Origin of the sequence: Ralstonia flaminis, from assembly GCF_958415495.1 — a bacterium.
Lineage (GTDB): Bacteria > Pseudomonadota > Gammaproteobacteria > Burkholderiales > Burkholderiaceae > Ralstonia > Ralstonia flaminis.
Genome location: NZ_CATZLL010000005.1, coordinates 1 through 110,569, shown reverse-complemented (window position 1 = coordinate 110,569; position 110,569 = coordinate 1). Strand labels below are relative to the sequence as shown.

Annotated in this window: 106 protein-coding genes and 1 pseudogene; 62 read left to right on the top strand and 45 right to left on the bottom strand. The window is 63.9% G+C overall.

Annotation, left to right across the window (positions count from 1 at the left end; genetic code table 11):
* The first annotated feature begins 12 nt into the window (after positions 1–12).
* The 3 genes from R2N11_RS09325 (at position 13) to R2N11_RS09315 (ending at position 2,875) form a co-directional block, all read left to right on the top strand.
* A complete protein-coding gene (locus R2N11_RS09325) occupies positions 13–957 on the top strand; it encodes a DUF2272 domain-containing protein (RefSeq protein WP_316680884.1) in 945 nt (314 codons plus the stop codon).
* A 100-nt stretch (positions 958–1,057) separates the two neighbouring features.
* Positions 1,058–1,882: a class II aldolase/adducin family protein gene (locus R2N11_RS09320; RefSeq protein ID WP_316680883.1), complete on the top strand. Its 825-nt coding sequence runs from the start codon at positions 1,058–1,060 to the stop codon at positions 1,880–1,882.
* A gap of 15 nt (positions 1,883–1,897) precedes the next feature.
* Positions 1,898–2,875, top strand: coding sequence for a 2-dehydropantoate 2-reductase (locus R2N11_RS09315; protein WP_199028788.1), 978 nt, complete (start codon positions 1,898–1,900; stop codon positions 2,873–2,875).
* 18 nt (positions 2,876–2,893) lie between these two features.
* Here the strand turns inward: R2N11_RS09315 and R2N11_RS09310 are convergent, their stop codons facing one another.
* Positions 2,894–3,736 (bottom strand): tetratricopeptide repeat protein, encoded by an 843-nt coding sequence (locus R2N11_RS09310; protein ID WP_199028786.1) that lies wholly within the window; start codon positions 3,734–3,736, stop codon positions 2,894–2,896.
* A gap of 23 nt (positions 3,737–3,759) precedes the next feature.
* Positions 3,760–5,838 (bottom strand): bifunctional 2',3'-cyclic-nucleotide 2'-phosphodiesterase/3'-nucleotidase, encoded by a 2,079-nt coding sequence (locus tag R2N11_RS09305; RefSeq protein WP_316680882.1) that lies wholly within the window; start codon positions 5,836–5,838, stop codon positions 3,760–3,762.
* A gap of 349 nt (positions 5,839–6,187) precedes the next feature.
* On the opposite strand from R2N11_RS09305, the gene minC reads away from it, so the two are divergent.
* The 3 genes from minC to minE are packed head-to-tail and all read left to right on the top strand — an operon-like array spanning position 6,188 to position 8,116.
* Positions 6,188–6,982 (top strand): septum site-determining protein MinC, encoded by a 795-nt coding sequence (minC, locus tag R2N11_RS09300; RefSeq protein WP_316680881.1) that lies wholly within the window; start codon positions 6,188–6,190, stop codon positions 6,980–6,982.
* A 46-nt stretch (positions 6,983–7,028) separates the two neighbouring features.
* The gene (minD, locus tag R2N11_RS09295) at positions 7,029–7,847 is read left to right on the top strand and encodes a septum site-determining protein MinD (RefSeq protein WP_021197109.1); all 819 of its coding nucleotides are present in this window, start codon (positions 7,029–7,031) and stop codon (positions 7,845–7,847) included.
* A gap of 14 nt (positions 7,848–7,861) precedes the next feature.
* The gene (gene minE, locus R2N11_RS09290) at positions 7,862–8,116 is read left to right on the top strand and encodes a cell division topological specificity factor MinE (RefSeq protein WP_004628536.1); all 255 of its coding nucleotides are present in this window, start codon (positions 7,862–7,864) and stop codon (positions 8,114–8,116) included.
* Between the two features lie 9 nt (positions 8,117–8,125).
* On the opposite strand, the gene R2N11_RS09285 is transcribed toward minE, so the two are convergent.
* The gene (locus R2N11_RS09285; RefSeq protein ID WP_199028800.1) at positions 8,126–9,358 is read right to left on the bottom strand and encodes a citrate synthase family protein; all 1,233 of its coding nucleotides are present in this window, start codon (positions 9,356–9,358) and stop codon (positions 8,126–8,128) included.
* A 104-nt stretch (positions 9,359–9,462) separates the two neighbouring features.
* Between R2N11_RS09285 and R2N11_RS09280 the strand changes: the two genes are divergently transcribed.
* From R2N11_RS09280 to ppk2, 3 genes are all read left to right on the top strand, one after another.
* On the top strand, positions 9,463–10,893 hold the full coding sequence (locus R2N11_RS09280) for a CoA transferase (RefSeq protein WP_316680880.1): 1,431 nt from the start codon (positions 9,463–9,465) through the stop codon (positions 10,891–10,893).
* 66 nt (positions 10,894–10,959) lie between these two features.
* Positions 10,960–11,817, top strand: coding sequence for a 23S rRNA (adenine(2030)-N(6))-methyltransferase RlmJ (locus R2N11_RS09275; RefSeq protein WP_316680879.1), 858 nt, complete (start codon positions 10,960–10,962; stop codon positions 11,815–11,817).
* Between the two features lie 133 nt (positions 11,818–11,950).
* Positions 11,951–12,850, top strand: a complete 900-nt coding sequence (gene ppk2 / locus R2N11_RS09270) for a polyphosphate kinase 2 (RefSeq protein WP_199028776.1) — start codon at positions 11,951–11,953, stop codon at positions 12,848–12,850.
* A 53-nt stretch (positions 12,851–12,903) separates the two neighbouring features.
* On the opposite strand, the gene R2N11_RS09265 is transcribed toward ppk2, so the two are convergent.
* On the bottom strand, positions 12,904–14,490 hold the full coding sequence (locus R2N11_RS09265; RefSeq protein WP_316680878.1) for an inorganic phosphate transporter: 1,587 nt from the start codon (positions 14,488–14,490) through the stop codon (positions 12,904–12,906).
* Positions 14,491–14,629: 139 nt separating this feature from the next.
* Positions 14,630–14,917, bottom strand: coding sequence for an acylphosphatase (locus R2N11_RS09260; protein ID WP_199028772.1), 288 nt, complete (start codon positions 14,915–14,917; stop codon positions 14,630–14,632).
* 275 nt (positions 14,918–15,192) lie between these two features.
* Between R2N11_RS09260 and R2N11_RS09255 the strand changes: the two genes are divergently transcribed.
* From R2N11_RS09255 to R2N11_RS09235, 5 genes are all read left to right on the top strand, one after another.
* The gene (locus tag R2N11_RS09255; RefSeq protein WP_199028770.1) at positions 15,193–16,968 is read left to right on the top strand and encodes an ABC transporter permease; all 1,776 of its coding nucleotides are present in this window, start codon (positions 15,193–15,195) and stop codon (positions 16,966–16,968) included.
* Positions 16,969–17,011: 43 nt separating this feature from the next.
* Positions 17,012–18,382, top strand: coding sequence for an ABC transporter ATP-binding protein (locus R2N11_RS09250; RefSeq protein ID WP_199028768.1), 1,371 nt, complete (start codon positions 17,012–17,014; stop codon positions 18,380–18,382).
* Positions 18,383–18,660: 278 nt separating this feature from the next.
* The gene (locus tag R2N11_RS09245) at positions 18,661–19,092 is read left to right on the top strand and encodes a DUF2946 domain-containing protein (protein WP_316680877.1); all 432 of its coding nucleotides are present in this window, start codon (positions 18,661–18,663) and stop codon (positions 19,090–19,092) included.
* 147 nt (positions 19,093–19,239) lie between these two features.
* Positions 19,240–20,283, top strand: coding sequence for a transporter family protein (locus R2N11_RS09240; RefSeq protein ID WP_430715432.1), 1,044 nt, complete (start codon positions 19,240–19,242; stop codon positions 20,281–20,283).
* Positions 20,273–20,830, top strand: a complete 558-nt coding sequence (locus R2N11_RS09235; RefSeq protein ID WP_199028765.1) for a peroxiredoxin family protein — start codon at positions 20,273–20,275, stop codon at positions 20,828–20,830. The genes R2N11_RS09240 and R2N11_RS09235 overlap by 11 nt, the downstream gene beginning before the upstream one ends.
* 81 nt (positions 20,831–20,911) lie before the next feature.
* Here the strand turns inward: R2N11_RS09235 and R2N11_RS09230 are convergent, their stop codons facing one another.
* The 3 genes from R2N11_RS09230 to R2N11_RS09220 all read right to left on the bottom strand — a co-directional run bounded on the left by R2N11_RS09230 (position 20,912) and on the right by R2N11_RS09220 (position 24,124).
* Positions 20,912–22,048 (bottom strand): DUF8189 domain-containing protein, encoded by a 1,137-nt coding sequence (locus R2N11_RS09230; protein ID WP_316680875.1) that lies wholly within the window; start codon positions 22,046–22,048, stop codon positions 20,912–20,914.
* A 669-nt stretch (positions 22,049–22,717) separates the two neighbouring features.
* On the bottom strand, positions 22,718–23,683 hold the full coding sequence (locus tag R2N11_RS09225) for a hypothetical protein (protein ID WP_316680874.1): 966 nt from the start codon (positions 23,681–23,683) through the stop codon (positions 22,718–22,720).
* A gap of 135 nt (positions 23,684–23,818) precedes the next feature.
* Complete coding sequence (locus R2N11_RS09220) at positions 23,819–24,124, bottom strand: panthothenate synthetase (RefSeq protein ID WP_316680873.1); 306 nt, start codon at positions 24,122–24,124, stop codon at positions 23,819–23,821.
* Positions 24,125–24,504: 380 nt separating this feature from the next.
* Between R2N11_RS09220 and R2N11_RS09215 the strand changes: the two genes are divergently transcribed.
* Positions 24,505–25,023 (top strand): GNAT family N-acetyltransferase, encoded by a 519-nt coding sequence (locus tag R2N11_RS09215; protein ID WP_316680872.1) that lies wholly within the window; start codon positions 24,505–24,507, stop codon positions 25,021–25,023.
* A gap of 76 nt (positions 25,024–25,099) precedes the next feature.
* On the opposite strand, the gene R2N11_RS09210 is transcribed toward R2N11_RS09215, so the two are convergent.
* Complete coding sequence (locus R2N11_RS09210) at positions 25,100–26,101, bottom strand: lysozyme inhibitor LprI family protein (protein ID WP_316680871.1); 1,002 nt, start codon at positions 26,099–26,101, stop codon at positions 25,100–25,102.
* A 562-nt stretch (positions 26,102–26,663) separates the two neighbouring features.
* Between R2N11_RS09210 and R2N11_RS09205 the strand changes: the two genes are divergently transcribed.
* Together R2N11_RS09205 and R2N11_RS09200 are read left to right on the top strand one after the other, a co-directional pair.
* Positions 26,664–27,572 carry an alpha/beta fold hydrolase gene (locus R2N11_RS09205; protein WP_316680870.1) on the top strand — a complete coding sequence of 303 codons (909 nt, stop codon included), beginning with the start codon at positions 26,664–26,666 and terminating at the stop codon, positions 27,570–27,572.
* 44 nt (positions 27,573–27,616) lie between these two features.
* A complete protein-coding gene (locus tag R2N11_RS09200; protein WP_316680869.1) occupies positions 27,617–28,858 on the top strand; it encodes a serine hydrolase domain-containing protein in 1,242 nt (413 codons plus the stop codon).
* A gap of 15 nt (positions 28,859–28,873) precedes the next feature.
* On the opposite strand, the gene R2N11_RS09195 is transcribed toward R2N11_RS09200, so the two are convergent.
* Positions 28,874–29,866 (bottom strand): DUF2804 domain-containing protein, encoded by a 993-nt coding sequence (locus R2N11_RS09195; RefSeq protein ID WP_316680868.1) that lies wholly within the window; start codon positions 29,864–29,866, stop codon positions 28,874–28,876.
* A gap of 248 nt (positions 29,867–30,114) precedes the next feature.
* On the opposite strand from R2N11_RS09195, the gene R2N11_RS09190 reads away from it, so the two are divergent.
* Positions 30,115–30,678 carry a hypothetical protein gene (locus tag R2N11_RS09190; RefSeq protein ID WP_199028743.1) on the top strand — a complete coding sequence of 188 codons (564 nt, stop codon included), beginning with the start codon at positions 30,115–30,117 and terminating at the stop codon, positions 30,676–30,678.
* 248 nt (positions 30,679–30,926) lie between these two features.
* Positions 30,927–31,250, top strand: a complete 324-nt coding sequence (locus R2N11_RS09185; RefSeq protein WP_199028796.1) for a hypothetical protein — start codon at positions 30,927–30,929, stop codon at positions 31,248–31,250.
* 107 nt (positions 31,251–31,357) lie between these two features.
* Here the strand turns inward: R2N11_RS09185 and R2N11_RS09180 are convergent, their stop codons facing one another.
* On the bottom strand, positions 31,358–31,924 hold the full coding sequence (locus R2N11_RS09180; RefSeq protein ID WP_316681061.1) for a nucleotidyltransferase family protein: 567 nt from the start codon (positions 31,922–31,924) through the stop codon (positions 31,358–31,360).
* Between the two features lie 140 nt (positions 31,925–32,064).
* Positions 32,065–33,411, bottom strand: a complete 1,347-nt coding sequence (locus R2N11_RS09175) for a GGDEF domain-containing protein (protein WP_316680867.1) — start codon at positions 33,409–33,411, stop codon at positions 32,065–32,067.
* Positions 33,412–33,690: 279 nt separating this feature from the next.
* On the opposite strand from R2N11_RS09175, the gene R2N11_RS09170 reads away from it, so the two are divergent.
* The 5 genes and pseudogenes from R2N11_RS09170 to R2N11_RS09150 all read left to right on the top strand — a co-directional run bounded on the left by R2N11_RS09170 (position 33,691) and on the right by R2N11_RS09150 (position 36,551).
* The gene (locus R2N11_RS09170; RefSeq protein ID WP_316680866.1) at positions 33,691–34,368 is read left to right on the top strand and encodes a TonB family protein; all 678 of its coding nucleotides are present in this window, start codon (positions 33,691–33,693) and stop codon (positions 34,366–34,368) included.
* Between the two features lie 9 nt (positions 34,369–34,377).
* Positions 34,378–34,647 carry a hypothetical protein gene (locus R2N11_RS09165; RefSeq protein WP_316680865.1) on the top strand — a complete coding sequence of 90 codons (270 nt, stop codon included), beginning with the start codon at positions 34,378–34,380 and terminating at the stop codon, positions 34,645–34,647.
* 439 nt (positions 34,648–35,086) lie between these two features.
* Positions 35,087–35,551, top strand: coding sequence for a hypothetical protein (locus R2N11_RS09160; RefSeq protein ID WP_316680864.1), 465 nt, complete (start codon positions 35,087–35,089; stop codon positions 35,549–35,551).
* A gap of 57 nt (positions 35,552–35,608) precedes the next feature.
* Positions 35,609–35,797 (top strand): annotated as a pseudogene (locus R2N11_RS09155) (toxin-antitoxin system HicB family antitoxin); the annotation flags it as partial.
* A gap of 493 nt (positions 35,798–36,290) precedes the next feature.
* Positions 36,291–36,551: a hypothetical protein gene (locus R2N11_RS09150; RefSeq protein ID WP_316680863.1), complete on the top strand. Its 261-nt coding sequence runs from the start codon at positions 36,291–36,293 to the stop codon at positions 36,549–36,551.
* A 170-nt stretch (positions 36,552–36,721) separates the two neighbouring features.
* Here R2N11_RS09150 and R2N11_RS09145 read toward each other — a convergent pair whose 3' ends face one another.
* Both R2N11_RS09145 and R2N11_RS09140 read right to left on the bottom strand, forming a co-directional pair.
* Entirely contained in the window at positions 36,722–37,618 is an 897-nt protein-coding gene (locus R2N11_RS09145) for a hypothetical protein (protein ID WP_316680862.1), read from the bottom strand.
* Between the two features lie 3 nt (positions 37,619–37,621).
* Positions 37,622–38,659, bottom strand: a complete 1,038-nt coding sequence (locus R2N11_RS09140) for a hypothetical protein (protein WP_316680861.1) — start codon at positions 38,657–38,659, stop codon at positions 37,622–37,624.
* A 627-nt stretch (positions 38,660–39,286) separates the two neighbouring features.
* Here R2N11_RS09140 and R2N11_RS09135 point away from each other — a divergent pair.
* The 10 genes from R2N11_RS09135 to R2N11_RS09090 all read left to right on the top strand — a co-directional run bounded on the left by R2N11_RS09135 (position 39,287) and on the right by R2N11_RS09090 (position 52,524).
* Complete coding sequence (locus tag R2N11_RS09135; protein ID WP_199028729.1) at positions 39,287–40,087, top strand: TorF family putative porin; 801 nt, start codon at positions 39,287–39,289, stop codon at positions 40,085–40,087.
* Positions 40,088–40,114: 27 nt separating this feature from the next.
* Positions 40,115–40,240, top strand: a complete 126-nt coding sequence (locus R2N11_RS09130; RefSeq protein ID WP_269848264.1) for a hypothetical protein — start codon at positions 40,115–40,117, stop codon at positions 40,238–40,240.
* Positions 40,237–40,326 (top strand): K(+)-transporting ATPase subunit F, encoded by a 90-nt coding sequence (kdpF, locus tag R2N11_RS09125; protein WP_004628487.1) that lies wholly within the window; start codon positions 40,237–40,239, stop codon positions 40,324–40,326. Before R2N11_RS09130 ends, kdpF begins: the two co-directional genes overlap by 4 nt.
* A 19-nt stretch (positions 40,327–40,345) precedes the next feature.
* A complete protein-coding gene (kdpA, locus tag R2N11_RS09120) occupies positions 40,346–42,118 on the top strand; it encodes a potassium-transporting ATPase subunit KdpA (RefSeq protein WP_316680860.1) in 1,773 nt (590 codons plus the stop codon).
* Between the two features lie 169 nt (positions 42,119–42,287).
* A complete protein-coding gene (gene kdpB, locus R2N11_RS09115; RefSeq protein ID WP_430715431.1) occupies positions 42,288–44,363 on the top strand; it encodes a potassium-transporting ATPase subunit KdpB in 2,076 nt (691 codons plus the stop codon).
* Positions 44,364–44,388: 25 nt separating this feature from the next.
* On the top strand, positions 44,389–45,003 hold the full coding sequence (gene kdpC / locus R2N11_RS09110; RefSeq protein WP_316680859.1) for a potassium-transporting ATPase subunit KdpC: 615 nt from the start codon (positions 44,389–44,391) through the stop codon (positions 45,001–45,003).
* Positions 45,004–45,553: 550 nt separating this feature from the next.
* A complete protein-coding gene (locus R2N11_RS09105; RefSeq protein ID WP_316680858.1) occupies positions 45,554–48,409 on the top strand; it encodes a DUF4118 domain-containing protein in 2,856 nt (951 codons plus the stop codon).
* Positions 48,410–48,600: 191 nt separating this feature from the next.
* A complete protein-coding gene (locus R2N11_RS09100; RefSeq protein WP_199028724.1) occupies positions 48,601–49,419 on the top strand; it encodes a MetQ/NlpA family ABC transporter substrate-binding protein in 819 nt (272 codons plus the stop codon).
* 925 nt (positions 49,420–50,344) lie between these two features.
* The gene (locus R2N11_RS09095; RefSeq protein ID WP_199028792.1) at positions 50,345–51,559 is read left to right on the top strand and encodes an EAL domain-containing response regulator; all 1,215 of its coding nucleotides are present in this window, start codon (positions 50,345–50,347) and stop codon (positions 51,557–51,559) included.
* A gap of 317 nt (positions 51,560–51,876) precedes the next feature.
* Positions 51,877–52,524, top strand: a complete 648-nt coding sequence (locus R2N11_RS09090) for a response regulator (RefSeq protein WP_199028723.1) — start codon at positions 51,877–51,879, stop codon at positions 52,522–52,524.
* A 10-nt stretch (positions 52,525–52,534) separates the two neighbouring features.
* Here R2N11_RS09090 and R2N11_RS09085 read toward each other — a convergent pair whose 3' ends face one another.
* Positions 52,535–53,323, bottom strand: coding sequence for an MIP/aquaporin family protein (locus R2N11_RS09085; protein WP_316680857.1), 789 nt, complete (start codon positions 53,321–53,323; stop codon positions 52,535–52,537).
* Positions 53,324–53,443: 120 nt separating this feature from the next.
* Complete coding sequence (locus R2N11_RS09080; protein ID WP_316680856.1) at positions 53,444–54,910, bottom strand: MFS transporter; 1,467 nt, start codon at positions 54,908–54,910, stop codon at positions 53,444–53,446.
* A 124-nt stretch (positions 54,911–55,034) separates the two neighbouring features.
* Between R2N11_RS09080 and R2N11_RS09075 the strand changes: the two genes are divergently transcribed.
* Positions 55,035–55,868: a helix-turn-helix transcriptional regulator gene (locus tag R2N11_RS09075; protein ID WP_199032545.1), complete on the top strand. Its 834-nt coding sequence runs from the start codon at positions 55,035–55,037 to the stop codon at positions 55,866–55,868.
* 4 nt (positions 55,869–55,872) lie between these two features.
* Here the strand turns inward: R2N11_RS09075 and R2N11_RS09070 are convergent, their stop codons facing one another.
* From R2N11_RS09070 to R2N11_RS09050, 5 genes are all read right to left on the bottom strand, one after another.
* The gene (locus R2N11_RS09070) at positions 55,873–56,466 is read right to left on the bottom strand and encodes a hydrolase (RefSeq protein ID WP_199032544.1); all 594 of its coding nucleotides are present in this window, start codon (positions 56,464–56,466) and stop codon (positions 55,873–55,875) included.
* 92 nt (positions 56,467–56,558) lie between these two features.
* A complete protein-coding gene (locus tag R2N11_RS09065) occupies positions 56,559–58,007 on the bottom strand; it encodes an MFS transporter (protein WP_316680855.1) in 1,449 nt (482 codons plus the stop codon).
* 19 nt (positions 58,008–58,026) lie between these two features.
* A complete protein-coding gene (locus tag R2N11_RS09060; RefSeq protein ID WP_199032542.1) occupies positions 58,027–59,046 on the bottom strand; it encodes a cyclase family protein in 1,020 nt (339 codons plus the stop codon).
* Between the two features lie 40 nt (positions 59,047–59,086).
* Entirely contained in the window at positions 59,087–60,364 is a 1,278-nt protein-coding gene (locus R2N11_RS09055) for a CaiB/BaiF CoA transferase family protein (RefSeq protein WP_199032541.1), read from the bottom strand.
* A gap of 48 nt (positions 60,365–60,412) precedes the next feature.
* Entirely contained in the window at positions 60,413–61,159 is a 747-nt protein-coding gene (locus R2N11_RS09050; protein ID WP_199032540.1) for an IclR family transcriptional regulator, read from the bottom strand.
* 221 nt (positions 61,160–61,380) lie between these two features.
* Here R2N11_RS09050 and R2N11_RS09045 point away from each other — a divergent pair, with 221 nt between their 5' ends.
* From R2N11_RS09045 to R2N11_RS09035, 3 genes are all read left to right on the top strand, one after another.
* On the top strand, positions 61,381–62,271 hold the full coding sequence (locus R2N11_RS09045; RefSeq protein ID WP_199032539.1) for an HpcH/HpaI aldolase/citrate lyase family protein: 891 nt from the start codon (positions 61,381–61,383) through the stop codon (positions 62,269–62,271).
* A 64-nt stretch (positions 62,272–62,335) separates the two neighbouring features.
* Entirely contained in the window at positions 62,336–63,421 is a 1,086-nt protein-coding gene (locus tag R2N11_RS09040; RefSeq protein ID WP_199032538.1) for a porin, read from the top strand.
* A 33-nt stretch (positions 63,422–63,454) separates the two neighbouring features.
* Entirely contained in the window at positions 63,455–64,960 is a 1,506-nt protein-coding gene (locus tag R2N11_RS09035; protein ID WP_316680854.1) for an MmgE/PrpD family protein, read from the top strand.
* Positions 64,961–65,028: 68 nt separating this feature from the next.
* Here the strand turns inward: R2N11_RS09035 and R2N11_RS09030 are convergent, their stop codons facing one another.
* Positions 65,029–65,463 carry a PaaI family thioesterase gene (locus R2N11_RS09030; protein WP_199030002.1) on the bottom strand — a complete coding sequence of 145 codons (435 nt, stop codon included), beginning with the start codon at positions 65,461–65,463 and terminating at the stop codon, positions 65,029–65,031.
* A gap of 316 nt (positions 65,464–65,779) precedes the next feature.
* On the opposite strand from R2N11_RS09030, the gene R2N11_RS09025 reads away from it, so the two are divergent.
* Complete coding sequence (locus tag R2N11_RS09025; RefSeq protein WP_316680853.1) at positions 65,780–66,910, top strand: porin; 1,131 nt, start codon at positions 65,780–65,782, stop codon at positions 66,908–66,910.
* A gap of 9 nt (positions 66,911–66,919) precedes the next feature.
* On the opposite strand, the gene R2N11_RS09020 is transcribed toward R2N11_RS09025, so the two are convergent.
* Positions 66,920–67,975: an ABC transporter substrate-binding protein gene (locus R2N11_RS09020; RefSeq protein WP_316680852.1), complete on the bottom strand. Its 1,056-nt coding sequence runs from the start codon at positions 67,973–67,975 to the stop codon at positions 66,920–66,922.
* Positions 67,976–68,135: 160 nt separating this feature from the next.
* Between R2N11_RS09020 and R2N11_RS09015 the strand changes: the two genes are divergently transcribed.
* Entirely contained in the window at positions 68,136–68,816 is a 681-nt protein-coding gene (locus R2N11_RS09015; RefSeq protein ID WP_316680851.1) for a response regulator, read from the top strand.
* Positions 68,794–70,254, top strand: a complete 1,461-nt coding sequence (locus R2N11_RS09010; protein WP_316680850.1) for a sensor histidine kinase — start codon at positions 68,794–68,796, stop codon at positions 70,252–70,254. Before R2N11_RS09015 ends, R2N11_RS09010 begins: the two co-directional genes overlap by 23 nt.
* A 30-nt stretch (positions 70,255–70,284) precedes the next feature.
* Here R2N11_RS09010 and R2N11_RS09005 read toward each other — a convergent pair whose 3' ends face one another.
* Both R2N11_RS09005 and R2N11_RS09000 read right to left on the bottom strand, forming a co-directional pair.
* Complete coding sequence (locus R2N11_RS09005) at positions 70,285–71,955, bottom strand: S-layer protein (RefSeq protein ID WP_316680849.1); 1,671 nt, start codon at positions 71,953–71,955, stop codon at positions 70,285–70,287.
* 234 nt (positions 71,956–72,189) lie between these two features.
* Positions 72,190–72,672 carry an RrF2 family transcriptional regulator gene (locus R2N11_RS09000; RefSeq protein ID WP_199029996.1) on the bottom strand — a complete coding sequence of 161 codons (483 nt, stop codon included), beginning with the start codon at positions 72,670–72,672 and terminating at the stop codon, positions 72,190–72,192.
* A gap of 220 nt (positions 72,673–72,892) precedes the next feature.
* Between R2N11_RS09000 and R2N11_RS08995 the strand changes: the two genes are divergently transcribed.
* The 5 genes from R2N11_RS08995 to R2N11_RS08975 all read left to right on the top strand — a co-directional run bounded on the left by R2N11_RS08995 (position 72,893) and on the right by R2N11_RS08975 (position 76,856).
* Positions 72,893–74,098, top strand: coding sequence for a globin domain-containing protein (locus R2N11_RS08995; protein ID WP_316680848.1), 1,206 nt, complete (start codon positions 72,893–72,895; stop codon positions 74,096–74,098).
* Between the two features lie 23 nt (positions 74,099–74,121).
* Positions 74,122–74,313 (top strand): hypothetical protein, encoded by a 192-nt coding sequence (locus R2N11_RS08990; protein WP_316680847.1) that lies wholly within the window; start codon positions 74,122–74,124, stop codon positions 74,311–74,313.
* Positions 74,314–74,345: 32 nt separating this feature from the next.
* Positions 74,346–75,803, top strand: coding sequence for a MocR-like pyridoxine biosynthesis transcription factor PdxR (pdxR, locus tag R2N11_RS08985; protein ID WP_316680846.1), 1,458 nt, complete (start codon positions 74,346–74,348; stop codon positions 75,801–75,803).
* 79 nt (positions 75,804–75,882) lie between these two features.
* Positions 75,883–76,320, top strand: coding sequence for a carboxymuconolactone decarboxylase family protein (locus R2N11_RS08980; RefSeq protein ID WP_199029993.1), 438 nt, complete (start codon positions 75,883–75,885; stop codon positions 76,318–76,320).
* Positions 76,321–76,439: 119 nt separating this feature from the next.
* Entirely contained in the window at positions 76,440–76,856 is a 417-nt protein-coding gene (locus R2N11_RS08975) for an SRPBCC family protein (protein WP_316680845.1), read from the top strand.
* 16 nt (positions 76,857–76,872) lie between these two features.
* On the opposite strand, the gene R2N11_RS08970 is transcribed toward R2N11_RS08975, so the two are convergent.
* A complete protein-coding gene (locus R2N11_RS08970; protein ID WP_316680844.1) occupies positions 76,873–78,171 on the bottom strand; it encodes an MFS transporter in 1,299 nt (432 codons plus the stop codon).
* Positions 78,172–78,459: 288 nt separating this feature from the next.
* Here R2N11_RS08970 and R2N11_RS08965 point away from each other — a divergent pair, with 288 nt between their 5' ends.
* The gene (locus R2N11_RS08965; protein ID WP_199029990.1) at positions 78,460–78,687 is read left to right on the top strand and encodes a YgaP family membrane protein; all 228 of its coding nucleotides are present in this window, start codon (positions 78,460–78,462) and stop codon (positions 78,685–78,687) included.
* A gap of 17 nt (positions 78,688–78,704) precedes the next feature.
* Entirely contained in the window at positions 78,705–79,220 is a 516-nt protein-coding gene (locus R2N11_RS08960; RefSeq protein WP_316680843.1) for an RNA polymerase sigma factor, read from the top strand.
* Between the two features lie 20 nt (positions 79,221–79,240).
* Here R2N11_RS08960 and R2N11_RS08955 read toward each other — a convergent pair whose 3' ends face one another.
* Complete coding sequence (locus R2N11_RS08955) at positions 79,241–80,125, bottom strand: LysR family transcriptional regulator (RefSeq protein ID WP_316680842.1); 885 nt, start codon at positions 80,123–80,125, stop codon at positions 79,241–79,243.
* 134 nt (positions 80,126–80,259) lie between these two features.
* Between R2N11_RS08955 and argC the strand changes: the two genes are divergently transcribed.
* Both argC and R2N11_RS08945 read left to right on the top strand, forming a co-directional pair.
* Positions 80,260–81,195 (top strand): N-acetyl-gamma-glutamyl-phosphate reductase, encoded by a 936-nt coding sequence (gene argC, locus R2N11_RS08950; RefSeq protein ID WP_316680841.1) that lies wholly within the window; start codon positions 80,260–80,262, stop codon positions 81,193–81,195.
* Positions 81,196–81,359: 164 nt separating this feature from the next.
* Positions 81,360–82,196 carry a bifunctional allantoicase/(S)-ureidoglycine aminohydrolase gene (locus tag R2N11_RS08945; protein WP_199029984.1) on the top strand — a complete coding sequence of 279 codons (837 nt, stop codon included), beginning with the start codon at positions 81,360–81,362 and terminating at the stop codon, positions 82,194–82,196.
* Between the two features lie 70 nt (positions 82,197–82,266).
* Here R2N11_RS08945 and tam read toward each other — a convergent pair whose 3' ends face one another.
* Entirely contained in the window at positions 82,267–83,046 is a 780-nt protein-coding gene (gene tam, locus R2N11_RS08940; protein WP_316680840.1) for a trans-aconitate 2-methyltransferase, read from the bottom strand.
* 101 nt (positions 83,047–83,147) lie between these two features.
* Here tam and R2N11_RS08935 point away from each other — a divergent pair, with 101 nt between their 5' ends.
* Positions 83,148–84,047 carry a LysR family transcriptional regulator gene (locus tag R2N11_RS08935; protein WP_316680839.1) on the top strand — a complete coding sequence of 300 codons (900 nt, stop codon included), beginning with the start codon at positions 83,148–83,150 and terminating at the stop codon, positions 84,045–84,047.
* A gap of 54 nt (positions 84,048–84,101) precedes the next feature.
* Here the strand turns inward: R2N11_RS08935 and R2N11_RS08930 are convergent, their stop codons facing one another.
* Together R2N11_RS08930 and R2N11_RS08925 are read right to left on the bottom strand one after the other, a co-directional pair.
* Positions 84,102–84,473, bottom strand: a complete 372-nt coding sequence (locus R2N11_RS08930; RefSeq protein WP_199029978.1) for a hypothetical protein — start codon at positions 84,471–84,473, stop codon at positions 84,102–84,104.
* Between the two features lie 232 nt (positions 84,474–84,705).
* Positions 84,706–85,833, bottom strand: coding sequence for a nickel/cobalt efflux transporter (locus R2N11_RS08925; RefSeq protein WP_316680838.1), 1,128 nt, complete (start codon positions 85,831–85,833; stop codon positions 84,706–84,708).
* A 103-nt stretch (positions 85,834–85,936) separates the two neighbouring features.
* Between R2N11_RS08925 and R2N11_RS08920 the strand changes: the two genes are divergently transcribed.
* From R2N11_RS08920 to R2N11_RS08905, 4 genes are all read left to right on the top strand, one after another.
* Positions 85,937–86,209, top strand: a complete 273-nt coding sequence (locus R2N11_RS08920) for a metal/formaldehyde-sensitive transcriptional repressor (RefSeq protein ID WP_199029974.1) — start codon at positions 85,937–85,939, stop codon at positions 86,207–86,209.
* Between the two features lie 25 nt (positions 86,210–86,234).
* Positions 86,235–86,636 carry a nuclear transport factor 2 family protein gene (locus tag R2N11_RS08915; protein ID WP_316680837.1) on the top strand — a complete coding sequence of 134 codons (402 nt, stop codon included), beginning with the start codon at positions 86,235–86,237 and terminating at the stop codon, positions 86,634–86,636.
* 91 nt (positions 86,637–86,727) lie between these two features.
* Positions 86,728–86,883, top strand: a complete 156-nt coding sequence (locus R2N11_RS08910; RefSeq protein ID WP_199029970.1) for a hypothetical protein — start codon at positions 86,728–86,730, stop codon at positions 86,881–86,883.
* Between the two features lie 118 nt (positions 86,884–87,001).
* Positions 87,002–87,862, top strand: coding sequence for a DMT family transporter (locus tag R2N11_RS08905; protein ID WP_316680836.1), 861 nt, complete (start codon positions 87,002–87,004; stop codon positions 87,860–87,862).
* 20 nt (positions 87,863–87,882) lie between these two features.
* Here R2N11_RS08905 and R2N11_RS08900 read toward each other — a convergent pair whose 3' ends face one another.
* Genes R2N11_RS08900 through R2N11_RS08885 form a run of 4 tightly spaced genes read right to left on the bottom strand, consistent with a single transcriptional unit; the run spans position 87,883 to position 91,461 of the window.
* Entirely contained in the window at positions 87,883–89,238 is a 1,356-nt protein-coding gene (locus tag R2N11_RS08900; RefSeq protein WP_316680835.1) for an ATP-binding protein, read from the bottom strand.
* On the bottom strand, positions 89,214–89,879 hold the full coding sequence (locus tag R2N11_RS08895; protein WP_199029963.1) for a response regulator transcription factor: 666 nt from the start codon (positions 89,877–89,879) through the stop codon (positions 89,214–89,216). The genes R2N11_RS08900 and R2N11_RS08895 overlap by 25 nt, the downstream gene beginning before the upstream one ends.
* An 18-nt stretch (positions 89,880–89,897) precedes the next feature.
* Positions 89,898–90,662 carry a COG4705 family protein gene (locus R2N11_RS08890; RefSeq protein ID WP_199029962.1) on the bottom strand — a complete coding sequence of 255 codons (765 nt, stop codon included), beginning with the start codon at positions 90,660–90,662 and terminating at the stop codon, positions 89,898–89,900.
* 10 nt (positions 90,663–90,672) lie between these two features.
* Positions 90,673–91,461: a COG4705 family protein gene (locus R2N11_RS08885; protein ID WP_316680834.1), complete on the bottom strand. Its 789-nt coding sequence runs from the start codon at positions 91,459–91,461 to the stop codon at positions 90,673–90,675.
* Positions 91,462–91,647: 186 nt separating this feature from the next.
* On the opposite strand from R2N11_RS08885, the gene R2N11_RS08880 reads away from it, so the two are divergent.
* Entirely contained in the window at positions 91,648–92,277 is a 630-nt protein-coding gene (locus tag R2N11_RS08880; RefSeq protein ID WP_316680833.1) for a hypothetical protein, read from the top strand.
* A 17-nt stretch (positions 92,278–92,294) separates the two neighbouring features.
* Here the strand turns inward: R2N11_RS08880 and R2N11_RS08875 are convergent, their stop codons facing one another.
* The 5 genes from R2N11_RS08875 to R2N11_RS08855 form a co-directional block, all read right to left on the bottom strand.
* On the bottom strand, positions 92,295–92,684 hold the full coding sequence (locus tag R2N11_RS08875) for a hypothetical protein (RefSeq protein ID WP_199029956.1): 390 nt from the start codon (positions 92,682–92,684) through the stop codon (positions 92,295–92,297).
* A gap of 83 nt (positions 92,685–92,767) precedes the next feature.
* Positions 92,768–94,078: an NAD(P)/FAD-dependent oxidoreductase gene (locus tag R2N11_RS08870; protein ID WP_316680832.1), complete on the bottom strand. Its 1,311-nt coding sequence runs from the start codon at positions 94,076–94,078 to the stop codon at positions 92,768–92,770.
* The gene (locus R2N11_RS08865) at positions 94,075–94,848 is read right to left on the bottom strand and encodes an amino acid ABC transporter ATP-binding protein (RefSeq protein ID WP_199029952.1); all 774 of its coding nucleotides are present in this window, start codon (positions 94,846–94,848) and stop codon (positions 94,075–94,077) included. The genes R2N11_RS08870 and R2N11_RS08865 overlap by 4 nt, the downstream gene beginning before the upstream one ends.
* On the bottom strand, positions 94,845–95,516 hold the full coding sequence (gene ehuD / locus R2N11_RS08860) for an ectoine/hydroxyectoine ABC transporter permease subunit EhuD (protein ID WP_199029950.1): 672 nt from the start codon (positions 95,514–95,516) through the stop codon (positions 94,845–94,847). Before ehuD ends, R2N11_RS08865 begins: the two co-directional genes overlap by 4 nt.
* Before the next feature lie 19 nt (positions 95,517–95,535).
* Positions 95,536–96,300, bottom strand: a complete 765-nt coding sequence (locus R2N11_RS08855; protein ID WP_316680831.1) for an ABC transporter substrate-binding protein — start codon at positions 96,298–96,300, stop codon at positions 95,536–95,538.
* A gap of 195 nt (positions 96,301–96,495) precedes the next feature.
* Here R2N11_RS08855 and R2N11_RS08850 point away from each other — a divergent pair, with 195 nt between their 5' ends.
* From R2N11_RS08850 to R2N11_RS08840, 3 genes are all read left to right on the top strand, one after another.
* A complete protein-coding gene (locus R2N11_RS08850; protein WP_199029946.1) occupies positions 96,496–97,284 on the top strand; it encodes an IclR family transcriptional regulator in 789 nt (262 codons plus the stop codon).
* Between the two features lie 59 nt (positions 97,285–97,343).
* Positions 97,344–97,784 carry an acyl-CoA thioesterase gene (locus tag R2N11_RS08845; RefSeq protein ID WP_316680830.1) on the top strand — a complete coding sequence of 147 codons (441 nt, stop codon included), beginning with the start codon at positions 97,344–97,346 and terminating at the stop codon, positions 97,782–97,784.
* Between the two features lie 128 nt (positions 97,785–97,912).
* Positions 97,913–98,134, top strand: a complete 222-nt coding sequence (locus tag R2N11_RS08840; protein WP_199029942.1) for a hypothetical protein — start codon at positions 97,913–97,915, stop codon at positions 98,132–98,134.
* A 64-nt stretch (positions 98,135–98,198) separates the two neighbouring features.
* Here R2N11_RS08840 and R2N11_RS08835 read toward each other — a convergent pair whose 3' ends face one another.
* Positions 98,199–98,798, bottom strand: coding sequence for a hypothetical protein (locus R2N11_RS08835; RefSeq protein WP_316680829.1), 600 nt, complete (start codon positions 98,796–98,798; stop codon positions 98,199–98,201).
* A 568-nt stretch (positions 98,799–99,366) separates the two neighbouring features.
* Here R2N11_RS08835 and R2N11_RS08830 point away from each other — a divergent pair.
* Complete coding sequence (locus tag R2N11_RS08830) at positions 99,367–100,023, top strand: VOC family protein (RefSeq protein WP_316680828.1); 657 nt, start codon at positions 99,367–99,369, stop codon at positions 100,021–100,023.
* Between the two features lie 11 nt (positions 100,024–100,034).
* Here the strand turns inward: R2N11_RS08830 and R2N11_RS08825 are convergent, their stop codons facing one another.
* Positions 100,035–100,943, bottom strand: coding sequence for a LysR substrate-binding domain-containing protein (locus tag R2N11_RS08825; RefSeq protein ID WP_316680827.1), 909 nt, complete (start codon positions 100,941–100,943; stop codon positions 100,035–100,037).
* A gap of 58 nt (positions 100,944–101,001) precedes the next feature.
* Complete coding sequence (locus tag R2N11_RS08820; protein WP_316680826.1) at positions 101,002–102,426, bottom strand: coniferyl aldehyde dehydrogenase; 1,425 nt, start codon at positions 102,424–102,426, stop codon at positions 101,002–101,004.
* Positions 102,427–102,781: 355 nt separating this feature from the next.
* Between R2N11_RS08820 and R2N11_RS08815 the strand changes: the two genes are divergently transcribed.
* The gene (locus R2N11_RS08815) at positions 102,782–104,500 is read left to right on the top strand and encodes a GMC family oxidoreductase (RefSeq protein ID WP_316680825.1); all 1,719 of its coding nucleotides are present in this window, start codon (positions 102,782–102,784) and stop codon (positions 104,498–104,500) included.
* Positions 104,501–104,834: 334 nt separating this feature from the next.
* On the opposite strand, the gene R2N11_RS08810 is transcribed toward R2N11_RS08815, so the two are convergent.
* The 3 genes from R2N11_RS08810 to R2N11_RS08800 all read right to left on the bottom strand — a co-directional run bounded on the left by R2N11_RS08810 (position 104,835) and on the right by R2N11_RS08800 (position 108,679).
* Positions 104,835–105,740 (bottom strand): amino acid ABC transporter substrate-binding protein, encoded by a 906-nt coding sequence (locus tag R2N11_RS08810; protein ID WP_199029932.1) that lies wholly within the window; start codon positions 105,738–105,740, stop codon positions 104,835–104,837.
* 257 nt (positions 105,741–105,997) lie between these two features.
* A complete protein-coding gene (locus R2N11_RS08805; protein WP_430715425.1) occupies positions 105,998–106,900 on the bottom strand; it encodes an amino acid ABC transporter substrate-binding protein in 903 nt (300 codons plus the stop codon).
* Positions 106,901–107,017: 117 nt separating this feature from the next.
* On the bottom strand, positions 107,018–108,679 hold the full coding sequence (locus tag R2N11_RS08800; protein ID WP_316680824.1) for an acyl-CoA dehydrogenase family protein: 1,662 nt from the start codon (positions 108,677–108,679) through the stop codon (positions 107,018–107,020).
* Positions 108,680–109,275: 596 nt separating this feature from the next.
* Here R2N11_RS08800 and R2N11_RS08795 point away from each other — a divergent pair.
* Positions 109,276–110,569 (top strand): putative Ig domain-containing protein (locus R2N11_RS08795; protein ID WP_316680823.1); only part of this gene is annotated, 1,294 nt, incomplete at its 3' end.

The window sequence follows — 110,569 nt, the reverse complement described above, 5'->3', positions numbered from 1 at the left end:
ACCCTCCCACACATGCTCCGCCCCTTCCAGCGCGTTCTGCGCATCACGCTTCCGATTCTTTTCGTTGTCCCCGTCGTCTGGATTGCCGGCTGTACGACACCGCCAGCGCGTCCGCAGGCCGAGCCGCTACCTGACAACGAGGTCGTGCAGACCACACCCGGCGCCACACCGCGCCAGAAGATGATCGAGATTGCGCTGACCGAATGGGATCGTTGGGGGCGCCAGGTGGTGCGTGTGGGGCGTGACGATACGTATTGCGTGACGGGAGGTGGTTTCCCCGACCAGCCGCAAGGTCGGTGGCTGACTCAGGACGATCCAACACCCGTGCCGTCCGATGAAGAGGCCGGCACGGATAGGCCGCCGCTGCCGAAGCCGCAAGCGACCACCGCTGTCGCCCAGTCGCCCATACCGTGCCTGCGCTATCCCGACGGCACCGGTGGTGAGGCGACTGCGCGCGGCTGCGTGCTAGCCAAGCGCTACTGGGCCATCGTCGGCAAGACACCGACCTGCCAGCAACTGACCACAGGCGGTTGGGCTTGGTCTGCGGTGTTCATCTCGTGGATCATGCGCAAGGCGGGTCTGCAGAACGACCAGTTCCTGACAGGCGCAACGCACGCCGAGTACGTGACCGACGCGCGTGACCACCTGCTTCGCCATCCAGCGTTCGTGCTTGAACGCACACCCGCGGTACCGCGCCCTGGTGACCTGATCTGTACCGCGCGTGGCGCTGACCGCTTCATGACGGATCCAGCCGAGATTCGCTCGGGTATGACCCCCATGCACTGTGACCTTGTGGTCGAGGTGGATCCGGTGCGCCACGAGGTCAAGTCAATCGGTGGCAATGTGCAGCAATCCGCCTCGATGAGCATTACCGAGTTGAACGACGCCAATCAGGTGGACCCCTACACAAACTCGGTCATGCAGTGGATGGTGATCTTGCGCAATCAACTGCCTTAGCAGTGCGCGGTAGACCATTTGACGTTTGCCGTAAATTAATTAACATGTGAAGCAACCAGGCGCCGGCAATCCGACCAGCGCCACGACCAGGAGACAGGTCATGACGGTGCTTTCGCTTTTTCCCGATGCCGGATCGGATATTCAGGCCAATCGCCCCGCCTGGTGCGGTCAACGCGAATGGGCTGCACGCGTGAAGTTGGCGGCGTGCTACCGCATCTTTGCGCACCTCGGCTGGACCGAGCTGATCTACAACCACATCACGCTACGCCTGCTGCCTGAGGACAGCACCAGCGAGGATGGTGGCCCCCACTTCCTCATCAATCCGTTTGGTCTGACGTATGCCGAGGTCTGCGCGTCAAACCTCGTGAAGATCGATCTGCAAGGCAACGTGCAGCGCATGGCCGGCCAACCGGACTGGCCAGTCAATCCGGCCGGCTTTACGGTGCACGCGGCCATCCATGCCGGCATTCCGGGCGCGCATTGCGTCATGCACACGCATACCACCGCCGGTATGGCTGTGGCCTGCGCGCGTGACGGCTTATCGATCAGCAACTTCTACGCCGCGCAGTTGCACGGCAAGGTGGCCTATCACGATTTCGAAGGCATCTCCGTGCATGCAGGTGAAGGCCCACGCCTGGTGCAGAACATCGGCGACAAGCCAGCAGTCATCCTCCGCAACCACGGGTTGCTCGCGTGGGGCGATTCGATTGCGCGGGCATTTGCGGTGCTGTGGCTGCTCAACCGAGCGTGCGAGATCCAGCTCGCGTCGACGTCGATGGGCCCTGTGCTGGAGATTCCCGAGGCCATTGCGCGCAATTGCACGCGCGACTCCTTGCAGTTCAATCCGAACTTCGGTGCCGGCGAAGATGTGTTTGCGGCGCTGACCCGCACCATCGACCGTATCGATCCTTCCTACCGTTCCTGATTCTTTTCCAAGCACATGACACGCATCTGCATCGTGGGCGCCGGCGCTGTCGGCGGGTATCTGGGCGCGAAGCTCGCGCTGGCCGGCGAATCCATCAGCGTGCTGGCACGCGGTGCGACGCTGCATGCGTTGCAAACCGAAGGCCTGCGATTGACGGAAGACGGCAGCACACACACCGTCCGTGTTCATGCGAACAACGATGCGACTGCACTCGGCGTGCAGGATGTCGTGATCGTTGCCGTCAAGGCGCCTGCCATGGAAAGCGTCGCACGAACCATCACACCCCTCATCGGTCCGGACACCTGCGTGGTGGTGGCCATGAACGGCGTACCGTGGTGGTTCTTTGATCGGCCCGGTCCGCTGGAGGGCCAGCGCTTGCAGTCGGTCGATCCGCACGGCCGGATTGCTGAAGCGATTCCGACGAAGAACGTGCTCGGCTGCGTCGTGCATCTGACGTGTTCAACGTCGGCACCAGGCGAGGTGCGTCACGGGTTCGGCAAGCGATTGATTCTGGGTGAGCCCAAGGGTGGGTCGTCATCGCGGCTGGAAACGATCGGCACGCTGTTCGAACGCGCCAGCCTGCAGATCGAGCGCAGCGAAGCCATCCAGCGCGACATCTGGTTCAAGCTGTGGGGCAACATGACGATGAACCCGGTGTCGGTACTGACCGGTGCCACGTGCGATCGCATGCTCGATGATCCGCTGGTCTCGGCCTTTTGCCTGGCGGTGATGGAGGAAGCGAAGGCAATTGGTGCGCGCATCGGCTGCCCGATCGCACAAAGCGGCGAAGAGCGCAGCGCAGTGACACGTCAACTGGGTGCGTTCAAGACGTCGATGCTGCAGGATGCGGAAGCCGGACGCGGCCCGCTGGAGATTGACGCACTGGTGGCGTCGGTGCGCGAGATCGGTCAGCACGTGGGTGTGCCGACGCCGCAGATCGATGCCCTGCTGGGTCTGGTGCGCTTGCACGCCCAGACCCGCGGGCTTTACTGAGGCAACTGAACAGCTTCGTTACGGTGCCAGCGCTGGGTGCTTGAGCGCGTGCGCCGTTTCGATCCACTGCTGGTGATACGCGGCGTCATCGCGCTTGAGGCCAAGTTCGCCGTTTTGATACGCCATCGCCAAGGCTTGCACGGCCTCGGGCAATTCATGCTCGGCGGCGTCTTGATACAGCGCCAGCGCGCGGGCTTCATCGTGCGGTACGCCATCCCCATCACGGTAGGCATTGGCCAGCATGAACATCGCGGCAGGAATGCCGTGCTGCGCGGCGCGGTCGAACCAATGCGCTGCCTGCACCGTGTCGATGCCCGTGCCGTAGCCGCTGCGATACATCACACCGAGGTAGTAAGCGGCAGCGGCATCGCCCTTGTCTGCAGCCTGGCGCAGCAGATGCAGCGCGCGCGGGTAGTCGCGTGCCACACCACCTGTGCCCAGCAGCAATGCCTTGCCCAGCGAGAGCTGCGCATACACATCGCCGGGAACACCGCTGGTCGGTTGCGCGGCGGTTTCCAGCCAGCGCATCCCTTCGTTACGCAATGCGCCATCGTGCGCGCTGAGCAATGCATCACCCAGCGCCGATTGCGCCGGCACCGAACCACTGCGCGCCAACTGCCGCAACTGACGCAGTGCTTCGGGCTCCATCGCCTGCACGACCATCGCGCGCCACGATTCCAGTTGCGTGGCATCGACGGTGGGTGCCTGTCGTGTGTGCGACAGCCAGCCACCAATGGCCACGATGATGGCCAGCGCGGCACCCACCGTCAGCATCGGCACCGACTGGCGCTTTGACTGGCGCGACAACTCGGCGGCGGGCGTATGGGGCCACTCGGCCCATGCGGAACGAAGAGAAGGCATGGCCTATTCCTGTTGATGACGGCTTACTGTGTCAGATCGATCTGGTACACCGCCAGGCCCTTGTTGGTGCCGTCATCAGCCGCCACTTGCGTAACGTTGTTGATGCCGGCTGCCGTGGCGTCGGCAATGCGGCCAGGGGCGGACGAGAACTGCACCTGTGCCACCGACGTTGCCAGCTTCGTGAAGCGCCAGCTGCGTTGCGAGCCATTGGTTGCGCGCTTCACGCTGCCGATCTTCTTGATGTAGCTGATCAGCACATCGCGGTTGGCATCCGGCGAGGCGTAGATCGTCTTGCTGCCATCCAGGCCCGGGAAGTTGCCGCCGCCGCTCGCACGGTAGTTGTTGGTGGCCACGATGAACTGTGCGTTCGGATCGATCGCCACACCCTTGTACTGCAGGTTCTTGATGCGGCTGCCCACGGCTTGCGTGACGTCGATCTCATACGTCAGGTTCGGGTCGGTGAACATGTCGAAGTTGTAGCCCGGGAACGTGCTCACCAGCTTCTGCACCGTCGCCTTGGTCGGGTCGATGGTGTTGAAGCGCTTGGCGGCGGTTTCCAGCCAGTTCTTGATGTCGGAGCCCGCGACCTTCACGGCGTAGATCGTGTTCGGATACAGGTACAGGTCGGCTGCGTTGTTGATCGCCAGCGGGCCGGCTGCCACGTCGGTGAAATCCGTGCCGCCGCCAAAGCCGCTCTTGAACGGCGCGCTGACCGACAGCACCGGCAGCGTCGCATACTGCGGCAGGTTGGCCTGGACATAGTTCGACACGTAGTCCGCCTGTGCCTGGTTGACGATCTCGATTGCGCCCGGGTCACCCACATCGGCAAAGAACGTGCTCATGTGGAAGTCCGTGCTGCCCACCGGCGTCTTCACGTAGTTGATCGTTGCCTGGTGTTCGGTGGCGATCGCGGCGGAGACGGCCGGGTCGGCAGCCACGTAGGTCTTGTCGGCGTTCTGGATCGAGCGCGCTTCCACCGTGGTTTGCGTCTTGTCGACGACCCAGTTTGTGCCGTTATACGAAAGGCCAAGCTTGATCACGCCCAGGTGCTTGCCCCAGTAGTTGGCCATCACGGTCGGCACGCCGTTCACGGTGCCCTTGGCCTTGTCGACGCCCGGCAAGTTGAACTGGCTGACTGTGCTGTTGGCATCCGGGAAGAGCTGGTGCGAGTGGCCGATCAGCATCGCGTCGATGCCCGGCACGGTGGACAGCCACCAGCTACCGTTTTCCATCGTCGGCGAATAGGCCGAGTTGTCCAGCCCGCCATGCGAGATGGCAACCACCAGGTCGGCGCCCTTCGCGCGCATCTCGGGGATGTACTTGGCCGCCGTTTCTTTGATGCCGACGGTGTAGACCTTGCCATCGAGCCAGCGCTTGTCCCAAGCCGTGATGGTCGGTGGCGTGAAGCTGATGATGCCGACCTTGACCGGAGCGCTGACGGTGCTGCCGTCCGGCGCCGTGGCTGTCACCGTCTTGGTGATGATCGTGTACGGCTGGAACAGTGGCGCGTTGGTCTTCGCGCTCATCACGTTGGCCAGCACTTGCGGGAAGTTCGGGCCCGCGCATTTGGTTTGCGCAGACGGGTCCGGCATGCCGCTCACATTGAACGTATTGCCCGTGACTTGCGACAGGTACGGCAAGCCGTAGTTGAACTCGTGATTGCCGATGCCGCCGCCGTCGTACTTGGCCGCGTTCATCACCTTGTAGATCGCCAGCGTCTGGCTGCAGGTGACGGGGCTCACCATGGCCTGGTAGTCCGACAACGCGGTGCCCTGGATGGTGTCGCCGTTGTCTAGCAGCAATGTGTTCGGGAACTGGGTACGCGCCTGGCCGATGAGCGTCGACACGCGCTCGAAACCGAGCGAGCTGTCAGCGGCCAGCTTGAAGTAGTCGTACGACAGCACGTTGGTGTGCAGGTCGGTGGTTTCCAGCACGGCCAGCGTGGCCTTGGTGCCGGTGGGTGCGGCGGCTGCCGGCGTGGTGTTGCCACCATTGCCGGCGGTGTTGGTGGGGTTATCGTCACCGCCACCGCAGGCAGCCAATGACAGCGACAACAATGCAGCAAGCGGCAACGCCGCCGAGTACAACGGTCGGACTCGCATGAACTTCTCCCTGAAGGTTCTTTTTTGGTATGCGAACTGCGAACAGCAGACTACGAACTGCTTGAGGAACAGCTAGAGGCGCGTACGCGATCGTTTGCGTGGCAAACGAAACGCAAGCGAGAGAACAGATGACTGGGCCGGGGGGCTGGTCGGGCTCTCGAAGCCAGCGAGTATCGGAAGGGTGCGTGACGAAGCCGTGACCGGCCGGTGACATTTCTGCGTGAACCTTACGGGCGAAGATGCGCACCGGCTGAGGGTCTCCGCCGGATGGGGGATCGGCGGGGTCAAAAAATTCAAGGCGTTTCGTCAACAACGTTAGAATGAGCCCATTTTTCCGCGTAGCCGTTCTATGTCCCAGAAGAAAGCGCCGCTGTTCGAGATCCGCAGCGGCACCGTCGATGCCCTGCTGTTGTCGCCGCGCACCGCCGACATGGACGCCCTGGCCGCCGAGCTCACGCGACGCTTTGCCGACACGCCGGAGTTCTTCTCCAATGACGTGATCGCCATCGACGTGCGCCGCCTGGCTGAGGACGAGCGCCTGCCCATCGACCGTCTGGTGGAGACCCTCACCACGCTGCGTGCCCGCGCGATCGGTGTGGTGGCCAGCCCCGAGCAGGCCGAGTGGGCACAGGCGTTTGGCCTGCCGCTGCTCGACAGCCACGGGAGCCACGGCCGTCGCCCACGCGGCGAGAAAGAAGCAAAGGACGGTCAGGATGCGTCCGAGCATGCTCAGGCCGCAGAAGCGCCGTCGCCTGAGGCGGCGGTCCCCGCCTCTTCCGCTCCCCCCGTCGATGCCGTGGCCATGCAGCCCGGCACCATGATCATCGACCGCCCCCTGCGTTCGGGCCAGCGCATCTACGCGCGCGGCGACCTGGTTGTGCTCGACTTGGTGAGCGACGGCGCCGAGGTGATCGCCGAGGGCAACATCTACGTCTATGCCTCGCTACGCGGCCGCGCGCTTGCAGGCGTCAAGGGCAACCTGGATGCGCGTATCTTCTGCACGTGCCTGGAGCCCCAACTGATTTCCATCGCCGGCATCTACCGCACCGGCGAAACCCCGTGGCCAGAGCCCTACGCCAGCAAGCCTGCGCAGGTCCGGCTCACGGACAACACGCTGGTTTTCGAACCGTTGCGGATGAAATGACACGCTGCATGCGTGCCGAGCGATTTAACTTTTAGAGTTACGAGCCATGACCAAGATCATCGTTGTCACTTCCGGCAAGGGCGGCGTCGGCAAGACGACCACCAGCGCGGCGTTTTCCGCGGGCCTCGCGCTGCGCGGCCACAAGACCGCCGTCATCGACTTCGACGTCGGCCTGCGCAACCTCGACCTCATCATGGGTTGCGAGCGTCGCGTGGTGTATGACCTGATCAACGTGATCCACGGTGAGGCCAACCTGAACCAGGCCCTCATCAAGGACAAGAAGTGCGAGAACCTGTTCATCCTGCCCGCCTCGCAGACGCGCGACAAGGATGCGCTCACGCGTGACGGTGTCGAGAAGGTGATCGAAGGCCTGAAGGAAATGGGCTTCGAATACATCGTCTGCGACTCGCCCGCCGGTATCGAATCGGGCGCGCTGATGGCGATGTACTTTGCCGATGAAGCCATCGTCGTGACGAACCCGGAAGTCTCATCCGTGCGCGATTCGGACCGCATCCTGGGCATCCTGTCGTCCAAGTCGCGCCGTGCCGAGCAAAGCAAGGAGCCGATCAAGGAACACCTGCTGCTCACGCGCTACAACCCCAAGCGCGTGTCCGAAGGCGAGATGCTGTCGCTCTCCGACATCCAGGAAATCCTGCGCATCAAGCTGATCGGCGTGATTCCGGAATCGGAAGCCGTGCTGCAGGCGTCCAACCAGGGCCTGCCCGCCATCCACCTGGAAGGCACCGACGTGGCCAACGCGTACCACGACGTGATCGACCGCTTCCTGGGCAAGGAGAAGGAGCTGCGCTACGTCGAATACAACAAGCCGGGCTTCCTGCAACGCCTGTTCGGCGGCGGAAAATAAGGAGACGCAACCCCATGTCGATTCTGTCTTTCCTGCTGGGAGAAAAGAAGAAGACTGCAAGCGTCGCCAAGGAACGCCTGCAGATCATCCTCGCCCATGAACGCACCGCCAGCGGCGCGCCTGCCGACTACCTGCCCGCGCTGCAGCGCGAGCTGGTGGCCGTGATTTCGAAGTACGTGAAGATCGGCAACGACGACATCAAGGTCAACCTCGAGCGCCAGGACAACCTGGAAGTGCTGGAGGTGAAGATCGAGATTCCGCAGGCCTGATCGAACGTCTCAACGCACGCGAATGATGCGGCCAGCCGGTGCTTCCGGCGCGGCCGGCATCGGCCCTACATAGGCTGCGCGTGGGCGGATCAACTGCCCTGCTGCACGCTGCTCCAGCGCGTGCGCGATCCAGCCGGCTGTGCGCCCTGCCGCAAACAGGCCAAAGGCGGAACCCTCCGCCAGCCCCAGCACGCGTCGTGTGGCGACCAGCGCGAAATCCACCGATGGCCCATCGCCGGTCAGGTCGCTCACGGCGTCCATGACCGATTGCAGCCGCTTGCGTACCGCACCCGTCTTCGGCAAACGCGCCAGGATGGCATTCGCACGCGGATCGGCTTCGCGGTACAGCGGATGACCGAAGCCGGGCAACGTATCCCCACGATCGAGCCGGCGGCGCAGTGCCGTTGCCACGGACCGTTCGCCTTCCAGCTCGCTTAGCAGCGCTTCCACACGCGCCGTGGTGCCGCCGTGCCGGCCACCGGTGAGTGCAGCCAACCCAGCGCTGACCACGGCACCAAGACTCGCCCCCGTTGATGCCACCACACGTGCGGCAAAGCTCGATGCGTTGAGTTCGTGGTCGGCACACAGCACCAGCGTGACACGAATGGCCTCCGCGGCCTGTGCATCCAAGCCCCACGCGTGCTGGCATTGCAAATGCACGGGCGCAGCATCGGGCGCGCGGCCCAGCATGGCGGCAAACACCAGGCGCAGCAGTGCACCGGCATCACGCGCAGTGCGTACGATGTCCTGACGCCACGCGGCTTCGTCCAACGCCGGCAGGGCAAGCGCGCACAACGCCATGCAGCGCTGACGGATGTCTGCATCTGCCAAGGAGGCCAGCGCGGCGTACCAGCTCTCGGGCAGCACCGGCGCCGGTGCACTGAAGGCCGCAGCCTCATCGCATTGCCAGAGCCGCGCGGCAACGGCTTCCAGCGAAGCGTGTTCCGCCAGCTCCAATGCAGGCGTGCCGCGATAGAACAGCCGCCCGTTGTCGATGAGCGTGATGGCCGATTCCATCACCGGCAGCCCCCAGTCCAGCGCGTGGCGCACCACCTGGCGTGGGCGGCGACCACCCGCACGCTGATCAGCGAGGCGGGTCACATCGGCTTCGCGATAACGGCTGCCGCGTCCGTCGGGCGATGGGTAGGCCGCCAGCAGCCCGCGGCTCACGTAGGCGTACAGTGTTGGGCGCGAGATGTTCAGGCGTTGCGCAGCTTCAGCAGCATCGAGGTACTGGGTCATCGCAAGCGTGGTCGGGCGATCGAGGTTGATCAGTCTAGTCAATGTTGACGCTATTGCCACCGCAGGACTGTAATGCGTGCACCCTCTTTCTGCGGAGTCTTGTCATGTCGTCACTTGTTGCTGATGCGGTTGATCCTTCCATGCAGACCCTCACCTCGACTGAAGCCCTCGCCCAACTGTGGGACACGCTCGGCCAGCCTGCCGATGCGCTGTCGCGCGTGACGTTGACGGGCGCCGCTGCGCTGCCCTCATCCTTCTCGGTGAACACGCTGGCGCAGAGCGTTATCGCCGCCTCGGCGTTGGCGGCCGCGCAGGTTGATACCCTGCGCACCGGGCGCAAGCAGACGGTGTCGGTGGACATGCGCCACGCCGCGCTGGAATTCCGCTCCGAGCGCTACTTCCGCGTCGACGGCCAACTGCCGCCCGAACCGTGGGACAAGATCGCCGGCATCTACCGCTGCGGCGATGGTCGCTGGGTACGCTTGCATACCAACTTTCCGCATCACCGTGATGGCGTGCTCAAGCTGCTCGGCTGCGCGTATGACCGCGATGCCGTGGCGGCAGCGCTGCGCCAGTGGAAGGCCGAAGCGTTTGAGGACGCCGCCGCACGGGCCGGCATGGTGGTTGCTGCCGCACGCACGTTTGACGAGTGGGATCGCCACCCGCAAGGCATGGCCTTGGCCGGCCAGCCGCTGATGACCATCGAACGGATCGGCGATGCCCCGCCTGAACCGCTGGCCGCGCACGCCGATGGGCGGCCGTTGTCTGGCGTGCGCGTGCTGGATGTCACACGCGTGATTGCCGGCCCGGTGAGCGGCCGTACGTTGGCGGCACATGGGGCGGACGTCTTGCTCATTACTGCGCCGCACCTGCCTGCGATTCCTTCGCTGGTGGTCGACACCGGGCGCGGCAAGCGCTCCGCGCAACTGGACTTGCGCGATGCTGCCGATGTCGCGCAATTACGCACCTTGCTGCGTGATGCCGACATCTTCGTACAAGGCTATCGGCCAGGCGGCGTGGCTGCGCTCGGCTTCAGTCCGGAGCAAGCGGCCGCGGCACGCCCCGGCATCGTCTATGTGAGCCTGTGTGCGTACGGCTATGAAGGGCTGTGGGCGAATCGCCGTGGTTTCGATTCATTGGTGCAGACCGCCAGCGGCTTCAACTGGGCCGAAGCGGAAGCGGCCGGGCAGGACAAGCCGTACCCGCTGCCCGCCCAGGCGCTGGACCACGGTGCGGGCTACCTGATGGCCGCGGGTGCCATGACGGCACTCGCACGCCGCATGACCGAAGGCGGCAGCTGGCACGTGCGCGTGTCGCTCGCGCAGACGGGGCACTGGTTGCGCAGCCTCGGTCGCGTGGCGAATGGCTTTGACGTGGCGGACCCGCACTATGAAGACGTCGGCGCCTATCTGGAGACCACGCCGTCCGGCTTCGGCACGCTCACGGCCATGCGTCACGCTGGGCAGCTTTCCGACACGCCGCCGCACTGGGCGCTGCCTGCCGTGCCGCTGGGGACACACCCCGCGCGGTGGTAGCATTCGCGCCTTATCCCTGTTTCTGCCGCCCGTGCGCCTGGGCCTTCAAGCGCACTTGGCCTGTCCATGCTCAGTTATCGCCACGCCTTTCACGCCGGCAACCATGCCGATGTCCTCAAGCACGCGGTCGTGACGCAGTTGCTCGACTACCTGACGCAGAAGGACAAGCCGTTCTGGTACATCGACACGCACTCGGGCGCCGGCCTCTATGCGCTGGACCACGAGTGGGCACAGAAGAAGGCCGAGTTCGACACCGGCATCGGCCCGCTGTGGCGCGCCGCCGCCGCGGGTGAATCGATGCCCCCGCTGCTCGACGCCTATCTCGACCAGGTGCGCGAGCTGAACCCGAAAGGCGACCTCAAGCACTACCCCGGATCGCCGTGGCTGGCGTGGCAGATGCTGCGCGACGCCGATCGCCTGCGCCTGTTCGAGCTGCACAGCACCGAGATCAAGGTGCTGTCCAACAACTTTCGCGGTGCCGGCCGCCGGGTCATGCTGTATGACGGCGACGGCTTTGCCGGCATCAAGGCGATCCTGCCCCCGCCGCCGCGCCGCGCGGTGGTGCTGATCGACCCCTCGTTTGAAGACAAGCGGGACTACGCGCGCACCGTGCAGGCCCTGCAGGACAGTCTGCAGCGCTTTGCCACCGGCATGTATGCGGTGTGGTATCCGCAGGTGCAACGGCGTGAATCGGTGCAACTGCCGGCACAGTTGAAGCGGCTGGGAGCAAGCGACTGGCTGCACGTGACCTTGACGGTCAAGCAGCCGGTGGCTGGCGGCCTGGGCCTGCACGGCAGCGGCATGTTCATCGTCAACCCGCCGTGGACGCTCAAGGTGCAGCTGGAAGAGGCCATGCCCACGCTGGTCCGCCTACTCGGCCAGGACAGTGCCGCCAAGTTCACGCTTGAAGCCCAGACAAGCTAAGCCTGCTGGTGCCCCGCCGCCCCATGTCACTGCCATGCCACATGGGCGTGCTACCTACTCGGGCGTATGCTTGAACATGCGTCGCCCCCGGGGCGGCGTGCCCCATTCAGTAGGACGGCAGGAGCAGAACATCATGAGCGAACGCGACGCGGCGCGACAGGCGCGGCTGCAGGAAGACCTCCTCGACACCCTGGACGAGGAGCTGGAAATGGAAATCGACGACCACCTGCTCGGCGGGGAGGGCATCAGCGAAGAGTCTCGCGAGACCCGACGCATGTACTTCCGCGAGCTGTTCCGCCTGCAGGGCGAGCTGGTCAAATTACAGGATTGGGTGATCGAGACCGGCCACCGGTTGGTGGTGATCTTTGAAGGGCGCGACGCCGCCGGCAAGGGTGGCGCCATCAAGCGCATCACCCAGCGGCTGAACCCGCGCGTGTGCCGCGTGGCCGCCCTGCCCGCCCCCACCAATCGTGAACGCACGCAGTGGTACTTCCAGCGCTATGTGGCGCACCTGCCCGCTGCCGGCGAGATCGTCCTGTTCGACCGCAGCTGGTACAACCGTGCCGGTGTTGAGCGCGTGATGGGCTTCTGCACCGATGATGAATACGAGGAGTTCTTCCGCTCGGTGCCCGAGTTCGAGAAGATGCTCGTGCGCTCCGGCATCCAGATCGTCAAGTACTGGTTTTCGGTGACGGACGAAGAGCAGGAAGTGCGATTCCAGAGCCGTATCGACGATCCGCTCAAGCAGTGGAAGCTCAGCCCCATGGACCTGGAAAGCCGCCGCCGCTGGGAAGACTACACACGCACCAAGGAAGCGATGCTGGAGCGCTCGCACATTCCCGAATCGCCGTGGTGGGTGGTGCTGGCCGATGACAAGAAGCGCGCGCGCCTGAACTGTATCGACCACCTGCTCGGCCAGGTGCCGTATCACCCGGTGCCGCACCCGCCGGTGGTGCTGCCCGAACGTGTGCACCACGCGGAATACATCCGCCACCCGGTGCCCGACGAGATGATCGTCCCGAACGTCTACTGATCTGCTGAGGCACCGGTACCAGCAGCAACGCCAGCGCGCTGTGCGGGTTTCGTTCAGAACACCGCCTTGAACACCCAGTACAGCGCGCCGGCCAGCACGATCGACGCTGGCAGCGTCAGCACCCATGCCAGCAGCAGGCTGCGCACCGTATTCCACTGCAGCCCCGATCCGTTGGCAGCCATGGTGCCCGCCACGCCCGACGACAGCACATGCGTGGTCGACACCGGCAGGCCATACGCATCGGCCGCGCCAATCGTGGCCATCGCCACCAACTCGGCCGAGGCGCCCTGCCCGTACGTCAGGTGCTGCTTGCCGATCTTCTCGCCCACCGTCACCACGATGCGCTTCCAGCCCACCATCGTGCCCAGGCCCAGCGCAATCGCCACCGCCACCTTCACCCACGTGGGGATGAACTTGGTGGCGTGGTCGAGCTGCTGCTTGTAGTTGTCGATGATGGCCTGATCATCCTTGCTGATGGCGGGTTGGCCGTTCTTCTTGAGCAGGCGGATGGTCTCGGAGACCAAGTACATGTTGTTGCGCACGTTATCCACCTCGTTTTGCGGCACGGTGGCCATCGAGCCCGTCTGGCCGACCTGTACGGCAATGGTGTCCGTCAGTGCCTGCACGGCGGGCAGCGTGGCCGGCGTGAGCGTGCGCGACTGCACGTAGGTCTGCACATCCGCACGCGGGTTGGCCGAAGGCGCCACTCCGTTGGCGTACCTGCCGAAGGCGGCCGACGCCTGGTGCGACACCGCCAGGAAGGTTTGCGTCTCGGCCGGCGTGACGGCGCGGTTGAGCGCGTAGACGGTGGGCACCGTGCCGATCAGGATCAGCATGATCAGGCCCATGCCTTTCTGCCCGTCGTTGGAGCCGTGCGCGAACGACACGCCCGTGCAGGTGAGGATGAGCAACGCGCGAATCCAGAACGGCGGGGGCTGGTTGCCCTCGGGTTCGGCATAGAGCGCCGGCACGCGCACCAATGCCTTGAGCACCAGCAGAAGCAGCGCCGCCAGCAGAAAGCCGATGATGGGCGAGAACAGCAGCGACTTGCCCACCCCCAGCGCCTGGCTCCAATCCACCCCGCTGGTGCCGTTGGCGCCGCGCAGGAGCTGGTTCATCAGCCCCACGCCGATGATCGAGCCGATGAGCGTATGCGAACTGGACGACGGCAGCCCCAGGTACCACGTCGCCAGGTTCCAGATGATGGCCGCGATCAGCAGCGCAAACACCATCGCAAAGCCCGAGTGGCTGCCCACCTGCAGGATCAGCTCCACCGGCAGCAGTTGCAGGATGCCGAAGGCGACTGCGCCACTGGAGGTCAGCACCCCCGCAAAATTCCACAGGCCCGACCACACCACCGCCAGATGCGGCGACAGCGAATGCGTGTAGATGACCGTGGCCACTGCATTGGCCGTGTCGTGGAAACCGTTGACGAACTCAAAGCCCAGCGCGATGACCAGTGCAATGCCAAGCAGGACAAACGGAAACACCGAACTGGAGGCCACGCTTTCCAGGTCGGACACCAGGTGGCTGATCACGTAGGCGGCACCGGCCGCCAGGATCAGCAGAAACAGCGCAATGCCGGCATTGCGAAAGCGCGCGGGCACAGCGCCGGGTTGCACGGAAAGGGGATGCGACATGGGGGGCACCAAGGCGGGGGCTGGGGGAGTGGTCGATTCTAGGAGCCGCTCTGGGCCCGTAGGTGACGGTTTCGTGTCGCGTTTGTTTCCGTTTATTGCCCATGTAGGGACTGGCGCGGCAAGGACCTAGCGGTATGGTCTACACCGTCGGCCGGATCTCGAACCCGGATACCGATACCTCGGCCGTGCCCGGAGCCACATCCAACTGGGTGACCAGGGCGCTGTCGGGGCCCTCCCACATCCATTCCTGCATGCGCAGCACATGGGTTTCGGGGCCGGCCAGGAAAGCCTCGACCGCCCCATCACGACGGTTGCGCACCCAGCCGCGCAGGCCCAGCGCCCGGGCCATGTCGGCACAGGCAGCCCGATAGCCCACACCCTGCACACGGCCCTGTACGGTAATGATCACTTGCGCGATGGCGGACATGGAGCGGCTCCAGGGCAGGCGGCGGGCAATATGTTGGAAGAAAGATGACAAACCAACGTTGTCGCATCTCTGTCACATTTCTGGAATGTGACGTAGGCAGACTGACAACCGCACGGCGAGATCCGGCGTTACGCAAGGTAAACTAGGCGGCTTGCCGCCGGGTGCCAAGCGCCGCGCCCTGCCACCCACGCCACGTATCGCGCCTTGGTCCAGACATCGGGCCACACGACTTTCGTCAGCGCGATTTGTCCAGCGATTTGTCCCGGTCATTCAAGATGCAGCAAAACGACAACGAAACCACCGTCCGGGGCCCCTTCGGTGCCAACTTTGGCGTCAACTTCGGCAACCTGCTGACGGCGCCGCCCAACCGCTTTGACCTGGCACTGCTGCCCATCATCCTGGCGGCCATCGTGCTGGTGGCCTTTGCCGCCAAGCAGATGAACGTGCCGTACACGCCGGGTGAGACGCAGCTGGACGTGAGCCTCGATGTGGTCGAGCTGCCCTACTACCTGTTGCGCACCAGCATCCGCATGCTGCTGGCACTCGGTGCGTCGCTGGCGTTCTCATTTGCGTTTGCGGCCATTGCCTCCAAGAACCGCACGGCCGAGAAGGTCATGGTGCCGGCGCTGGACATCCTGCAATCGATTCCGGTGCTGGGCTTCCTGTCGATTACCGTCACGGGCTTCATTGCGCTGTTCCCGGGCAACCTGGTGGGCGTGGAATGCGCGGCCATCTTCGCCATCTTCACGTCGCAGGCGTGGAACATGGCGTTCTCTTTGTACCAATCGTTCCGCACCATCCCGACCGACCTGGAAGAGGCGGCCACGGTGTTCCGCCTGTCCAAGTGGCAGCGCTTCTGGCGCCTGGAGGTGCCGTTTGCCATGCCGGGCCTGCTGTGGAACATGATGATGTCGATGTCGGGCGGCTGGTTCTTCGTGGTGGCATCGGAGGCCATCTCGGTATCGGGCCACGACATCAAGCTGCCGGGCATCGGTTCGTACATCTCGCTGGCGATCCAGCAGCAGAACCTGCCGGCCATCGGCTGGGCGATTCTCGCCATGCTGATCGGCATTCTGCTGTACGACCAGTTGCTGTTCCGCCCGCTGATTGCCTGGGCAGATCGCTTCCGCTTCGATGCGATGTCCTCCGAGCGCGAGCCGCAATCGTGGCTGCTTGACCTGCTGCGCCGCTCCGAATGGGTCAAGGCGCTGCTCGAGCGCACCGCCGCGCTGGCCGAGCGCACGCTCTCCTGGGGCGCTGAGCGCACCCGCCCGACGGCCGTCAACAGCGACAGCGCCTTCGCGCGTTTCCCGTGGTGGAACCGCGTGGCCGACGTGATCATCATCCTGGCCGCGTTGGCCGCCGTCGTGCACATCCTGCAGTTCGTGCGCTCTGAGGTGGGCTGGGCAGAAGTGGGCCACGTGCTGTGGCTCGGTTTCCTGACCATGACGCGCGTGATCGTGCTGATTGCGCTGGCTGCGCTGATCTGGGTGCCGATCGGCATCCGCATTGGCCTGAACCCGAACGTGGCGCGTATCGCGCAGCCGGTGGCGCAGTTTCTGGCGGCCTTCCCGGCCAACCTGATGTTCCCGCTGGCGGTGATGCTCATCGCGCGCTTTTCGCTCAACCCCGAGATCTGGTTGAGCCCGCTGATGATTTTTGGCACGCAGTGGTACATCCTGTTCAACGTGATTGCCGGTGCGACGGGCATCCCGACCGAGTTGAAACTGGCCGCGCGCAACTTTGGCCTGCGCGGCTGGCTGATGTGGAAGCGCTTCCTGATCCCGGCCGTGTTCCCCAACCTGCTCACGGGCCTGGTGACGGCTGCCGGCGGTTCGTGGAACGCCAGCATCGTCTCCGAATACGTCACGTGGGGCGACCGCACGCTGGTCGCTACGGGCCTGGGCAGCTACATCGCCGAGATGACATCGAAGGGGGATTTCCCGCGCATTGCACTGGGCATTGTGGTGATGAGCCTGTTCGTGGTCGGCTTCAACCGGCTGCTGTGGAACCGCCTGTACGACATCGCGCAAGAGCGCACCCGCCTGTAAACCGACGCGCTTGTCATCCGAATACCTAGCAGAGAGCATCAACATGGCCACCAACGGCGTGAATACTGAAAGCGTCATCGAGCTGCGCGGCGTCTCGAAAATCTTCCGCACCGCAGACCACACCGACCGCTCGGTGCTCGAGGGTTTGGATATCAACATCCGCGAGGGCGAGATCGTCGCCATGCTGGGCAAATCGGGGTCGGGCAAGTCAACCCTGCTGCGCATCATGGCGGGCCTGGTGCGGGCCGACCGCGGCCAGGTGCTGTTCCGCGGGCGCGAATACAGCGGCCCGGTGCAGGGCATTGCGATGGTGTTCCAGTCGTTTGCGCTGTTCCCGTGGCTGACGGTGCAGCAGAACGTGGAGCTGGGCCTGGAAGCGCAAGGCGTGGGCAAGGCCGAGCGCGAGGAGCGCGCCGAGCAGGCCATCGACCTGATCGGCCTGTCGGGCTTCAACAGCGCCCTGCCGCGCGAACTGTCGGGCGGTATGCGCCAGCGCGTGGGCATTGCGCGCGCGCTCGTCACCGAGCCCGACCTGCTGCTGATGGACGAAGCGTTCTCCGCGCTGGACGTGCTGACCGGCGAGAACCTGCGCGACGAAATGCTCGACCTGTGGGAGGACCGCCGCACCAAGATCAAGGCCATCCTGATCGTCTCGCACAACATTGAAGAGGCGGTGATGATGGCGGACCGCATTGTCATCCTCTCCAGCGATCCGGGGCGTATCCGTGCCGAAGTGCGCGTGCCCTTCCCGCGCCCGCGCAACCGCGATTCCGCCGCCGTGCGCAACCTCATCGACGAGGTGTACGGCCTGATGACCTCGCCCGAGCGCGTGGGCGTGCATGTGGGCGCCGAGTCTGCTGCGCAGCAACTGGCCTACCGCCTGCCGGAAGCCGAGATCGGCCAGATGGAGGCCATCCTGGACCTGCTGGTGGAAGCGCCGTTCAACGGCCGCGCCGACCTGCCGCACCTGGCCGAAGAAGCCGGCGTGACCGACGACGATCTGCTGCCCGCCTGCGAAGCGCTGGCCCTGCTGCAGCTCGCCACCATCGAGCGCGGCGACATCATCGTCACCCCGTTCGGCAAGACCTACATGGAAACCGAGCCGCCCGAGCGCAAGGTGCTGTTCGGCCAGAAGCTGCTCGAACAGGTGGCCCTGGCCTCGCACATCCGTGCCGAGCTGGAAGCCAATGAAGACGGCGAGATTCGCGAAGAGCAGGTCCTGCGCGAGTTGGAGGCCTACCTCAAGCCCGAAGAAGCCGAGCGCGTGCTCAAGATCGGCATTGAATGGGGCCGCTACGGCGAGGTGTACGAGTACGTGTACAACACCGGCATGCTGACCCTGCCCCGTGAAGAGCGCGAGGAACGTGAAGAGCGTGAAGCGCAGGAAGGTGGGGATGGGGCGGCTGGAGCGTAAGACGGCGCTCGCTTTGTTGTTCCCCTGAAAAAGAGCTGCCCGGTGCGGCTCTTGTCACGTTCAGGGGTTGTTCACGCGGTGCGACGGTTTGCCGCCAACGCGGATTCAACGGTTGCCTCAGCAAGTAAGTTCTCGAAGAAGCGCGCCCCAATGCACGATTCAACTGCATGCGGATCGGCCGCACGCCTACTGCGAAACGCCAAACAACACGCCCCCTGCCGCTGATCTGGATACCGATGCTGTTTTGCGGTGTAATACCGCGCATCCGCACATGCTGGATGCTGTCCACACAGGGCCGCCCGGCAGCCTCATTGGCCACCATGCATTTCGCCCGCACCCGCAAAAGACTGACCGCCTGGCTTGGCCTGGTGGCGATGGTGCTCGTGCTGTTTGTGCCGATGGTGAGTCAGGCGCTGGAGGCACAAGCGCTGCAAGCGTTCGAGCAGGCTGCGCCGCTTTGTGAGGCCAAACCATCGGCTGCCGCCAGCACGGCCCTGCCCATCGGGCACGAGATGCCAGCCGGCCACCACCATGCGGCCTGCGGCTACTGCGATCTGCTGGCAGACCACGTGCTGGTGCCGACAACCCTTCCGCCGATGGTGGAGCCGGCCCCCACCCAGGCAACGGCATGGCCCGCGGAACGCGGACGCCTAGCAGCGCATCAAGCGCGCCACGCCGGTCGGCCGCGCGATTCACCCTTCCTCCTCTGACCACGTCAACCAGGGCAGCGACTGCGCAGCGCACTCGCGCCCGGCTCGAGCCGTTTTCAGACAAGACGCCGTGCGGCGTACCGACCATTGGTCAGGGCGCGCACGTACCTATCAGCGTGAGGAATCCCCATGACAACACCATCCAACATGATCCGGTGCGCGACACTGCTCGCCTGCGCCACCGGCATGTTTGCACCCATCGCAGCGCATGCCTGCGCCACCTGCGGCTGCTCGCTCAGCACGGATGCCGCGATGGGCTACTCAGCCATCCCGGGCTGGCGCATCAGCCTGGACTACACGTACATCCCGCAGAACCAACTGCGCAGCGGCACCGGATCGGTCACGCCTGCGCAGGCCGCAAGCATCAATGACGCGGGTGGCAACCAGGAGGTTGAGCATCAGACCATCAACCGCTACTTCAACCTCGGGATCAACTACAGCCCAAACAGCAGCTGGAACTTCAGCGCGATCGTGCCGTATGTGGACCGCAGCCACACAACCTATGGCGCGGTCACGTCGGATCAGCTCACGCCCGATAACCTGAGCGGCGCCACCGCCAGCGGCTTGGGCGACATCAAGCTGATCACGAGCTATCAGGGCTTTCTACCCACGCATAACCTGGGCGTGCAACTGGGCATCAAGCTGCCGACTGGCCGCTACGGTGGGCAAAACGTGCTGACCGGCAACACCGTCGGGCGCAATCCGGTGTTCTTCAACAGCGGCCCGAACGGCGCGGGCGGGCAGGCACTGGATACCAGCCTCCAGCCCGGCACAGGCAGCACCGATGTGATTCTGGGCGCCTATTACTACCAGCCCGTCAGCCAGGATTTCGATGCCTTCATCAACGGTCAATTCCAGGCTGCCGTGCATCAGCGCCTGAACGAGGCTGGCGCGGATTTCCGTCCGGGCAACCTTGCCACCATGAGCTTTGGTGTGCGCTACGAGGCCAATCCGCACATCGTGCCGCAGCTGCAGTTCAACATCACGCGCAAGAACGCCGACAAGGGCGCGCTGGCCGATACCACCAACACCGCTGGTACGGTGGTCTACCTGTCGCCGGGCGTGACGGTAAGCGTGACGCACAACATGCAGATCTACGCGTTCCTGCAGAAGGCGCTCTACAGCAACCTGCAGGGGTATCAACTCTTCCCGCGTTGGTCGGGCACGGTCGGAGCCAGCTATGCCTTCTGATGTGCAAGCGCGTTCAGACCGCACATGGTCGCGGCGCGCCTGGCTGCAGACGGCCGGCGCGGCAGCGCTGGGCGCCGGGCTGGTGAGTCCATCTCGCGATGCGCGGGCCGCGAGCCTTGAAGTCGGGCGGCCTGCGCCTGCGCTGGTGCTGCACACGATTGACGGGCACAGCATCTCCACCGAAGACCTGCGTGGCCACGTTGTGATCCTGACCTTCTGGGCGACATGGTGCGGCCCGTGCCATCAGGAGTTGCCCTTGCTCTCCGACTACGCAGCAAAGCACGCAGACCGCGGCCTGCGCGTCCTCGGCTTCAGCTTGGATGAGCCGGCCTCGCTGCCGGCGGTGCGTGAAATGGCGGCGGCCTGGAGCTTTCCTGTGGGGCTGCTCGGCAGTGCCTATGCGGGCGGCTACGGCCGCGTGTGGCGGATTCCGGTCAACTTCACGATCGACCGCAATGGCTTGCTGGCCGACAACGGCTGGGATTCGCATGAGCCCGCGTGGACGACCGAACGGCTTGAACGCATCGTCACACCATTGCTGCGTTGATAGGCCAATAAAAACGGGCCGGAAACGCACTCCGGCCCGGTCAACGACGCAACATTGGGCAACGTCGCGTACGAGGGATCGTTACTGCGGCAGATAGTTGATGTACGACAGCGTGCCGTCAGCATTGGCCTGCGCCAGGCTGACAGCGCCGTTGCTGATCACGGCATTGATCAGGCCCGTGAAGCGTGGGTTGGCGTTACCCACCGATTGCACGTTGTTCATCCAGAACGTGGGCGATGCCAGTGACTGCGACACCAGCAGCACTTGCCGGGAGTTCGTCATCCAGACCAGTTGCGGCGTGCCCGCGTTGCTGACGATCAGCGGCGCGACTGACAGCATCGGATACTGATCCGCCGTCAGGTTGCCCACCCCGCCCCAGGTCGGGAAGTTGTACGACGGGTTGCTCGACGGTGCGCAGAACACCAGCGGGTTTTGCCCCTGAGCCGACTGGCTGTTGCAGCCGGCGTACGTTGCGTTGTTGGTGTTCGAGCAGAAGTTGCCGGCTGGGCCGTTGACGAACTGCGGCATCGGGTTGGAGCCTGCGCCCACCACGGCAAATGCGCTCCAGCTGTCTGCACCGCCACCCGCGTACTGCGTCGACTGATACAGGTTGTTGTCCTTGCCCAGCACCACGGCCTGCAGCTGGCCGCTGTTCTGCAGCAGGAACACGCTGAACTCCTGCGCCTGCGGGTTGAATCCGCCGCCCAGCTTCGACCAGTTCGACCACGTAATGGTCGGGGCCACGGCGGTCTGGTAGGAGTGCCACAGGTTGCCGGCGGTATCAAGCGAGAACGCTTCCAGCCGCTGGTTGGAGTTCACCGCCAGCACCGGTGCGCCGGTAAAGGTGGTCGGCGTGCCACCACCGATGGTCGTCCACGGCGTGTACGAGCCGATGAACGGGTTGATGTACGACACCTGCACCTGCCCAGCCTGCATCAGACCGATCACCGCGATGGTGCCGTTGGGCGACGGTGCCGCAGACGGGTTGAACTGCAGCGTGCCGCCCCACTTCGACCAGCTCCCGCTGTCACCCGAGGTGGCCACCGTGCACATGCCCAGCGTGTTGTCGGTATTGCGCGTGAAGACGTACATCGAGCCGCCGTAGAAGATCTGCTGCGGCGTACCGCGGAACGCACCGCCCAGGTTGGCCCAATCCGTCGTGGCGGCCAGGCTCACTGCAGACAAATCGACTTCCGTAAATTCAAAAGGCTTGTTCATGACCAACGTCTCCTGTCTGTGAGAACTGCGCCTGCCGGCTGTCGGGCGCAGGAAATGGCGGCGACCTGATCTGGGGTCATGCCGGCGCCGTCATGGTACTCAGTCAAAATCTTGAATTTCTGGCGAAATAATCCCTTGGATTTAATTTCAATCCATCCGATGAAAACGCAGCGATATTCAAGATAAAAAGTTCCAGCGCGCACGAATCCGCATTCCGGTTGACTCTGGAATGTATGTATCCATAACAAACTACCGTGCGTGCTTCAGGCGCCGCGTGTCGGTACGGCGTGTGAATCCCACTCCCTTGGCGTTGGGCCAGCCCATGCGTTGTGCGGGCGCTTGCTTTGTGCGATCTGTTTTTCTAAGAAACAGCGCTTATTTTGTGAAGCGAGGGGAAGGTTATGTTGGCGCCAACTGGGTTGCAAATTCCGTCGCTTGACTCCTGTTGTGAAGATTATTTATTTGCGGACGGATTTTCGATTTAATCGTTTGCGAGATAATGTTTGTTGGCGGAAAGGATGAATGTTCTGATTTAGTTGGTCAGAGGAAAACACCTGCCTTAACCTTTCGTTGGTGGTAGAGGTTTAGGGCCATTGTTTTACGACCATGCGGGGGTGTCATGTGGAGTGCACCGGAGCCTGCAAGGATCGCCGGCCCCGGCCCGCACATCTACCGCCTGAGCCAAGGCGAATCCACCGCCCAGAAAATCACATCCACCCCCAGATAGTCCTTGGCAAAGCTCACAAACTGGTCGCGTGTGAATGGCTTGCCGGTCTTGGGGTTGACGTAGCGCAGCGTGGGCTCCTGCACCGCCATCGCTACCAGTGGTAGCTTGCCCTTGTATTGATGGAAGAACGGATAGGCGTTCTTCATCTGCGCTTTCTTCCAGGGGACGATGTCCGGCCCGCCAAGGCCAATGCCCTGCTGCGCAGCGACGGCGAATGTGCGGGACATGTACTGGTGATCGTTGTCCCATTCGCATGGCCAGAAGTTGACGTACTGCACCACCGCGGACTGATGGAACTGCTGCCGGGCGAAGCGCATGTTCTCCAGCGTGGCGTTGAAGTACCCATCACAACTGAAGCGCGTCTTGTCACGCTTGCGATCAATGTCGATGGCCGTTTCCGGCAGATTGATCCCCATGATGCGGCCGTCGAACTGCTTGGCCAGCGCGCTCAGCAGTGCCTGGAAGCGCTGGCGCAATGCCGGATTCCATTGCTGTGCCACCCACCCACTGCCGCCGGGGTTGACTTCAGAGTCATCGGATTGACGCACCAGCCCACCGCCATACGCGGGGTCGGTCAGCAGATACGAGGGAATATGGCGCGCAGTGGGCAGGAAGAAACGATCCTGCACCTGCACGAACAGTTGCTTCTTGCGTTGCTGCAGATACGCAAGATCGCGCTCAATGCCGGAGAAGTCGTAGCGGCCCGGCTCAGGCTCCAGCGACTTCCAGCGATAGACGATCTGCACGCCCCCAATATCAGGTCGTTGGAGCAGCGGCTCGATGCTGGTCAGTTCATCCGAACCGGTGTAGAGAAAATGACGCAGCTCACCGGCTGCCGCACCGGCACACGCCGACAACAAGGCCAGTGCGGCGAACAGGTGTTTTCCGCAAGCAAAGGTGCTGCGCATGACGGACGCTCCATGAATGCATATGACAAAAGGGAGTCCGCCGTACGCCGGCAAGTTCCTGGCGCACGTCTGCCTGTGACAATTTTGCTGGCCGGATGCAGTCGGGGCGCGATGTGTGTACTGCCCCGATGCCTCTTACTTCCACTGCTGGCCAATCCCCGCCAACCCCGCCTTCTGCAGATCTTCTGCATGCATCACCACGCGGAACTCGCAATCGGCGTTGAACAGCAGGAACCACGGTTCGGCCAATGCGGGAATCTGCGAGGGTTCCTCCAGGTTGACGATGAGCACCGCACCGCGGCCACCGGCCTGTTCAGTGAAGTACGCGGCCTCGGGTTTGATCGACGCCATCACGCGCGGGATCAGCTCGGCGATGGAGCCATCGCGCACGTAGGTGTTGAAGGGTTCGTGCGGGATTCGCACGTTCATGAGCATGCGCATGGCTTCACTCCTCGTTGGGCTTGTGCCGATCCCGTGGCTCCGCGCGCAGACCCGAACTGCCCGCCGCCTGCTCCCGATGATTGATGCCGTTGCGCTGGCAACGCAGCAAGCGGGTGCCACCCCAAATGGGTGAGCCCGGTATCGGTATCGCACATTCAAAACGGGACTTGGCAAAGCCGCCGTGCGCGATGCAAAAGTCGCGCCACAGGTTGTGCCGCCAAGTCTTGCGACCGGCGTGCCAGCAAGGGGCGCGTGTTTCGAACCAAAACCTTTGCAGATCTGAAACACCCGTGTGGACAACCGTTGTGGATAACGGGTGTGGACAACTTCTGGGGATAACATTTCGTTCTTTGGATAGCAGCCCTTAGCCTCAGGCCACCATGACGGTACGAACCACCATTCGAAGAGCAAGCCAAGCCGATGCCGCCACCTTGTGCGCCGCTGAAAAGGCCACCGCACTCACCGCGGGGCTGCTGGTGTCACAGCCTCACGAGCTGCAGGTTGAAGCATTCGAACAAAAGATCGCGCTTCTTGAGCAAGACGGGCTGTACCTCGTGGCAGAGCACGAGGGCACCCCGATCGGGCACGCGTTTCTGGAGCCGATGACGCTCATCGCGCTCTCTCACGTCTTCAGTCTCACGATCGTTGTCCACCCCGGTCACCTAGCGCGTGGAGTCGGCACTGTTCTCATGACCGAACTGATGGCGTGGGCGGAAAGCCATCCCCGCATCGAAAAGGTTGAGCTTCGAGTCAGGGCGACGAATTCCCGCGCCATTGCCTTGTACAAGCGCTTTGGATTCGTGGAAGAAGGACGGTTCGAGAAGCGCATACGGCTGCCCGACGGGTCGTATATCGCTGATTTGTCTATGGCGCGGTTTGTTTGCCAATCAGGTTCTTAGCATTCTTCCAGCCGGATCACACTGCGACATCTGTGTGGGGTATCAGCGAGTGGCATTCTTGCCCGCTACGGGCAACTCACTTCGGCATCGGCTCGTAATGCACCTTGCTGCGCCACTTGCCATTCACGAGCGTTTCCACGGTGACCTTCATCTTGTCACCGCCACCCTGTGCGTCATCAATACGGCGCTCGATGGCGACAGGCACATCTCGTTCGACGGCGTACACGGTGCGCTCGTGATAGCAGCAACCACTCTTCGCCCACGTGCGTAGACGCTTGTTCTTGGCGTCGACCTCAAAGAACCCGAGCGTCTCGAGGATCAGCTCCGTCATCTCGCTGTTGCGGACAAAGCGCTGCGTGCGCGCGTTGAACAGATAGATGTCGTAGCTCGGGCCACCGTAGCTGCCGTTGTTGCCCGTCTGGATGCCGAAGTCTTCCTGGCCGTCAAAGTTGAAGTCGCCCACGTTGATGACGCCCTGGTAGTCATAGAGCCGGGCCGAGTTGACCAGCGGCCCTTTGCCCCCTTGCGGTAGCGTGACAAAGACCGCCGGCAGATTGATGGTCTGGCGCACCGTCCGTTGGCCCTTGTCATAGATGAGCAACTGGGCAGGCCCTTCACAGGTTGCATCCCTGTCTGCGTTGCTCTCCGGGCACGCCTCCAGCATGCGCAGCACAAAATCATGTTGCTTCGCGATGTGCTTCATTGAAAAGACCGGACCATCAACCGCTGCGCTCGAGCTCGGGAATTCCGGTTGCGATTGCAGTTCATCAATGCGCGCGCGATACGTGGTCTTCAGCACCGCGACATCGATCTCGCCAGACGACAGCGCATGTTGCTTCAGCCATTCGCGCTGCCCAGCCTTCAACGCATCGGTGTCGGCACCATGTTTGTTCAACGCGGCGCGATACGCATTTGCCAGCTCACTGTCGAGCGCGGAGAGTTGGGTGTCATTGCAGATGGCGTGCTCGATGGGACTACGCGCCGCGCCGCAATCGAAGCTGGCCGCGTGTGCGCTGGTTGCTGTCAGCAATGCAATGGCGAGTGCTACGCCTGGACGAATGGCAGAGATCGGTGTCATTGGAGTATCGATGAACGCACGGGTGGTCGAGCGAGCGGAATGGTACCTGTCCCGGCCGCATCACGACGGTTTGCCGAACCCCTCTGTGGACAACTCCACCCCCACCTGTGAATAACCCCAGGGAAAAGCGTGTTGGCTCTCCGGGGTTAGCGTGTCCACAGTGCAGGAACAACTTCCAACCGTGGCGACGGTGCCTGATGCGATCGCCCGGACTCATCCACGCAACAGCACACGCTGTCCGATGAGTTTTCCGTTCTGCAAGCCATTGATCCAAAATCGCTTTTGGCACTTATCCACAGAACTTATCCACCGTTATCTATTACTACTATCTGTATACATAAAGAAGTAAACCTATAAACCCGCTATGGGGCGAGTCGTTCGATCAGGCATGTGAATATCGACGCCGCTCTGAACACGGCAACCCCCCTCTCTTTCATCCTTGCACCATGCATGGCGCGTACTACGCTTGGTGAGGTTTGCGTAGCGCACTGTCATACGGCCCGAGCAGAGTCAGCGTGCCATTTCCTGATCGACACCGGCATTCCTCCCCAGAGAACAAATCATGCGAAAACTGTTTGCGGCCATTGCGCTCATGCTGGCCATGACGCCCGTTGTGCAGGCACAGGTCAAGCCGTATCCGCCGGGCTGTCGCCACCAGAACATCCAGACCGACGGGGCGACGCTGTTTGTGCGTGTGTGCGGCAGCGGGCCGGCGGTGGTCTTGCTGCACGGTTTTGGCGACACAGGCGATATGTGGGCGCCGCTGGCCACCGAGCTGGCGCGCACCCATACCGTGGTGGTTCCGGATCTGCGTGGCATGGGGTTGTCGTCGCACCCTGACGGCGGCTACGACAAACGCACGCAGGCGGCCGACATCCGGGCTGTGCTGACGCATCTGAACATCGATCAGGCTGACGTGGTTGGCCACGACATCGGCACCATGGTTGCCTTCGCGTATGCAGCGCGCTATCCGGACAAGACGACGCGGCTGGTCGTGATGGATGCTCCGGTGCCGGGCGTCCCCCCGTGGGAACAGATCGTCCGCTCGCCTGCCCTTTGGCACTTCTCGTTTGGCGGCCCCGATGCGGAGCGTCTGGTGAAAGGCCGCGAGCGGATCTATCTGGACCGGTTCTGGAATGAATTTGCCGGAGACCGCACGAAGATCGACGAGGCAACGCGGGTGCACTATGCGCGCCTCTATGCAAAGCCCGGCGCCATGCACTCTGCGTTCGCGCAGTTCCTGTCGATTCCGCAAGATGCGGAAGACAACCAGAAATCGCTCGCGACCAAGCTGACCATGCCGGTGCTGGCCATCGGCGGTGAAAAGTCCTTCGGCCAGAACGAAGCGATCGTCATGCGCAATGCCGCCACCAATGTGCAAGAGCTGGTTGTTCCCAATGCCGGGCATTGGTTGATGGAAGAGCAGCCGCAAGCCACCGTGAGCGCGATCGAGAAGTTCCTCGCGCAGTAGCGTCTGATCTTCACGCGCCCGGCAAACCAAACTCCACTCCGTTCATGAAGACACGCCAACGCTATGCCGCTGCGTGCGGGCTTCTCGCCTGCAGCATCGCTACGGCATCGCCCGATGAAGACCTGCTGGGCCAGAAGCAAGGTTATCCGTTGGCGCCAAGCGCCGCGCGTATCCACGAGGCCCCTTACATCGTGGGTTCCTTTAGCGGCATGGATCGGCTCTCACCGTCCTGCGAACTTGCGCCGGCTGACAAACCGGTGCCGCTCAAGATCGCAGAGAAGGAAGCCGACTTCCGGTATCGCTTTCGTGGTGGTGACTACACGCTGGCGGACTACATGCAGCATCAGCGCGTGACCGCCATCCTGATCGTTCAAGACGGCACCATCCTGGCGGAACACTACGGCTACGACCGCACGCAAGACATGCGCATGCTGTCCAACTCGATGGCCAAGACGCTGGTTGCGCTCGCGGTCGGCAAGGCCCTGGAGGACGGAAGCCTGCACTCGCTGGAGGACCGCGCCGACCAATACGTGCCCGGGCTTGTCGGCACCCTGTACGGTGCAACGCGCATTGTCGATCTGCTGCGCATGGCCTCCGGCGCAAAGTATGTGGAGGACTACACCCCCAATGACGATCGAGCGCGATTTCTCAAGACGGCAGCCAACCAAGGGGTGCTTGCGGCGGCTGCACAGGTGAGCGAGCGTGCCGATCCGCCCGGTACGCGTTTCAACTACGCGGGAGCGCAAACCGAAGTCTTGGGACTGGTACTCCAGGCAGCCACGCAGCGCAGCCTGTGCGACTTCGTGGATGAAAAGCTATGGAAGCCGATGGGCGCGCAATCCAAGGCGACCTATCTTGTGCGCCAATCCGATGGATCTGCATTTGCGCAAGGCGGCTTCAACGCAACGGCGCGCGACTACGCCCGCCTCGGGGCCATGCTTGCCAACGATGGTGTGGTGCAAGCTCGGCAAGTGGTGCCGCGCGACTTCCTGTTGAACATGACGGACGCATCGCGCCAGCCTGATCCGTTTCGCCCCGGGCAGATGGTCTATCACGGTAGCCACTATTACGGCTACGGCTTTCAGGTCTGGCTCCTCCCCGGAGACGCACGGCGGTTCGTGCTGCTGGGCATCCACGGGCAGGCAATCTACGTGGACCCGCAATCCAGGCTGACCATGGTCCACCTTGCGGTGGGGCAGGACGCATCGGGCGATGCGAGTGGTGCCCATCTGGGCGCAGAGCGGGACGCGTTGTGGCGCGGTGTTGTGGAGCGGTTTGCGCGCTGAAGCGAATCGGCTGCCTTACCAGCGCGAGGTGTGGTCTTCCGTCACGCCGGGCAGCCCCTGCACGGCATGCCGGATGCCTGTGTCCGGATCCACAATCTCGCCATCAAAATGGCCGATCGGCTGGATATAGCGGCTGGCAGCGATGAGCAGGTTTTTGTTCTCGCTGCGCGCGCCTTCCGGCGTGAATGTCAGGTCTACCTGACGATTGGTGCTGCGGATGCGCCACGGTTGCAGCGGCTGCTTCGCATCGAAATCAAATTCGACCGCGCCGACTCGGATCAGCTTGCCATGCAGCCACACGGCGTTCTCGGCATCCCCCATATAGCCCTGCTGCAGGTTGAAGCCCATTTCACGACTGTGCGCGCTGGCCCAGCGCCAATGCGTTTCCCGCGCCAGCAGGCCGTTCGAGTAATCCAGCGATGCCACGGCGCCATCCAGCCCATAGCGTTTGTCCGGGCAATCGGCGGTGCCACTGACCTTCAGCCCGCCGCTCTTGTGCGTTGAGTGCGCGAGCCAATTGGCGGGGGCAATGGATGCCAGCACTGGTGGCATGCCAGCCAGTTGGATGTCTGCCGCCAGCCGCAGCTTGGGTGACTGAATGGTCAGGGTCAGGGCATCGCGTTTGCGCTGGAAGGCCATGCGGCAACTTCCCGCCGTGAAAGACGCGTGACCAAAAGCGCGGTCTTCCATCTTTGCCGACAGACCCGGCAATCCATTTGCACTTGTCGCACCAGCAACTTTCCGGCGTTGCCGGTCGAACAGGTAGGCGAACGCTGTGCCAGTCCAACCCACGTCAACAATCGCCGCACCGATGAAGTAATCCGGATGCGCAATTGCGGCATATTGCCAACGCTTGTGATGCAGCTTGCGGGTCAGCCGCTGGTAGAGCGTGGTTTGCAGCGGCTGCCAGTCCAGCTGTTCCACGATCCCCTCATACATGCCAAACGCAGGCAGGCCGTGTTCAAGCACCAGTTGGCTGGGCGCTGCCGGAAGGCGCGATGTAGTCATGGCGTGTCGCGTAGGTCGTGGGCGGAGTGCGCTGACTCTACACGCCACCTGACGTGACATGTGGCGTTTGAAGTGGCTGTATGGACGTGTGTTGCAGCCATGCTGGGTGTGCGCCGCGCCTTAGCGACTGACCGATTTCAGCTTGAGAGCGGCCATCAATACGTTGCATCGACCGGTTGAATCCGCAGCCAAGAGTTGACGTTCAGTAATATGAATCCCATTGAGTCCTGCTCAGGAGGCGGCTCCGTATGCTTTCACTCGACGAAATGGCTCGGCAACGCAACGTTTCCATATTTCGTTCGCGAGCACTTGAGGTTGCGACTATCCCGGTCGCATGCACCAAACACGTTGACGTGGGGTTCTATGCAAAAGAGAAAGCGCGACTGGTCAATCCGCTGTCCTATCTGACGAAAGTAGAAATCCGCCCTGGGCTTTTCGCGTACGGAAAACAAGCGCCCAGCCTTGTTCAAGCCATCGCCGCAGACAGCGAACTGTGCAGTGCTCTGGATACGCTGCTCAAGAACTATGCGTGGGCTATCGAATGGAGTGATGGGCTCCTCCACGCCCGCGTGAATCTCTGGAAAGCAACGATTGATGGTGACTCGACTGGCGGCGAACGATTCTTGTCCACCCTTGAGACCGTTGCAAAACACATTGGCGACATCGGCAACGGACGCAGTCAGATAGTTGCCCACCTTTCGCCGTTGGCCCTTGGCCCGACGTGGCTTCGCAGCCGAGCAGTGTTTGCGGGATTCGCAGCAGGACTGGCCGTTGCCGGCTTGCTCTTCCTTGTTATCCGCAACATCCACTGAGAACTGTAGACAACTCAATGCCGAAGGACAGGAGGTCCAAGGCTCGTATCAAGTCCTCCGTTTGGCCCCTGGGGCTGAGCGTTCTCTATCGGCCAAATTCGGCCACTCATCATCCTGCTTCCGCTGTTGGGAAACGGTGCACTAAGGGCATTCCGGGCCCCGACGCTCGGCTCGCAGTGGCCGAAGAAATGCCCGAGCGCTACGATCTATGCTCACCGTCCGCTGCTTCGCTGTTGAAGACTTCTTCAATGCCTCGTCATCACCACCACGTCTACGTTGTCGAACTCTCGCGGCAAGTGCTGGCCGAAGCGCGCTTCATGAGAGCAAATCCCGACTACCTGGGTGACAAGCCTTGCGTTTATGTGGGCATGACAGGACAGTCGCCGGACGTGCGCTTTGACAAACACAAGGCAGGGCTGAAAGCGAACCGGTTTGTGCGGGAGTATGGCTTGCGTCTGATGCCGGAGCTATACGAGTGCTTCAACCCGATGCCTTACGAAGCGGCTCGGGAGATGGAAGTGGAGCTGGCGATCGGTTTGCGCGAGGAAGGGTACGCGGTGTGGCAAGCGTAAATCGATGACTGGCGCTGGAGCCTGGGCGTGTTGGCGCCGATCGTCAGTGCCGACTGTCCGGCCAAGAACAGACATTCCCGTATCCACAGAACGGATAGACCACATGCTCAGGCGACGATGGTCACCCGGGGCCAGCGTTCGGTGTAGCGTTTCTGCGCAATGCGCTCCCGATAGGTTTCGATGCTCACACGGGCGGGGTTTCGGCGGATGACCATGCCAAAAAGATCATCAAGGCCGTGAGGCGCAATGACGGTGATCGAGTCGTCTGCATTGAGCGTGAGCCCTACCGATGTAGCGTACTCGGGCCATGAGCCCACCGCGTCTTCAAGCGACACAAGAGGCCGCACGGCGTATCCGAAGGTGGCTTGAAACCAGGTATGTACGGCCGCCTGGTTGGTCACTTCCCACTGCACGCATGCGTGTGTCGCAACGAGCTGACGTTGAATGTCGCGCTCTCGCTGGGGCGAAAGATCGCTCTCATCAAAGTACGCCAAATCGAGGTCCGCCAGAGCAGAGGGCGAACGGAACGCGTGAAGCGCGTCCCAGACAAGATTGCGAACGGCACCAGCCCCGATGCACCACGAATCGAGTTGTAGATTGCGGGCAGCGACCAGCGCAGAGAAAAACCAGGGTGACTGCCGCGCAATGGTCACCAGGCGTGCCTCAAGACTCATTGGATCGACCCTGAAGGGATTGCTGACCTGCAAATCAAACGCATGCGTTTCTTGTGACACACGCAACCCGCGTACCGGCTACCTGATGAAGAGAGGCGATCCATCTAAGACGTGTGCAAGGCACGTGCCCGCCCGCCGCCTCACGCCCCAACAACCTTGTTCTTCCCCGTACGCTTGGCCTCGTACATGGCACGATCGGCCCGCTGGATGGCGTCCATGGGCGCTTCATCCTTGGCGAGTTCCGCCACACCCGCAGAGAACGTAACGAAGAGCCGCGTATTGCCGGCAACAAAGAAGCGTTGGGTCAGCGCGCGCTGGAGCCGCACGATGGCTTGCACGCCGTCTTCCAGGCACGTATCGGGCATCAGGATGACGAACTCCTCGCCGCCAAAGCGCGCGAGCGTGTCTTGGGGGCGCATTGCTTCGCGCGCGACCTGGGCCAGATGCGAGAGGGCATCGTCGCCAAAACTATGCCCATGCGCATCGTTGATCGACTTGAAGTTGTCGATATCGAGGAAGGCGATGGACAGCGCAGATTTCAGATGCGCGGCGCGGGCAACCTCGCGCGCCAGTGCTTCTTCCAGACCCTTGCGGTTGAGCGCGCCGGTCAGCAAGTCATGACGCGCCGAGGCCGATGCCAGGTCGAGCGCCTGATGCAGCCGCGCCACTTCGGCCGCTGCCTCTTCTGCCCGCTTTTTCATGGCCGACAGCTCTTCGTGATGGCGAGCCGAAACCAAGGACATCCAACGGGTAGCCGCCAGCGCTTCTTGGATCACGGGTGCAATGTCGGAGATCGTGCGGGCCGATTCGATCTTCTTGATGCACGCCTCCATCTGGCGGTGGTGCTCGCCCGAGCTTTCCGCTGCCGAAGACAGCCGCTCCAGAAAGGACGCCAGCAGCCACTTCATCTCTTCCTGGGCTTCGAGCGACTTCGCCTTCAACGCGCCCTGCTTCTGGATCACCTCTTTGAGGCGCCGGCGCACGTCTTCCAGCCGGCGCAGGCTCACGGGGGCCTCGCTGGCCTTCATCAAGGCTTCGATCTGCCCGCGCAGCCAGCGGTCATCAAGCGATAGCTCGCCAATGTTCTCAAACACAAGCTGCAGCAGATTCAGCAACGATTTGCGGATCTCGTTCTGATCTACCGCCGCCAGGGACAGCCGCTGGTTGAACGTCGCCAGCTTGGTGTTCAGGCTGCCAAGGGTTTCCGAGTCTGAGCGGCAGGCCTTGATCAGCACCCGCGCCGAGGGGCCGATCGTCGTGTTGTCATCGCCCAGCGCCGGCAAGCAGTACTCAACCGTGCGTGCGAGCTGTTCGCACAACTCTCGCACCAGCGCCATCCGCTCCGCTTCGTGGGCGTGGAGGCTGGGCTTGCTGCCGGCAATTTCGTGGTAGATCGAGGCAAAGTTGTCTGGCGTGGGAGGCAACCTGCGTGAGGCCAGCAGCTTGAGGGCGTGCCGAGCGGTCTCCGAGGGATTTTTTTCTGTCATACCTAAGCTGCAGGTTCGCGGGGCGGGATTCGAAGGCGATTGTCCATGGTTACACGCGCAGAGGACAGTCGATCAAAAGTTGGTGTGGGGGTTTTGCTGCATCGGTGGCGTCAACGTTTTCGGATGGGATTGATACGGCAGCGAGTGAAGACGCTGAACTCAACGCCTTGTGAATAGGCAAAGACTCCCCTGAGTGGCGTTGTCACATGCTTCGGCTAGGATTCCAGTCGCAGCGCAAAGCAATCAGACACATGCCGGGCCAAAGAACTGGGGGGATTCATGTCGTATCGCATGCCGCGACTGGCTTGCATCGTGCCGTTTGCACTGCTGACGGGATGCGCCACACCACCGCCACCGCTGGCGGAGGTCAAGGCGCCTGCCAGCGGATGCAACGAGCCTCCACCGGTCTATCCGTTTGAGGCTCACCGAGCGCGGGCCGAAGGCCGGGTCGTTGTCTCTGCCGTCATCGAGGCGGATGGGTCGGTCTCGGAAGCGAAGATCAGCGAGTCTTCCGGCAATGCCCTGCTTGACGGGGTCGCGCTGCGTGCCGTTCAGTCGACCAAGTGTGCGCCGTTCAAAGACCCTGAAACGGGTCATGCGATGCGCGTCTCCTTCTCGAAGCCCTTTGTCTTCAGCACGGACGGCGCCACCATTCGCACGGCAGTCTTATCCCCGGACTTGTCAGCGGCATCGCTTGCGTACGCTGAAAAAGTGCGTGCCAAGGTGAGGTCAAACCTCTTGGTCTCGGATAGCAACCTGCCAAGTGACATCAGCGCGGTGGTCAGGGTGTTGCTCGGTCCAGACGGCGCGGTATTGCGCACCACGCTGCAAAAATCCAGCGGCGTGACGACCTACGATGACGCGGTGCTTAAGGCGATAGAGCGCTCGTCTCCGTTGCCCTTGGAGAAGCCTGGGCAGGTTGGCAGCAGAACGATTGTTCTTACGTTCAAGCCTTAGTGGTTGGCTATGCAAGCGAACATCATTGCTGCCATCGAAGCCTTCGACGCATGGGCTCAGCCTTGGACGTTCTTGGACGACGTGGTGGCGTGGCCTACATTGACCTCCGCTGACCGCGAGCTGGTGCAGCAAATCTGGCAGGAAGCGTGTGATGCACGCCATTGGTCGCATGGGGATGGTGCGCGAGATGCAGGCTTGGCTCTGCAGAAGCACTTCCCCTGGCTCACGGAACGCGCGCGAGACCTGCTTGTACGCGCGGCTTCGTACGAGTGGAGATGAGTCGGCTGGATGCTGCCGTAGTGTTGGCCTAGCACGCCGATTCTCAAAAGAAGCCCTAGACAGCGACCGCAGCGTTCAGAACGACAAACATGGCGTTCAGAACCCGACACCTGAGGTTCCGAACGCCAAGCGCGGCGTTCACGAACCGCATGCGTGGCGTTCCGAACGCCACACCCCCGAGTTCCGAACCCCAAATGCAGAGTCCAGAACGCCAACCGTGGGGTTCTGAACCTCACGCAGACAGTCCAGAACGCCATATGCCGGCGTTCCGAACCTCATCCGCAGGGTTCCGAACGCCATCGGCATAGGAATCCGCCTCGACTTGCGATCAAAACGGCCATCACGGGGCCGTCTCCTATTGATCGGGTGCGCTGTGGTGGCCAATCTCCCGCGCTCGTGCTCGCCAGCACGACTTAGCCACCCCAAGAAGAGGAATGCAATGTCACAGAATTTGGTTTCGTTTCAGCTCACCACGACCGACCTGACCGCAATCGACGGTGCACTGAAGACCCTGGAAGACAGGCTCACCGGCCTGATTGACCTGACCATCGAGCAGCGCCGCTTCCTGACGAAGATGGGCGACAAATCCGAGGCATTTGCCCGTAAGGCGGTGGAGGTGCTGGGCAACAACCCCAACGTGCTGCCCGGCAACTTCAACATCGCTGAACTGCGTCGCGATCTGGCCGCGTTCGATCTGCTGCGCAGCCGTTTGGTGCGTCTGGACCGATTGCAGGAGCGGATGTCTGACACGCAACTGGCGCTGGGCAGCGATGTGATGAACGGCGCGCTGGAGGGGTATGCCTTCCTCAAGGTTGCCGGTCAGGGTGAAGGGTTGGATACGGCGCGCAAGGCGTTGTCGGTGCGGTTTGCTAAGGGGCCGAAGAAGGCGGCGGTAGCGGAGTGAATGGTGTGCGCGCTGGGGGCCGCCTAGTGTGGCTCTCTTGATCCAAGAGCAAAAATCATGACCCAAGACCACTTCACCTATCGAGTGACGTGGTCCCCTGAAGACGGGGAACACATTGGCCTCTGCGCAGAATTCCCGTCACTCTCGTGGCTGGATGCGACGCCAGAAGGCGCACTTGCTGGTATCCGCAAGGTGGTTGCCGAAGCGGTGCGCGACATGCAAGCGAGCAACGAGAAAGTGACAGACTCGCCTCGTTAGTGCCAAGCTGTGTGCATAACGGAGCAATATCAACTGCCCCCAAGCCCGCGCCAGCGGGCTTTTCCTCACCTCGGCCTCACGGGTGATTTCCAGCGGGGCCATGCCACTGCGCGATAATGCGCGCCTCGTGTTCAATACACGAACCCAGCGGGACGCGGCGCCGCACACGCATCCGGCGCATCAGCAAACTCTGATTTGTTCCGCAAAACATTGCTTCATTGGAAAGCGGCCTCGTAGACTCCGGGTGCCGCTTTCGTGCCATGAGAGAAAGCGGCCGAGGATTGGAACCCTCGTTGACGTCCGGCAAGGATCGAGCATAGGTCCTTGTCGTCAATCTCCCGTGGCCGCTCTCCCTTATGGGCGAGCCTGGCAGGGACGGCCTCGCGCCGATCGAGTGGCGTCACTCGGGTTCCAACCTTGTCAGTGCTCGCCCACCCTCCCCCCGGGTGGCGAGTTTCCTCATTTCGACGGAGACCTCGCCATGACAGACCCCCAAGCCGTTCCCGATATTCGCCGCTATCAAGCGCATGCTGAGTTGTTCGACAAACTCTCAAAGCTGCGCGCGTTCTTGAGCATGCTGCACGCAGGTGGCTTTGAGCATTTCCGCGCGATGGATGAGGTGCGGCAGGCGGAGTATCTGTGGACGTGCCTCGACTATGCGGAGGGAGCGTATCGGGCGCTGACAGTTTGGGATGGGATTGATGTGTCAGCAGATGAAGAGGCGAGTGTCAGCGTTTGCTGAACATGTAGGCCATGTAAATGGGCACGGTTGCGGCTATTGCAGATTTTCCAATTGCAGCGAGATTTCTCGCATTCCTTTTTGCCGGTGGTCATCCATGTGATTGGGTGACCACCGAAAATTACGAACAAATAACTAACCAGAAGCAACGATGCGTGCCTCTCGCTCGGAGGTTAAACATATCGATCAATCTGCTTTCTCAGGACAACGAAATATATGATTGCGATCCAGTTAAAGAGGACTTGATTCACGCAGGAAAAAAAACCATCGGGGTCTGGCACATCAACTAAGGTTAAGTTATCTCCTTGCCCGGAGGCGAAGTGAAAGAATTTATTTCGTATCCCTATCAGCATTGGCAAAATATCTCGATTCGCAAATTCAATATGGGAATTTGTTTCGGATTTTATATTCTTTAAGAAGCGCTTCAAGATTTTCACTCCCTCCTGAGGGTTGTTGAGCGGAGAAAGATTAACCGTTGAGTCGCTGTCTAGGAGAACTGGTTCAACCGTCGTCTTCAGGAATTTCGAGAAAAATGCCAGTTCGCCCTTTGATTCTCCATTGAAGAAATCTCGGAGCATTTCGTATGTTCCCTTGTAATCGTCAGTGGATGATGCATAGATCAAGGGGAAAACAAAAGAAATTCGCTCTAGGAGTCTATAGACGTGTAAAAATGCATTGCAATGGTTGCCGGTTCGAGTTCGGTAAAAATAATGAACAGCCTCCAGCAATATATCCCTGTGATAGGGGCGATGCCTTAGGCTCTTTTTAAGATATTGCTCTAGCTGTGTCGAATCGATATCCGCAGACTGTAAGAGTTTCGTCACCCCTGGTTTTCCTCTGAGCATTATTCCTGGGGCGCCGGATACCGAGTAGTTAATTTTTTGCCGCCAGCTTTTGCCCGATGGGACATGCGTAATTTGAAGAGTTCCAAGCAACAAACGAATTAATACAGCTTCTTCTGAGCTGTTTGGCCCAATCGAGTTGATGGTTTGCAGGGTCACCGGAATGGCCGCGTTCGCTGGCCCCGTGGGATCTGCCACAGAAAATAAACTGCCGACAAGGAATTGCATTGCTTATTCCAGTACGTCGACTAGCTTGTCCGTTATTTCTGTCGCTGATGCACCAAACATTTTCTTTGCGTTGAGGATAAAATATTCCACCGCATTTCTCCTGGCGCGCCCTAACTTAATTTTGGATACATCAAATGAGCGAAAGGCCTCCTCAAAGCTGGAGATTGCATCGCGCACCTTTTTTGTGTTCATTCGGCGAATGGGCGTGTAGCTCTTCCGAATTCCCGCGCAAAACCCAATCAAGTTATTATTAATTCTGAACCATTTATCTAGATTTTCGTCCTCTGTAAGAATTTTAATCAGATCGACGACTTCTGAAAATTGAACAGAATTCTCAGTTGGGTCATGTTCAAGAATTTTGCTGGCAAGTAGATCGTCCAGTTTTTCTTGAATCAATTTCTGTGAGTCAACGTTTGTGGAGTTGCTCAGAAATGCCATGTAGCCGAGGACAAAATCGGAGTGAGAGAATATGCCTGGTTTTCTTCGCAGACCACTTTTCTCTGTGGTAAGATCGATGTCGCCGTCAGAAAAATTGAATAGATTCGCAGTGAGGATTTCTATCTGATGCCGCGTTGTCATGGGGCGCTGGCCATTATTAAGAGTAATCATTCTGTATAGCAAATTGTCCATCGATTTGCACAGAAGAATATTCACAAATATAGGCTGCTCTATCGGAAATTTGTCTTCGTGTTCGTTATGTGCACGTTGAAGAGTGGAAAGCCGCTGAATTCCATCCAGAATGAATCCGTTTTCAATGTTTTTTGTGACAAAGGCTCCAAATTTAGCAGCTGTATTGACATTGATGTGATCGGGGTCAATAAAAGCTAATGTGATTGGTGGCATCAAACATTCGCGAAGAATGTCACGCTTCAATCTCTCGTAGAATCGAGGATTCTGCACCTTTCGCTGAATTTCTAGACGATTTATGAGTGGGACAAAATTCTCGATCGCGTATCGATAATTGGCTCTTCCTGTTGCCATGATTGCATCTACCACTTTATCGTGATCAATGCTAAATATCTTAATTTTATCTTGTGGCATATTAATTTTCTCGCTGTGCAAAAAAAATCTTGTCGCAAAGGCCTTTGGGGGTTCACCTGAAAGTTATGTCTGTTGCTAACGAGGTTGTCACCGGCCGCTTCGCTCCATAACCCCTCGACAGAATCCCATCATCGTCTCTTCTGCCCTCGGCTGACGCACTCTAGCATTCGATGCCGTCAATATGTAGTGACGAGCGGGGGAGGCGAAGCAAAACGTCTCTGTTCGATCTTTTGAGGGTACAGCGTGGTTTGGTGTGGGTGCCGCCATTGAGGTCCCGCCTTCCGAGCGTTTACAGCCTTGGTGCAACGCCATACGCGGCACATCGCACATAAACGAGAAGCCTGTCGCTTGGTATCTGAGCGATAGCCGAGACGCAGCCTCATCGAACACCACCGTCGGAAAACTGGGCGGCTTAAAGAGCCCGGAGGAGATTGCTTACTTACTCCCCATTTTTACACCGCGTTTACACCCCTCCCCCCAACCTTTACCCCGTTTTTACCCCCCTTTCCCTAATGTTGCACTGCACGCAGGCCCACTGACGGGAGCCCGCGTGCACGCCGCATCCGGTTCCAGTCGGGCGCTTGAGCGCCGGGCCGGGCGGCACCTAAAACAACAAGGGAAAGGTCCATGCAAGCCAAGCAGGTTTCTTTGCGCGCCACCGTCATCGGTGGCGTTGTCATGTTTGCCGCAGCACTGTCCAGCGCGGCCGCTTACGCACAATCCAACGATGCTGCGCCGGCACCTGCCGCCGCGCCTGCCAGCCCGCTCACGGCCAACCTGACGCTGGCCAGCCAGTACCGCTATCGCGGGATCATGCAAACCAACAACAAACCGGCCATTCAGGGCGGCTTTGACTACGCACTGCCCAACGGTTTCTACGTCGGCAACTGGAACTCGTCGATCAGCTGGCTGGGGGATTCCAACCCCAACGTGTCCGCCCCCATCGAGATGGATTTTTACGGCGGCTACAAGACCGAGCTGATGAAGGACGTCCCGATCGACGTGGGCGTGCTGCAGTACTACTACCCCGGCAGCTACCCCGACGGGTACACCCGCCCGCACACCACCGAAGGCTATGCACAGATCGGCTACGGCCCGGTCTCGTTCAAGTACTCGCACGCGTTCTCCAACCTGTTCGGTTTTGCCGATAGCCACCACAGCCAGTACTTCGACCTGTCGGGCAACTTCGACACCGGCTTCTGGGGCCTGACGCTGAACCTGCACGTGGGCTATCAGCAGGTGCCGCATCAAGTGGTGCGTACGTCCTATGCCGACTGGAAAGTGGGTGTGACGAAGGATTTCGGTTCGGGTTGGACAGCTTCCTTGTCCTATATCGACACCAACGCATCGCGTCTGGCCTACACCAATACACGGGGCAGCTACATGGGCAAAGCCACCGCCCTGCTCGCCGTGACCAAAACGTTCTAACCACCTGACGGAAAAAGGGGAGCGCTCATGGACTTCGTTTACCTCGCCGGCCTCGCGGTGCTGGCCTTGGCAGTGGGCGGGCTGCTCGCCCTGACTGCCCGGCTCGCCACACGTGATCAGCCCACCACGCACGCCATGGAGAAAAAGCAATGACCTGGCTCTATGTCTTGTCCGGGGCCATCACGGTGGTCCTGCTTGTCTATTTGTTCGTGGCCCTGCTGTGGCCCGAACGCTTCTAACAACAACGCGAGGCACACCATGAATGCGTTCCTCCTCCAGCTGGCGATCTACCTGATCGTGCTGCTGGTTCTGGCCAGGCCGCTCGGCTCGTATATGGCCGGCGTGTTTGGCGACAAACCTTCGCGCACCCACTGGCTCGGCCCCGTCGAGCGCTTGTTCTATCGCGTGGCCGGCGTCAACCCGCAGGCCGAGATGGGCTGGAAGCGCTATGCGGTGGCGGTCATCGTCGTCAACGTGCTGGGCGCGCTGGCGGTGTATGCGCTGCAGCGCATGCAGCAGTGGCTGCCGCTCAACCCGCAGGCCTTTGGTGCGGTCACGCCCGATTCGTCGTTCAACACGGCGGTCAGCTTTGTCACCAACACCAACTGGCAGGGCTATTCGGGCGAAAGCACGATGAGCTATCTCACGCAGATGCTCGGGCTGGCAGTGCAGAACTTCCTGTCGGCCGCCACCGGTATTGCGGTGGTGATTGCGCTCATCCGCGGCTTTGCGCGCCACTCGGCCAAGACCATCGGCAACTTCTGGGTCGATTTCACGCGCGCTACGGTGTACGTGCTGCTGCCGCTGTCGATCATCGTGTCGGTGTTCTTCATCAGCCAGGGCGCCATCCAGAACTTCGATGCGTACAAGGACGTGACCACCGTTACGGCCACCACGTACGACAACCCGAAGATGGACGCCAGCGGCAATCCGCTCAAGGATGCCCAGGGCAACCCCGTGACGGAAAAAGCCACCACGCAAACGCAGACCCTGCCGATGGGCCCGGTTGCGTCGCAAGAGGCGATCAAGATGCTGGGCACCAACGGTGGCGGCTTCTTCAATGCCAACTCGGCACACCCGTACGAGAACCCCAACGCGCTGACCAACTTCGTGCAGATGCTGGCGATCTTCATCATTCCGGCGGCGCTGTGCTTTACGTTTGGCGGCATGGTGGGTGATCGTCGTCAGGGCTGGGCGGTGCTGGCAGCCATGGCGGTGCTATTTGTGGTGCTGGCCTCGTTCGAGATGTGGTCGGAGTTGCATGCCAACCCCATGCTGGCCAACCTCGGCATCGACCAGGCCATCGGCAACATGGAGGGCAAGGAATCGCGCTTTGGCATCGTGGCGACGTCGCTGTTCGTGACCGTCACCACCTCGGCCTCGTGCGGTGCTGTCAATGCCATGCATGACTCGCTGACCGCGCTGGGCGGCTTCGTGCCGATGTTCCTGATGCAGCTGGGCGAAGTGGTGTTTGGCGGTGTGGGCTCGGGCCTGTACGGCATGCTGGTGTACGCCATCCTGGCCGTGTTCATCGCGGGCCTGATGATTGGCCGCACGCCGGAATACCTCGGCAAGAAGATCGAGGTGTTCGAGATGAAGATGACGTCCATCGCCATTCTCGTCACGCCTCTGCTGGTGCTGGTTGGCACGGCTGTCGCAGTGCTGGCTGCGGGCGGCAAGGCGGGCATCTTCAACCCCGGCACGCACGGCTTCTCTGAAGTGCTGTACGCCTTCTCGTCAGCCGCCAACAACAACGGCAGCGCGTTTGCGGGCCTGTCTGCCAACACGCCGTTCTACAACGTGGCGCTGGGCATTGCCATGTGGCTGGGCCGCTTCTGGATCATCGTGCCGGTGCTGGCCATGGCGGGCACGTTTGCCGCCAAGAAGCGCCTGCCGGTGACGGTGGGCACGCTGCCCACGCACGGCCCTCTCTTTGTCGTGCTGCTGATCGGCTCGGTGCTGCTGGTGGGGGCGCTGACCTACATCCCGGCATTGGCGCTTGGGCCCATTGCGGAACACCTCGCACGCTAACGCGCGCTGCAAACTCAATATCAACAGGTGCCTTATGGCTATCCGTTATCCAGAATCTGAACCGGCTGTGCGCACGGTCAAACACAAGCTTGAGCCGAGCGCCGATACGCAGCCGCAGGGTCGCAGCACGTCGCATACGCTGTCCGCCAAGGAGGTGCGCAAGCTGTCGATGTTCTCGTCGGCGCTGGTCAAGCCGGCCATTGTCGATAGCTTCCGCAAGCTCTCGCCGCGTGCGCAGGCCAAGAACCCGGTGATGTTTGTCGTCTACGTCGGCAGCATCCTCACCACCATCCTGTGGATCATGGCGCTGCGCGGCCAGGCCGAAGCCCCGGCGGGCTTCATCCTGGCGGTGTCGGTGTGGCTGTGGTTCACGGTGTTGTTTGCCAACTTTGCTGAAGCACTGGCCGAGGGCCGCAGCAAGCAGCAGGCTGCATCGCTGCGCGGCATCAAGACCACGGTGCAGGCCAAGGTGTTGGCCGATGCACGCCGCCGTGACCGTGTGGAGGCCCGCGCCGCCACCGCGCTGCGCCGCGACGACATCGTCCTCATCGAAGCCGGCGACATGGTCCCGGGTGATGGCGAGGTGATCGAAGGCGTGGCCTCGGTGGATGAAAGCGCCATCACAGGCGAATCCGCTCCGGTCATCCGTGAATCGGGCGGTGACTTCTCGTCGGTGACGGGTGGCACGCGCGTGCTGTCGGACTGGATCATCGTGCGCATCACCGCCAACCCGGGCGAGAGCTTCCTGGATCGGATGATCTCGATGGTGGAAGGCGCCAAGCGCCAGAAGACCCCCAACGAGCTGGCGCTGACCATTCTGCTGGTGAGCCTGACCATCATCCTGATGCTGGCGACTGTCACGCTGCTGCCGTACTCGCTGTTCTCGGTGGAAGCCATGAAGGCCGGCAGCCCCATCACGATTACCGTGCTGGTGGCGTTGCTGGTGTGCCTGATCCCGACCACCATCGGCGGGTTGCTGTCGGCCATTGGCGTGGCAGGCATGAGCCGCATGATGCAGGCCAACGTGATCGCCACGTCGGGCCGCGCGGTGGAAGCCGCCGGTGATGTGGATGTGCTGCTGCTCGACAAGACCGGCACGATCACGCACGGCAACCGTCAGGCATCGCGTTTCATTCCCGCACCCGGCGTGACTGCCAAGCAGCTGGCCGAAGCGGCATGGCTGTCGTCGCTGGCCGATGAAACGCCGGAAGGCCGCAGCATCGTCACGCTGGCCCGCAACTTGGGTGAGGCGGCCATCGATGAGGCCGCGCTTTCCAAGACGCAGCCGGTGTACGTTGCCTTCTCGGCGCAAACGCGCATGAGCGGTATCAACCTCAGTTCTCACACCCCGCAGAACGGCGAGGCGCGCCAGATCCGCAAGGGCGCCGCCGATGCCATCCGCACGCATGTGACGCTGCTGGCCGGCAAGTTTCCGGAAGCTGTGTCCACCGCTGTGGATGACGTGGCGCGCCAAGGCGGTACGCCGCTGGTGGTGTCCGACAACGAGCGTGTGCTCGGCGTGGTGGAGCTGAAGGACATCGTCAAGGCCGGCATTCGCGAGCGCTTTGCCGAGCTGCGCCAGATGGGCATCAAGACGGTGATGATCACCGGCGACAACCGCCTGACCGCAGCGTCCATCGCCGCAGAAGCCGGTGTCGACGACTTCATCGCCGAGGCCACGCCCGAGACCAAGCTCGCGCTCATCCGCGAACACCAGGCACAAGGCCGCCTTGTCGCCATGACGGGTGACGGCACCAACGATGCCCCCGCCCTTGCGCAAGCCGACGTGGCCGTCGCCATGAACAGCGGCACGCAGGCCGCCAAGGAGGCCGGCAACATGGTCGACCTGGATTCCAGCCCGACCAAGCTGATCCAGATTGTCGAGATCGGCAAGCAGATGCTGATGACGCGCGGCTCGCTGACCACGTTCTCGATCGCCAACGATGTGGCGAAGTACTTCGCCATCATCCCGGCCGCGTTTGCGACCACGTATCCGCAGTTGGCCGCACTGAACGTGATGCATCTGGCGACGCCGGCATCGGCCGTGATGAGTGCGGTGATCTTCAACGCGCTGATCATCGTGTTCCTGATCCCGCTGGCGCTCAAGGGCGTGAAGTACCGCGCGCTGGGGGCAGCCTCGCTGCTGCGCCGCAACCTCTTGATCTACGGCCTGGGCGGCCTGCTGCTGCCCTTCCCGGGCATCAAGATCATCGACATGTTCCTGGCCGCAATGGGCTGGGTCTAAGGACTAAGGAACGAAGGAGAACTTCATGGCAACCACGACACAACCTGTGCAGCCCGACGTGCCGCAGCAAGGTGGGCTGCTGCGCGCGGCGCTGGTGGTCTTCGTTGGCCTGTCGCTGATTACCGGGGTACTGTATCCGGTGGTGGTGACGGGCATCGGCAAGGGACTGTTTCCGGCGCAGGCCGGTGGTTCGATCATCGAGCGCAACGGCAAGCCCGTGGGCTCGTCGCTGATCGGGCAGAACTTTGATACGCCGCAGTATTTCTGGGGGCGCATCTCGGCCACCTCGCCCAACCCGTATAACGCGCAGGCTTCGGGCGGTTCCAACCTCGGCCCGAGCAACCCGGCGCTGACGGATGCGGCCAAGGCGCGGATTGCGGCGCTTAAGGAAGCGGACCCGACCAACACCGCACCGATCCCGGCTGACCTCGTGACGGCCTCGGGCAGCGGCCTGGACCCGCACATCAGCCCGGCGGCTGCGGCGTACCAAGTGGAGCGCGTGGCGAAGGCGCGCAATATGCCGGTCGAGACGGTTCGGAAGGTGGTGGCTGAGAACACCAAGGGGCCGATCCTTGGCGTGTTTGGCGAAGCGACGGTCAATGTACTGGAGCTCAACCTGGCGCTGGACGATTTGAAGTGAGCGTTTTTTGAGTCGGGCGCCGGTGGTACGTCCCCTATTTCGTGCCCTGCCGGGCCCGACTCACTTTCTTTGTCTTGCCAAAGAAAGTAAGCAAAGAAAGGCGCGCCCGAGATGGCGACACCCCCTTGGATTTTTGTCGCGGGAAGGGAGGGGAGGCAAACTCGGCCTAAAGGCCTCAGACAAGCCTCCCCTCTTTTTCCTTCCCCCAACAAAAATCCAAGGCGCCATCAAGGGCATGAACGGCCAAACCGTTGGTTCACAAGCGGCAACGCAAGTGGACCAACGGTTTGGTTTTTGTCTTTTGACGTTCCTGCCCTATGCGGCGCCTTGAATTTCTGTTGCAAGGAGGAAAAAGAGGGGAGGCTTGTTTGAGCGAAGCGAGTTTGCCTCCGCTCCCTCCTTGCGACATAAATTCAAGGAGTCTTTCGCCGCATCGGGCGCGCCTTTCTTTGCTTACTTTCTTTGGCAAGACAAAGAAAGTGAGTCAGCCCCGGCAGGGGATGAAACAAGGGATGGACCACCAGCAAAAAAACCACCGAAAATACAAAGCATGACGGTCGATCAACGCCCCAATCCCGACACCCTCCTGGCCGAACTCCAATCCGACCAGGAGCACGCCTCCCGCGGCAAGCTGCGCATCTACTTCGGCGCCTCCGCAGGTGTCGGGAAGACGTACGCCATGCTCTCCGCAGCCAAGGCTGCCCGCGCCCAGGGCATCGACGTCATCATCGGCCTGGTCGAAACTCACGGCCGTGCCGAAACTGCCGCGCTGGTTGCTGATCTCGAACACCTCCCCACCCGCCAGATTGAATACAAGGGCCGCGCCCTCCCCGAGTTCGACCTCGACGCCGCGCTGGCGCGCAAGCCCGCCCTGATCCTTGTCGACGAACTCGCCCACTCCAATGTGGCCGGCTCTCGCCACCCCAAGCGCTGGCAGGACATTGAAGACCTGCTCGCCGCCGGCATCGACGTGTGGACCACTGTCAACGTCCAGCACCTCGACAGCCTGAACGAGGCGGTTGGCAGCATCACCGGCATCCGCGTCTGGGAAACCGTGCCCGACGCCGTGTTCGACAGTGCCAACGAGGTGATCCTCGTCGACCTCCCCGCCGATGAGCTGTTACGCCGTCTGGCCGAGGGCAAGGTCTACATGCCCGAGCAGGCGCAGCACGCGGCACGCAACTTCTTCCGCAAGGGCAACCTCATCGCCCTGCGCGAACTCGCCCTGCGCCGCACCGCCGACCGCGTGGACGACGACGTGCAGGCCTACCGCCGCGCGCGCCGTATCGAAAACGTCTGGCGCACGCGCGAGACCATCGTCGCGTGCCTGGACCCACAGGGCGATGGCGAGCAGGTGATCCGCAGCGCCGCGCGCCTGGCTGCCCAGCTCGAATGCGATTGGCATGCCGTGGCGGTGGTGATGCCGCATCTGCGCGCCGCGGATAGTCGTTCCGAGCGCCTGCACGCACTGCTCAAGCTGGCCGAAGATGCGGGCGCGAAGGTGGAGACGCTGGCCGGCACCAACGCGATCGAGGCCATCACCGGCTACATCCGCCGCCACAACATCACCAAGGCGGTGATCGGACGGCCGCCGGAGAAGCGCTGGCGCTCGCCGCGTGCAGTGGTCGTGGCGTTGCGGCTGGCTATCGGGCTGGAGCGCCGCTTGCCCAGCGGCGACTTTGCCGAGTCGCTCGCGCGGCATTGCCCGGAGGTGGATGTGATTCGCGCGGCGGCCGATCCGGCGCGTATCCAGCTCACGCCCAAGGCGGCTGCGTTCGGGCGCGTTGATGTCCGCACCGAGGTTGAGCGTGCGGCGGATGCCCAGCCCGGCTGGCTGACACCGGGTTATCTGGCCGCAGCGGTGTACGTGGGGATTGCCACGGCGCTCTCCAGCCTCGTGCGCCCGGTGTTCGACCTGGCCAACATCGTCATGCTGTTCCTGGCCGCCGTGGTGGCGGTGGCGATGCGCCACGGGCGCGGGCCGGCGGCGCTGGCATCGGTGCTGTCGGTGGCGCTGTTCGACTTCTTTTTCGTGCCGCCACGCTGGTCGTTCGCCGTGAGTGACGTGCAGTACCTGTTGACCTTCGGTGTGATGTTGGCGGTGGGTTTGCTGGTCGGCCAGCTCACCGCGGGCCTGCGTGAACAGGCCGAGGTGGCCGTGCAGCGTGAGGCCGCCGCGCGTGCGCTGTACGAGGCGGCGCGTGAACTGTCCGCCGCGCTCACCCTGGACCAGATCGTCAGCATTGGCGGGCGCTTCGTCAACGCGACGTTTGGCGGGCGCTGTGCCTTCTTCTTCGTCGGGCTGGATGGCCGGCTGGGTGCACCACAGATCGCCAAGCCGGAGGGTGCCGCTGCAATGTCCGAGGGGGGCAATGCGGCGCAGAATTCGGCACCCTCAGGCATGCCCAACCTCGATCGCGTGCTGGCCGATTGGACGTATCAACATGGCCAGCCCGCCGGCACCGGCACCCACACGCTGCCGTCGGGCTCGGTGCTCTATCTGCCGTTGAAGGCGCCGATGGCGATTCGCGGCGTGCTGGCTGTGGAGCCCGAAGCTTTCCAGGTGCTGGCCCAGCCCGACAACCGCCGTCAGATTGACGCCTGCGCCACGCTCGTCGCCATTGCCATCGAGCGTGTGCACTATGTGGAGATCGCCCAGGACGCGCTGGTGCGCATTGAATCGGAGCGGTTGCGCAATTCGCTGCTGGCGGCGGTGTCGCATGATTTGCGCACGCCGCTGACCGGGTTGGTGGGGATGGCCGAGACGCTTTCGCGCCCACAGCCCAATCAGCCACCGCTTTCGCCGCTGCAGGCGGAAGCCGCCGCTGCCATCGGCCAGCAGGCGCAGCGCATGCGCACGATGGTCACCAACCTGCTCGACATGGCCCGCCTGCAGAACCGCGAGGTCAAGCTGCGGCTGGAGTGGCAGTCGATTGAAGAACTGATCGGCGCGGCACTGCAGACCATTCCCCTGCCCGATCACCGCGTGGTGGTGGACGACATGGCCGACCTGCCGCTGGTGCGCTGCGACGGCCCGCTCATGGAGCGGGTGCTGTCCAACCTGCTGGAGAACGCCGGCAAGTTTGCGCCGGCCGGCACCGAGGTGCATATCTCTGCGGCGATCGTGCAAGACGAAAAGCGCGGCCAGGAACTGCGCCTGCACGTGCGCGATCATGGCCCCGGCGTGCCCGCCGGCAGCGAGCGGATCATCTTCGAGAAGTTCACACGCGGTGAGAAGGAGTCCGCCACCACCGGCGTTGGCCTGGGCCTGGCCGTGTGCGAAGCCATCGTCAGCGCACACAACGGACGCATCTGGGTCGAGAAGCCCGCCGATGGCGGCGCGTGCTTCGTCGTCGCCCTGCCCGCCGCCGAGCCGCCGCCCGTGGAAGTGGACGAGACCGAGTAGGCCAGCGACGACCTCACTGCCCGCCGCAAACCGGCATGGTGCCTGGCTTTGCACCGTCGCCCGGCATATCGACATGCCGAAAATATCGTTCGGCCGTCGGCGTCTCTATGACAGGATCACGTCACACACCGCCCGCTACCCGCGGGCGGCTTTCGTTCACGTATCCACGACAAAATCCACGAGGTTTCTCCATGTCTCTGTTCTCCCGCCTTGCGCGCGTGGCCGTACCGGCCATTGCATTTGCCGCCGCTGCCACCGTTTCTGCTGCAGCTAACGCCGACACCAAGCAGATCAAGCTCGGCACCATGAGCGGCCCCGATGCGCAAATCTGGGAAGTCGTGCAGAAGGTCGCCAAAAAGGACGGCCTGGACGTCAAGATCATCGAGTTCAACGACTACGCCCAGCCCAACCCCGCGCTCGACGCCGGTGACCTGGACGCCAACGGCTTTCAGCACCAGCCCTTCCTCGACAGCCAGATCAAGGCGCGTAACTACAAGATCGTCAACGTGGGCCTGACCTACGTGGCACCGATGGGCTTCTACTCGAAGAAGGTCAAGTCGTTTGCCGAGCTCAAGGAGGGCGCGAAGGTCGGTATCCAGAACGACCCGTCCAACGGCAACCGTGCCCTGCTGCTCCTGCAGAAGGCCGGCGTGATCAAGCTCAAGGCCGGTGCCGGCACGAACGGCAACAACGCCACCCCGCGCGACGTGGTCGAGAACCCGAAGAAGATCAAGCTGATCGAGCTGGATTCGGCCCAACTGCCGCGCTCGCTGGATGATCTGGACGTCGCTTCCATCAACACCGATTACGCGGTCAAGAACAACCTGTCGCCCACCAAGGACGCGATTGCGCTGGAAGACCGCCAAGGCCCGTACGCCAACCTGATCGCCGTGCGGGAGAAAGACAAGAACCAGCCGTGGGTGAAGACGCTGGTGCACGCCTACCAGTCGGAAGAGGTGCGCAAGTTCATCGATACGCAGTTCAAGGGGGCGATCTTGCCGGCGTTTTAATCGATACGCTCTGAGTGAGCGGATACTTTCTGGCTTGAACTAGAAGTCATTGGCGGCGCGCCGTGGGAAGGCTGAATTCCCACAGCGCGCCGCGTCGTTTGTTGCGCCGCGTCATCTTGTGACAGATGCAATCGTTTTCGCCACCCGTGGCGCCCTCACAACGCTTGTGGCCGCTTTGTGGCATTACGTAGTTCTACGTTATTGCAACGCAGCAAATGATTCGCTATAGTGGGGACTGTCTCCTCCACCCTCCTTGGTGGATTGTGGCCCGAGCACCTGGTGCTCGGGCTTTTTTCTTTGGCGCGTCCGATTGCTGTTCCTCACGGCCGCCTTGCCTCCTGGCCGATTCCGGCTACGCTCATTTTCTGCCCCCAAACCTCTGGGCGTTGCCCGATCGCAACGAGCACTTTTTTCAATCACGTGCTTTAAGCCGCCACTCCAGCGCAAGAGCCGCGTGTCGGACAGCGCCAGTGAAAGCGTCGCCTGAGTCACGCCAACGTCTCGAACGTGTGCGCAACCACGCGCTTTTTGCTTCTAACATCGCGAAACAGCGTCAGCTTTTGTCCTACAAGCGATTCGGCGGCATCCGGACAGTCCGATGGAGACCCCTCCACTAAACTTCACCTTGCTCTCTCTTTAGAGAGCACTCCCCCCCTTTTGAGCCCGCCCCTGTTGCGGGCTTCATTTTTTTAGGGCACGATTTCTGACATCCCGACACCGTCGACACCGGATGTCGGAAGCTCAAAAGGTTGGGGGAATCGCTCAAGGCCCGCGCAGTTGAAAAGCTGCGCGGGCTTTGTTTTTCTGGCGTCGCCGCCTGACAAGGGGCGCGCGCAGTGCTTCAATGACGGCACGCAGCGGATGCCGCACGGCGCAAAACGGGATGCGCCCTCCGCCCCATACCTACAACAAGAAGGACTGGTCGATGGAAGGTTTCGCACAACTCGCCGTGCTGGTGGTGGACGACCACCCCGTGCAACGTGCCGCTGCAAGGCAGCTGCTCCACACGCTGGGCGTGCAGCAGATCCTCACCGCCTGCGATGGCCGCGAGGCGCTCTACCTGCTCCAGCTCTGCCCTGTCGACCTCGTGCTGTGTGACATCGACATGCCCGGCATGAACGGCCCGCAGTTGATGGAGCAGATGCTGTTGCGTGGCGGCCAGGTGTTCCCCCGGCAGGCACCGGTGTGGGCCTGGGTCAGCGCCATGGATGCGCCGATCGTCGAGTCGCACGTGAGCCTGGCCGATGCCATTGGCCTCACGCACACGCATGGCGTGCAGAAGCCGCTGCGCCCCGCGCACGTGCTGCCGTTGCTGGAGGAGGCCGCCGCACGTGAGCACAGTCCCGCGCCCGCTGCGCAGGTCAGCGCACCGCAGTTTTCCGACGATGAACTTGCCGCGCTCATTCACGAGACGCCCGAGCAGATCGAGGTGGTTCTGCAACCGCAGCACGATCTCGCCAGCGACCAGATTGTGGGCGCCGAGGCACTGTGCCGATGGATTCATCCGGTGCATGGGCGCGTGTCGCCTGCCGCATTTGTGCCGCGCCTGGAGGCGCTGGGGCTGGCCGATGGCCTGTTCTTCCATGTGCTGGAGCATTGCGTGCGCGTGCAGCACGCGCTGGCCGCGCACGGGCATCCGGTGCCGATTGGCGTGAATGCCTCTGCGCAAACGCTCAGCCGCCCAGGCACCATTGAGCGGGTCGAATCCATTGTGCGTGAGGCGCGCATTGCACCGGCCTCCATCAGCCTGGAGCTCACCGAAGATTCGCCGGTACCGGATGCGACGCAACTCACCATCGCGCTCAACCGCCTGCGCCTGCTTGGCCATCCGCTGGCCATCGATGACTTTGGCGTGGGCATTGCCACCCTCAAGCTGCTGGCGGACCTGCCCTTCACCATCCTCAAGGTCGACCGCTCGTTCACGGCCGCTGTCAACCAGACCAGCCAGCGCGGCGTGATCTGCCGCACCATGATCGAGCTGGCGCGCACGCTGCACCTGGAGTGCATCGCTGAAGGGGTGGAAACCGACGCGCAGCGCCAGACCTTGCGCGCGCTGGGCTGTGCAACTGGGCAGGGTTATCTGTGGGCGGCGCCGTTGTCGACCACGGCGTTTCTCGCGCACGTGCAGGCGGCCGCCTGATTGGCGTCGGCTTGGCTTGTGTTGCCGTCTCGTTCAGTTTCGTGCAGCCCTGATTGAAACGGCTTCTGCCCCGAAAGGTTACGGGGCATCGAAAGTAAGAAAAGTCTGATCCCATTGGGCATCGCGCGTGGGTATGGTTACCGGCACTCTTTTGCCGGCCCCCACATCCCATGACGGCTCCAATCTTTTCCGTTCTGCTGCGCCCGCAGATCGATCGCTTCTTCTTCGCTTCGCCGCGTCAATGCCGTACCCCGATCGACGGTGGGCTGCGGTGCGTTCAGGCGCCCGCGCAGCCAGCGCTTACCTGAGCGCGCGCCATGTCCCCATTCCTATCGATCGTGGCGGCAGACGATCATCCTGTAATCCTGATGGGGCTGACGGCCGCCATTGCGCAGTTTCCGCAGCAGCGCGTTGTTGCGCAGGCGCACGATGGGCATGAGTTGATGCAGGTACTCGACCATATCGACTGCGATGTCATCGTCACGGATTACCGCATGAACGGGGACCCGGCATTCGACGGCATGTCGTTGCTTGCACGCCTGCGCAAGCAACATCCGAAGCGGGCGATCGTGGTCTGCACCATGGTGCACAACCCGGCCCTGCTGCGCAGCATGCGGCAGCTTGGTGTGGCCGCCATCGTGAGCAAGAGCGATGACCTGGTCTACGTCGGCCACGCCATCGCGGCTGCTGCGCGTGGTGCGCACTACTACAGCCCCAGCATCCTGGAAGAGAGTGGTCTCAATCCCAACGTGCGCAGCGTTTTCGAGACCCTGAGCGCGCGTGAGCGGGAGGTTGTCCGCTTGTATGCCGGCGGGATGGCTGTGTCGGAAATTGCGCGCAAGCTCGGTTCGAGCGTCAAGACCGTCAGCACCCAGAAGACGGCCGCGCTGCGCAAGCTTGGCCTGGCGCGCGAGACCGATCTTTTCCAGTTTGCCCGCACCAACGGGCTATCCCTGATCCACTGAGCGTGGCGCGTCAGACCGTGCGGCGGCTGACCGGTAGCGGCAGGGGTTGTGCCGGCGTCTCGGCGGCGGGCGATGCCGTTGTGGTGTTGGCGCCCATCAGCCAACCAAACAACGGTGTCGCCACCAGCGCACCGACCAGTTGCGCCAGCATGTAGCCGGGCACATCACCGGGGCGGATGCCCGAGGGGCCGTCGGTCAGCGCGCAGGCCAGCGCCAGCGCAGGATTGGCCAACGAAGATGACGCGGTGAACCAATACCCGGCTGCGATGTAGGTGGCGACCACCAGCGGCAACTGCTTCGGCGCGTGACGGCCGCAGGCGATGCCCACCCCCATCAACCCGAACGTCGCCAATGCCTCGCTCCACCACAGCGCAGGGCCGGTTGCCACGTGGGTGCCCGCCGACAGCACCGGCATGCCGTACATCGCATGCGCTGCCATCACGCCGAGCACCGCGCCCATGGCCTGGGCGACCACATACGCCAGCGCGTCGCGCCAATGCAGGCGCCCCTGCACCAGCGTCGACAGCGTGACCGCGGGGTTCAGGTGTGCACCCGATACCGGCCCGAACGCCGTCAGCAACGCGCACAGCCCTGCCCCACCCGCCAGCGATTGCGCCAGCAGCGTCCACGTGGCATCGCCGCCGGAGAGCCGATTCGCGTGGATGCCCGTGCCAAGTACCACGGCGATCAGCAAAGCGGTGCCAAGCCCCTCCGCAACAAGGCGGCGGGCCAGGGAGATGGAAGGCGATGCGGCAGGCGCTGCCGCCGATGCGGGGCGAAGAGGAGAAACGGTGGCCATGCGGGAGCAGAAGGCAGACGATGCAAAGCGCATCGCGCGGGAGTTTGGGACTACCGCCTAGGCCGATCAATGCACTGTGGCGCGCTTGTGTCGCGCGCTACAGTATCGAATGGCGGGAACTCAGGCCGGGCTTGCTACACCGGCCACCGCCAGTTGCCGCTGTCGTGCTCCCAGACGCATGAAGCCCGTTGCCGCCGCGCCCAGCGCCACCAGCATCGCGATGCATCCGGCCATCGTGCCGTGAGTCATGCCAGTTGCGCTGCCATCGGCCGCAAAGGTGAAGTACAGCCCGCCGATGCATGCCACGCCCAGCGCGCCGGCCAGTTGCTGCGCCGTGATCAACAGCCCTGCTGCTGCGCCGGCCTGCGTACGTGGTACGCCAGTCAGTATCAGACCGATCAGCGGAACGATGACCAGCCCCTGCCCCGCGCCATGCAGGGCCAGGGCGATGCTGATGCGCGTCATGCTGGGCGTGGTCGGGTGCGCCCACGTCGTGCCGAAGCCCGACAGCAACACAAGTAGGCCCACCGCCATCAGGCCGAGGCCGCCCAGCAGCGAACGCATCCCATAGCGCCGCACCAGCGCATTGGCCACGCGCGAGGTGATGAGAAACGCAATGGCCAGCGGCAGAATGACAATGCCCATGCGCAGTGCCGACAGTTGGCGCCCGTTCTGCAGGTACAGCGTCAGCACCAGGAAGAACGCCATCATGCTGATGTAGTGCAGCCCAGATGCCGTCAGGCCCGTCATGAAGGCGCGATGTTGCAGCAGCGCCGGTGGCAGCAACGGCGTGCCACCCGCACGGTCGATGCGCGCCTCGAGCTGCTGGAACGTCGCCATGCCGAGCAGGCCGACAACGAGCAAGACCAGGCTCCACGCCGGCCAATGCAGTTCGCGGCCGAACAGCAGCGGCACGAGCACGGCCGCCACGCTGATGGCCATCCACGCCACGCCGGCCTTGTCGAGGTGGACCTCGGCGGCCGCCGCTGTCGGGCGCGGAATCCAGCGCCAGCCCAGTAGTGCCGCCACCAACCCCACCGGCAGGTTGACCAGGAATGCGGCGCGCCAGCCCAGCCCGGCGATGTCTGCACTGGTGAGTGCGCCACCCACCAGCAGCCCGGCCGCGCCGCCGGTGCCCATCACCAGCCCGAAGATCGACAGCGCGCGGTCGCGCTCCGCGCCGGTAAAGAGCGCCTGCACGCTTGCCAGCACCTGCGGCACCATCATCGCGGCAGAGAGGCCCTGCGCAAAGCGCCACGCAATGAGCGCCGCCGCACTGCCCGCCAGCCCGCAGCCGGCCGAGGTGGCAGTAAAGGCGATGAGGCCCAGCAGGAACACGCGACGGCGCCCGAACAGATCACCCAGGCGGCCGCCGGTGATGAGCAGAATCGCGTAGCCGAGCTGGTACACCGCCAGCACGGCTTCCAGTTGCGCGGGTGTGGCATGCAGGCTCGTGCGGATGCTCGGGATCGCCACATTGGCGATGAACGCATCGACGATGAACATGAATTGCGCTGTCACCATCACACCAAAGGCGAGCCATCGGCGTGGTTCTGACGTGGGAGAAGCAGAAGAAACGTGGGTCACGATGGGCTCCGGAAAGAGGGATGGACGCAGCGTAGGTGCCCGGGCCGATTCGATTCAGAGCTAGGATTAACCTAGGATTGCGTTGTCCCTCCCATCAACACGTGCCGTCGTATGTAATGCCGCCATGGACGATTTCACTGCTGATCTGGCCCCCATTCCCGCCGCACCCCGTAGTGAGCTGGGCGAGTTCCTGCGCAGCCGTCGCAGCCACCTGCGACCGCAGGATGTGGGGCTGCCCGAAGGCAGCGGGCGCCGCCGCACCGCCGGACTGCGCCGGGAGGAAGTCGCGCAGCTCGCCAACATCAGCATCGACTGGTATGTGCGCATCGAGCAGGGGCGCGATGTGCGGCCCTCGGTGGCGACCATCGAGGCGATCGGCCGGGCGTTGAAGCTTTCATCGGACGAGCGTGCGCACATGCGCGGTCTGGCGCGTGCGGAATCGGCCTTCCTGGGGGCGGCCGGACATGCATCGGCCGAAGTCGTGCCCGACGTCTTGCGCCGGGCCGTTGCCGGCATGGTCCTGCCTGCCCACGTGCGCAGCTACCGTACCGAACTGCTCTGCTGGAACGAGGCGACCACGCAGCTCTTCATGGATTTTGGCGCGATGCCGCCGGAAGACCGCAACTCGCTGGTCTACATGTTCTTGTACGCCAACGCGCGCGAGCGTTTTGTCGAGTGGGAGAGCGAGGCGCGCCGCATGCTGGCGAAGTTCCGGGCGGTGTACGACCCGCACGCGGATGACCCGGTGCTCGTGGCCCTGGTCGACCGCCTGCGCACCGACAGCCGCGAGTTTGACACCTGGTGGCGCCAGCACGAGGTGCGTGCCCAGCGTGCGGAACACAAGCTGATCCGCACGCCCGGCGGCAAGATCGTCCGCTACGACTACATCGGCCTGCCGGTGATGGAAGACCCGCGGCTGCGCATGGTGCTGTACGTGCCGGTGGAGGACGGAGCGTAGGTACTTAGGCGGTGAGTGCCGCGAGGATGGTGTCCGTGTTGCGCACACGGCCCAGACGCGGAAAGACGTGCTCCACCGACGATCGGTGCAGCGCGGCATCGTTCGAGCTCATCGCATCTTCGGCCAGCACCAGCGCGTAGCCGTGCTCCCATGCGGCACGCGCGGTCGATTCCACGCCCACATGCGTGGAGATACCGCCCAGCACGATGGTAGTGATGCCGCGGCGGCGCAGTTGCAGATCCAGCTCGGTGCCGTAGAACGCGCCCCACTGGCGCTTGGTGATCTGGATGTCGGTGGGCGCGACTTCCAGCTCGGCGGGCTGCTCCCACCATTGCGGCGGCAGGCCGCCGGGCTGCGTGGGCGCGGGACGATCGACGGGCTGGCGCGGGGCGTCGGCATAGTCGGAAGCCCAGCCCACACGCACCAGCACCACCGGCGCGCCCAGTTCACGAAAGCGCTTGGCCAGCTTGGCCGAGGCGCTCATCACTTGCTCGGGCGAATGTGGCCCCTGCGCAAACGGCAGGATGCCGCGTTGCAGGTCGATCAGTACCAGCGCGGTGGATTGGGGTGACAAGGTCAGCGATTGCTCGGCAGACATGGGTGTGACTCCTGGGGATGGAAGCGTTCAGACATGAGGCTGGGGGCGTGGTTCCTCCGCCCCCGTGGGGAGTACAAGCGCGCTCTGGGGCATCAGGACCGGCCTGCCGGCAGCGTGCCGAGGGGCGGCGCCATGTCGTTTGCATGAGGTTCTCCGGCGCCCGCGATCTCGTCAAGCGAGCGGTTGTTCGTTCGCGGTCCGAAGATCCCGATCGACAGCATTACGATCAACATACTTGCGCTGATCAACACGAACACCGCGGGTGCCCCCGCGTGCTCGAGCAGCAGTGCGACCATGAAACTGCTGGCAATGCCCGTCAACCGCCCGAATGCATGCACGAACCCCAGCGCGCGGCCGCGGATTTGCGTCGGAAACACCTCGGCCTGATAGGCGGTGGCGTTGCTGGCCATCACGGTGTTGCACAGGGTGATGAGCACGCCAAAGAGGATCGCCAGCGGCGCCTGCCCCGACAAGGCGAAACCGGTGCCGAACACCACCACCCCGAACGCCGTGGCGACGATCAGCCATTTGCGTTCGATGCGATCCGCCAGCAGCCCACCGATGATGGGCGACACCGGATACGCAAACGCAATCACGAACGCATACCAGAGGCTTTTGGAGATGGATGCTCCCTGTGCCGCAAGCAGCGTGGGCAGCCATTGACTGAAGCCGAAGAAGCCGATGCTCAAGAACGCGTTGAAGGTGATCAGCATGACCGTGCGGCTACGGTAACGCTGGTTCCACATCGATTGCGCAGCGGGCGCACTGCCCGGCGCCTGTATGGCTTGCGTCCGGACGGGCGGCAAGGGGCGGCCGGATTCGTGCTCTACGCGATCCTCGACCTGCTGGACGATGGCTTCGGCTTCTTGCATGCGTCCGCGCATGGCCAGCCAGTGCGGCGACTCCGGCAGCCGGTGCTGCAGCCACCAGGCGACGATGGCACCACTGCCACCTGCTGCGACCACCCAGCGCCAGCCCGAGATGCCAAACGGCGATTGAGGAATCCACAGCCAGGACGCCAGTGCAAGCACGGGCATTGCCAAGTAGCTGATGCCGAAGCAGACCGCGAAGGCCCGCCCGCGCATGTCCTTGGGGACCAGCTCGGTGAGGAACGCGCCGATCGTGATCAGCTCTGCGCCCGCGCCGCAACTGGCCACGAAGCGGCAAAGGTGGATGCCGAGCGCCGTGCTCTGGAAGCACATCGCCACGCTGGCTGCGGTGTACAGCAGCAGTGCGCCGGTGAATACGCTGCGCCGGCCGATACGGTCGGCCAGGCGCGAGACGAACATCTCGCCGATGAAGAGGCCGGCAAACGTTGCTGCGCCCAATGCCCCCTGGTCCGACATCCCGAACGTGCCGTGGGCACCTGCGTGAAAGATGCCGTCCCGGATCAGGCCGGGTGGCAGGTAGGTCATCTGGAACAGGTCGTAGACCTCGAAGAAGCCGCCAACGCTCAGCAGCAGCACCAGACGCCAGATCGTGCCGGTGGCCGGCAAGCGGTCGATGCGCGAAGCGATCGACTGCGCATAGGTTGCAGACATGTAATGTCTCCTGCAGGGTTCAGACCGTAGCGATGGGATTGACCGGCGATCCCACGAGCCCACGCACATGCAGCGGCGGCGCGGTCAGCAGGAAGCGGTTGCGTTGATGCGTGCGCAGCCATTGCGCCAGTGGCGTCAGGTGCCACAGCTCGCCCAGGTGGATGCCCAGCTTGAACAGGCACAGCTCATGCAGCGGCATCAGCGCGCCGGGGCTCGCCCGGTCAACAAGCTGGTGCGGGCGCTCTTCGACGGCGTGGTTGTCCGCAACCAGCGCGGCCAGGCCCGAGGCGTCGATCCAGTTCAGGAGTCGCTCGTCATTGCCATCGAGCACGCAGCAGGTGTCGGGCATGGCTTGTTCGCCAGCGATATCGGCTTGCAGCAACCGATCGGCGAAGCCCGTGTGAATGCAGACGATGTCACCGCGCTCGACCACGATAGCGTCGGCACGCAGCACGGCCATCCAGTCGTCGTAGCCGATCTTGCGGCGCGCATCGCCAAAGTGATGTCGCAGATCGACCAGCACCCCCCGCCCCTGCACGCCAGTCTGGGCCATGACTTCGATGCCCAGTGCGTGCGCACCGCCCATCGATGCGCCGGCCTGCGGTACCCGCACGTGTTCGTCCATGCGGTAGCCGTTGTAGAACACGGCTTCTGCGTTGCCGTCACCATCCGCATCGAACAGCGAGCCGACATGCGACAGCGCATCCCACTGTGTGGAGAACTGCGAGTGCATGCAGAAGGCGTCGTCGCAAACGACGTCGGTTGCATTGCGTGCTGCTTCCTCGGCGCGGTAACCGAAGTACGGCCGGCCTTGCAGCAGTGCGGGGCTGATCGTTGGCGGTTGTCGCCGCGCGTTGAGCCCACCGCCGCGCGGAACATCCAGCGGCAGGCTGAGCGAGAACACCACGCCTTCGCGCACTTCTGCGACGGCGCGCAAGACGCGGTCCGGCGTCAGCCAGTTCAGCCTGCCTCGTTGATCATCGATACCGAAGTCGCCCCAATTGGAACCGGGCGGCCGGTGGGTCCAGCGCGGGTTCATGCAGTCTCCTTGTTTTTGATTTGTTTTCTGGCGGTGTTGCCTAGCGTGGCAGGATCACGCCCTGCGCCGTAAGGCGCGCGTAATCGTCCTCGCCCAGCAGCGGCAGCAGGATTTCGCGGTTGTTCTCGCCGAGTGCGGGCGCGGGCCGGCGGAATACGCCCGGCGTGCCGGACAGGCGCGGTGCGATGTTGTGCATGGGCAAGCTGCCCGCATCGTCGTCGGGCAGCTCGACCAGGGCTTCGCGCTCGATCACGTAGTTGTCGTGCACGATCTGTGCGATATCGTGGATCGGCCCGACCGTGACGCCGGCCGCCTCGAAGAAGGCGAGGTTGCTATCCAGGTCGCGCTCGGCAATGAAGGCGCTCACGATGGCGTCCAGTTCTTCCGCGTGCTGCACACGCAGAACGTTGGTGCGGTAGCGCGGATCGTCGATCAGGTCGGGGCGTCCGATCGCGCGGAACATGCGCTCGGCCATCCCCTGCGTGGAGCTCGACATGCACAGCCACTTGTTGTCGCGGGTGCGGTACGTATTGCGCGGCGCGGTGTTGGTCGAGCGGCTGCCGGTGCGCGGCTTGACCTTGCCCGTGAGTGCGTAGTTGGCGGCGGCTGGCCCGAGAATGGAGAACAGCGGTTCGAACAGCGACACGTCGATCACCTGGCCCATCGCGCCCTCGGCGTCGCGTGCGCGCAGTGCCACCAGCACGGCAATCGCGCCGGACAGGCCGGCCGTCATGTCCCCCAGGAACATCGGCGGCAGCACCGGTTCGCGATCGGCAAAACCATTGATGGCGGCGAACCCTGCATAGCCTTCGGCCAGCGTGCCGAAGCCGGGTTTGTGCCGGTACGGACCGCTCTGGCCCCAGCCGGAGATGCGCGCGATCACCAACTGCGGGCGCAGCGCGAGCAGCACCTCGGGGCCGAGCCCCATTTGCTCGGCAACGCCGGGTTTGAAGCTCTCGATGAACACATCGGCATCGCGCACTAGCCGATGTACGATTTCGATGCCTTCGGGCGAACGCAGATCCACGCACACGCTGCGCTTGTTGCGCCCGTAGACCTTCCAGTTGGTGCTGATGCCGCCGGCGCCGACCGCGCGCAGCGTATCGCCGTGCTCGCCCTCGACCTTGATCACGTCGGCGCCAAAGTCAGCGAGCTGCACGCTCAGCATGTTGCCCGCCATCAGCCGCGATAGGTCGATGACGCGCACGCCGGCCAGCGGCCCGCGTGCATCGGCATCGAACTGCTTGACGTGGATTGGGCCAGTGGACGCGCGAAAGGGGGCCTTGCCCGCATGGGCTTGCGTTTGTTCAACGGACATCGGTGTCTCCGGTATGGGTAACTGGTGCGGCGCGCTGGGCCGCTTGCGCTACGCCTGCAGTGCGCCGAGCGAGTCGGCCTGGGTGGCGGCGCCTGGCGACGGGAGGTCTCCGCCGAGCGCGTGTGTCAGTTCGGCCGCGGCGGCCAGCACGCGCGGCAGGTAGTCGTTCTGCACTTTCTTGTTGAAGCGGTAGCGCGGGATGCCTAACGAGATCGCACCGCTGATCACCCGGCCAACGCCGAACACCGGGCAGGCAATCGCTGCGCTTTCTGCATCGCGCTCGGCAACGGAGACGGCGTACCCCTGCTCCACGACTTTTTCGTGCTCCGCGCCGCGCGTGCCGGAAAACGCCAGCAGCACGTGCCCCGCCGCACCCACATCGAGCGGGAAGCGATCGCCCTCGCGCAGATTGGTCCGCACTGAGCGCTCGGCGTGGAAGCGGAACAGGCAGACGCGCTGGTCGCCTTCGCGCACGTAGAACGCGGCGGTTTCGCCGGTCTCCTCCGACAGTCGGGCGAGGATCGGCGCGGCGTGTTCGCGCAGCTGGAACGACTCGCGATACGTCATGCCCAGATGAAAGTTGGCCGGCCCCAGCACGTAGCGCCCATCCGGCAGCCGCTTGATGAAGCGGAACTGCTCAAGCGATTCGAACATGCGCAGCAGCGTGCTCATGTTCAGCCCGGTGGCCTCGCTCACCTGCGCCAGCATCAGCCCATTGGGGGCGTTGCCGAAGGCGAGCAGGACGGTCAGGGCGCGATTGACCGCGGAGACGCCGCCCTCTGTTTGCGTGTTCATGTGGACCTCGTGACGTGCTGGTCGACGCGCTGACGGCGTCGATAAAAAATGAAAGTTGTTTTCATTATATTTGTGAGAGCGCATTTGGCAATAGCCACGTCAACCTGCTCGGATGGTGTGGTGATTTGCGTGTGCAAGCAGTCACAAGGGTTAACGATAGTCTTGACGAATTCGATGTCGAACACAAAAAATGAAAGTCACTTTCATTTTAGTGAGTTGATATGTTTTCGTCACCCTTACCGGTCTGGCGCTCGCTGTTGTACGTGCCAGCCCATGTCCCCCGCTACGTTGCCAAGGCCGAGGTCTGCGGGGCCGATGCCGTCATCCTCGATCTGGAAGACGGTGTACCGCATGAGCAGAAGGCGCAGGCGCGCGGCGCGCTTGCCGAAGCGATTCCGCGCCTGGCCCGCATCGGCTACGACGTGTTGGTGCGCGTCAACGGTCCGCTGGAACCCATGGCGGCGGACCTGCGTGCCGCCGTTCTGGCGGGCGCGAGCGGTGTCGTCTTGCCCAAGGTGCGTGGCGCAGCGCATCTGGAAGCCATCGATGAACAGCTGGGGTTGCTGGAGGACGCATGCGGCGCCCCGCTTGGCCGGACCCGCATCATCGCCATCATCGAAACGCCGCGCGCCTTCGAGGTGATGAGTGACATTGCGCGCGCCACGCCGCGCATTGCGGCCCTGATGCTTGGCGGCGGCGATTTCGCGCTGTCCTGCGACAGCCGTGCCAGCGCCGAGGTGTTGCGCGTGCCGAAACAGTTGCTGGTGATTGCCGCCCGAGCCGCCGGCGTCCTGCCCCTCGGCCTGACCGGGGGATTGGACGTGCTGGACGATCTCGACGCCTTCGAGCGCGCGGCCCAGCAGTCCGTCGACATGGGCTTTGCCGGCGCGACCTGTATCCATCCCGCGCAGGTGGCGGTGCTCAACCGCGCCTTCATGCCCTCGGCTGAGGAGGTTTCCGACGCCAGCGCGCTGCTGGCGGCCTTCGACGCTGCGCGCGCCGAGGGCCGCGGCGCGCTCCGGTTCGACGGACGGATGGTCGACGCCCCAGGCGTCGCACGCGCGCGCCGCGTGCTAGCCCGCCATGCCGCCAGCCAGAGGCGCATGCCGTAGCCCTGATTTGCCGGCGCCGCCGGCACTTGCCGTATCCCAAAAATCAAAACAGCAGGAGACAACCATGACCACGCGAATGTTCGCGCTATGCGGACTGGGCCTTCTTTCGGCCAGCGCCAGCGCACAGTCCACCCTCACCCTGTATGGCGTCGCCGACGTCTATACGGAATTCCTGACCAGCCAGGCAGCGCCGGGCGATGGTCGCGCTGTCACGCAGACGCGCATGGCCTCGGGCGGCAAGAGCGGCTCGCGCTGGGGCTTGAAGGGCAAGGAAGACCTGGGTGGCGGCTGGCGGGCGGCGTTCCGCCTGGAAAGCGGCATCAACCTCAACAACGGCACTGGAACGGGCTCGGGCGGGGGCGGCTTCGACCGCTCCGCGTGGGTGGCGCTGGAGAACGACCAGTGGGGCATGCTGCGCCTGGGCCGCCAGTACACCACGCTGTTCGATGTCATGGAAAAGTACTCGCCCACCGGGGCGTACTCCACGCTGTATGAGCCCGCAGGCGCCATCGTCGGCCTGAACTTTCGCGAGAACAGCGTCGTGAAGTACCGGTTCGAGACCGGCCCGCTGGCCGTGCAGGCGCACTACGCCCTGGGCGGCACGCCGGGCACGTTCCAGACCAGCGCCGCGTACGGCGCCGGCTTCGACTATGCGAGCGGCCCGCTGTCGTTCGCTGCAGCCTATGACAACGTCAACGGTTCGCAGCTCAGCAACGTCACGCATTTCCGGCGCTACTCGGCCGCAGCCATGGTCGCGCTGGGTCGCGCCGAGTGGATCGTCGGCCTGACCGAAGGCAACGGCAACGTGAGCACGCCGCTGGTCGTCACGCGCTACACGTTCCTGTGGACGGGGGTGCGCTATCGCATCTCTGAGCGCCTCCAGGCTATCTGTGCGTTCTATTACGAGAACGTTCGCGCGCAGAACCCCTCGCCCGGGCAGCCAGCCCCACAGCTGACCAATCCGCAGCAGGTCACCGTACAGCTCAACTACTTTCCGTCGAAGACCACGACGCTCTATCTCGCGGCCGGTTATGCGCACCGCGCCGCGCTGGACTTCGACAACTACAACTACAGCTTCCTGCACTACTCGCTCGCTGCCGGCCGGTCCGTCAGCACGGGCGTGGCGCTGGGCATTCGCAAGCTGTTCTGATACGCAACCAGACCCTGATCAGGAGATCGTGACATGTCCATCACGCTTGCGCGCCGTCGCACGTTCTTGCTACGAGCGCTTGCCGGTACCGCCGGTTTCGCATTCGCGGGCGCGTCGTCGGCGCAACCCCTTGCCGACGCGGCCAAACCTGCCGCCACCACTGTGCTGCCCATCGCCAATCGCCTGGCCGAATACGTGCATCGCCTGCGATACGAAGACATCGATGCCGGCGCGCTTGAAGCGTTGAAGCTGCGTCTGGTCGATACATTCGGTTGCGCGCTTGCGGCGTTGCAGGAGCCTGTGGTCCAGCGGTGCTTCCACCTTGCTGAAGCCGACGCGAGCTACGCTTCGACGCTGATCGGAACGACGCGCCGCACGACGCCGGAGCTTGCGGCCTTCGCCAACGGCGCGGCCATCCGCTACTACGATCTCAACGATGGATACGCCGCCAAGGAGATCGGCCATCCGAGTGATTTCATCTCGGTCAGTCTTGCCGTGGCGCAATCGGAGCGGCGTTCGATCCAGGATTTCATCCTGGCCTCGCTCGTCGCCTACGAAATCGAATGCAGGCTGTTCGACGCCGCCGCCATCAGCCCGCGCGGCTGGGACAACCCGAGCTATGGCGTGGTGACCGCAGCGCTGACCGCCGGCAAGCTGATGAAGCTCTCGGTCGAGCAATTGACGCAGGCCGTCAACATCGCGCTCGTCGACCACATTGCGATGAACCAGACCAGAACCCAGGTGCTGTCGAACTGGAAAGGGCTGGCCGATGCATCGGCGGCAAAAAGCGGTGTCTTTGCCGCAAGGCTGGCGCGCGAGGGGGTGACCGGCCCCAGCCCGGTCTTCGAGGGCACTTATGGGTTCGAGAAGCTCGTCGCAGGCCAGCCTATTCCTATCGATACGTCGACGTTCGGGGGAGCGGGCCGCCCGTTCCGCATTGCCGATGTGCTCGTGAAACCGTATCCGGCACAAGGCCACACGTTGACTGCGGTGGAGGCGGCCATTCGGCTGTCGGGGCGGATTCACGACCCTGCGCAGATCGACAAGGTGGTCGTTGCGACAACGCAGCTCGGCTACAGGATCACCGGAAGCGGGCCGTATGTCTGGGCGCCAGCCACCAAGGAGACGGCCGACCACAGCATGCCCTACATCGTGGCGCGTGCGCTTATCGATGGCACGTTGACGAACGCGAGCTACACCCCCGAGAAACTCACCGCGGCAGACGTACGCGCGCTGATGCCCAAGATCCGCGTCGAGGAGGACCCGGCGCTCACCGCACTCTATCCGCGGCACATTCCAAACCGCATCTCGGTGCATCTGCGTTCGGGGGAGGTCTTGTCTGAACGTGTTGACGACCTGCCGGGCGCGCCCGACGTACCGCTGACACGCCAGGCGATCGAAGCCAAGTTCTGGCGTACCGCAGGCGCGGCCATCCCTCGGGCGCACGGCGAGGCGTTGATCCAGCGCATCTGGTCGATGGAGCGGCTGAGCGGCGTCGACGCCTTGTTTGAGGCGGCTGTGGTCGAACGGATGGCTTGAGCATCACCGGTTGCGTGCGCAAAAAAAAAGAGGGGCGCTGAGGCCCCCCTTCTCTTTGTTGCCGCGTCTTATGGACGGCGAATGACACACGTAGCCGTGGCATGCGCCAGCAGCGTGCCGTCCTGCGTCTTGAGCGTGCCCTCCGACACGCCGATCGTGCGCGAGACATGCAGCACGCGGCCAACGGCCACCAGCGGCGTATCCACCGGCACCGCCTTCACCATCTTCACGTTCAGGTCGACCGTGCCGTAGCCGACGCCGGCTTCGAGCATGGAATGCACCGCGCAGCCCGTCACCGAATCAAGCACCGTGGCGGCAAAGCCGCCGTGCACGCCACCCAGTGGATTGAGGTGGCGGCGGTCGGCCTTGGCGCCGAAATGCACGACGCCGGATTCGATGGCGTCCATCGACATCGGGATGGTTTCGCTGATGGACGCGCGCGGCAGATCACCGCGCGACATGGCCTGCAGCAATTGCAGACCGGTCATTTGGGACGGATGCATGGGGAAGGTCGGGTTGGATTGAGAAAGACAGAAAGACGACTCGACACTCTACTCCGAGCCGGGTTTCTACGACTGCAATGCGTTGCAGCGCGCGCCGCAACAACGCTCCCGATCCGCGCGCAATCCACGCCCCCAATGCGGGCGAACCCTAACGTTGCGCGCACGCCGACGCGAAAGGCTCCAGAAAGGTGGCCCCCTCTACGCTCGCCCAGCGATTGCATCGGGCGGCCTGATTGACTGGATTCACCGCCCTTGCGCGTTCCCTCAAGCCGGCATCACGACCGGACACCATCACCCACAAAGGAAGGAGACTTCAATGTCCCGTATCAAGTTCGCCCTCGCGGCGACTGCGGCCGCTGCGGCCACCCTGGCCACCACCGGCGCCCATGCACAGGCGTCGAACGTGACGCTCTACGGCCTGATCGACACCACCATCAGCACCGTCAACAACACCAATGCGGCCGGCGCACGCACCACCGGCTTCCAGGTGCCCTGGTTCTCGGGCAGCCGCTGGGGCCTGACCGGCAAGGAAGACCTGGGCGGCGGCACGTCGGCCATCTTCCGGCTGGAATCCGAATTTGAGACGCCGACCGGCAACATGGACACCCCGGGCGTGCTGTTCAACCGTGATGCGTGGGTGGGCCTGTCGAGCGAAGCGCTGGGCAAGCTGACCTTTGGCCGCCAGAACGCCATTGCGCGCGATATCTCGGCCATCTACGGCGACCCGTACACCAGCGACAAGGTGGGCCTGGATGAAGGCGGCTACACCAACGTCAACAACTTCAAGCAACTGATCTTCTACGCAGGCAGCGCCACGGGCACGCGCCTGAACAACGGTGTGGTGTGGAAGAAGATGTGGGACGGCCGCTTCCTCACGGCCCTGGGCTATCAGTTTGGCGAAGTGCCGGGCCAGTTCTCGCAAGGCAGCACTGAGTCACTCGCCCTGGGCTACAACGGCGACAGCTTCCACGTGGCGGGCTTCGCGCAGCAGGCCAAGGTCAATGGCTTTACCGATCGCTCGTATTCGGTGGGCGGTAACGTGATCCTGGGCATCTTCCGCATCAACGCCGGCTACTTCCACTACACCGGCGAGCAGCCGGCCGCGATCGGCAACCGCAGCGACAACGCCTACACCGTGTCGCTGAAGGTCGCCCCGCAAGGCGCGTTCGACTACGAGATCGGCTACCAGATCATGAAGGCGAACAACGCCGCCTTCGACGCCAACGGCAACACGCTCAACGCGTACGCGAGCGTGCTGGGTGCCACGGCCTCGGGCAGCGGCCGCAAGAGCACGCTGTACGGCTCGGTGTTCTATCACGTGTCCAAGCGCACCGAGTTCTACGTGGCGGCCGACTACATGAAGCTGAAGGATCAGTACATCGTGGGCTCGACCAACGGCCACAACAGCCAGACCGAGTTCGGCATCGGCATGCGCACGCGGTTCTGATCGAAGCGTTCAGCGCTCGCGCACCTGATCGACAAACTTGTTGGTATAGGTGCGCGAGAGATCGATGTGCTTGTCGCGCGCGTTGGCATTGCTGGTGGCAAGGACGCGCAGGACGGTGGGTGGGCCGTCGTCCGGCATGCGTCCGTCGGTGCTGAAGGTGGGCAACGCGGCGGCAAGCGATTTGACGTAGAGCTCAGGATGTTCGTGGCGGAATTCAGCCGGCATGCGCGCGGCAATGTCCTCCGCGTTGTGCGCGTGCATGTAGCGCAGGGTCCGCACGAAAGCGCGGGCCAGTTTGGTGGCCAGTTCCGGGTGGGCTTCGAGCCATTCGGTCTGCAGGTACAGGCACGCCGCCGGATACGGGCCGCCCAGCGCGGCACGCGTGCCTTCGAGCGTGCGCAGATCGAGCAGCACGCGGGCTTCGCCGTTGCGCACCAAGCGCGAGACGGTCGGGTCGGTGGTCATGCCGGCATCGATGCGGCCGCTGCGCAGCGCTTTGACGAAGCTGTGTTCTGCGCCGACCGGCAGCATGGTGTAGTCACCCGCAGGCAGTCCTTGCTGGGCCATCAGGTGGCGCGTGAGAAAGCTGGTGGATGCACCCAGGCCCGTCACGCCCAGTGTGCGGCCGCGCAGCTCGCGCATCGATTCCACCGTGGTGGGCAGTCGCGTGGACACCACTTCCGCCTCGCCCGGCACCTGGCTGAAGACCACGATGGCGCGCACTTCCTTGCCCTTGGCCTGCAGGTCGATCGTATGGTCGTAGAAGCCGACCACGCCTTGCGCGAAGCCGGTCAGCAGTTCGCTTTCCGCATCCACGCCGGCGGGCTGTGAGAGTAGCTCCACCTCCAGCCCTTCGTCACGGAAGTAGCCCAGGCGCTGTGCCAAGGTGGCGGGCAGATAGATCATCTTGGCCGTGCCGCTGACCATGATGGTCAGGCGCGTGGGGTCTTGCGCCAAGGCGTGCGAGGTCACTGCCGTCAGTGTCACCAGACAGGCAGTGAGCAACGGCGTGATCCAGCCCCGGGAGCCGCGTGTGCGGGCACCCCTGCAGGTAAAAACACCCATTGAGTTGTCTCCGGCTCTTTTGTAGATATCGGTATCGCGCGCGCTGCAACATTGGGCCAATCAGCAAGTGATGCCCCAAGCGCACGCGTAGGCAGCCGTCACCATTCTAGGAAGCGGCAACCCACAAATCGCTTTCATTTTTCAGACGCGCTGTTTTCGTATGAAGCTGCTCCTGATCGAAGACAACGCCCCGCTGGCGCACTGGCTCTCTGAAGCGTTGCGCCGCGCGCACTTCACGGTGGATCACGCCACGGATGGCGAATCCGCCGATACCCTGCTGCTCACGCAGCATTACGACGTGGTGCTGCTCGACCTGCAGTTGCCGACGCTGTCGGGGCAAGGCGTATTGCAACGTCTGCGCAGTCGCCGCAACGCCGTGCCGGTGCTGATCCTGACCGCCAGCGGTGGTATCGACGACAAGGTTGCCTGCCTGGGCGCCGGTGCCGATGACTACCTCGTCAAGCCGTTCGAGATCCGCGAGCTGATCGCGCGCATCCAGGTGTTGGTACGGCGCAGCACGCCTGATCAATCCGTTGAGCTGCACTGTGGTGACCTGGCCTACCACACGGGCAGCCGCACCTTTGCGCTGGCCGGCCAGCCGCTGGTGTTGCCCGCGCGTGAGCACACCGTGCTGGAAATCCTCATGCTCAAGCTCGGGCGCACGGTGTCCAAGCCCGCGCTGGTCAACGGCGTGTTCGGCCTGGACGATGAGGCCAGCCCCGAAGCCATCGAGATCTACATCCACCGCCTGCGCAAGAAGCTGGAGCATGCCGCCGCCACCATCGTCACGCTGCGCGGCCTCGGTTACCTGCTGCGCGATGCTTCGACCCAACCCTCCTGAGCAACTGGCGGCACGGGCGGCAGCACCGTCCACCTCACGCGCGCGCAGCCTGCGTGCGCGGCTGGTGTTGTGGCTGGCATTGCCGTTGGTTGTCTATGTGGCGGCCGATGCCTGGCTGGATCTGGCGGCCGCGCGCCACAACGCTGATCTCGTGCACTACCACTCGCTGGACACCGCCGCGCAAATGATCAGCGGCCAGATCGAATGGGAAGACGGCCGCCTGCGCGTATCGGTGCCGCCGGCAGCGCTGGCGGTGTTCGCCGCGCCCGAGACCCCCGTGCGCGACCAGATTGCGTATCAGGTCAGCACTGAAGATGGCCGCCTGCTGGCGGGGCGGCTGGATTTCGGCACGCGCCCCGCCTTTGATACCGTGGGCCTGGCCGACACCGGCACCTATGCCGATCTGCTGGAGGGTCAGCCCGTGCACGTGGCCGCAGTCGTGCGCACCATGTACGACGCCGGACGCACGGAGCGTGTCGTCACGCGCGTGGCGCAAACCATGAACGGCCGCGACGCAATGATCCGGCAGTTGTGGTGGCCTTCCACCGTGCGCCAGCTTGCGCTGGTGGGCCTGGCGCTGGCGATGATCCTGATCGGGCTGACACTGGAGCTGCGGCCGATTCTGCGGTTGGCCGGCAACGTGTCGGCACGCGCGCCCACCGATCTGGCACCGCTCGATCCCGAGGGCCTGCAGCGCGAGCTGCAGCCGATTGCCGGTGCGTTCAATCAATATCTGCAGCGCATTGCCGACAACGCACTCACGCAGAAGCGCTTTATTGCCGATGCGGCGCACCAGATGCGCACGCCGCTGGCGATTCTCGACACGCAGATGCAGGTGGCCGCGCAAACCAACGCCGACGATGCGCTACACGAAGTGCTGAAAGCCGCGCGCACCAGCACGCGCAATCTGGCCGATCTCATCAACGATCTGCTGTTGCTCTCGCAGGCCGAAGCCTCGGCTGCCACCAGCGAAACGGTCGAACTCTTGCAGGTGGCGCGCACCGTGCTCGAAGACCTCGCACTGCTGGCCGACGGCCGGCGTATTGACCTGGGGATGGAGGCGGCAGAGCAGCCGGTCTGGACGTCGGGCAATCGCACGCTGGTTGCGGCCCTGCTGTTCAACCTGGTGGACAACGCCGTGCGCTACACGCAGGAAGGCGGACACGTCACCGTGCAGGTGTCGGCCGACTACGGTTGGGCCATGCTGACGGTGACTGACAACGGCCCCGGCATTCCGCCCGATGCGTACGCACGCGTGTTCGAGCGCTTCACGCGCCTGGCAGGCACGCAGACCCAGGGCAGCGGCCTGGGCCTGGCGATCGTGCGGCAGATCGTCGATCGCATGGGCGGGCAGATTGCGCTGGCGCCCGGGCCCGGCGGCACCGGGTTGGCGGTGACGGTGTGGCTGCGGCGGGCCGGGGCGCCGGCCGCCGCTTGAGTTGCTGCCGTAGCTGCCTTTACGCTGGCCTTACTGCACCGACACGAACACCGGGTTCGAGTAGAACCACAGGTCGTTGTAGTTGCGGTCATTGATGGCGTTGAAGCGCGCCACGTTTTCCGTCACGACCGTCTTCTGGTCGGGCAGCGGATTGCCGTTGCTGGTCTCGCCCGACACGTTCATGCCGAGGTTGGTGCCGCGCAGGCGGAAGTACTGGTTCTTGGTTGCCGTGGTGGTGTACGTGACGCTGTTGTAGCCGTCGGCATCGACTTTCCAGTCCGCCTTGGTGAAGGTGGCGACGACCTTGGTGGAGTCGTTGGTCGCCTTCGCATACGCAGGCGTGCCGGGGGCGGCCTTGGGGCCAACGTCACCGGCGATCAGGTCAACGTGGTCGACCACCGGGCGCATGTTGGCCTTGAAGCCGCTGCCCAGCGGGTACTCATAGTTGTTGTGGTCGGGGCTCTTGAAGCGGATGGTGATCGTCACCTTGTCGCCGGCCTTCGCGGTGAGCGTGCCACCCATGTCAGCCGAGGCGGTGGCGTTGTCAGCGTGAAAGTCCAGCGCATTGATGAGATCGCCAAATACGCCGAACGATTTGCCCGAACGCATAGCGCCCAGCAGCGTCTTCAGGTCGGTGCTGGTGCCCGGCAGCCAGAGGTAGGTCTTGGCATATTCACCCGGGTAGTAGCCGCTGCTGAACTGCTGCGTAGCGTCCACCTGGAAATGGTGGTCGGAATCCGCAAAGTTCCAGACGCGGCGGCCTTCGCCCAGTAGGGCATCCCAGACGCCACCGACTTGCGCGACCACGTAGTCGACGCCGCCGTAGGTGCGGTTTGGCAGATTGGCGTCGATGTAGGCGCTGTTGTAGCCGCCGCGATCGGGCTCCATCTGGTTGCCGACCATGCCCTCGATGCCGAACATGATGTCGGGCGCAGTGTCGTTGAACTGGCGGAAATCCGCCACCGTGTACTTGCCCGGGTTGCGCGACGGGTGGTTGATCAGGCCGTAGCTGGTGTTCGGGTAGTTCGTCTTGAGCCAGTTGAAGGCGTTCACCACATCAGCATGCGTGCTGCCGGCGCGCGGCCCTTCCTGCTGCCATGCCGCCACATCGTTCGGGTTGAACAGCGCGGCGGCCTGCTGCGTGAAGAAGTACTCGAACTTGTTTAAGCCCTTTGCAGACGTCTGCAGCTTGTCGGTGCCCTCGAAGATGCCGACGTTCAGGTGATCGTGCGTGGGCATGTCCCACTCGGTGGCCGAGAAAATCAGCTTGCCCGTGTACTTGCCGGCGGCTTGTGCCTGCGCAATGGCCGGCATCTCGTACTGCGCGATCCCCGCCGATGCTGCAATCGACCCGCCCGGCAGCGTGGCGCCCGTGGCATCGCGCGGCGACGGACGCAGGTGGTTGGACACCGCCATCCAGTCCAGGCTGTTGAGGTTGAATGCGTGATCGAGCACGCTCGCCAGCGGCGTCACAGCATCGGCCGACTCGGCCGTGTGCACGTGCAGGTCGCCCGTCGTCCACACGCCTTGCGGCTTGGCGGGCGGGGTCGGCGTGGTTGGGTTGGTGGGTGTTGGGTTGGCCGGAGTCGTGTCGGTGCCGGCGGTCTTGGGGGCGTCGTCACTGCCGCCGCAGGCGTAGAGGCCGAGGGACAGGAACACAGGCACAGCAATCGCGATCAGCGTCTTTTTTGTTGAGAGCATCGTGGTTTCCAGTCGGTGTGATGAGGTCGGGCAAACGCTTCTGGCCATCCATGCGTGTGGCTAGCTCTTGCGAAGATGAAACGTTTGCGCGGGCCGAATCTTGGTGACCGACGATGACGCTCAGGTGAATTCGGCGCAGGAGGTGGCGTGCTTTCCTTAGAGAACGCTGAGTTGCCCTGGTGAGCGGGTTGCGCGCGGGGAAGCGTTCTGGCGGGTGGAACTGCAGCGACGCTGCTACCGGCGCGAGGCCGGCTTGGCGCGCGCCCGCGGCATCGGTAACGCCACGCCCTCCCCCAACGCCCGGCTCAACGCATTGGGCTTATCGACCAAATCCTGCAGCGTGTACGTGTCGAGCACCGCGAAATACGCCCGCAGCGCGTCGTTCAGTACGCCGCGTAGGCCGCACGCGCGGGTGATGACGCAGTGGTTGTCGTCCGCACGGAAGCACTCGACCAGGCGAAAGTCGGGTTCAGTGGCGCGCACCACGTCGCCCAGGTTGATCTCGGCAGCGGGCCGGCCCAGCGCGATGCCGCCGGCACGCCCGCGCACGGTGTGCAGGAAGCCATCGGCCCCGAGCTGCTGCACGATCTTGATGAGGTGGTTCTTGGGAATGTCGAATGCATCGGCAATGCGCTGGATCGTGACCAGCTCGTCCGGGTGCACGGCCACGTAGATCAGCGTGCGCAGGGCGTAGTCGGTGTAGTCGGTCAGTCGCATAGTGGGTGCGTTGTGCGTAAAACATTCATAGAAGACACATCTTACGGGTAAGCCGCCGCCTTGGATGCGCCGGTTTGCCGCAGGCATTATTGTTGTATATAAAATGCACGTTTAATAGAATCAGTGTCAGGAAGTCGCAAGAACACGCTGCAGCACGCCAGAAGTGCAACGGCGCCCCCGTCTTATTTGTTGCATTCAATACACATATTTGGAGTTTGCCATGCTGTCCGAACGATCCAAGCCCCTGATTGATGCCAGCGTGCCCGTGCTGCGTGAGCACGGCCTGACCATCACCCGGACCTTTTATCGCAACATGTTCGCCAGCCACCCCGAGCTGACCAACCTGTTCAACATGGGCAACCAGGCCAACGGGTCGCAGCAGCAGTCGCTGGCGTCTGCGGTGTTTGCGTACGCAGCCAACCACGGTAACAACGCAGCGCTGGCCCCGGTGGTCAGGCGCATCGTGCACAAGCACGCGGCCGTTGGCCTTAAGCCGAGCCACTACCCTATCGTTGCGCGGCATCTGTTGGGTGCGATTGCCGAAGTGCTGGGCGATGCCGCCACGCCGGAACTGCTGGCCGCGTGGGATGAGGCTTACTGGCTGCTCGCCGCCGAGCTGATCGCTGCTGAAGCCCGTCTCTATCAACACGCTGGCAGCGGCCCGGATCACCGTCAGCCGGTTCGTATTGTCGAGCGCCGTCAGCAGGCGGAAGACGTGGTCTCCTTCACGCTGGAAGCGGTGGGTGACGTACCGCTGGCGGGCTTTCAGCCGGGGCAGTACATCTCGGTGCAGGTGGAGTTGGCACCGGGTGTGCTGCAGCAGCGCCAATACAGCCTGTCGGACGCGCCGAATGGCCGCACGTGGCGCATCTCGGTCAAGCGCGATGCGGGTGATGTGGACCGCCCCGCCGGCACGGTGTCGAGCTGGCTGCATGCCCGCGCGCGCGAAGGCGAGGTCCTGCTGGTCAGCCAGCCCTATGGCGATTTCGTTCCGCAGCTCACCACCGACAACCCGATTGTGCTGATGTCGGCGGGTGTGGGCATCACGCCGATGATCGCCACGCTCAATACGCTCGCGCAGCAGAACAGCGCCCGCAAGATCGTGTTCAGCCACGCTGATCGTGCGGCAGCCCATGTCGCGCACACCGATGACCTGGAGCGCGCCGCACTGGCTCTGCTCAACTTTGAGGCACACGTGTTCCTGGAGTCCGGTGAAGCGGCGGAGTTCGTGTCACGTCCCGCCCAACCTGGCCGCATGGCGGTCGACCCCATCCTCGAAGCGCATGCCGCAGATGCGGATTTCTACCTCTGCGGCCCGCTGCCCTTCATGCAGGCGCAACGTGCAGCGCTGCTCGCGGGCGGTGTGCCAGCAGAGCGCATCCATCGTGAGGTGTTCGGCCCCGATCTGCTGGACGACATCCTGTAAGCCCGCCACTCAGGAGGCCCACCATGCCCCGCCCTGCTCTGCTGCTGACCATCGGCCCCCCCGACTCTGTCAGCCGCGTGCCGTATGCGGGGCATCTGGCGTTTGCGCTTGGCTTTCGCCCGTTCTACCTGCTGGCCGCGCTTGCTGGGTTGTGGCTCGCGGCGCGTGTGCTGTTCTTGCGGGTTCTGCAGCGCGCACGCAGCGTGCGTAAGTAGAATGGCGCAGCCCAACGCATTCTGCGTCCACGATGGATGTTCATTTGACGATCCACGGCCGGCATGATCTTGCCGGCCAGCTGTACCGACAGTTGCGCACCGCCATTCTCGACGGCCGCCTTGCGCCCGGCGAGCGGCTGCCTTCCACGCGCGATCTCGCGCTGCAGATTGGCGTGTCGCGCAAGACCACGCTCGATGTGTTCGAGCGCCTGAGTGCGGAGGGCTACCTGCGTTCGCGTGCTGGTTCCGGCACCTTCGTGGCCGAGGCCACGCAGGGGCTTGCAGGCCGCGCGCCGCGCGTGTCGCCCGCGGCACAGATTGCTGCACCCGCGCCGGCCACACGCACCTTCACCACACCCTGGAACGACATGCCCGACGTGCTGCCCACGCCGCGCACCGGCATCGTCTACGACTTCGTGGGTGGCGTGACCGAGAAGCGCTTGTTCCCCTTCGACAAGTGGCGCAGTTGCGTGGCGCACGGGCTGCGCCTGCAGGCGCGGGGGCGCGGCGCGTATCACGACCCGGCGGGTGACCAGACACTGCGTCTGGCGATCTCACGCTACCTCGCCTTCAGCCGCGCCGTGGTCTGCGCATGGGGCGATATCGTTGTCACGCAGGGCGCGCAGCAAGCCATCGATCTGATTGCCCGCGTGCTGGTGCGTCCAGGCGATACCGTTGCCATTGAAGACCCCGGCTATCCGCCCGTGCGCATCGCACTGCAGGCACTGGGCGCCAACGTGGTGCCCGTGCCGGTGGATGCCGAGGGCCTCGTGGTGGATGCGGTGCCACCGCACGCCAAGCTCGTCTACGTCACGCCGTCGCACCAGTTTCCGCTGGGTATGCCGATGAGCCTCGCGCGCCGAGCGCAACTGCTCGATTGGGCGCAGCGCCACGGTGTGCTCATCCTGGAAGACGACTACGACAGCGAGTTCCGTTTCGACGGCCGGCCAATGGAGTCGCTCAAGAGCCTGGATGCCACCGGCTGCGTGGCCTATGTGGGCACGTTCTCCAAGACAATCTTTCCGGAGCTGCGCATCGGCTATGTGGTGCCACCGGCCTCGTTGCTGGCACCGCTGCAGCGCGCCAAGCAGGTGGCCGACTGGCACAGCGAATCGCTCATGCAGGCGGCACTTGCCAAGTTCATGCTCGACGGCGATTTCGGTAAGTACCTGCGCCGCATGCACAAGGAATACGCCGCACGGCGCGAGGCACTGTTGCGGCATCTGCGCGGGCCGCTGGCACCGTGGATGATGCCGGTGCCTTCTGCGGCAGGCATTCACATGGCGGCACGACTGCACGCGCCGCTGCGGGAGCCCGCCGTGCTGAAGCTGGCCGAAAGCGTGGGCGTCGGCTTGTATGGCACGACCAGGATGCACGTTGCCCAACCACCGCTGCCGGGGCTGCTGATTGGCTACGGCTATGTGAACGTGGCGGAGATCGACGCGGGCCTCGCCCGGCTGGCGCAGGCACTCGCCAAACTGGCTACCTGAAACTCGCCGAGAGTGGTGCTTTTGCCGAGCCACTCGACCCTCTAATCTGGCGCCTGTCACCACGTACCGGAGCCCGATCATGGAACCCCGCCTCGACTTCTATACAGCCAATCCCGTTGCCATCCAGGCGGTGATGGGTCTGGAAAAGGTGCTGAGCAAGAGCACGCTGGAAAAGCCGCTGACAGAGCTCGTGCGCCTGCGCGCCTCGCAGATCAACGGTTGCGCCTACTGCGTCGACCTGCACACCAGCGACGCGCGCAAAGGGGGGGAAGACGATCGCCGCCTGGCCACCGTGTCGGTCTGGCATGAAACGCCCTTCTTCACCGACCGCGAACGCGCCGCGCTGGCGTGGACAGAGGCCGTCACCCTCGTCGCTGAAACCCGCGTGCCAGATGATGTATGGCAGGCCGTGCGCGCCCAGTTTTCTGATGCCGAGCTGGTTGACCTGACGCTGCTTGTGTCCACCATCAACACGTGGAACCGTCTGGCGATCAGCTTTCGCAAGCTGCCGGCTTAAGAGGCGCCTCACCGCAGCATGGCGGATCCGGGCGCATGCAGGACGGATGCGCGGCCGCCTATACTCCAGCGACCGGCGCGCCTCTCGTTCGGTTGAGCACCGCCTGCCCTGGAGCCCGCATGCATCCCGTCCGCACACTCAGCATCAACATCGAGCGCCACTTTGATGATGTGGCCGCCTTCCTGGCCGAGCCGCTGAACTATCCCACCTGGGCGACGGGCTTGTCGACCAGCCTGGCACCCAGCACGCAGGGCTCGGGTGCGGCGCCCGACGAATGGATTGGCGATGCGCCGCAGGGCAACGTGTTCATCCGTTTCAGCCCGCCCAACACGTTTGGCATTGCCGACCACTGGGTGCGCCTGCCGGATGACACCGTCATCTACGTGCCGCTGCGCGTGGTACGCAACGGCGCCGGCACCACCGTCTCGCTCACGCTGTTTCAACTGCCCGGCATGGACGACGCGCAGTTCGAGGCCGATGCCGAATGGGTGCAGCGTGACCTGGTGAAGCTGAAGACGGTGGTGGAAGCGGAGTAAACGCAAGCGCTCAGGCTCAGACCTTCTCCGCCTGCGCAGCCTGCGGGGCGGTCTGCAAGGTGGATGCGCCGGCCGGTGCGGATGGTGCGCCGAGCGACGGATCGCCATGCGCATCCGACCCCTTTACCTGGCTCACCCAGAACACGCAGAACAGCCCCGCCGCCACGGCCAGCCAGCCGTTGAGCCCGTAGCCATCGATGTGGCCACCCGCGCTGGTGGAGAGCAGCAGCCCGCCAATCCATGCGCCCGTCCCCGTGCCTACCGACATCACCGCGCTGTTGGCCGAAAGGAAGGCGCCGCGCACCTTCGCGTCGGGCACGGTCGTCATCAGGGCCTGCATGGGCACCATGCGGCTGGAGAGGACCACCATGAAGCACGGGAAAAACAGCAGCAGGCCGATGAAGGGCCAGTTCGGCAGATGCGTCATCACCAGCACCGGGATGAACGCCAGCAGCGCCGCCGCCACAAAAACACGGCGACGGCCGTAGTGGTCGGCCAGCTTGCCCACGGCGCGCGAACTGAAGAACGCTGCTGCACCCCCCGCCACGTACAGCCACGACAGATCCTGCGGCGCGATGCCATGGTTGGCCACCAGCACCGGCGAGATGAACGGGATCACCAGCATGTGCGAACCCATCATCACGAAGGTCAGCAGGAAGGCCCGCAGATGCCGTGGGTTGCTCAGCAACTGCCACAGGCCCGCGAGGATCTGGCCGGGTGTCTGGCGGGTGTTGCTCAGGTGGCCAGTCAGCGGCGGAATGGTGTGCCGCGCGCCCAGCCACGTCAGCGCGGTCATCACGGTCAGCAGGAAGAACGGTGCCGTCCAGCCGAGGTGTGCACCCAGCGCGATGCCCACCGGCACGCCAGCCATGGCCGCCAGTGCAAACGACGACATCACCACGCCGGTGGCCGCGCCCCGCCGCGCGGGCGGAATCACATCCGACAGGATGGCGAGCACGAGCGAGCCAAGCACGCCGCCCGTGAGCCCCGCAAATGCGCGTGCAAACAGCAGCATGCTGTAGCTGCCCGATAGCGCACAGGCCAGGTTGGCCAGCGTGAACAGGCCGTAGACGGTCAGCAGCAGGCGGCGCCGGTCAAAGCGGTCGGTGTACGTGGCGGCCAGCAGGCCCGAGGCGCCGGAGCACAGCGAATACACCGACACCGCCGTGGCGAACGCCGCCGGGCCGATGCCAAACGTATGCATGATCTGCGGACCGAGCGGCATCATCACCATGAAATCCATGATGACGGTGAACTGCGTGAGCGCGAGCAGCCAGAGCAGATGCCGCTCGCGCTTGGGTTCAAGTAAGGGCATGGGAGAGAACGAAGATAACGGAGAGAAGGCGCTTGTCTCCGTGGCGGGGATCGCCCGGGTGATGTTTGCGCCGCATTATGTCTAAAAACATATCTTAAGATAGTTATCGCAACCGGCGAAGTCAACCCGAATTTGCGTGACGCGCATACAACGGCGGCCATCATGCGCCTGCGGTACAGGTGCGCCGCAGATTTTTTTTTGATGGGCGCGAATCCGTTCACGCTGGCGGTGCCTCTTAGGGGGGCGAGGACTGTCCTCACCTTTCGTCCGACCCCTTTGGAGAACATCATGTCGTTTCTGAAATCTGCCCTGTATGTGAAGAACGTGCCGAACTGGGAGCGTGTCGTGCGCATCGTGCTGGCGCTGGCTGTCGCTGTTGGCGGGCTGGCCCTGGCGGCTGCGCCCTGGAACTGGCTGCTGGCCGCAGCCGGCGCCGGGTTTGGCCTGACCGGTGTGGTTGGCTTCTGCCCGGCGTGTGCACTGGTCGGCCGTCGGCTGCAGCAACCTAAGCGGTAACCCGCGCGACTGACGCCATGGATCTTGTCCGTCACCAACCCCTGCTCGATGCCGCCCGCGCGGGAGACGTATCGGCCATCGAGCGACTGCTGGCCGTCTGTCAGCCCGACATCCGCCGCTATGCGCAGCGCAATTGCTTGGTCTCCGACGTCGATGACGCCGTGCAGGAAAGCCTGCTGGTGCTCTCGCGCAAGGTGGGGTCGCTGCGCGCGGCGGCGGCGTTTTCCAGTTGGCTGTTCGCCATCGTGCGCCGCGAGTGTCATCGCATGGCGCGCAAGGCACTCTCGACCGACCCGTGGGATGACGACAAGGTGGAAGCGTGGCTCGCACGCCTGCCGGTCGACGATCTGCGCCACGACGTGGCGGCCGCACTGGAATCCTTGCCCGCGCACTATCGCGAGATCATCGTGCTGCGTGACCTGAACGAGATGACCATCGGCGAGATTGCCGATCAGTTGAACGCGTCCCGCGCGGCAGTGAAGAGCCGCCTGCACCGGGCGCGGCAACTCACGCGCGAATATCTGCTCGGCTGAGGCCCAGTCCGGACACTGCCCTACCGCGCACGCATGCCCCATAGCACGTCGAGCACATGTTGCGTGGCGCGTTCGATGTGCCCTGCCCGATGCGCGATGCCAAGCTGGCGCCACAATGCCGGCCGCAGCGCTCGCATGACAATGCGGGCGTCCGGCACTGGCGTCGCCGCTTCGTGCGGCAGCAGTGTGGCGCCGTAGCCCGCTGCCACCAGGCTCTTGATCGCGTCGTTGTAGTTGAGCTGGATGCGCGGCGTGGGGTGATGGCCGTCGGCGGCGAACCACTCCGCCGTCAGGCGTGAGAGCCGCGTGGTGGTGTCGTTGAGGATGAGCGGCTGCCCCGCCAGCCATGCCGGCGTGACACGCGCCGGGCTCTGCCAGTGCGCTGGCAGAAACGCCATGACGGGGTCACGCCGCCACGGCTTGATCGCCAGCCCCGCCACCTGTGATTGCGGCAGCGCCACCAGCCCGATATCGAGCACGCCGTCGGCCAGCCGCGTGAGCGTTTCCTGCGAGGTCAGCACAGCCACCTGCACGTCGATGCCTGGATGATCCTGCCGCAGCACCTCCAGCGCTTGCGGCAGCAGATGCGCGATCGCGCCGGTGGACGCACCCAGCCGCACGCGCCCGCTCAGGCCCTGTACCTGCCGCTGGATGTCGTCCAGCGCCTGCTCTGCATCCGCCAGCAGACGGCGCGCACGTTCGACCATCACCTCGCCAATCGCCGAGGGGCGCACCTGCCCGCGCTTGCGCGACAGCAGTGGCGCACCCACACGGCCCTCCAGCTCGGCAATGTGCAGGCTGACCGTGGGCGGCGCCAGGTGCAGGGCGCGTGCGGCGTCGGCAAACGAGCCGCGGTCGGCCACCTCCACCAGCGTGCGCAGGCGGTCCAGGCTGATCTCTCTCATGGCGGGCGTCAAGTTCAGAAAAACTGAATATAAGCGTTGTGAAATTCAACTTTTCACATCGCAGGCATGCCGTGAAGATAGCGGCTCACACATCGTTTTGCACGCACCGTATTCCCGTACTGGAGGACACCGGCATGGCTGCACCCCTGATCTTTATCGATGGCGACCAAGGCACCACGGGCCTGCTGATCCACGAGCGCCTGCGCGGCCAGATCGATCGGCAGAGCCTGCAACTGCTGACGCTGCCTGCCGATGCCCGCAAAGACGCCAAGCGCCGCGCCGAGGCCATCAACGCCTGCGATATCGCCATCCTGTGTCTGCCGGATGCTGCCGCGCGCGAAGCCGCGGCGTCCATCGTCAACCCGGATGTCCGTGTGATCGATGCCAGCTCCGCGCATCGCACCACGCCGGGCTGGACGTATGGGTTTCCGGAGATGAGCGAAGGACAGGCGCAGCGCGTGGCAGCGGCATCCCGCGTGACCAACCCCGGGTGCTACCCGACCGGCGCGATTGGCTTGCTCGGTCCGCTGGTGCGCGCGGGTCTGGTGCCGGTGGACTACCCGGTCAGCATCCACGCCGTGTCCGGCTATTCGGGTGGTGGCCGCGCCGCGGTGGAGGCCTACGAAGGGCCCGACGCGGCGAATGCGCTGCCATTCCAGGTGTACGGGCTCGGCCTGGCGCACAAGCATGCGCCGGAAATCCAGCAGTACGCCGGACTCACGCAGCGGCCGATGTTCGTGCCCGCGTATGGTGCGTATCGCCAAGGCATCGCGCTGACGGTGCCGCTGGAGTTGCGCTTGCTGGCACCGGGCGTTGACGCAGCCCGGCTGCATGCGTGCCTGGCTGATCACTACGCGGGTGCGCGGCATGTGGAGGTGATGCCGCTGCGGGCGTCGTCCGCGTTGTCGCATCTGAACCCGCAGGCGCTCAACGGCACCAACGACATGCACCTGGGCGTGTTTGCCAACGATCACGGCCAGGTCCTGCTGACGGCGGTGTTCGACAACCTTGGCAAGGGTGCCTCGGGTGCGGCGGTGCAGAATCTGGAGCTGATGCTGGGGGCCGCGTGAACCATGTGCGGGGCGCTGGAGGGTAGTGGGAAATCGAATGGAAGTCATCGCAACATTTAATTGGTCGATTGTTGCCGACTTCGCTATCGTCAACGCCGCCCGCGTACGAACGGCCCAATGCTGTTTGCGCCCGAGGCCGGACCAACCCATTGCCTGGATGCAGTATGTCTAAAACAACGTATTACGCGCCGCATGGCGGCCACCCGCCGCAGACCGATCTGTTGACCGATCGCGCGATGTTCACCGAGGCGTACGCGGTGATCCCGAAGGGGGTGATGCGCGACATCGTCACGAGCTGGCTGCCGTTCTGGTCGAACACGCGCCTGTGGGTGATCGCCCGCCCGCTGTCGGGGTTTGCCGAAACCTTCTCGCAGTACATCGTTGAAGTGAGCCCGGGCGGCGGCAGCGACAAGCCCGAGCAGGACAAGAACGCCGAAGCCGTGCTGTTCGTCGTCGAAGGCGAAGCCGAACTGACGCTGCAAGGCAAGAAGCACACGCTCAAGCCGGGCGGCTACGCGTTCATTCCGCCGGGCGCGGACTGGACGCTGCACAACGTCAGCGATGCTGCTGTGCGTTTTCACTGGATCCGCAAGCACTATCAGGTCGTCGACGGCATTCCGCTGCCGGAAGCCTTCGTGACCAACGAGCAGGACGTCGAGCCGATCCCGATGCCGGGGACCAACGGTGCGTGGGTGACGACGCGCTTTGTCGACATGAGCGACATGCGCCACGACATGCACGTGAACATCGTGACGTTCGAGCCGGGTGGCGTGATTCCGTTTGCAGAAACGCACGTCATGGAGCACGGCCTGTACGTGCTGGAAGGCAAGGCCGTCTATCGCCTGAACCAGGACTGGGTTGAGGTGGAAGCGGGCGACTTCATGTGGTTGCGCGCGTTCTGCCCGCAGGCGTGCTATTCGGGTGGCCCTGGTCGCTTCCGCTACCTGCTGTACAAGGATGTGAACCGTCACATGAACCTGTTGCTGAACCCGTCGCGCTAAGCGTCGAGCAGGTCAGACGAAAAAGCCCGTCGGTATATGCCGGCGGGCTTTTTTCATGGGGTCGCAGTACCTATTTGCGCGTCGCCACGATAAACAGGCGCGGGAACGGCAAGAGCACCGTGCCGTCCTCCTGTGCCGGATATGCCAGCGCGATCGCGTCACGATAGCGCGTGAGGAACGCGCCGCGTTCGTCGTCGTTCAACGCCGCCAGGAACGGCCGCAGCCCTGTGCCTTTCAACCACGCGACCACTGCATCGGCGCCGCCGCGCAGCGGGTGGTAGTACGTGGTGCGCCACACGTCCACGCGTGTGCATAGCGGTGACAGCATTGCGTAGTAGCGGCGCGGGTCGAACCGCTCGGTCCGTTCCACGCCTTTGAGCTTTTCCGCCCACGGGCCGGCGGCGGCCACTTCGCGCATCAGGCGGTGCGTGGGTTCGTCCAGGTTGTCCGGCATCTGCACCGCAAGATGACCGCCCTGCGTCAGCTTGCCGATCAGCTTTGGAAACAGTCTGGCGTGCGCGGGCAGCCATTGCAGCACGGCGTTTGCGAGAATCAGGTCGTATGCGCCGGGCGCATCCCATGCAGCAATGTCTGCGATGTCAAAGCGCACCTGAGGCAGGCGCTTGCGTGCAGCGTCGATCATGTCGGCCGAGCTGTCGATGCCGAGGATGGCCGCGCCGGGCGCACGCGCCATCAGTGCCTGGGTCGAGTTGCCCGGCCCGCAGCCGATGTCGATGGCGCTGTGGATGGGCGTTTGCGGCACGGCGGCCAGCAAGTCCCTGGCGGGCCGTGTGCGCTCTTCTTCAAACTGAACGTATTGGTTTGCGCTCCAATCGTGTTGTGTCGTCATCGCGATTCTCCTTGCCGGGGGTGCTATCGATTGGCGGCATTCTGTGGTTTTCCGCTGGATCAGTAAAATGAATTCATTGTTCTCATTGATTCATTTATCTAATGAAGATCGACACGCTTGGCGTGCAAGCCTTTGTGGCGATTGCGGAGTGCGGCAGCTTTACGCAGGCGGCCGACACGCTGCATGTGACGCAGACGGCCATCACGCAACGGCTGCGCAAGCTGGAGGCATTCCTGGGGGTTGCGCTGGTTGAGCGCACCACGCGCAGGACGGAGCTGACGGAAATCGGCCGCCGCTTCCTGCCGCAGGCACGCCGACTGTTGAGTGAGTTGTCTGACGCACTGACGGAAATCCGCGAGACCGGCCTGAGCCAGCGTGGTGACATCACGATCGCCTGTGTGCCGACGGTGGGTGTGCAGTATCTGCCGCGCATTCTGCGGGCGTTCTCCGCGCACCGGCCGCACGATCGTGTGAAGATTCTCGATCACGCCTCTGCATCGGTGCTGCAGGCGGTGCTGCGCCGCGAGGCGGAATTCGGCATCAGCATTGCGGGCGACCAGCACCCTGAACTCACCAGCGTGCCGCTCACGAGCGACCCGTACGTGCTGATCTGCCGCGACGATCACCCGCTCGCCAAACGGCGGCGCATCCGCTGGGAGGCGCTGCAACCGCATCCATTGATCTTTGCTGGCGAGGTGAGCGGCAACCGCAGCCTGCTCGAAGGCGCGCTCAAGAACAGCGGAGTGACATTGCATTCGTTCTACGAAGTCCAGCGCAGCTCAACGGCGCTGGGGCTCGTGGCCGAAGGGCTGGGTGCGGCAGTGGTGCCGCGGCTCGCGATCCAGAAGAATGCGTACCCGATGATCCGGACGATAGAACTGGTCGAACCAGAGGTGTCGCGCACGCTGGTGCTCGTAACGCGCAGGACAGCGCAGTTGTCGCCTGCGGCGCGTGCGCTCTACGAGATGATCGTCGAGGAAGGGGCGACGCTGGCACGTTGACCGGTGAGAAGGTCTACCCGCAGGGGCAGGCACTTCTCACTCGGGTTGCATGCTTCATGCATGTGCGCCCTGCGGGTTGCTGGGGTACGTGGAATCGCCGTGCCATGCGAGCACGCCACGTGTGTCAGTGCGCTGCTGATCGGCACCCTGTGCGTACGGATCGAAGCGATCGCGCCTCCACGAAAGATAGCCGTAGGTGTCGGCCTGACGATCCGCACCTTGCGTGAACGGATCCGCCTTGTCCTGCTTGTGCCCTTGCGTGTACGCATCCACCTTGTCCAGGCGGCTTTGTCCTTGCGTGTAGGGATCGGCGCTGCTGGCGGCTGCGGCCGGTTGCGCCGCGAACAGCGCGGCGGAGGCCGTCAACGTGGCCAGCAAGGCGAACGACAGGCGGCGGGTGCGTGTGAAGGAACGGGTGGTGTGCATGGTGAACTCCTCATTGGTTGAGCGTGCGCCATCCGCGGATGGCAGTCCGACGGATCGCTTGCCGGATGGCATCGACCTCTCCTGTTGGTCGCGACATCGATGCAAACCTGACACGGTTTCCATGAGAAATTGTTCGCGCCCGCCGGTACCCACAGATACGCAGGCCGTGCCGCAGTGGATGCAGCCTCGGCACAACGTGCGCTCGACCAAACACGCGCAGCACATGTGGCGGTCACGTCAACTGCATGACCCCTTGCACACCCTGCCAGCCCACATACAGGCCCACGAGCGCGATCAACCCACCCGAGAAGTACGGCGCCTTGCGTGCGAACTCGCCAAAGCCGCCCCAGCGTCGTGACACGTGCTTCACGCTCAGCGCCGCCAGCGCCCCCGAGGCGACCATCGTCAAAGCCAGGCCAATGCTGAAGCACAGCACCAGCGCCGCGCCCAGGGTGATCTGCTTGAACTGCAGACACAGCAGCAGCACCGTGATGGACGCCGGGCACGGCACCAGCCCGCCGGTCAGGCCGAACACGATGATCTGGCCGGTGGTGACTTCGCGGTTGGCGAAGCGGCGGCGGATATCGTTGGCGTGCGCGCGTTCGTGCGCATCCTGATCGTCGCCGGACGACACATCCAGTCCACCATGGTCATGCGCGGCATGCGTGTGGTCGTGCTCAATGAACTCGACGTCGTAGTCGTGCCGATGGTGCGCATGCCCGAGTGACAGACGTGCCGTGAAGGCATGCGGCTCGGGAATGGTCTGTTCCGATTCCAGAAAGCCATCGCGCTGCAGGAAGCTGAAGGTCTGCCGACTGCCGTCCGGCCGCTCGGTCACCAGCTGCACCTGATCTGCCGGCCAGGCATGACCATGCGTGCCCTGATGTGCATGCTCCTGCGCCAGCCGGAAGCGCGGCGGTACACCGTCTTCAAACACTGCCAGCCTGACGATGCCATGGCCGGTGTCGATGCGATGGACGTCGTCATGACCATGATCGTGGTCATGGTCGTGCGCTGCGCGGGTGCTGCGCCATGTGCGCCACATCATCCACCCCGCCACGGCGACGATCAGCACAGCGGAGGCCATCTGGAAGTATGGCTCGGTTGTCTCCGGGTTCCAGTTGCGGCCAAAGTACAGCCCCGCCATGGCCACCGCCCACACCACCGCCGTGTGCGAGACCGTGGCCGACAACCCCAGCAGTACCGCCTGCGCAAGCGTGCCGCGAATGGCGACGATGAACGCCGCCATCATCGTCTTGGAGTGCCCCGGCTCCAGGCCATGCAATGCGCCCAGCAGAATGGCACTGGGCACGAACAGCCAGGCATTGCCTTGCTGCAACAGGGTGGCGAACGCGGTCATGGGTGGGCAGCCGGTGGTGAATTCAGGTGGGTGAACTATACTCCCCCCTAGTATATTGATGCTACCCTTTCGCGTCATTCAACCCACCTCAATGTTCTGACTCATGGCCCATACCATCCGCGACAAAGCCAAGCTGCTGGCGCGTGTGCGGCGCATCCAGGGGCAGGCGACTGCGCTGGAAAGGCAACTCGCCGAGGAAGGGGATTGCACGGCCATCCTGCAGCAGATCGCGGCCATTCGCGGCGCGGTCAACGGGCTGATGGCGGCTGTCCTTGAAGGCCACCTGATGGATCACGTGGTCAAGGAGCCCACCGAAGCGCAGCGTCAGGAGGACTTCGACGCCGTGATGCAGGTGATCAAGTCGTACCTGAAGTAAGGCAACGCTCTCCCACTCCCCACCCATGACGCCACAAGCTGAACACAACCTCCAGCACGCGCACGCCCTGCTCGACTGGAACCGCGCGCATCTGCGGCACGACACGGTGCTGACCGAGGCCGTCATCGCCGAACGCTTTGCGCCGCAGTTCACCGTGTTCGCAAACGGGCGGCATTACGATGCCAACTACGCGAACTACAAGACCTTTCTCGACGGCTTTAAGCACGCCATCGCGTCGATCGACTACAAGGTGACGCAGACAGTGGCGGACGCCGCAGGCGTGGTGCTCGGCATGCGTGCATTGGTCACGCGCACCCACGGTGCAGTTGACCAGTTCGACGCTATGTTGCTGCTGCGCTTTGATGACGCAGGCAAGGTCAGCCGGTGGCACGAGGTGTATCTGCAGTCGCCCCACGCAACGGACTGATCCTGAGCGAAGGCCGCGTGTCGCTTGCGCGGTGCGGTCAACCTCGCTAACCTGCTGCAACGCCTTCGGCAAATTCTGATTCTTCGCATCCATGTCTCGACTTCACGCCACCTTCCTCGCTGCCGGCCAACGCGCCGGCATGGAAGACGTGTGCGTGCAGCCAGGGCCCTTCCCTCCTCCTGTCGTCTCGTCGGGCGACGACGTGATCGGCGCACAGCCGCCGCCGCGTCTGCCCGCTCTCGGCTGACTTCCAGCCGCTTCGTTTCCGGTTGACCTGATCCAGGCTCGGGCTTGAACCCGAGGTGGGCGTGCGCTCGTGCGCCCACGCGCCGGAACCCGACATTCCTTTTCGACAGGTGAGTGGTATGCGTTCCATGCAAGCCGCGCTGGCAGGGTCCGGCGCGACGGTTCTATTCGTGCTGCTGTGGAGCAGCGGTGCAATCTTCGCGGAGATCGGGGTGCAGCATGTCCCGGCGTTTGCGTTTCTGGTGGGGCGGTTTGCGCTGGCCTCGCTGGTGCTGGTGGCGCTAGGGCTCTGGCGCGGGCGGTGGTGGCCCGCGCCGGGTTCGCGGCTGAAGGTGGCGGGCACCGGTGTGTTGCTGACTGGTGGCTACTCCATCTGCTATCTGCTGTCGCTCGACCGCGGGCTCACGCCGGGGTTGCTGGCCACGGTGCTCGGTGTGCAGCCGTTGCTGACGTTGCTGGTAATGGAGCGCGCTTGGTCTGCGCGACGCATGGCAGGGCTCGTGCTGGCACTGGGCGGGCTCGCGCTTGTGGTGGGTGGTGCCAACGCGCAGCAGGTGCCGATGGCGGGCCTCGGCTACGCGCTGGCGTCGCTGGCCAGCATGACGGTGGGGGCGATCTGGCAGAAACGCCTGGGCCAAGCGCCCATCGACGTGCTGCCGCTGCAGAACGCGGTCAGTCTGCTGCTGTGCGCAGTTTTCCTGCTCGCGCAGCCGATGCCCAGTGCTTTCGTACCCAGCGCGCCCGGTATCGTCGCCTTGCTGTGGATGGGCGTGGTCATGTCGGTCGGCGCGCAACTGCTGTTCTACCGGCTCATGCAACGCGGCAACCTCGTCAACGTGACGAGTCTGTTCTACCTGGTGCCGGTGGTGACGGCGCTGCTGGATGATGTGGTGCTGGGCCATCGTCTTTCGCTGGTGGCGATGGCGGGCATGGGGATGATCCTGCTGGGGCTGGCGGTGGTGTTTCGCGCGCAGCGATAGATGAAGCGCGGCGGCTGCCTTTAGGCGTGTGCCTGTGGCAGCCGCACGGTCACCCGCAGCCCACCCGTGGCCCCGTTCGCATCCTCCAGCACCACCTCCCCACCCAGCCGCTGCACCACTGTGTTCACGATCGACAGCCCGAGCCCCGAGCCCGTCGCTTCGTTGCCGAGCACACGGTAGAACGGATCAAACACGCGCTCACGCTCATCGGCGGGGATGCCGGGGCCGCTGTCCTGCACGCCAATCGACACCACGCGTGCCTCGGTTGCGATCGACAGGTCAATGCTGCCGCCAGCCGGTGTGTAGCGGATGGCGTTGTCCACCAGGTTGCGCACAATGACAAAGAGGTCGAGTTCGCTGGCGTACACGTGGGCGTCAGCCTCGGTGGTGACGCCCAGGTCCAGCCGCTTGGCTTCGGCCAACGGCATCAGGTCTTCGAGCACGCTGCGGAAGATGCGCTGGACGGGGACGGTGCTCTCCGGCACGCCGGTGGCCTCCTGCGCGCGCGCCAGCGTGAGCAACTGTTCGAGCAGCCCACGGCTGCGCTCGATGCCCTGGCGCAGGGTCGCCAGACGTTCATGGGCATCGGCTGACATCGGCGCCTGCCCCAGGCGTTCGGCCTGCAGCGACAGCGCCGTGAGCGGCGTGCGCAACTCGTGCGCGGCATCGGCCACGAAGCGGTGCTGCGCTTCCATCGATTGCCCCACGCGCGCCAGCAGCCGGTTGATGGCGACCACGAAGGGGCGTACCTCGTCGGGCACGGCTTCGGGCGCAATGGCGTGCAGCTGGCGTTCGTCGCGCTGGTCCACCTCGTGTGCGAGGCGCTTGATGGGCGCGAACATCTTGCGCAGCACGTCGGCCACGGCCAGCAGCAGGATCGGCGCCAGGATCAGGAACGGCATCAGCGTGCGGATGGCGCTGTCGCGTGCGGTCTCATCGCGCACGGCGGTTTCCTGCGCCACGGCAATGCGCTGACCGTTGTCGAGGGTGCGTACCCATACGCGGTATTCGCGCTTGCCTGCGCGCGCGGTCTGCATGCCGTCCACCAGGTCGGGCGGAAACGCCAGACGTGGTGCGGGTGTGCCGGGCGCCACCGTGCCACCCGGGCCCGGCAGCACCTGCACGATCACGCGCGCTTCCTGATCGGAGACGGGCGGCGCGCTTTCTGGGCTCGCGGGCGGTGCGGGCAGATGCTCGGGGTCGAACATCGCGCCCACCTGGCGCAGCACGTCGTCCTGCAGTTCATGCGCCTCGCTAAAGGCAGAGACGAACGCAAAGCCCCCCGCCAGCACCGCTACGCCGATGATGATGATCGACAGCCACAGCGACAGCCGCCGCTGCAGTGATGCCCTCACCCACCCTTGGACACCATCCATCCCACGCCCCTGATGTTTTTGATGGCCTGCGCGCCGAGCTTCTTGCGCAGCGCGTGGATGAGGAATTCGACCGCGTTGCTGGCCACCTCGTGGCCCCAGCCATAAATGCGCTCTTCCAGTTCTGCGCGCGAGAGGATGGCGCCCGGGCGCAGCATCAACGCTTGCAGCAGCGCAAACTCGCGCGCCGATAGGCGCACCGGTTCGCCATCGCCCATGCGCGCTTCGTGCGTGGCAGGGTCGAGTGTGAGCAGGCCGTTGGTCAGCACCGGGCTGGCGGCCCCGCCCTTGCGGCGCAGCACCGCGCGCATGCGGGCCAGCAGTTCGACCATTTCGAAGGGCTTGAGGATGTAGTCATCCGCGCCGCCGTCCAGACCGCGCACGCGTTCATGCACGGCATCGCGCGCGGTCAGGATCAGCACCGGCACGGGGTTGTCGCGGGCGCGCAGCGCGCTGAGCACGGCGTGGCCATCCTTGCCCGGCAGGCCGAGGTCAAGCAGCAGCACGTCGTAGTGTTGATGCGCGGCCACGTCCAGCGCGGTCTGGCCGTTGCGCACCCAGTCCACCGCATAGGCGGCGTCGCGCAGCGCGGCATCCACGGCCGCGCCGATCATCGGGTCGTCTTCAACAAGGAGCACGCGCATGCGGTTTCTGGTGAGGGCTCAAGCGGACTGCATGGCATCGCGCCGCGCCTGCCAGCTCGTATAGCCGATGGTGATGAGCAGGATCACCAGCAGCACCGCCGATGCGCCCGCCGTGCCCAGGTTCATGCCGCCCGCGCTGATCGGCTTGGTCAGCAGGTCACCGCCCGTAGCGCCCAGCGGCCGCGTCAGCACGAAGGCCATCCAGAACAGCGCCACGCGCGAGATGCCGGTCAGATAATACGCCGCCGCGATCAGCGCAATCGCACCGGCAATCAGCAGCGCCCCACCCGCAAAACCCAGCCCCGACGAGTCCGCCAGAAAGTCGCCCAGCGCCGTGCCCAGCGTGTTGGATACGAGGATGGCGCCCCAGTACAGCAGCTCCTGCCGGCCGCTGCGCACGTTCGCGATCGACAGCGATTTCTGGCTCAGCTTCCAGTAGACGAGCACCGCGCACAGCAGGCTGGCAAGGATGGTCGACCCGGTGGCGTAGCCCAGGCCCAGCGTGCGGTCCATGAAGTCCGACAGCGTGGTGCCGGCCGTGCTGGTCGAGAGGATCACCGCCCAATACAGCAGCGGGTGGTAGGCCTTGCTGCGCAGTTGCGCGCCCAGCGTGACGAGGAACACACCGATCAGCAGGACCGAACTGGCCGCGTAGCCGACCTTGAGCGTCATCGAGAGCAGGTCGCCGGCGGTTTCGCCCAGGGTGGTGGCGCAGATCTTCATGATCCAGAACGCCAGCGTGATCTCGGGCAGTTTGCTGGGGAGGGTGCGGGATGGGGTCATGAGCGTTTCCCTATCTTTGTGAAACCGAAGCGTCGTGTGTGGTGTCCGCCGTGTGCTCCAGCGCCGACAGGTAGGCCACAAGCCCCACGACCACCGCCAGGAAGAGCGCATTGACGGCGCCGGTGCTCAGGCCCAGGCCGCCGTTGGCCTCCGGTTGGGCGAGCAGGTCGCGGCAGGCGGCGCCCAGCGGGCGCGTCATTACGAAGGCCCACCAGAACGTGGGTGCGGCGCCCGCGCCAAAGCCGAAGCGCGCCATGGCCGCCACGGCAACCAGCACACCAAAACCCAGCGCGGATTGTGCATAGCCCAGGCGCAGGCTCTCGGTCAGCCAGTCGCCGCATGCGGTGCCCAGCGCAAAGGCCAGCAGCACGGCCAGCCAGTAGAAGCGCTCACGCGCGGGGGTGTCGACGGCATCGAGGGCGAGTGTGTCCGCGCGGCGGTGCCAGAGCACCAGCGTGGCCAGCAGGGCCACTGACAGCACCACGGTCGATGCCCCCGTCGGCAAGCCGGCACGTGCAATCAGAAGATCCACGACCAGCGTGCCAAACACGCTCGCCAGCAGTACCGTGATCCAGTACAGCCACGGCAGGTAGCGGCGTGAGCGAAGCTGGCCCATCAACGCCGCCGCAAACAGTGCGCCCGTGACGACGGTTGTGCCGCCCAGCCCGAACTGCCAGCCGAGATTGAGCGCATCGGCCGCAGCCGCACCCACCGTCGTGGACATCATCTTGATGATCCAGAACAGTGCGGTGACTTCGGCCACCTTGTTGCGCCGGCTGGGGTGTGATGCGGCGTCCATATGCGAGGCAGGGATTCGGGAATTGGGCGTTGGGGATTTCACCGCAGTCTGCCGGGCCAGACTTAGATGCCCCATAGCCCCAAAAATGGCCGCACGATGTGGTGTCACGGCGTCACATGCCTGCGGCACAATTGCCCACCGATTCTGCAGGCCTGTCCTCCTTCATCCCACCTGAAAGGAATTGCCATGGTGACGCTGCTCTTGAATGCTCCCGCACCCGATGAACATGCCGCGCAGACCCGCTTTGGCGGCCGCCCGCTGGTGTCGGCCGACGGTTCCTTCACGTGGCCGTGTTGCGCCGCGTGCGAGCAGCCGATGCAGTTTCAGGGGCAGATTGGCGTGGAAGCCACGGCCGGGCATCCAGCCGGGTTGCTGCTGGTCTTCATGTGTCAGAACGACCCCGGCTGCTGTGACGAGTGGGACCCAAACGAAGGCGGCAACCTCGCCGTGTTTGTGCCGGCGGGTGCCCTTACGCTGGCCGAGCCGCCCGCCGAGGGCCTGACCCTGCGCGAGACCACAAACGGCGCACGCACTGAAGCGCAAGACACTGAAGACTACGAAGCCGCCCGCCGCCAATGGTGCGAGCGCACCGGCCAGCCCGGCCGCCAGGTGCTCGGCCAACTGCACGGCGCGCCGTCCTGGCTGCAGGCCGACGAGACCCCCGGTTGCCCCGCCTGCGGTGCCCCCATGCACTTGGCCGCGCAGTTGGAGGAAGGGCCCGACGCGCACACCGCCATGAACTTCGGCGGCGGCTGCGCCTACCTCTTCCAATGCGCCAGCCACGCAGGACAGGTGAAGTTTTTGTGGCAGTGCTGACGCGTTAGCGCAAGCGCTTACTGGGCCAGACGGCGCAGCTTCCACTCCCCGCTGGGCTGCTTGCACAGCCAGGCCGTCCACTGCTCCTTGCTGGAACCGCGCGTCAGTTCGCTCTGCAGGCGGCGGCACGATTGGCCGGCGTCTGTTTTGCTCTCCAGCGGCGTGATGGTGGCCTCGATGGCCGGTTGCCTGCCTTTTGCCGGCCACGTCCATTGCGCGGGCGTGTTGTCGGCGGTGTTTTTCAGGGTGTCGCCGATGGCCTTGGTGAACGATTTCACCTCCGTCTCGCTCATCGACCCGATGATGGTGCTGGCCAGCACATTGCGGAAATACGCGAACGACGGCGTGGCGGCGGCAAGCAGCGCGGCGCCCGTCAGGGCGAGTGCAAAACGGCGGGGGTGCAGCATGGTGTGTCCTCTGGATGTGACGGAAGGTGCCTTCATCCTAGACCATGCCGCCCCGCCCGGTTGTGACAACCGTCACCGTCCAATCACCCGCCAACCTTGTCGAGCAGGCTGTACCACGCCACGCCCGCCGCAATGTAAAAGCGCTGCAGCCCATGCAGCGGGATCGGCGTGATGGGCGACACGGGGTAGGGAAACGCCTCCCCACTGCCCGCCAGCCGCGCAGCAATATGCTGGCCCAGACTGGTGCACAGGGCAATGCCGCGCCCGTTGCAGCCAAGCGCCATCGTCACGCCCGGTGCAGGTTCGTGGATGTGCGGCATGAAATCTCGCGTGATGGCGATGCGGCCTGCCCAGCGGTACTCGTACTCCAGCGGCCCCAGTTGCGGAAACAGCAGCTCCAGTGAGCGTTCAAGGTGTGCAAAATCCTGCGCGTTGCGCGGCTCGGCAAAAAAGCCGCGTCCACCCATCAGCAGGCGCCCGGCCGCATCTTTGCGGAAATACAGCAGCAGCCGTTGCGAGGTGGAAGCCGTCTCGCCGCGCGCCAGGATGCTTTGCGCATCCGCCGACCTGAGTGGTTTGGTCGCGACGATGAAGCTGTTGGCAGAAAGCACCGTCTGTGCCAACCCCGGCCACAGCGGGCCGGTGTAGCCGTTGGTGGCGATTACCACGCGCTGGGCGCGTACCAGGGCGCCCGTGCTGGTGGTGGCGATCCACTGCGTGCCCTGCCGCTCCAGTGCGGTGACGGCGGTGTGCCCGTGTACGGCAGCGCCCGCTTGTTGTGCGGCGCGCACCAGACCACGCGCATACCCCATCGGCTGGATGGCACCAGCACGGCCGTCGAGCCACGCGCCCGCAAATGCTTCGGTGCCGACCCGCTTGGCGACGGCGGCGCGGTCGAGCACCTCCACCGGCACGCCGCGCCGCTCCCATTGCCGGGCGCGTGCATGCAGTGCTGGTACCGCCTTGTCCGAATACGAGAGTTGCAGCCATCCCGCACGCACCGGCTGGCAGTCGATGCCGTGCCGGTCGATCAGGTCGAACACCAGATCGGCCGAGCGCGAGACGGCATCGATCAGCGGCTCGGCACGCGCGGCACCAAACAGGCGCACCAACTCATCCGGGTCATGCTTGAGCGTTGGGTTGACCTGCCCGCCGTTGCGCCCGGACGCACCCCAGCCTGGGTCATTGGCTTCCAGCACCGTGACCTGCGTGTTGTGCTCGGCCAGATGCAGTGCGGTAGACAGCCCTGTGTACCCGCCGCCGATGACGAGCACGTCGGTGCTGGTCGAATCCATCAACGGCGGCGTGGGTGGCGCAGCGGGTGCGGTGGCGGCCCACAGCGACGGCGGCAATGGCTCGCCACCAAAGGCGATGTCGAGTTGCGGCAGCGTCATGGCACAAGGTCTCCGGCCGGAGAATTGGCCACACCGTCGGCGGGTTTGTGCAGCACGCGGCGCAGGAAGTCTTGCGTGCGCGCCTGGCGCGGCGCGCCCAGCACCTGTGCGGCCGGCCCTTCTTCGACGATGGTGCCGCTGTGCAGAAAGCACACGCGGTCAGCCACCTCGCGCGCAAAGCCCATCTCGTGCGTGACGACGATCATCGTCATGCCTTCACGGGCGAGTGCGCGCATGACCTCCAGCACATCACCGACGAGTTCCGGGTCGAGCGCAGACGTGGGCTCGTCAAACAGCATCGCTTCCGGCTCCATCGCCAGCGCACGGGCAATTGCCACGCGTTGCTGCTGACCGCCGGAGAGCTGGTTCGGATACGCCTGTGCCTTGGCGGCCAGGCCCACCTTTTCCAGCAGCGTCATCGCCTTGGCGCGCGCCGTTTCGGGCCGTTCACCCTTCACGTAGACCGGCCCTTCCATCACGTTCTCCAGCACGCTGCGATGCGGGAACAGGTTGAAGCGCTGGAACACCATGCCCATGCGGCTGCGCAGCGTGTGGATGGCTTTGCTGTTGCGGTCAACACGCTCGCCAAACGCACGGATCTCGCCACCGTCGTACGCCTCCAGCCCGTTGATGCAACGCAGGACAGTCGACTTGCCCGAGCCCGACGGCCCGATCAGGCAGACGACTTCGCCCTTGTCCACATGCAGGCTCACGCCGCGCAGCACGTGGTGGTCGCCAAAGTGCTTCTGCAGGTCACGGATCTCGATCATCGCTTGGCCCTCCCCGCGCCCATGCGGTGCTCAAGCCGGCGCAGGCAGTACACCAGCGGCAGGCTCATCACCAGATACAGCAGCGCCACCAGCGTGTAGACCGTCATGTTCTGGAACGTGGACGAGGCGATGAGCTGCCCCGCGCGCGTCATCTCCGCCACGGTGATGGTGGACACCAGTGATGAATCCTTGAGCATCATCACCAGCGTGTTGCCATACGGCGGTAACGCAATGCGAAACGCCTGCGGCAGGATCACGCGCCGCATGATGAGCGCGCCGCGCATGCCCATCGCTTCGGCGGCTTCGCGCTGGCCCGGGTCCACCGCCTCGATGCCGGCGCGGAAGTTTTCGGCTTGGTACGCGGAATACGCAATGCCCAGCCCGATCACGCCCGCCTGGAATGCCGTGAGCTGAATGCCGATGTCCGGCAGCACGAAGTAGATATAGAAGAGCTGCACGATGATCGGCAGCCCGCGGATGACGTTGACGATGGTCGCCCCGGCCGTCGACACGGCCTTGATGGGCGACAACCGCATCAGCGCCAATGCCAGCCCGATCACGCTGCTGAGCAGGAACGACAGTACGGTCACTTCCACCGTGACCACCGCCCCCTTCAGCAGAATCGGCAGGAACTCCTGCGCGTGTTCAAGAAACGTTGCAACACTCATGGCGCATCACCCGTCAGCGTCAGATGCCCCACTTCTTCACGATGGCGTCCAGCGTGCCGTCGGCCTTGATCTTGGCGATGGCCTTGTTGATGCGGTTGAGCGTTTCGGTATCGCCCTTGCGCACCACCAGGCAGACGTCGCCCACATTGGCGGGTTTGTAGTTGGGCGCGAGCTTCACGCCTTCAAAGGTTTTCTGGCGGATCTGGTACGCGATGATGGGCTGATCACCCAGGCCGGCCTTGATGCGGCCCAGCGCCAGGTCGCGTGTCATGTCGGCCACGGAGTCGTAGCTGCGCACTTCCTTGAAGATGCCCTTCTTGTTGAGCATGTCGAGGAACACCGTGCCCACCTGCGCGCCCACCACCTCGCCTTTCAGATCATCCAGCGTGGCGTAGTTCTTGGCGTCGTCGGCCTTGACGATCAGGCCCTCGCCGTACGAGTACACCGGGTCGGAAAAATCCACCACCTGCGCGCGCGCCGGCGTCTTGAGCATCGCCGCCGAGATGATGTCGATCTTGCTGGACGTGAGCGACGGGATGAGCGCCGAGAACACCGTCTGCTGCACGTTCACGTTGAAGCCGCCCGCCTTGCCGACGGCCGTGACGGTATCGACCATCATCCCCTGGATGGAGTTGGTCTTCACATCCAGAAACGTGAACGGCACGCCGGTGGCCGTGGCGCCCACGTTATAGGTGGGCGTACCGCCCTGCGCCCAGGCGAACGATGCGGTGCCGAGCATGCACAAGACGAGTGCGGCGCGACGGAAAGTGGTGACAACAGACATGGCAACCCTCCAGGCAACGAAAAGAAGACGCACCGCGGATGGGACTCCACGGGGCTTGGCTCAGCCTTATGCAATGCGTGTGCCAATATTCGAACGTGTTGCATCGACCTATAATTGTGGAAAACCACTAGTCGACGTATAAGAATCGATATGCGATTCTTTTGCCGTTGATTTGCCACTGAGGCGCCACTTTTCATGACCGACACGGACGACACCCCAGACCTGCTGTTCAACCAGTCGCTCGAAAAGGGCCTGGCCGTGCTCGGCGCCTTCAATGCGCAGCGCCGCACCATGACGATTGCCGAAGTGGCGGCCGCTGCTGGCATCAACAAAAGCTCGGCGCAGCGCATGGTCTACACGCTCGAGCAGCTCGGCTACCTGCGCAAGCATCCGCAAACGCGCCGCTACCAGCTCACCCCGGCGGTCATGAAGATCGGCTTCAACTATTTGGCGGCTGACACGCTCATCGACGTGGCCAACCCGTTCCTCTCCGAGCTGACCAAGGTCACTACCGAAACGTCTTGCCTGACCGAGCCCGACCAGGACGAGATGGTGTACGTGGCCCGTTTTGTGAGCGCGCACTTCGTGCCCGTGCACATGCCCATCGGCAGCCGCATCCCGATGTACTGCACTGCATCGGGCCGTGCCTACCTGGCCGCATTGCCCGTGCCCGAAGCGCAGGCCATCGTTGAGCAATCGCACCGCGTTGCGCACACCATGCACACGCGCACCGAGGTGGCCGACATCATGGAAACGCTGCGCGAAACCCGCCAGCGCGGCTACGCCATCAACCGCGAAGAACTGTTCCTCGGCGACATGACCATCGCCGCGCCGATCGTGAGCGGCAGCGGGCGGCCGTTGGGCGCGATTCATCTGGTGGCGCCGACGGGCCGTTGGACGCCGGAGGAGATGGAGAGCAAGCTGGGGCCGGCGCTGCTGCAATCGGCGCGGGCGATCTGTACGTCGGTGCGGGCGCTGGGGTAAGGCGGGGCCGCGCAAAGCCCGGCACAATGCACGCACCCTTGGCCGTTCCGAACACCACAATGACCCTCCCGCTGCTCAACGACTTCCCCCTGCAGGCCACTGACAAGCTCCGCTACGGCGACACCGACCGTCAGGGCCACATCAACAACGCCGTCTTTGCCACGTATCTGGAAACCGGCCGCGTCGAACTGCTCTTCAACCCCGACAACCCGCTGGCCGCGCCCGGCTGCGAGTTCGTCATCGCCCAGCTCGTGCTCGATTTCCGCAACGAGATCCTCTGGCCCGGCTCGGTGCAGATCGGCACGCGCGTCGCGCACATCGGGCGCAGCTCGGTCAAGCTGGAGCAGGCCATCTTCCAGAACGGCCGCTGCGCTGCCACCTCGCAATCCGTGATCGTGCAGATCGACGTCGCCACGCGTCAATCGGCGGCGATTACCGATAGCGCACGTGCACGGCTGACCGCGCTCGTCGTCACCCCTGCCGGCGCGGAAACCGAGTAAGCCAGCGCGCGCTGCGTGATGCACGGTCGACGCAAACGACGGCGCGCGAAAATTTTTAACTTTGTTTGCGCTTCTGTCACTTGCCGGTGGGAAGATGGCTCTCCCTGTTCAAACATGCGGAGGTGACCATGGGACTGTTGGATGAAGTGGGCAAGATCGCCGGCGCCGTCGCCGCTGTTGAAGCCACCGAGAAAGTCGATCCCGATGCTGGCCTGCTGACCAAGGCTGTCGCCGCTGTTGCCGGCTTCAAGGGCGCGGGCGCGCTGGAAGAGATGGTGGAGAAGAAAGACGAAGCCAAGGCCGACGGTGCCGAGGCTGCTCCGGAAGATGGGGCTGCGCCGCAGGCTTGATTCGCTTGCAGGCTAAAAAGGATTTGGGGGACCCCGCCGGTTGGCGGGGTTTTTGTTTGTGTGGTTACTCGGCCGACGGCCACTCGCCCGTCACCCTGTATTGGTACACATCAGAGAACTCGGGTATTTCGGCGAGTTCATCCAGAACACCGCTGAGCGTCGCATCCTGCTGCACGAGTGTGTGCAGCGGCCCTGCTGCGTAGAGCAGCGCCTCTTCGCGCATCGACGGGATTGTTCGCTTCAGCAGTTCAAATGCGGATACCGGCGCCACGCCCTTGGCATGCAGCCTGCACAGTATTTCGATGGCATTGCCCTGGGTCCAGTCGTACTCGCCACGGATGAACGTCAGTAACGTAGGAACGGCAGGCCGACCTAGGTGATAGAAGATTTCGAAGATCGCGAACTGCCGCGCGGCTAACCAACTGCCTAATCCGCCGAACTGCGATTCAAACGCCTTGGGTGGGCTATGTTCGCTGTGCAGCAGGTCAACGAGTTTGCCGATGGAGTCCGTACCGAGCGCCGAAGCTGCCTCGGCTGCACGCCGTGTGAACTCTTCTCGCTCGTAGAGTGACGCTGCCACGTGGCGCACGAATTCATTCTCGTTCATGTTGGCGGTGCCACTCGCAGTCTTGCGAGACAGCATCGCGCGAATGGCTTTCAGCATCGCGTGGTTTCCTCGCGGCGGATCTAGTGTGTGTTGGCCGAGTGTTCCACGGATCCCTGGGCGCAGCGCCGATATCCGGCCCGCACAAGCGAAGCCTCAAGCCATGCACCTCCGCGAACCCCGCAATAGATGTTTTTCACCAGAAAAAGGAGCGCCGCAACCATAGGCTGTCCCAGGGTCCACAGCAGTCCGGCGGTGGCATCAATCGCGGTCAATCGCCCACCCAGCTCGACCAAGCCTTCTGAGAATGCCCAGAACGTGCCGCATGCAAGTGCGGGCCAGTGGAGGCCGGTCTTGACCTTGCGTTCCGAAAGGACGGGATGAATGTAGGTGTGTACGGGCACTGCTGTGCGAGGCGGTTGAGAGAGGGCCGCGCACATTCTCCAAGCCCGGGTTAGGGAAATCAATCGCCCACAGTGGGGGCGTCACGGTTCGGGGCGCGGAGTCTTCGTAAGCTTGTTTGGCGGGCGCTATTCGGTGGGCAAAGCGGTTTCCCAAGAAGTGCCATACAGTGCCCTGTGGCATCCTGAGCCCCGCAGATTTCTGACGCAGTCCAACGGGAGCTGTCTTGAAGATCGACCACATCGCCTTCGCCGCGCAATCTCTCGACCAGGCGCACGCGTATGCCTTGCAGATGTTCGGCGTGAAGCTGCCGGCCGGCGGCAAGCATCCCTTGATGGGAACGCACAACCTGGTGACGCGGATCGCGCCGGGCATCTTCCTCGAGTTCATCGCCATTGACCCGGAGGCGCCCGGGCCAAACCGGACCCGCTGGTTTGCGCTGGACCGCCTCATGCAGGAAGGCAAGCTGGAAGACGCGCCCCAGCTGTTCGGCTGGGTTGCCAGCCTTCCCGGTTTGGCGCGCAACGCAATCGACTCATCGCAACACGAGTTGCTTGAAGTGTCCCGTGGCGATTTGCGATGGCACTTCTTCCACCGCAAGGACGGTGAGGCGGAAGCAGGCGGGTGCCTGCCGGCCCTCATCGACTGGGCCGGAGGTAAAAGCCCCGTCGACAACATGCAGGATGTCGGCCTCCACCTGAACCAGTTCCAGCTTGCCCATCCGGAGATGGCCGCCATTCGCGCAAAGCTGGATGGACTGGGCTGGGATGCCGCCTGCCCGGAGAATCGGCATGTCGCATTTGCTGATGCGGCGCGGCCTGCTTTGACACTCGTGCTCGACACGCCGAATGGGCGCGTGCAGATCGAAGGCGGCGGCGTGTAACTGCTGGCCGATCAGGCCGCGCGATCCCAACCGGTTCCGATCACGCGTCGCTCGCCTACCCGGTGCCGCGTAGAGAACCCTTCACGAATACATTGCCCCAGCGCCTGCGCCGCCACACTCGCACCCTGCGCAGGCAATAGCAGGCTGATCGCAAACATCGGGAGTTCCGGCAAACCGGCTTCAGGCCCGAGAATGTCCAGGTCCGCCGGCACCGTCGGCGTCAGCCATGCGGTGACGGCCAGGCCGGTGCGCACGGTGGCGGTGGTCGCTTCGATGTTGCCGCTCTCGAACACCGTGCGCCATTCGATACGGTGCTCACCCAGCGCCTTGAGCACGCGGGCGCGAAAGGCGCAGCTCTCGTCCACCATCGACAGCGGCAGCGGCCGCTTCGCATGCACGTTGCCGCCGCGCGCGCCCACCCACACCAGCCGCTCCACGCACAGGCATTCGCCGGTCGCCTCATCCACCGGGGCCTCGACCACGGCGACGTCCAGTTCGCCGCGCGCGATGCCTTCCGCCAGCTCAGGCGAGGTGCCGCAGACAATGGTCAGCTCCACCGACGGCCACGCTTCGGTAAAGGCCTTGAAGATGGGTGGGAAAACGGTGCCGACCAAGTCATACGGCACGCCCAGCCGCACCGGGCCCTGCAGCGGGCGCGCGGCCATGTCGGCCCAGACTTCGTCGTTGAGGGCGAGCAGGCGCTTGGCGCGGCCGAGGAAGCGCTCACCCGCGTGGGTGAGTTCGAGTCGGCGGCCGTCGCGCTCGAAGAGGCGGCATTCGAAGGCATCTTCCAGCCGCTTGATCTGCTGGCTGACGGCGCCCTGTGTGAGGTGCAGCGCATTGGCCGCCACCGTCATGCTGGCGTTTTCCGCCACGGCAACGAAGGTGCGGACGAGGGTGATGTCGAGGTTCTTGGCCATCGATGCATTCTAGGTGCTAATGCGTGGCATCAAAAACCTCATGGTTGCTAATGGCTTGTCAGCGCACCAGCAGCTTCATCATCGTCTCGAACGTCTTGCCGTACGGTGCGCGGAACATGCCCAGCCCGTTGAGCTTGGCCTGCTTGAACACCGGCTTCATCTTCGAGAACCGCTCGAACCCGTGGATGCCGTGGTACGCGCCCATGCCGCTGGCGCCCACGCCGCCAAACGGCAGATCGTCCTGCGCCACGTGCAGCAGGGTTTCGTTGATACACACGCCGCCGGCAATGGTGCTGGCCATGACGCGGTCGACCGTGCTGCCGTTGCGCTCGAACAGGTACAGCGCCAGCGGACGCGGGCGGGCGTTGATGTAGTCGATTGCTTCGCCCAGCGTGCGGTATGGCACCAGCGGCAGCAGCGGGCCGAAGATCTCTTCCTGCATCACGCGCATCTCGTCAGTGCCGCCGGTGATGAGCGCGGGCGGGAACAGGCGCGTGGCTTCATTAGGTGCTGCACCGGTGAGCGGTAGCACCTGGGCGCCCTGCTCGCGTGCCTCGTCGGCCAGGCTGGCCATGCGCTGGAAGTGGCGCGGGCTGATGATCGTTGTGTAGTCGCGGTTGCTCGCCATGTTGGGGTACATCTTGCCGACCAGCTTGCGCGCAGCGTCGATAAAGCGTTGCTCGGTGCCAGCGGGCAGCAGCACGTAGTCGGGGGCCACGCAGGTCTGCCCTGCGTTGAGCAGCTTGCCGACCAGCGTGCGTTCCACCGCGCAATCAAAGTCTGCATCGGGCCCGATGATGGTGGGCGACTTGCCGCCCAGTTCCAGCGTCACCGGCGTGAGGTTGTCCGCCGCCGCGCGCATGACGTGATGGCCGACGTTGGTGGACCCCGTGAACAGCAGGTGGTCGAACGGCAGCCGTGAGAACGCCTCAGCCACGGCGGCATCGCCATTGATGACGCGCACTTCATCGGCTGCAAAGTGGCGCTCGATCAGATCAGCAAACAGCTCGGAGAAACGCGGCGTGTATTCCGAGAGTTTCACCATCGCCCGGTTGCCCGCGGCGAGTGCGGAGACGAGCGGCCCGATGGTCAGATAGATCGGGTAGTTCCACGGCACGACGATGCCCGCCACGCCCAGTGGCTGCGGAATCAGCCGCGTGCTGGCGGGGCGGAACCACAGGCTTACACCGCGCCGCTGCACGCGCATCCAGCGCTTGCCGTGGGAGAGCGCGTGCTTGATGCCATCCACGCTGGGGAAGATTTCCAGCAACTCGGTTTCCTGCCGCGAGCGGTTGCCGAAGTCTGCGCTGACGGCCTGGGCGATGGCCTCGCGATTGTCCATGACGAGGCGCTTGAGGCGCTCCAGCCGGTCGCGGCGCACGGACCACGCGGGCAGCATGTCGGCCTGGTGCGCGGCGCGCATGGCTTCAAACGTTTGCTGCATGCGCAGCAGGTGCGGGGCAGGCAGGTCGGCAGGTTGCATGGTGATGCTCCTGGCAAGGGTGGGCGGGTTGGTCCAACTGCAAGGGAGTATGGTCGCCCGGGTCGCCTTGCGAAGCCCTGATACGGCCGCGCCGTGTGCCGTATGGCGCCCTCGTAGTCGTCCGTACAGACGCGCATCGACCGTGAAATATCGCGGTGCAGCATGCCGCCCCGTCAGGTGTGGAAAGCATGTCAGCCCAACCACCGCCGATTTTGCTGCGTGACATCGAACGATGCCTCTAATGCGGGTTAGCCCGACCGTTTGAAACAACCCATGGCGCCTAGGATGTGAGTTCGTGACCGGCAGCCAGCCGGCGGCGGCGCTCGCCCAATAAAAAACACATCCGGAGACACTCATGGCCAACGATTCGCTCACCTTCGACTACGTCATCGTCGGCGCCGGCTCGGCCGGTTGCGCGCTGGCCGCCCGCCTGACCGAAGACCCGGACGTGACGGTTGCCCTGCTGGAAGCCGGGCCGCATGACCACCATTTCTCGGTGTGGGTGCCGGCGGGGTGTGCGGCATCGCTGCCGTTCAAGAACAAGCGCAACTACGGGTTTGAGACCGTGCCGCAGCCGGGCCTGGGCGGGCGCCAGGGCTACCAGCCGCGTGGGCGCGGGCTGGGCGGCAGCTCGTCGCTCAACGCCATGATCTACATTCGCGGCACGCACAATGACTACGACCACTGGGCCTCGCTCGGCTGCACCGGCTGGGGCTGGAACGATGTGCTGCCCTACTTCAAGCGCGCCGAAGGCAACGAGCGCGTTGCCGGCCGCGATGACGATGCACTGCACGGCGGCACCGGCCCGCTGCACGTGAGCGACCTGCGTACCGGCAACCCGATCGCCCGCCGTTTTGTTGATGCCGCCGCAGCTGCCGGCTACCGCCGCAACGACGATTTCAACGGCCCCGATCAGGAAGGCGTGGGCCCGTACCAGGTCACGCAATACAACGGCGAGCGCTGGAACGCTGCACGTGCCTATCTGCATGGCGGCGACAAGACCGATGCCACATACAACCGTGGCCGCCGCCAATTGACGGTGCTGCCCGACACGCAGGCGCTGCGCATCGTGTTCGAAGGCAAGCGCGCGACGGGCGTGGTGGTGGATCGCGGTGGCCGCACCGAGACCCTGCAGGCGCGGCGCGAGGTGATCGTGTCTTCCGGCGCGTTCGGCTCACCGCAGTTGCTGATGGCCTCGGGCGTGGGGCCGGCGGAGCATCTGCGCTCACTCGGCATCCCGGTCGTGCAGGACCTGCCCGGCGTCGGCCAGAACCTGCAGGACCACCTCGACATCATCCTGCACAAGAAGACCTTCAACCTGGACCTGATCGGCTATTCACTGCGCGGCAGCGTGCACATGCTGGGTGAGATCCTGCGTTACCGCCGCGAGCGGCGCGGCATGATCGCCACCAACTTTGCCGAGGCCGGCGGCTTCATCAAGAGCCGCCCCGATCTGGCCGAGCCCGATCTGCAACTGCACTTCGTGGTTGCCATGGCCGACAACCACAACCGCACGTTCAACTACGGCCACGGCTACTCTTGCCACGTGTGCGTGCTGCGCCCGAAGAGCCGCGGCGAGGTGCGGCTGGCGACAACCGATACGCGCGACGCACCACGGATCGACCCGCGCTTCCTGTCCGACCCAGACGACATGGCCGGCATGCTGGCGGGCTTCCGCGCGGTAAAGCGCATCTTCGCGCAGCGGCCGCTGGCCGAGCTGGGCGGGCGCGAGCTGTATTCGGGAGACATCCGGGGCGATGGCTCCGACGACGAAGCCGTGCGTGCGCTGATCCGCCAGCACGCAGACACCATCTATCACCCGGTCGGCACCTGCAAGATGGGCAGTGCGGACGATGCGATGGCCGTGGTTGATCCGGAGTTGCGCGTGCGCGGTGTGACCGGCCTGCGCGTGATCGACGGTTCGGTCATGCCGACACTGATCGGTGGCAACACCAATGCCCCGATCATCATGATTGCCGAGCGCGCGGCCGATCTGATCCGCCAGGGCGGGCGCCCGGCGCTGAATGTGGTGGCAGGTACTTCCGCGCAAACCGCGCCGGCCGAGGTTCACTGAACGCGGTCGGATCGAGCGACGATCCAACAGGATGAGCCTCGGCGGTGAGGCTCGCACACCGACTGTTTGGCCGTACCCTGCCCTAGATGGCGCCTTGAATTTCTGTTGCAGGGAGGAAAAAGGAAGGGGGACTGTCTGAGCGCAGCGAGTTTTCCCCTTCCCCTCCCTGCGACATAAATTCAAGGGATGGGTCGCCATCTCGGGCGCGCCTTTCTTTGCTTCCTTTCTTTGGCAAGACAAAGAAAGGGAGTCGGCCCCGGCAGGGGACGAAACCGGGGCGCACCAACAACATCAATCAATTGCCGGGCACAACCACCCAGCAATCCAAGCAACCTCAGTTACCAGCACTATCCGTCGGCGTATTGAACGAATCCCGCAGCAGATAGCTCATCGGCACCTCCAGATTCACGCCATTGGGCGGAATCGGCTGCTGAAACCACTTCTTGTAAAGCTTCGGCACCTCACCATCGACGATCAGCCGCGTCATCGACTGGTCGATCATCTTCTTGAACTCCGGGTCCTGCTTGCTGAGCATGATCGCGTACGACGACACGAGCTGCGTCTTGCCGGCCACGGTGTAGTCCGCCGGGTTCTTGGCGGTGGCGCGCATGCCCGAGAGCAGGATGTCGTCACCCGCAAACGCATTGGCGCGGCCATCGGCCAGCATGGCGAAAGCGCTGCGCAGATCATTGGCGTCCACCACGCGCATCGTCATGCCGGTCTCGTTGAGCTTGCGTGCGAGTTCCGCATTGGTCGAGCCACGTGCGGCCACCACCGTCTTGCCGTTCAGGTCTTCCCACTGCTGGATGCCCGAGTTGGCCTTGACCAGCATGCGGCCCTTGGTGATGTAGTGCGGAATGGTGAAGGCCACCTTCTCGCGGCGGTCCGGCGAGTTGTTGGTCGAGCCGCATTCCAGGTCGGCTTTGCCCGATGCGATCACGTCCATACGGGTGGCGGCCGTCACCGGCACGTACTGCACCTTCAGGTCCGGCCGCTTGAGCGACGTACGCAGCGAATCGATCAGCCGCGAGCAGATGTCAATCGTGTAGCCCACCGGCTTGCTGCCGTCGAGGTACGAGAACGGGATGGAGTCTTCACGGTAGGCCACGTGCACCGTGCCGGAATCGCGGATGCGATCGAGCGTGGGGGTGGCGGCCACCGCGTTGGAGGCGGAAACCGAAAAAAACGCCGCAGGAACGGCAAGCGCGGCCAGCAGCCACGTGCGCGCAGGGAACAGCATCGTCAAAGGTCCTAGGAGAGGGTTAGGGCTATCTGGGCACGGCTGACCGTGTCGCTGCCCTGTCGACGCGGCCATCTTCGCAATCGTTTGCCGAGCAACGCCAAACGGATTGCGCAGAACTGGCTTGCGCGCCGCCACTCCCCCCGGGGGAATGCCAAATGTGAAGCAAAGTCACGCGCCGCCATGGGCGCGCATTATGCGCTGATTGCGGGTATACCCTCAAGCACCTTGAGAGCCCGTTCGTAAGTCGGGCGGAATCAGTCTGCGACCTTGTCGGTCGGGAACTTGAACGAGTCGCGCAGCAGGAAGCTCATCGGGATGTCCAGCCTCACGCCGTTGGGCGGAATCGGCTGCTGGAACCACTTCTTGTAGAGCTTCTCCGCCTCGCCATCGAGGATCGTGCGCGACATCGCCAGGTCGATCACCTTCTTGAACTCGGCATCGTCCTTGCCCAGCATGATCGCGTACGGTGCCACCGCCAGGTTGCTGCCGACCACGGCATAGTCCGCTGGGTTGGGCGAGGTGGCCCGAAAGCCGTAGAGCAGCACGTCGTCCATCGCAAAGGCGTCCGCCTTGCCGGCAGCCACCATGCCGAAGGCTTCAGCGTGGTCCTTGGCCTCGATCACGTTGATCTTGAGCACGCGCGAATCGGCCATCGCCTTGATCTGCCCCCCGTTAGTGCTGCCCCGCGTGGATACCACGGTCTTGTTGTTGAGGTCTTCCCAGCGGTGGATGCCCGAGCTGATCTTCACGAGCATGCGGCTGCTGGCAATGTAATGCGGGATAGTGAACGCTACCTTCTCGCGCCGCTCACGGGTGTTGTTGGTGGAGCCGCATTCCAGATCTGCCCTGCCCTCGGTGATGGCGGCGATGCGCGTGGCAGGCGTCACGGCCACATACTGCACCTTCAGGTCGGGCCGTTTGACCGCCACCTTGATCGCGTCGACCAGCCGTGCGCACAGGTCGATCGAGTAGCCCACCGGCTTGCCGGCATCCAGGTAGGAGAACGGCACCGAGTTCTCGCGATAGGCCAGCCGGACGACTCCGGTGTCGCGGATGCGGTCGAGAACGGGGGTGGTGGATGCAGTGGATGCGGCAACGGCCTGGCAAGCGCATAACGCCAGGCCAGCCGCGAGCAATGCGCGGGTCGGGTGCGGCACGGGGGATGTCTCCTGTCGGTTTCTTCTTGTTGGGCCGAACGTGGGCGCCCGGCCCACCCACCCTGGGCGATCTGGACTTTCACCCGGCTTTCACCGGTTTCAGTCTTCACCGATTCTTCACACTGGCCACGCGCGTTGCAGCACCGCCCCCAGCGCCTGCGCATGGCCATCGAGCGTGCCGAATACACGGCCATGCTGATGGTGGAAGCGGCTGGCAATGAAGCGCTCGGCATCATCCGGGTGGGCGTGGGCCAGCATCAGCGCGGCCTGCGCGGTCAGGGCCAGCCCCTGGGTGATGCGGCGGGCGGCGGTCTCCTGAATGTCGCCTGGCTGATGCAGCATCGCCTGCAGCGCAGCCAGTTCGGCACGCACGGCACGGTGCCCATGCGCGCGCTCACCAATATCGTGCAGCAGGCGCAGCGCATCGTCCGGCGTGCGGGCGATGGCGCGCAGCACGTCCAGGCACATCACGTTGCCCGAGCCTTCCCAGATGGAGTTGACTGGCGCCTCGCGGTACAGGCGCGCCATCGGGCCCTCTTCCACGTAGCCATTGCCGCCCCAGACTTCCATGGCCTCGCCGGTGGCTTCAATGCTGCGTTTGCAGACCCAGAACTTGGCGGCCGGCGTGACGATGCGCTTCCAGGCGGCGGCCAGCGGGTCGGTGTCTGCACGCTCGAACGCGCTGCCCAACTCCATCATCAGCAAGGTGGCGGCCTGCGATTCGAGCGCGAGATCGGCCAGCACATTGCGCATGAGCGGTTGATCGACCAGCAGGCGGCCGAATGCCATGCGGTGGCGCGCGTGGTGCAGCGCCTGCATCAACGCATGGCGCAGGATGGCCGCGCTGCCGATCACGCAATCGAGCCGCGTGTGCGTCGCCATCTCGATGATGGTCGGAATGCCGCGCCCCTCTTCGCCGATGAGGATGCCCTCCGCACCGCGGAATTCCACTTCGCTGCTGGCGTTCGAGCGGTTGCCGAGTTTGTCTTTCAGGCGCTGGATCTGGATCGGGTTCTTGCTGCCGTCGTCCCGAAAGCGCGGCACGAAGAAGCACGATAGCGGGCCATCCTCGGCACCCATGCGCGCGACCACCAGGTGCGCATCGCACATCGGCGCCGAGAAGAACCACTTATGCCCGGTGATGGCGTATGTCGCGCCGCGCCCCTCGCCACGCAGGGGCATCGCCACAGTAGTGTTGCTGCGCACGTCGGAACCACCCTGCTTTTCGGTCATGCCCATGCCGACGAGGATGGCGGTTTTCTGGCGCCACGGCAGGTCGCGCGCATCGTGCTCGCGGGCGTAGAGGCGCGGGCCCAGGTCGGCGAACAGTGCGGTCTCTTTCTGCAGCACGGGGATGCTGGCGAACGTCATCGTGGCCGGGCACAGCGTGCCGGATTCGATCTGGGCCTGCATGAAGTAACCGGCCGTGCGCGCAGCCCACGCGCCCGTGCGCGGCTCGGCAAACGGCAGGGCTTGCAGACATTGGCTGCGCATCAGGCCAAGCAGCGCGTGCCAGGCCGGGTCGAAGCGGATGGCGTCGATGCGTTCGCCGGTGCGGCTGTGGGTGTGGAGCTCGGGGTGATACGCGTTGGCCTCGGCGGCCCACTGCAGGGTCTCGGGGGCGCCGAGCTGGTCACCGAAAGCGCTCAGCGCGTCTGCATGCCAGCCGCCGTTCAGGCGCTCCAGCGCACGTTGGAGCGTGGTGTCTGACGTGAACGGGTTGAAACCGGCCAGATCTGGGACCTGGTTGAAGACGCGGTGGGTGGCGTCGGTGGGCATTGGGAGTCTCCTGGTGTGCCGCTGTTGGTTGTGGGTCCATGGTAAGCCTCTCGTGAGGAGATTGGAGGCCGCCCCATCTCAGGCCTCGCCCACTGTCCACTGCATACAGGGGGCTGCGCAATACCCCCCGCCGCTGCCGCGTCCATTTGATTTGGAAATCAAAAATAATCGGAGACCGCCATTTTGGCGAGCAATGGTCCTGGCGTCTCAAGTTCCGGTCATGCCGTCTCAATATGCGTTCTTTAACGAGGTTGCGAACCAATATCAAGGCCGGAAATAAGCCTAAAAAGCCTTGTCTGCCAATGGTTTGGCCAGCGGCTTGTATTGACGGATCGGAAGGCTTTTTTTAGCATCGCGTCCGGATCACTGTGCCAGTCAAAATAGACAAGAAAGGCTGTGCAGATCTGACGGGGGATTTACAAGGGATAACACGCAGCCATTGCACCGTTTGTCGGAGTGCAATGGATTGCGAGTATGCAAATCCCACGCGCTATTCCCTCGTGACGGGGGCGTGCCTGGCAGCGGTCAGGCCCTGAATTTCGCAAGAACGCTCGAGAGAAAAAGCTCGCCAGGCAGCGGGCGGGAACGAGGGAGAAATGCGCGTGCTGACACAGAACAGCCCGTTTGGCCGGCATGGGGTTGCCGGATGGTCGATGTTGCGGCGTTTGGGGGCGGCACGGCGTACGTGGATGCAGCGGTGCCTGTTGGCCGTGCTGACGGCGTGGCTGGCGTTGCTATCGCAGGGGGCTGCCGGTTGTACGGTTTCCTTCCCGGCCAGCGCGAACACGCAGACGACCTACCAACTTAACGGCACGGATGTGGGCAATTGCGATCCGCTCCAAATAGGTATTGCCTACAACAATCTGGGCAACAGTAACGTGCCAGGTAACCTGGGGTCGATGCAGGCGACAGCGGCGGGCGGTCTGATTTCCGTGTATGTCGATCCGAACTCGCCAGCCGAGGGCTTCGTTTACCAGGCGCCTATCAACTTCAGTGGCACCGACACGGCGTCCTTTTACAACAATGTCGACGGTGGCGGTTGGGTACTCAGCACCGTCAATATCTCCGTCACTGGTCCCGCACCAACGGTGACTGGGCTGTCGACCTCAACTGCCACCGCCGCTGGCGGCACGAGCGTCACCATCACCGGGACCAATTTCTATCGGGGCCAGACGGCGGTCTGGTTCGGCTCGACCCCGGCCGCCAGTTTCACCATCGTGAGCAGCACGCAGATCAACGCTGTCTCGCCGCCTGGCTTTGGCGTGGTCGATGTATCCGTCTCGACGTTCAGCGGCGCCAGTGCCATCAGCGCTGCCGACAAGTTCACTTACGTTGCTGCGCCTACGGCCGGTCCAACCAGCACCACTGTTGCACACGGCAGCACCAACAACACCGTGCCGGTGAACGTCACGGGTTCGCCGACCAGCCTGGCCGTCTCCACGCCGGCTACCCACGGCACGGCCACCGCATCGGGCACGACCATCACCTACACGCCCAACGCGTCGTATTCGGGGCCGGACTCGTTCACCTACACGGCCACCAACGCGGGCGGCACGTCGTCGCCAGCCACGATCACTGTCACCGTATCGAATGCGACGGTTACCTATGCACCGTCGTCGCCCGCCGCCGGCACGGTGGGCACGGCCTATAGCCAGTCGCTGGCTGCGGCCAGTGGCGGCACGGCGCCGTACACCTACACGCTCGCCTCGGGCGCGCTACCTGCAGGCCTGACCCTGAACCCCGGCACCGGTGTCCTCTCCGGTACGCCCACCGCAGGCGGTACGTTCAACTTCACCGTGACCGCCACCGACAGCAGCACCGGCACCGGTCCGTTCTCGGCCACCAGCGGCCCACTCACGCTGACCATCAATGCGCCCACGATCAGCGTGT

What these genes read in the sequence shown, in the direction of transcription:
- R2N11_RS09325 (WP_316680884.1), top strand. Translation starts at nt 13, where the DNA reads ATGCTCCGCCCCTTCCAGCGCGTTCTGCGCATCACGCTTCCGATTCTT.
- R2N11_RS09320 (WP_316680883.1), top strand. Translation starts at nt 1,058, where the DNA reads ATGACGGTGCTTTCGCTTTTTCCCGATGCCGGATCGGATATTCAGGCC.
- R2N11_RS09315 (WP_199028788.1), top strand. Translation starts at nt 1,898, where the DNA reads ATGACACGCATCTGCATCGTGGGCGCCGGCGCTGTCGGCGGGTATCTG.
- R2N11_RS09310 (WP_199028786.1), bottom strand. Translation starts at nt 3,736, where the DNA reads ATGCCTTCTCTTCGTTCCGCATGGGCCGAGTGGCCCCATACGCCCGCC.
- R2N11_RS09305 (WP_316680882.1), bottom strand. Translation starts at nt 5,838, where the DNA reads ATGCGAGTCCGACCGTTGTACTCGGCGGCGTTGCCGCTTGCTGCATTG.
- minC (WP_316680881.1), top strand. Translation starts at nt 6,188, where the DNA reads ATGTCCCAGAAGAAAGCGCCGCTGTTCGAGATCCGCAGCGGCACCGTC.
- minD (WP_021197109.1), top strand. Translation starts at nt 7,029, where the DNA reads ATGACCAAGATCATCGTTGTCACTTCCGGCAAGGGCGGCGTCGGCAAG.
- minE (WP_004628536.1), top strand. Translation starts at nt 7,862, where the DNA reads ATGTCGATTCTGTCTTTCCTGCTGGGAGAAAAGAAGAAGACTGCAAGC.
- R2N11_RS09285 (WP_199028800.1), bottom strand. Translation starts at nt 9,358, where the DNA reads ATGACCCAGTACCTCGATGCTGCTGAAGCTGCGCAACGCCTGAACATC.
- R2N11_RS09280 (WP_316680880.1), top strand. Translation starts at nt 9,463, where the DNA reads ATGTCGTCACTTGTTGCTGATGCGGTTGATCCTTCCATGCAGACCCTC.
- R2N11_RS09275 (WP_316680879.1), top strand. Translation starts at nt 10,960, where the DNA reads ATGCTCAGTTATCGCCACGCCTTTCACGCCGGCAACCATGCCGATGTC.
- ppk2 (WP_199028776.1), top strand. Translation starts at nt 11,951, where the DNA reads ATGAGCGAACGCGACGCGGCGCGACAGGCGCGGCTGCAGGAAGACCTC.
- R2N11_RS09265 (WP_316680878.1), bottom strand. Translation starts at nt 14,490, where the DNA reads ATGTCGCATCCCCTTTCCGTGCAACCCGGCGCTGTGCCCGCGCGCTTT.
- R2N11_RS09260 (WP_199028772.1), bottom strand. Translation starts at nt 14,917, where the DNA reads ATGTCCGCCATCGCGCAAGTGATCATTACCGTACAGGGCCGTGTGCAG.
- R2N11_RS09255 (WP_199028770.1), top strand. Translation starts at nt 15,193, where the DNA reads ATGCAGCAAAACGACAACGAAACCACCGTCCGGGGCCCCTTCGGTGCC.
- R2N11_RS09250 (WP_199028768.1), top strand. Translation starts at nt 17,012, where the DNA reads ATGGCCACCAACGGCGTGAATACTGAAAGCGTCATCGAGCTGCGCGGC.
- R2N11_RS09245 (WP_316680877.1), top strand. Translation starts at nt 18,661, where the DNA reads ATGCTGTCCACACAGGGCCGCCCGGCAGCCTCATTGGCCACCATGCAT.
- R2N11_RS09240 (WP_430715432.1), top strand. Translation starts at nt 19,240, where the DNA reads ATGATCCGGTGCGCGACACTGCTCGCCTGCGCCACCGGCATGTTTGCA.
- R2N11_RS09235 (WP_199028765.1), top strand. Translation starts at nt 20,273, where the DNA reads ATGCCTTCTGATGTGCAAGCGCGTTCAGACCGCACATGGTCGCGGCGC.
- R2N11_RS09230 (WP_316680875.1), bottom strand. Translation starts at nt 22,048, where the DNA reads ATGAACAAGCCTTTTGAATTTACGGAAGTCGATTTGTCTGCAGTGAGC.
- R2N11_RS09225 (WP_316680874.1), bottom strand. Translation starts at nt 23,683, where the DNA reads ATGCGCAGCACCTTTGCTTGCGGAAAACACCTGTTCGCCGCACTGGCC.
- R2N11_RS09220 (WP_316680873.1), bottom strand. Translation starts at nt 24,124, where the DNA reads ATGCGCATGCTCATGAACGTGCGAATCCCGCACGAACCCTTCAACACC.
- R2N11_RS09215 (WP_316680872.1), top strand. Translation starts at nt 24,505, where the DNA reads ATGACGGTACGAACCACCATTCGAAGAGCAAGCCAAGCCGATGCCGCC.
- R2N11_RS09210 (WP_316680871.1), bottom strand. Translation starts at nt 26,101, where the DNA reads ATGACACCGATCTCTGCCATTCGTCCAGGCGTAGCACTCGCCATTGCA.
- R2N11_RS09205 (WP_316680870.1), top strand. Translation starts at nt 26,664, where the DNA reads ATGCGAAAACTGTTTGCGGCCATTGCGCTCATGCTGGCCATGACGCCC.
- R2N11_RS09200 (WP_316680869.1), top strand. Translation starts at nt 27,617, where the DNA reads ATGAAGACACGCCAACGCTATGCCGCTGCGTGCGGGCTTCTCGCCTGC.
- R2N11_RS09195 (WP_316680868.1), bottom strand. Translation starts at nt 29,866, where the DNA reads ATGACTACATCGCGCCTTCCGGCAGCGCCCAGCCAACTGGTGCTTGAA.
- R2N11_RS09190 (WP_199028743.1), top strand. Translation starts at nt 30,115, where the DNA reads ATGCTTTCACTCGACGAAATGGCTCGGCAACGCAACGTTTCCATATTT.
- R2N11_RS09185 (WP_199028796.1), top strand. Translation starts at nt 30,927, where the DNA reads ATGCCTCGTCATCACCACCACGTCTACGTTGTCGAACTCTCGCGGCAA.
- R2N11_RS09180 (WP_316681061.1), bottom strand. Translation starts at nt 31,924, where the DNA reads ATGAGTCTTGAGGCACGCCTGGTGACCATTGCGCGGCAGTCACCCTGG.
- R2N11_RS09175 (WP_316680867.1), bottom strand. Translation starts at nt 33,411, where the DNA reads ATGACAGAAAAAAATCCCTCGGAGACCGCTCGGCACGCCCTCAAGCTG.
- R2N11_RS09170 (WP_316680866.1), top strand. Translation starts at nt 33,691, where the DNA reads ATGTCGTATCGCATGCCGCGACTGGCTTGCATCGTGCCGTTTGCACTG.
- R2N11_RS09165 (WP_316680865.1), top strand. Translation starts at nt 34,378, where the DNA reads ATGCAAGCGAACATCATTGCTGCCATCGAAGCCTTCGACGCATGGGCT.
- R2N11_RS09160 (WP_316680864.1), top strand. Translation starts at nt 35,087, where the DNA reads ATGTCACAGAATTTGGTTTCGTTTCAGCTCACCACGACCGACCTGACC.
- R2N11_RS09150 (WP_316680863.1), top strand. Translation starts at nt 36,291, where the DNA reads ATGACAGACCCCCAAGCCGTTCCCGATATTCGCCGCTATCAAGCGCAT.
- R2N11_RS09145 (WP_316680862.1), bottom strand. Translation starts at nt 37,618, where the DNA reads ATGCAATTCCTTGTCGGCAGTTTATTTTCTGTGGCAGATCCCACGGGG.
- R2N11_RS09140 (WP_316680861.1), bottom strand. Translation starts at nt 38,659, where the DNA reads ATGCCACAAGATAAAATTAAGATATTTAGCATTGATCACGATAAAGTG.
- R2N11_RS09135 (WP_199028729.1), top strand. Translation starts at nt 39,287, where the DNA reads ATGCAAGCCAAGCAGGTTTCTTTGCGCGCCACCGTCATCGGTGGCGTT.
- R2N11_RS09130 (WP_269848264.1), top strand. Translation starts at nt 40,115, where the DNA reads ATGGACTTCGTTTACCTCGCCGGCCTCGCGGTGCTGGCCTTGGCAGTG.
- kdpF (WP_004628487.1), top strand. Translation starts at nt 40,237, where the DNA reads ATGACCTGGCTCTATGTCTTGTCCGGGGCCATCACGGTGGTCCTGCTT.
- kdpA (WP_316680860.1), top strand. Translation starts at nt 40,346, where the DNA reads ATGAATGCGTTCCTCCTCCAGCTGGCGATCTACCTGATCGTGCTGCTG.
- kdpB (WP_430715431.1), top strand. Translation starts at nt 42,288, where the DNA reads ATGTTCTCGTCGGCGCTGGTCAAGCCGGCCATTGTCGATAGCTTCCGC.
- kdpC (WP_316680859.1), top strand. Translation starts at nt 44,389, where the DNA reads ATGGCAACCACGACACAACCTGTGCAGCCCGACGTGCCGCAGCAAGGT.
- R2N11_RS09105 (WP_316680858.1), top strand. Translation starts at nt 45,554, where the DNA reads ATGACGGTCGATCAACGCCCCAATCCCGACACCCTCCTGGCCGAACTC.
- R2N11_RS09100 (WP_199028724.1), top strand. Translation starts at nt 48,601, where the DNA reads ATGTCTCTGTTCTCCCGCCTTGCGCGCGTGGCCGTACCGGCCATTGCA.
- R2N11_RS09095 (WP_199028792.1), top strand. Translation starts at nt 50,345, where the DNA reads ATGGAAGGTTTCGCACAACTCGCCGTGCTGGTGGTGGACGACCACCCC.
- R2N11_RS09090 (WP_199028723.1), top strand. Translation starts at nt 51,877, where the DNA reads ATGTCCCCATTCCTATCGATCGTGGCGGCAGACGATCATCCTGTAATC.
- R2N11_RS09085 (WP_316680857.1), bottom strand. Translation starts at nt 53,323, where the DNA reads ATGGCCACCGTTTCTCCTCTTCGCCCCGCATCGGCGGCAGCGCCTGCC.
- R2N11_RS09075 (WP_199032545.1), top strand. Translation starts at nt 55,035, where the DNA reads ATGGACGATTTCACTGCTGATCTGGCCCCCATTCCCGCCGCACCCCGT.
- R2N11_RS09070 (WP_199032544.1), bottom strand. Translation starts at nt 56,466, where the DNA reads ATGTCTGCCGAGCAATCGCTGACCTTGTCACCCCAATCCACCGCGCTG.
- R2N11_RS09065 (WP_316680855.1), bottom strand. Translation starts at nt 58,007, where the DNA reads ATGTCTGCAACCTATGCGCAGTCGATCGCTTCGCGCATCGACCGCTTG.
- R2N11_RS09060 (WP_199032542.1), bottom strand. Translation starts at nt 59,046, where the DNA reads ATGAACCCGCGCTGGACCCACCGGCCGCCCGGTTCCAATTGGGGCGAC.
- R2N11_RS09055 (WP_199032541.1), bottom strand. Translation starts at nt 60,364, where the DNA reads ATGTCCGTTGAACAAACGCAAGCCCATGCGGGCAAGGCCCCCTTTCGC.
- R2N11_RS09050 (WP_199032540.1), bottom strand. Translation starts at nt 61,159, where the DNA reads ATGAACACGCAAACAGAGGGCGGCGTCTCCGCGGTCAATCGCGCCCTG.
- R2N11_RS09045 (WP_199032539.1), top strand. Translation starts at nt 61,381, where the DNA reads ATGTTTTCGTCACCCTTACCGGTCTGGCGCTCGCTGTTGTACGTGCCA.
- R2N11_RS09040 (WP_199032538.1), top strand. Translation starts at nt 62,336, where the DNA reads ATGACCACGCGAATGTTCGCGCTATGCGGACTGGGCCTTCTTTCGGCC.
- R2N11_RS09035 (WP_316680854.1), top strand. Translation starts at nt 63,455, where the DNA reads ATGTCCATCACGCTTGCGCGCCGTCGCACGTTCTTGCTACGAGCGCTT.
- R2N11_RS09030 (WP_199030002.1), bottom strand. Translation starts at nt 65,463, where the DNA reads ATGCATCCGTCCCAAATGACCGGTCTGCAATTGCTGCAGGCCATGTCG.
- R2N11_RS09025 (WP_316680853.1), top strand. Translation starts at nt 65,780, where the DNA reads ATGTCCCGTATCAAGTTCGCCCTCGCGGCGACTGCGGCCGCTGCGGCC.
- R2N11_RS09020 (WP_316680852.1), bottom strand. Translation starts at nt 67,975, where the DNA reads ATGGGTGTTTTTACCTGCAGGGGTGCCCGCACACGCGGCTCCCGGGGC.
- R2N11_RS09015 (WP_316680851.1), top strand. Translation starts at nt 68,136, where the DNA reads ATGAAGCTGCTCCTGATCGAAGACAACGCCCCGCTGGCGCACTGGCTC.
- R2N11_RS09010 (WP_316680850.1), top strand. Translation starts at nt 68,794, where the DNA reads ATGCTTCGACCCAACCCTCCTGAGCAACTGGCGGCACGGGCGGCAGCA.
- R2N11_RS09005 (WP_316680849.1), bottom strand. Translation starts at nt 71,955, where the DNA reads ATGCTCTCAACAAAAAAGACGCTGATCGCGATTGCTGTGCCTGTGTTC.
- R2N11_RS09000 (WP_199029996.1), bottom strand. Translation starts at nt 72,672, where the DNA reads ATGCGACTGACCGACTACACCGACTACGCCCTGCGCACGCTGATCTAC.
- R2N11_RS08995 (WP_316680848.1), top strand. Translation starts at nt 72,893, where the DNA reads ATGCTGTCCGAACGATCCAAGCCCCTGATTGATGCCAGCGTGCCCGTG.
- R2N11_RS08990 (WP_316680847.1), top strand. Translation starts at nt 74,122, where the DNA reads ATGCCCCGCCCTGCTCTGCTGCTGACCATCGGCCCCCCCGACTCTGTC.
- pdxR (WP_316680846.1), top strand. Translation starts at nt 74,346, where the DNA reads ATGGATGTTCATTTGACGATCCACGGCCGGCATGATCTTGCCGGCCAG.
- R2N11_RS08980 (WP_199029993.1), top strand. Translation starts at nt 75,883, where the DNA reads ATGGAACCCCGCCTCGACTTCTATACAGCCAATCCCGTTGCCATCCAG.
- R2N11_RS08975 (WP_316680845.1), top strand. Translation starts at nt 76,440, where the DNA reads ATGCATCCCGTCCGCACACTCAGCATCAACATCGAGCGCCACTTTGAT.
- R2N11_RS08970 (WP_316680844.1), bottom strand. Translation starts at nt 78,171, where the DNA reads ATGCCCTTACTTGAACCCAAGCGCGAGCGGCATCTGCTCTGGCTGCTC.
- R2N11_RS08965 (WP_199029990.1), top strand. Translation starts at nt 78,460, where the DNA reads ATGTCGTTTCTGAAATCTGCCCTGTATGTGAAGAACGTGCCGAACTGG.
- R2N11_RS08960 (WP_316680843.1), top strand. Translation starts at nt 78,705, where the DNA reads ATGGATCTTGTCCGTCACCAACCCCTGCTCGATGCCGCCCGCGCGGGA.
- R2N11_RS08955 (WP_316680842.1), bottom strand. Translation starts at nt 80,125, where the DNA reads ATGAGAGAGATCAGCCTGGACCGCCTGCGCACGCTGGTGGAGGTGGCC.
- argC (WP_316680841.1), top strand. Translation starts at nt 80,260, where the DNA reads ATGGCTGCACCCCTGATCTTTATCGATGGCGACCAAGGCACCACGGGC.
- R2N11_RS08945 (WP_199029984.1), top strand. Translation starts at nt 81,360, where the DNA reads ATGTCTAAAACAACGTATTACGCGCCGCATGGCGGCCACCCGCCGCAG.
- tam (WP_316680840.1), bottom strand. Translation starts at nt 83,046, where the DNA reads ATGACGACACAACACGATTGGAGCGCAAACCAATACGTTCAGTTTGAA.
- R2N11_RS08935 (WP_316680839.1), top strand. Translation starts at nt 83,148, where the DNA reads ATGAAGATCGACACGCTTGGCGTGCAAGCCTTTGTGGCGATTGCGGAG.
- R2N11_RS08930 (WP_199029978.1), bottom strand. Translation starts at nt 84,473, where the DNA reads ATGCACACCACCCGTTCCTTCACACGCACCCGCCGCCTGTCGTTCGCC.
- R2N11_RS08925 (WP_316680838.1), bottom strand. Translation starts at nt 85,833, where the DNA reads ATGACCGCGTTCGCCACCCTGTTGCAGCAAGGCAATGCCTGGCTGTTC.
- R2N11_RS08920 (WP_199029974.1), top strand. Translation starts at nt 85,937, where the DNA reads ATGGCCCATACCATCCGCGACAAAGCCAAGCTGCTGGCGCGTGTGCGG.
- R2N11_RS08915 (WP_316680837.1), top strand. Translation starts at nt 86,235, where the DNA reads ATGACGCCACAAGCTGAACACAACCTCCAGCACGCGCACGCCCTGCTC.
- R2N11_RS08910 (WP_199029970.1), top strand. Translation starts at nt 86,728, where the DNA reads ATGTCTCGACTTCACGCCACCTTCCTCGCTGCCGGCCAACGCGCCGGC.
- R2N11_RS08905 (WP_316680836.1), top strand. Translation starts at nt 87,002, where the DNA reads ATGCGTTCCATGCAAGCCGCGCTGGCAGGGTCCGGCGCGACGGTTCTA.
- R2N11_RS08900 (WP_316680835.1), bottom strand. Translation starts at nt 89,238, where the DNA reads ATGGATGGTGTCCAAGGGTGGGTGAGGGCATCACTGCAGCGGCGGCTG.
- R2N11_RS08895 (WP_199029963.1), bottom strand. Translation starts at nt 89,879, where the DNA reads ATGCGCGTGCTCCTTGTTGAAGACGACCCGATGATCGGCGCGGCCGTG.
- R2N11_RS08890 (WP_199029962.1), bottom strand. Translation starts at nt 90,662, where the DNA reads ATGACCCCATCCCGCACCCTCCCCAGCAAACTGCCCGAGATCACGCTG.
- R2N11_RS08885 (WP_316680834.1), bottom strand. Translation starts at nt 91,461, where the DNA reads ATGGACGCCGCATCACACCCCAGCCGGCGCAACAAGGTGGCCGAAGTC.
- R2N11_RS08880 (WP_316680833.1), top strand. Translation starts at nt 91,648, where the DNA reads ATGGTGACGCTGCTCTTGAATGCTCCCGCACCCGATGAACATGCCGCG.
- R2N11_RS08875 (WP_199029956.1), bottom strand. Translation starts at nt 92,684, where the DNA reads ATGCTGCACCCCCGCCGTTTTGCACTCGCCCTGACGGGCGCCGCGCTG.
- R2N11_RS08870 (WP_316680832.1), bottom strand. Translation starts at nt 94,078, where the DNA reads ATGACGCTGCCGCAACTCGACATCGCCTTTGGTGGCGAGCCATTGCCG.
- R2N11_RS08865 (WP_199029952.1), bottom strand. Translation starts at nt 94,848, where the DNA reads ATGATCGAGATCCGTGACCTGCAGAAGCACTTTGGCGACCACCACGTG.
- ehuD (WP_199029950.1), bottom strand. Translation starts at nt 95,516, where the DNA reads ATGAGTGTTGCAACGTTTCTTGAACACGCGCAGGAGTTCCTGCCGATT.
- R2N11_RS08855 (WP_316680831.1), bottom strand. Translation starts at nt 96,300, where the DNA reads ATGTCTGTTGTCACCACTTTCCGTCGCGCCGCACTCGTCTTGTGCATG.
- R2N11_RS08850 (WP_199029946.1), top strand. Translation starts at nt 96,496, where the DNA reads ATGACCGACACGGACGACACCCCAGACCTGCTGTTCAACCAGTCGCTC.
- R2N11_RS08845 (WP_316680830.1), top strand. Translation starts at nt 97,344, where the DNA reads ATGACCCTCCCGCTGCTCAACGACTTCCCCCTGCAGGCCACTGACAAG.
- R2N11_RS08840 (WP_199029942.1), top strand. Translation starts at nt 97,913, where the DNA reads ATGGGACTGTTGGATGAAGTGGGCAAGATCGCCGGCGCCGTCGCCGCT.
- R2N11_RS08835 (WP_316680829.1), bottom strand. Translation starts at nt 98,798, where the DNA reads ATGCTGAAAGCCATTCGCGCGATGCTGTCTCGCAAGACTGCGAGTGGC.
- R2N11_RS08825 (WP_316680827.1), bottom strand. Translation starts at nt 100,943, where the DNA reads ATGGCCAAGAACCTCGACATCACCCTCGTCCGCACCTTCGTTGCCGTG.
- R2N11_RS08820 (WP_316680826.1), bottom strand. Translation starts at nt 102,426, where the DNA reads ATGCAACCTGCCGACCTGCCTGCCCCGCACCTGCTGCGCATGCAGCAA.
- R2N11_RS08815 (WP_316680825.1), top strand. Translation starts at nt 102,782, where the DNA reads ATGGCCAACGATTCGCTCACCTTCGACTACGTCATCGTCGGCGCCGGC.
- R2N11_RS08810 (WP_199029932.1), bottom strand. Translation starts at nt 105,740, where the DNA reads ATGCTGTTCCCTGCGCGCACGTGGCTGCTGGCCGCGCTTGCCGTTCCT.
- R2N11_RS08800 (WP_316680824.1), bottom strand. Translation starts at nt 108,679, where the DNA reads ATGCCCACCGACGCCACCCACCGCGTCTTCAACCAGGTCCCAGATCTG.